This is a genomic window from Faunimonas sp. B44 (assembly GCF_052655945.1).
In genome coordinates this window covers 56,970-168,940 of record NZ_JBQYEX010000005.1, presented here as the reverse complement: position 1 = coordinate 168,940, position 111,971 = coordinate 56,970, and the positions used below count along the sequence as shown (strand labels likewise).

At 68.9% G+C, this 111,971-nt stretch carries 108 protein-coding genes (1 of these 108 only partly in view); 49 read left to right on the top strand and 59 right to left on the bottom strand.

The features are described 5' to 3' along the window. Positions 1-118: 118 nt before the first annotated feature. Positions 119-1,375 carry an MFS transporter gene (locus tag ACUN0C_RS12415; protein ID WP_445466688.1) on the bottom strand — a complete coding sequence of 419 codons (1,257 nt, stop codon included), beginning with the start codon at positions 1,373-1,375 and terminating at the stop codon, positions 119-121. A 19-nt stretch (positions 1,376-1,394) separates the two neighbouring features. On the opposite strand from ACUN0C_RS12415, the gene ACUN0C_RS12410 reads away from it, so the two are divergent. Further along, positions 1,395-1,556: a hypothetical protein gene (locus tag ACUN0C_RS12410; protein WP_445466687.1), complete on the top strand. Its 162-nt coding sequence runs from the start codon at positions 1,395-1,397 to the stop codon at positions 1,554-1,556. Here ACUN0C_RS12410 and ACUN0C_RS12405 read toward each other — a convergent pair. The 12 genes from ACUN0C_RS12405 to ACUN0C_RS12350 form a co-directional block, all read right to left on the bottom strand. Then, positions 1,538-3,034 carry a pyridoxal-phosphate dependent enzyme gene (locus ACUN0C_RS12405; protein ID WP_445466686.1) on the bottom strand — a complete coding sequence of 499 codons (1,497 nt, stop codon included), beginning with the start codon at positions 3,032-3,034 and terminating at the stop codon, positions 1,538-1,540. The genes ACUN0C_RS12410 and ACUN0C_RS12405 overlap by 19 nt on opposite strands. A gap of 36 nt (positions 3,035-3,070) precedes the next feature. Beyond that, positions 3,071-3,295 carry a hypothetical protein gene (locus tag ACUN0C_RS12400; protein ID WP_445466685.1) on the bottom strand — a complete coding sequence of 75 codons (225 nt, stop codon included), beginning with the start codon at positions 3,293-3,295 and terminating at the stop codon, positions 3,071-3,073. 242 nt (positions 3,296-3,537) lie between these two features. After that, the gene (locus ACUN0C_RS12395; protein WP_445466684.1) at positions 3,538-4,854 is read right to left on the bottom strand and encodes a UbiD family decarboxylase; all 1,317 of its coding nucleotides are present in this window, start codon (positions 4,852-4,854) and stop codon (positions 3,538-3,540) included. Positions 4,855-4,880: 26 nt separating this feature from the next. Further along, positions 4,881-5,903 (bottom strand): ABC transporter substrate-binding protein, encoded by a 1,023-nt coding sequence (locus ACUN0C_RS12390; RefSeq protein ID WP_445466683.1) that lies wholly within the window; start codon positions 5,901-5,903, stop codon positions 4,881-4,883. Between the two features lie 43 nt (positions 5,904-5,946). Continuing rightward, on the bottom strand, positions 5,947-6,744 hold the full coding sequence (locus ACUN0C_RS12385; RefSeq protein WP_445466682.1) for an ABC transporter ATP-binding protein: 798 nt from the start codon (positions 6,742-6,744) through the stop codon (positions 5,947-5,949). Positions 6,745-6,752: 8 nt separating this feature from the next. Further along, positions 6,753-7,652, bottom strand: a complete 900-nt coding sequence (locus ACUN0C_RS12380) for an ABC transporter permease (protein ID WP_445466681.1) — start codon at positions 7,650-7,652, stop codon at positions 6,753-6,755. 89 nt (positions 7,653-7,741) lie between these two features. Continuing rightward, the gene (locus tag ACUN0C_RS12375; RefSeq protein ID WP_445466680.1) at positions 7,742-8,647 is read right to left on the bottom strand and encodes an ABC transporter permease; all 906 of its coding nucleotides are present in this window, start codon (positions 8,645-8,647) and stop codon (positions 7,742-7,744) included. Beyond that, positions 8,613-9,584, bottom strand: a complete 972-nt coding sequence (locus ACUN0C_RS12370) for an ABC transporter permease (protein ID WP_445466679.1) — start codon at positions 9,582-9,584, stop codon at positions 8,613-8,615. Before ACUN0C_RS12370 ends, ACUN0C_RS12375 begins: the two co-directional genes overlap by 35 nt. Positions 9,585-9,643: 59 nt before the next feature. After that, on the bottom strand, positions 9,644-11,266 hold the full coding sequence (locus tag ACUN0C_RS12365) for an ABC transporter substrate-binding protein (protein ID WP_445466678.1): 1,623 nt from the start codon (positions 11,264-11,266) through the stop codon (positions 9,644-9,646). Continuing rightward, positions 11,263-12,333 carry an ABC transporter ATP-binding protein gene (locus tag ACUN0C_RS12360; RefSeq protein ID WP_445466677.1) on the bottom strand — a complete coding sequence of 357 codons (1,071 nt, stop codon included), beginning with the start codon at positions 12,331-12,333 and terminating at the stop codon, positions 11,263-11,265. Before ACUN0C_RS12360 ends, ACUN0C_RS12365 begins: the two co-directional genes overlap by 4 nt. Beyond that, entirely contained in the window at positions 12,326-13,309 is a 984-nt protein-coding gene (locus ACUN0C_RS12355; protein ID WP_445466676.1) for an ABC transporter ATP-binding protein, read from the bottom strand. The genes ACUN0C_RS12360 and ACUN0C_RS12355 overlap by 8 nt, the downstream gene beginning before the upstream one ends. A 31-nt stretch (positions 13,310-13,340) precedes the next feature. Beyond that, positions 13,341-13,742: a VOC family protein gene (locus ACUN0C_RS12350; protein ID WP_445466675.1), complete on the bottom strand. Its 402-nt coding sequence runs from the start codon at positions 13,740-13,742 to the stop codon at positions 13,341-13,343. An 89-nt stretch (positions 13,743-13,831) separates the two neighbouring features. Here ACUN0C_RS12350 and ACUN0C_RS12345 point away from each other — a divergent pair, with 89 nt between their 5' ends. Both ACUN0C_RS12345 and ACUN0C_RS12340 read left to right on the top strand, forming a co-directional pair. Next, on the top strand, positions 13,832-14,491 hold the full coding sequence (locus ACUN0C_RS12345) for a GntR family transcriptional regulator (RefSeq protein WP_445466674.1): 660 nt from the start codon (positions 13,832-13,834) through the stop codon (positions 14,489-14,491). Between the two features lie 109 nt (positions 14,492-14,600). After that, positions 14,601-14,996: a rhodanese-like domain-containing protein gene (locus ACUN0C_RS12340; RefSeq protein WP_445466673.1), complete on the top strand. Its 396-nt coding sequence runs from the start codon at positions 14,601-14,603 to the stop codon at positions 14,994-14,996. A gap of 90 nt (positions 14,997-15,086) precedes the next feature. On the opposite strand, the gene ACUN0C_RS12335 is transcribed toward ACUN0C_RS12340, so the two are convergent. From ACUN0C_RS12335 to ACUN0C_RS12315, 5 genes are all read right to left on the bottom strand, one after another. Then, positions 15,087-16,157 (bottom strand): DUF808 domain-containing protein, encoded by a 1,071-nt coding sequence (locus ACUN0C_RS12335; RefSeq protein WP_445466672.1) that lies wholly within the window; start codon positions 16,155-16,157, stop codon positions 15,087-15,089. A 293-nt stretch (positions 16,158-16,450) separates the two neighbouring features. After that, positions 16,451-17,776 carry an HlyD family type I secretion periplasmic adaptor subunit gene (locus ACUN0C_RS12330; RefSeq protein ID WP_445466671.1) on the bottom strand — a complete coding sequence of 442 codons (1,326 nt, stop codon included), beginning with the start codon at positions 17,774-17,776 and terminating at the stop codon, positions 16,451-16,453. A gap of 22 nt (positions 17,777-17,798) precedes the next feature. Beyond that, the gene (locus tag ACUN0C_RS12325; RefSeq protein WP_445466670.1) at positions 17,799-19,583 is read right to left on the bottom strand and encodes a type I secretion system permease/ATPase; all 1,785 of its coding nucleotides are present in this window, start codon (positions 19,581-19,583) and stop codon (positions 17,799-17,801) included. A 199-nt stretch (positions 19,584-19,782) separates the two neighbouring features. Further along, the gene (locus ACUN0C_RS12320; protein WP_445466669.1) at positions 19,783-20,196 is read right to left on the bottom strand and encodes a hypothetical protein; all 414 of its coding nucleotides are present in this window, start codon (positions 20,194-20,196) and stop codon (positions 19,783-19,785) included. Between the two features lie 190 nt (positions 20,197-20,386). Further along, on the bottom strand, positions 20,387-25,249 hold the full coding sequence (locus ACUN0C_RS12315; protein ID WP_445466668.1) for a M10 family metallopeptidase C-terminal domain-containing protein: 4,863 nt from the start codon (positions 25,247-25,249) through the stop codon (positions 20,387-20,389). Between the two features lie 600 nt (positions 25,250-25,849). On the opposite strand from ACUN0C_RS12315, the gene ACUN0C_RS12310 reads away from it, so the two are divergent. Further along, positions 25,850-26,233 carry a hypothetical protein gene (locus ACUN0C_RS12310; protein ID WP_445466667.1) on the top strand — a complete coding sequence of 128 codons (384 nt, stop codon included), beginning with the start codon at positions 25,850-25,852 and terminating at the stop codon, positions 26,231-26,233. 121 nt (positions 26,234-26,354) lie between these two features. On the opposite strand, the gene ACUN0C_RS12305 is transcribed toward ACUN0C_RS12310, so the two are convergent. Beyond that, on the bottom strand, positions 26,355-28,934 hold the full coding sequence (locus ACUN0C_RS12305; protein WP_445466666.1) for a PAS domain-containing protein: 2,580 nt from the start codon (positions 28,932-28,934) through the stop codon (positions 26,355-26,357). Positions 28,935-29,240: 306 nt separating this feature from the next. Here ACUN0C_RS12305 and ACUN0C_RS12300 point away from each other — a divergent pair, with 306 nt between their 5' ends. Continuing rightward, complete coding sequence (locus ACUN0C_RS12300; RefSeq protein ID WP_445466665.1) at positions 29,241-30,002, top strand: cytochrome c oxidase assembly protein; 762 nt, start codon at positions 29,241-29,243, stop codon at positions 30,000-30,002. Continuing rightward, the gene (locus ACUN0C_RS12295; RefSeq protein ID WP_445466664.1) at positions 30,002-30,499 is read left to right on the top strand and encodes a CopD family protein; all 498 of its coding nucleotides are present in this window, start codon (positions 30,002-30,004) and stop codon (positions 30,497-30,499) included. The genes ACUN0C_RS12300 and ACUN0C_RS12295 overlap by 1 nt, the downstream gene beginning before the upstream one ends. On the opposite strand, the gene ACUN0C_RS12290 is transcribed toward ACUN0C_RS12295, so the two are convergent. Next, positions 30,463-30,948 (bottom strand): DUF2231 domain-containing protein, encoded by a 486-nt coding sequence (locus tag ACUN0C_RS12290; RefSeq protein ID WP_445466663.1) that lies wholly within the window; start codon positions 30,946-30,948, stop codon positions 30,463-30,465. The two genes, ACUN0C_RS12295 and ACUN0C_RS12290, sit on opposite strands and share 37 nt — an antisense overlap. A gap of 33 nt (positions 30,949-30,981) precedes the next feature. On the opposite strand from ACUN0C_RS12290, the gene coxB reads away from it, so the two are divergent. From coxB to ACUN0C_RS12245, 9 genes are all read left to right on the top strand, one after another. Next, positions 30,982-31,701 (top strand): cytochrome c oxidase subunit II, encoded by a 720-nt coding sequence (gene coxB / locus ACUN0C_RS12285; protein ID WP_445466662.1) that lies wholly within the window; start codon positions 30,982-30,984, stop codon positions 31,699-31,701. Continuing rightward, complete coding sequence (ctaD, locus tag ACUN0C_RS12280) at positions 31,698-34,211, top strand: cytochrome c oxidase subunit I (RefSeq protein WP_445466661.1); 2,514 nt, start codon at positions 31,698-31,700, stop codon at positions 34,209-34,211. The genes coxB and ctaD overlap by 4 nt, the downstream gene beginning before the upstream one ends. Next, positions 34,208-34,567, top strand: coding sequence for a hypothetical protein (locus ACUN0C_RS12275; protein WP_445466660.1), 360 nt, complete (start codon positions 34,208-34,210; stop codon positions 34,565-34,567). The genes ctaD and ACUN0C_RS12275 overlap by 4 nt, the downstream gene beginning before the upstream one ends. A 180-nt stretch (positions 34,568-34,747) precedes the next feature. Further along, entirely contained in the window at positions 34,748-34,987 is a 240-nt protein-coding gene (locus ACUN0C_RS12270) for a hypothetical protein (protein ID WP_445466659.1), read from the top strand. Further along, positions 34,984-38,184, top strand: coding sequence for a formate dehydrogenase (fdh, locus tag ACUN0C_RS12265; RefSeq protein ID WP_445466658.1), 3,201 nt, complete (start codon positions 34,984-34,986; stop codon positions 38,182-38,184). The genes ACUN0C_RS12270 and fdh overlap by 4 nt, the downstream gene beginning before the upstream one ends. Next, positions 38,181-39,044 (top strand): 4Fe-4S dicluster domain-containing protein, encoded by an 864-nt coding sequence (locus ACUN0C_RS12260; RefSeq protein WP_445466657.1) that lies wholly within the window; start codon positions 38,181-38,183, stop codon positions 39,042-39,044. The genes fdh and ACUN0C_RS12260 overlap by 4 nt, the downstream gene beginning before the upstream one ends. A gap of 59 nt (positions 39,045-39,103) precedes the next feature. Then, positions 39,104-40,105: an NrfD/PsrC family molybdoenzyme membrane anchor subunit gene (gene nrfD, locus ACUN0C_RS12255; RefSeq protein ID WP_445466656.1), complete on the top strand. Its 1,002-nt coding sequence runs from the start codon at positions 39,104-39,106 to the stop codon at positions 40,103-40,105. Next, entirely contained in the window at positions 40,105-40,419 is a 315-nt protein-coding gene (locus tag ACUN0C_RS12250; RefSeq protein ID WP_445466655.1) for a hypothetical protein, read from the top strand. The genes nrfD and ACUN0C_RS12250 overlap by 1 nt, the downstream gene beginning before the upstream one ends. Before the next feature lie 74 nt (positions 40,420-40,493). Further along, positions 40,494-40,892: a type II toxin-antitoxin system VapC family toxin gene (locus ACUN0C_RS12245; RefSeq protein WP_445466654.1), complete on the top strand. Its 399-nt coding sequence runs from the start codon at positions 40,494-40,496 to the stop codon at positions 40,890-40,892. Positions 40,893-40,957: 65 nt separating this feature from the next. Here ACUN0C_RS12245 and ACUN0C_RS12240 read toward each other — a convergent pair whose 3' ends face one another. From ACUN0C_RS12240 to ACUN0C_RS12210, 7 genes are all read right to left on the bottom strand, one after another. Continuing rightward, positions 40,958-41,338 carry an SAM-dependent methyltransferase gene (locus tag ACUN0C_RS12240; RefSeq protein ID WP_445466653.1) on the bottom strand — a complete coding sequence of 127 codons (381 nt, stop codon included), beginning with the start codon at positions 41,336-41,338 and terminating at the stop codon, positions 40,958-40,960. A gap of 151 nt (positions 41,339-41,489) precedes the next feature. Then, entirely contained in the window at positions 41,490-42,215 is a 726-nt protein-coding gene (locus ACUN0C_RS12235; RefSeq protein ID WP_445466652.1) for a GntR family transcriptional regulator, read from the bottom strand. Beyond that, positions 42,212-42,979 carry an ABC transporter permease gene (locus ACUN0C_RS12230; RefSeq protein WP_445466651.1) on the bottom strand — a complete coding sequence of 256 codons (768 nt, stop codon included), beginning with the start codon at positions 42,977-42,979 and terminating at the stop codon, positions 42,212-42,214. The genes ACUN0C_RS12235 and ACUN0C_RS12230 overlap by 4 nt, the downstream gene beginning before the upstream one ends. A 78-nt stretch (positions 42,980-43,057) precedes the next feature. Next, complete coding sequence (locus ACUN0C_RS12225; RefSeq protein WP_445466650.1) at positions 43,058-44,125, bottom strand: ABC transporter substrate-binding protein; 1,068 nt, start codon at positions 44,123-44,125, stop codon at positions 43,058-43,060. Between the two features lie 43 nt (positions 44,126-44,168). After that, the gene (locus ACUN0C_RS12220; protein WP_445466649.1) at positions 44,169-44,993 is read right to left on the bottom strand and encodes an ABC transporter ATP-binding protein; all 825 of its coding nucleotides are present in this window, start codon (positions 44,991-44,993) and stop codon (positions 44,169-44,171) included. 1 nt (position 44,994) lies between these two features. Continuing rightward, a complete protein-coding gene (locus tag ACUN0C_RS12215) occupies positions 44,995-46,299 on the bottom strand; it encodes a M20 family metallopeptidase (protein ID WP_445466648.1) in 1,305 nt (434 codons plus the stop codon). Between the two features lie 145 nt (positions 46,300-46,444). After that, positions 46,445-46,918: a RidA family protein gene (locus ACUN0C_RS12210; protein ID WP_445466647.1), complete on the bottom strand. Its 474-nt coding sequence runs from the start codon at positions 46,916-46,918 to the stop codon at positions 46,445-46,447. A 467-nt stretch (positions 46,919-47,385) separates the two neighbouring features. Here ACUN0C_RS12210 and ACUN0C_RS12205 point away from each other — a divergent pair, with 467 nt between their 5' ends. The 5 genes from ACUN0C_RS12205 (at position 47,386) to ACUN0C_RS12185 (ending at position 52,323) form a co-directional block, all read left to right on the top strand. Next, positions 47,386-47,778: a RidA family protein gene (locus ACUN0C_RS12205; RefSeq protein WP_445466646.1), complete on the top strand. Its 393-nt coding sequence runs from the start codon at positions 47,386-47,388 to the stop codon at positions 47,776-47,778. 44 nt (positions 47,779-47,822) lie between these two features. Then, on the top strand, positions 47,823-48,299 hold the full coding sequence (locus ACUN0C_RS12200) for a tripartite tricarboxylate transporter TctB family protein (protein WP_445466645.1): 477 nt from the start codon (positions 47,823-47,825) through the stop codon (positions 48,297-48,299). Between the two features lie 9 nt (positions 48,300-48,308). Next, positions 48,309-49,838: a tripartite tricarboxylate transporter permease gene (locus ACUN0C_RS12195; protein ID WP_445466644.1), complete on the top strand. Its 1,530-nt coding sequence runs from the start codon at positions 48,309-48,311 to the stop codon at positions 49,836-49,838. A 70-nt stretch (positions 49,839-49,908) separates the two neighbouring features. After that, a complete protein-coding gene (locus ACUN0C_RS12190; RefSeq protein ID WP_445466643.1) occupies positions 49,909-50,913 on the top strand; it encodes a tripartite tricarboxylate transporter substrate binding protein in 1,005 nt (334 codons plus the stop codon). A 150-nt stretch (positions 50,914-51,063) separates the two neighbouring features. Then, positions 51,064-52,323 (top strand): M20 family metallopeptidase, encoded by a 1,260-nt coding sequence (locus ACUN0C_RS12185; RefSeq protein ID WP_445466642.1) that lies wholly within the window; start codon positions 51,064-51,066, stop codon positions 52,321-52,323. A 75-nt stretch (positions 52,324-52,398) separates the two neighbouring features. Here the strand turns inward: ACUN0C_RS12185 and ACUN0C_RS12180 are convergent, their stop codons facing one another. Beyond that, on the bottom strand, positions 52,399-53,298 hold the full coding sequence (locus ACUN0C_RS12180) for an isocitrate lyase/PEP mutase family protein (protein ID WP_445466641.1): 900 nt from the start codon (positions 53,296-53,298) through the stop codon (positions 52,399-52,401). After that, entirely contained in the window at positions 53,295-54,494 is a 1,200-nt protein-coding gene (locus ACUN0C_RS12175) for a 2-methylaconitate cis-trans isomerase PrpF family protein (RefSeq protein WP_445466640.1), read from the bottom strand. Before ACUN0C_RS12175 ends, ACUN0C_RS12180 begins: the two co-directional genes overlap by 4 nt. A 146-nt stretch (positions 54,495-54,640) precedes the next feature. Here ACUN0C_RS12175 and ACUN0C_RS12170 point away from each other — a divergent pair, with 146 nt between their 5' ends. Next, positions 54,641-54,856, top strand: a complete 216-nt coding sequence (locus ACUN0C_RS12170; protein WP_445466639.1) for a hypothetical protein — start codon at positions 54,641-54,643, stop codon at positions 54,854-54,856. A gap of 69 nt (positions 54,857-54,925) precedes the next feature. Here ACUN0C_RS12170 and ACUN0C_RS12165 read toward each other — a convergent pair whose 3' ends face one another. From ACUN0C_RS12165 to ACUN0C_RS12140, 6 genes are all read right to left on the bottom strand, one after another. Further along, positions 54,926-56,599, bottom strand: a complete 1,674-nt coding sequence (locus ACUN0C_RS12165; RefSeq protein WP_445466638.1) for a thiamine pyrophosphate-binding protein — start codon at positions 56,597-56,599, stop codon at positions 54,926-54,928. 105 nt (positions 56,600-56,704) lie between these two features. After that, positions 56,705-58,204 carry a tripartite tricarboxylate transporter permease gene (locus tag ACUN0C_RS12160; protein ID WP_445466709.1) on the bottom strand — a complete coding sequence of 500 codons (1,500 nt, stop codon included), beginning with the start codon at positions 58,202-58,204 and terminating at the stop codon, positions 56,705-56,707. Beyond that, positions 58,204-58,653: a tripartite tricarboxylate transporter TctB family protein gene (locus ACUN0C_RS12155; RefSeq protein WP_445466637.1), complete on the bottom strand. Its 450-nt coding sequence runs from the start codon at positions 58,651-58,653 to the stop codon at positions 58,204-58,206. Before ACUN0C_RS12155 ends, ACUN0C_RS12160 begins: the two co-directional genes overlap by 1 nt. A gap of 106 nt (positions 58,654-58,759) precedes the next feature. Then, positions 58,760-59,722, bottom strand: coding sequence for a Bug family tripartite tricarboxylate transporter substrate binding protein (locus ACUN0C_RS12150; RefSeq protein ID WP_445466636.1), 963 nt, complete (start codon positions 59,720-59,722; stop codon positions 58,760-58,762). A 68-nt stretch (positions 59,723-59,790) separates the two neighbouring features. Continuing rightward, positions 59,791-61,185 (bottom strand): UbiD family decarboxylase, encoded by a 1,395-nt coding sequence (locus ACUN0C_RS12145; RefSeq protein ID WP_445466635.1) that lies wholly within the window; start codon positions 61,183-61,185, stop codon positions 59,791-59,793. 154 nt (positions 61,186-61,339) lie between these two features. Further along, entirely contained in the window at positions 61,340-61,906 is a 567-nt protein-coding gene (locus ACUN0C_RS12140) for a MarR family winged helix-turn-helix transcriptional regulator (protein WP_445466634.1), read from the bottom strand. 116 nt (positions 61,907-62,022) lie between these two features. Here ACUN0C_RS12140 and ACUN0C_RS12135 point away from each other — a divergent pair, with 116 nt between their 5' ends. The 4 genes from ACUN0C_RS12135 to ACUN0C_RS12120 are packed head-to-tail and all read left to right on the top strand — an operon-like array spanning position 62,023 to position 65,808. Further along, positions 62,023-62,547, top strand: a complete 525-nt coding sequence (locus ACUN0C_RS12135; RefSeq protein WP_445466633.1) for a flavin reductase family protein — start codon at positions 62,023-62,025, stop codon at positions 62,545-62,547. Positions 62,548-62,578: 31 nt separating this feature from the next. Further along, on the top strand, positions 62,579-64,057 hold the full coding sequence (locus ACUN0C_RS12130; protein ID WP_445466632.1) for a 4-hydroxyphenylacetate 3-hydroxylase family protein: 1,479 nt from the start codon (positions 62,579-62,581) through the stop codon (positions 64,055-64,057). A gap of 10 nt (positions 64,058-64,067) precedes the next feature. Then, positions 64,068-64,448 carry a cupin domain-containing protein gene (locus ACUN0C_RS12125; RefSeq protein ID WP_445466631.1) on the top strand — a complete coding sequence of 127 codons (381 nt, stop codon included), beginning with the start codon at positions 64,068-64,070 and terminating at the stop codon, positions 64,446-64,448. A gap of 10 nt (positions 64,449-64,458) precedes the next feature. Continuing rightward, complete coding sequence (locus tag ACUN0C_RS12120) at positions 64,459-65,808, top strand: amidase (protein ID WP_445466630.1); 1,350 nt, start codon at positions 64,459-64,461, stop codon at positions 65,806-65,808. A 58-nt stretch (positions 65,809-65,866) separates the two neighbouring features. Here the strand turns inward: ACUN0C_RS12120 and ACUN0C_RS12115 are convergent, their stop codons facing one another. Beyond that, the gene (locus tag ACUN0C_RS12115; RefSeq protein WP_445466629.1) at positions 65,867-66,553 is read right to left on the bottom strand and encodes a DUF2848 domain-containing protein; all 687 of its coding nucleotides are present in this window, start codon (positions 66,551-66,553) and stop codon (positions 65,867-65,869) included. Between the two features lie 194 nt (positions 66,554-66,747). On the opposite strand from ACUN0C_RS12115, the gene ACUN0C_RS12110 reads away from it, so the two are divergent. From ACUN0C_RS12110 to ACUN0C_RS12090, 5 genes are all read left to right on the top strand, one after another. Further along, positions 66,748-68,043, top strand: coding sequence for an ABC transporter substrate-binding protein (locus ACUN0C_RS12110; protein ID WP_445466628.1), 1,296 nt, complete (start codon positions 66,748-66,750; stop codon positions 68,041-68,043). A gap of 69 nt (positions 68,044-68,112) precedes the next feature. Beyond that, entirely contained in the window at positions 68,113-69,012 is a 900-nt protein-coding gene (locus tag ACUN0C_RS12105; RefSeq protein WP_445466627.1) for a branched-chain amino acid ABC transporter permease, read from the top strand. A 3-nt stretch (positions 69,013-69,015) separates the two neighbouring features. Further along, positions 69,016-69,951 (top strand): branched-chain amino acid ABC transporter permease, encoded by a 936-nt coding sequence (locus tag ACUN0C_RS12100; protein ID WP_445466626.1) that lies wholly within the window; start codon positions 69,016-69,018, stop codon positions 69,949-69,951. Continuing rightward, positions 69,948-70,694, top strand: coding sequence for an ABC transporter ATP-binding protein (locus ACUN0C_RS12095; RefSeq protein WP_445466625.1), 747 nt, complete (start codon positions 69,948-69,950; stop codon positions 70,692-70,694). Before ACUN0C_RS12100 ends, ACUN0C_RS12095 begins: the two co-directional genes overlap by 4 nt. Next, complete coding sequence (locus tag ACUN0C_RS12090; protein WP_445466624.1) at positions 70,694-71,365, top strand: ABC transporter ATP-binding protein; 672 nt, start codon at positions 70,694-70,696, stop codon at positions 71,363-71,365. Before ACUN0C_RS12095 ends, ACUN0C_RS12090 begins: the two co-directional genes overlap by 1 nt. Positions 71,366-71,376: 11 nt before the next feature. Here the strand turns inward: ACUN0C_RS12090 and ACUN0C_RS12085 are convergent, their stop codons facing one another. From ACUN0C_RS12085 to ACUN0C_RS12060, 6 genes are all read right to left on the bottom strand, one after another. Continuing rightward, positions 71,377-72,030, bottom strand: a complete 654-nt coding sequence (locus ACUN0C_RS12085) for a GntR family transcriptional regulator (RefSeq protein WP_445466623.1) — start codon at positions 72,028-72,030, stop codon at positions 71,377-71,379. A 263-nt stretch (positions 72,031-72,293) separates the two neighbouring features. Further along, positions 72,294-73,817 (bottom strand): tripartite tricarboxylate transporter permease, encoded by a 1,524-nt coding sequence (locus ACUN0C_RS12080; RefSeq protein ID WP_445466622.1) that lies wholly within the window; start codon positions 73,815-73,817, stop codon positions 72,294-72,296. Then, positions 73,817-74,284 carry a tripartite tricarboxylate transporter TctB family protein gene (locus ACUN0C_RS12075; RefSeq protein ID WP_445466621.1) on the bottom strand — a complete coding sequence of 156 codons (468 nt, stop codon included), beginning with the start codon at positions 74,282-74,284 and terminating at the stop codon, positions 73,817-73,819. Before ACUN0C_RS12075 ends, ACUN0C_RS12080 begins: the two co-directional genes overlap by 1 nt. A 43-nt stretch (positions 74,285-74,327) precedes the next feature. Continuing rightward, complete coding sequence (locus ACUN0C_RS12070) at positions 74,328-75,017, bottom strand: HpcH/HpaI aldolase family protein (protein ID WP_445466620.1); 690 nt, start codon at positions 75,015-75,017, stop codon at positions 74,328-74,330. Between the two features lie 4 nt (positions 75,018-75,021). Beyond that, positions 75,022-75,984, bottom strand: coding sequence for a Bug family tripartite tricarboxylate transporter substrate binding protein (locus ACUN0C_RS12065; protein WP_445466619.1), 963 nt, complete (start codon positions 75,982-75,984; stop codon positions 75,022-75,024). A 63-nt stretch (positions 75,985-76,047) separates the two neighbouring features. Beyond that, a complete protein-coding gene (locus tag ACUN0C_RS12060) occupies positions 76,048-76,968 on the bottom strand; it encodes an amidohydrolase family protein (protein ID WP_445466618.1) in 921 nt (306 codons plus the stop codon). A gap of 206 nt (positions 76,969-77,174) precedes the next feature. Between ACUN0C_RS12060 and hisB the strand changes: the two genes are divergently transcribed. From hisB to ACUN0C_RS12035, 5 genes are all read left to right on the top strand, one after another. Next, positions 77,175-77,780, top strand: a complete 606-nt coding sequence (gene hisB / locus ACUN0C_RS12055; RefSeq protein ID WP_445466617.1) for an imidazoleglycerol-phosphate dehydratase HisB — start codon at positions 77,175-77,177, stop codon at positions 77,778-77,780. Positions 77,781-77,788: 8 nt separating this feature from the next. Then, on the top strand, positions 77,789-78,259 hold the full coding sequence (locus tag ACUN0C_RS12050; RefSeq protein ID WP_445466616.1) for a DUF2628 domain-containing protein: 471 nt from the start codon (positions 77,789-77,791) through the stop codon (positions 78,257-78,259). Further along, positions 78,256-78,903, top strand: coding sequence for an imidazole glycerol phosphate synthase subunit HisH (gene hisH, locus ACUN0C_RS12045; RefSeq protein WP_445466615.1), 648 nt, complete (start codon positions 78,256-78,258; stop codon positions 78,901-78,903). Before ACUN0C_RS12050 ends, hisH begins: the two co-directional genes overlap by 4 nt. Further along, entirely contained in the window at positions 78,900-79,664 is a 765-nt protein-coding gene (gene hisA, locus ACUN0C_RS12040; RefSeq protein ID WP_445466614.1) for a 1-(5-phosphoribosyl)-5-[(5-phosphoribosylamino)methylideneamino]imidazole-4-carboxamide isomerase, read from the top strand. The genes hisH and hisA overlap by 4 nt, the downstream gene beginning before the upstream one ends. Before the next feature lie 119 nt (positions 79,665-79,783). Continuing rightward, on the top strand, positions 79,784-81,730 hold the full coding sequence (locus tag ACUN0C_RS12035) for a putative bifunctional diguanylate cyclase/phosphodiesterase (protein ID WP_445466613.1): 1,947 nt from the start codon (positions 79,784-79,786) through the stop codon (positions 81,728-81,730). Between the two features lie 224 nt (positions 81,731-81,954). On the opposite strand, the gene ACUN0C_RS12030 is transcribed toward ACUN0C_RS12035, so the two are convergent. Then, positions 81,955-83,169, bottom strand: coding sequence for a Shedu immune nuclease family protein (locus ACUN0C_RS12030; protein ID WP_445466612.1), 1,215 nt, complete (start codon positions 83,167-83,169; stop codon positions 81,955-81,957). A gap of 299 nt (positions 83,170-83,468) precedes the next feature. On the opposite strand from ACUN0C_RS12030, the gene hisF reads away from it, so the two are divergent. From hisF to ACUN0C_RS12000, 6 genes are read left to right on the top strand one after another with little or no spacing between them, the layout of a single operon-like run. Next, positions 83,469-84,248 carry an imidazole glycerol phosphate synthase subunit HisF gene (gene hisF / locus ACUN0C_RS12025; protein ID WP_445466611.1) on the top strand — a complete coding sequence of 260 codons (780 nt, stop codon included), beginning with the start codon at positions 83,469-83,471 and terminating at the stop codon, positions 84,246-84,248. Between the two features lie 26 nt (positions 84,249-84,274). Beyond that, entirely contained in the window at positions 84,275-84,598 is a 324-nt protein-coding gene (locus tag ACUN0C_RS12020; RefSeq protein ID WP_445466610.1) for a phosphoribosyl-ATP diphosphatase, read from the top strand. Next, a complete protein-coding gene (gene coaA / locus ACUN0C_RS12015; RefSeq protein ID WP_445466609.1) occupies positions 84,598-85,551 on the top strand; it encodes a type I pantothenate kinase in 954 nt (317 codons plus the stop codon). Before ACUN0C_RS12020 ends, coaA begins: the two co-directional genes overlap by 1 nt. Before the next feature lie 3 nt (positions 85,552-85,554). Further along, on the top strand, positions 85,555-86,280 hold the full coding sequence (gene pyrF / locus ACUN0C_RS12010; protein WP_445466608.1) for an orotidine-5'-phosphate decarboxylase: 726 nt from the start codon (positions 85,555-85,557) through the stop codon (positions 86,278-86,280). Between the two features lie 2 nt (positions 86,281-86,282). After that, positions 86,283-86,576: a DUF1330 domain-containing protein gene (locus tag ACUN0C_RS12005; protein WP_445466607.1), complete on the top strand. Its 294-nt coding sequence runs from the start codon at positions 86,283-86,285 to the stop codon at positions 86,574-86,576. After that, complete coding sequence (locus tag ACUN0C_RS12000) at positions 86,566-87,330, top strand: molybdopterin-synthase adenylyltransferase MoeB (RefSeq protein ID WP_445466606.1); 765 nt, start codon at positions 86,566-86,568, stop codon at positions 87,328-87,330. Before ACUN0C_RS12005 ends, ACUN0C_RS12000 begins: the two co-directional genes overlap by 11 nt. Before the next feature lie 3 nt (positions 87,331-87,333). Here the strand turns inward: ACUN0C_RS12000 and ACUN0C_RS11995 are convergent, their stop codons facing one another. Beyond that, on the bottom strand, positions 87,334-88,332 hold the full coding sequence (locus ACUN0C_RS11995; RefSeq protein WP_445466605.1) for a 2-hydroxyacid dehydrogenase: 999 nt from the start codon (positions 88,330-88,332) through the stop codon (positions 87,334-87,336). A 146-nt stretch (positions 88,333-88,478) separates the two neighbouring features. On the opposite strand from ACUN0C_RS11995, the gene ACUN0C_RS11990 reads away from it, so the two are divergent. Continuing rightward, complete coding sequence (locus tag ACUN0C_RS11990; RefSeq protein WP_445466604.1) at positions 88,479-89,021, top strand: SH3 domain-containing protein; 543 nt, start codon at positions 88,479-88,481, stop codon at positions 89,019-89,021. Here ACUN0C_RS11990 and irrA read toward each other — a convergent pair. After that, on the bottom strand, positions 89,018-89,419 hold the full coding sequence (irrA, locus tag ACUN0C_RS11985) for an iron response transcriptional regulator IrrA (protein WP_445466603.1): 402 nt from the start codon (positions 89,417-89,419) through the stop codon (positions 89,018-89,020). The two genes, ACUN0C_RS11990 and irrA, sit on opposite strands and share 4 nt — an antisense overlap. A gap of 215 nt (positions 89,420-89,634) precedes the next feature. Here irrA and fabA point away from each other — a divergent pair, with 215 nt between their 5' ends. The 5 genes from fabA to ACUN0C_RS11960 all read left to right on the top strand — a co-directional run bounded on the left by fabA (position 89,635) and on the right by ACUN0C_RS11960 (position 95,909). Continuing rightward, a complete protein-coding gene (gene fabA / locus ACUN0C_RS11980; RefSeq protein WP_445466602.1) occupies positions 89,635-90,150 on the top strand; it encodes a 3-hydroxyacyl-[acyl-carrier-protein] dehydratase FabA in 516 nt (171 codons plus the stop codon). A 62-nt stretch (positions 90,151-90,212) separates the two neighbouring features. Then, complete coding sequence (gene fabB / locus ACUN0C_RS11975; protein ID WP_445466601.1) at positions 90,213-91,439, top strand: beta-ketoacyl-ACP synthase I; 1,227 nt, start codon at positions 90,213-90,215, stop codon at positions 91,437-91,439. Between the two features lie 10 nt (positions 91,440-91,449). Beyond that, positions 91,450-92,277: an enoyl-ACP reductase FabI gene (gene fabI / locus ACUN0C_RS11970; RefSeq protein ID WP_445466600.1), complete on the top strand. Its 828-nt coding sequence runs from the start codon at positions 91,450-91,452 to the stop codon at positions 92,275-92,277. Between the two features lie 86 nt (positions 92,278-92,363). Further along, a complete protein-coding gene (locus ACUN0C_RS11965; protein ID WP_445466599.1) occupies positions 92,364-93,833 on the top strand; it encodes a putative bifunctional diguanylate cyclase/phosphodiesterase in 1,470 nt (489 codons plus the stop codon). Positions 93,834-93,965: 132 nt separating this feature from the next. Continuing rightward, positions 93,966-95,909, top strand: a complete 1,944-nt coding sequence (locus ACUN0C_RS11960; protein WP_445466598.1) for a putative bifunctional diguanylate cyclase/phosphodiesterase — start codon at positions 93,966-93,968, stop codon at positions 95,907-95,909. Positions 95,910-95,915: 6 nt separating this feature from the next. On the opposite strand, the gene ACUN0C_RS11955 is transcribed toward ACUN0C_RS11960, so the two are convergent. From ACUN0C_RS11955 to rimP, 9 genes are all read right to left on the bottom strand, one after another. After that, positions 95,916-96,974 carry a hypothetical protein gene (locus ACUN0C_RS11955; protein ID WP_445466597.1) on the bottom strand — a complete coding sequence of 353 codons (1,059 nt, stop codon included), beginning with the start codon at positions 96,972-96,974 and terminating at the stop codon, positions 95,916-95,918. An 88-nt stretch (positions 96,975-97,062) separates the two neighbouring features. Further along, a complete protein-coding gene (pnp, locus tag ACUN0C_RS11950) occupies positions 97,063-99,186 on the bottom strand; it encodes a polyribonucleotide nucleotidyltransferase (protein ID WP_445466596.1) in 2,124 nt (707 codons plus the stop codon). 156 nt (positions 99,187-99,342) lie between these two features. Further along, the gene (gene rpsO / locus ACUN0C_RS11945) at positions 99,343-99,612 is read right to left on the bottom strand and encodes a 30S ribosomal protein S15 (RefSeq protein WP_445466595.1); all 270 of its coding nucleotides are present in this window, start codon (positions 99,610-99,612) and stop codon (positions 99,343-99,345) included. 14 nt (positions 99,613-99,626) lie between these two features. Next, on the bottom strand, positions 99,627-100,583 hold the full coding sequence (truB, locus tag ACUN0C_RS11940) for a tRNA pseudouridine(55) synthase TruB (protein ID WP_445466594.1): 957 nt from the start codon (positions 100,581-100,583) through the stop codon (positions 99,627-99,629). Beyond that, complete coding sequence (rbfA, locus tag ACUN0C_RS11935; RefSeq protein ID WP_445466593.1) at positions 100,583-100,999, bottom strand: 30S ribosome-binding factor RbfA; 417 nt, start codon at positions 100,997-100,999, stop codon at positions 100,583-100,585. Before rbfA ends, truB begins: the two co-directional genes overlap by 1 nt. 133 nt (positions 101,000-101,132) lie before the next feature. Further along, positions 101,133-103,808: a translation initiation factor IF-2 gene (gene infB, locus ACUN0C_RS11930; RefSeq protein ID WP_445466592.1), complete on the bottom strand. Its 2,676-nt coding sequence runs from the start codon at positions 103,806-103,808 to the stop codon at positions 101,133-101,135. Continuing rightward, on the bottom strand, positions 103,805-104,473 hold the full coding sequence (locus ACUN0C_RS11925; protein ID WP_445466591.1) for an RNA-binding protein: 669 nt from the start codon (positions 104,471-104,473) through the stop codon (positions 103,805-103,807). The genes infB and ACUN0C_RS11925 overlap by 4 nt, the downstream gene beginning before the upstream one ends. Further along, on the bottom strand, positions 104,470-106,074 hold the full coding sequence (gene nusA / locus ACUN0C_RS11920; protein WP_445466590.1) for a transcription termination factor NusA: 1,605 nt from the start codon (positions 106,072-106,074) through the stop codon (positions 104,470-104,472). The genes ACUN0C_RS11925 and nusA overlap by 4 nt, the downstream gene beginning before the upstream one ends. Before the next feature lie 21 nt (positions 106,075-106,095). Then, positions 106,096-106,656, bottom strand: coding sequence for a ribosome maturation factor RimP (rimP, locus tag ACUN0C_RS11915; RefSeq protein WP_445466589.1), 561 nt, complete (start codon positions 106,654-106,656; stop codon positions 106,096-106,098). A 286-nt stretch (positions 106,657-106,942) separates the two neighbouring features. On the opposite strand from rimP, the gene ACUN0C_RS11910 reads away from it, so the two are divergent. Further along, on the top strand, positions 106,943-107,791 hold the full coding sequence (locus ACUN0C_RS11910) for a sulfotransferase family protein (RefSeq protein ID WP_445466588.1): 849 nt from the start codon (positions 106,943-106,945) through the stop codon (positions 107,789-107,791). A gap of 240 nt (positions 107,792-108,031) precedes the next feature. Here the strand turns inward: ACUN0C_RS11910 and ACUN0C_RS11905 are convergent, their stop codons facing one another. Then, positions 108,032-108,481 (bottom strand): hypothetical protein, encoded by a 450-nt coding sequence (locus ACUN0C_RS11905; RefSeq protein ID WP_445466587.1) that lies wholly within the window; start codon positions 108,479-108,481, stop codon positions 108,032-108,034. 144 nt (positions 108,482-108,625) lie between these two features. On the opposite strand from ACUN0C_RS11905, the gene ACUN0C_RS11900 reads away from it, so the two are divergent. Beyond that, complete coding sequence (locus tag ACUN0C_RS11900) at positions 108,626-109,372, top strand: Crp/Fnr family transcriptional regulator (RefSeq protein WP_445466586.1); 747 nt, start codon at positions 108,626-108,628, stop codon at positions 109,370-109,372. Positions 109,373-109,492: 120 nt separating this feature from the next. On the opposite strand, the gene ACUN0C_RS11895 is transcribed toward ACUN0C_RS11900, so the two are convergent. The 4 genes in view from ACUN0C_RS11895 to sppA are tightly spaced (at most 9 nt apart) and all read right to left on the bottom strand, a layout consistent with a single transcriptional unit that may run on beyond the window. Then, positions 109,493-110,467 carry an ornithine cyclodeaminase family protein gene (locus ACUN0C_RS11895; RefSeq protein ID WP_445466585.1) on the bottom strand — a complete coding sequence of 325 codons (975 nt, stop codon included), beginning with the start codon at positions 110,465-110,467 and terminating at the stop codon, positions 109,493-109,495. 7 nt (positions 110,468-110,474) lie between these two features. After that, positions 110,475-110,813 (bottom strand): LapA family protein, encoded by a 339-nt coding sequence (locus tag ACUN0C_RS11890; protein WP_445466584.1) that lies wholly within the window; start codon positions 110,811-110,813, stop codon positions 110,475-110,477. Position 110,814: 1 nt separating this feature from the next. Beyond that, entirely contained in the window at positions 110,815-111,129 is a 315-nt protein-coding gene (locus ACUN0C_RS11885; RefSeq protein WP_445466583.1) for an integration host factor subunit beta, read from the bottom strand. A 9-nt stretch (positions 111,130-111,138) separates the two neighbouring features. Continuing rightward, positions 111,139-111,971: the 3' portion of a signal peptide peptidase SppA gene (gene sppA / locus ACUN0C_RS11880; RefSeq protein WP_445466582.1), read on the bottom strand. Its footprint extends 160 nt past the window's final position; 833 of the gene's 993 nt are visible here — the last part of the coding sequence; its start codon lies off the right edge, out of view; it ends in the stop codon at positions 111,139-111,141.

Here is a 111,971-nt window from a genome sequence, read left to right as displayed (position 1 = left end):
GTGGAATCGTCGGTGGAGGAAGGGCCGCAGACCCGGTGCGCGCCTTGCATGGCGAGGGTGCCGGCGCGATGACCACGCGCCCGGCGTGGCGCCGGGCGCTCCCCTCGAAAGCCCGTCATCAGGAGAGTGCGCCCGCCGTGCCGAAGGCGGGGGCGGACACGCCCCGCCTTTCGCGCGCAAAGAGCCCGAGGACGGTCAGATTGGCGGCGCCGGCAGCGACTGCCGATCCGAACGCGAGCGCGTAGTCCCCGGTCCAGTCGAACATCAGGCCGCCGGCATAGCCGCCCGCGCCCATGCCCAGCCAGGCCATGAATCCTACGATTCCCGTCACCCTTCCCAGGACGGCGGGCGGGACCGACTCGCGAACGAGGAGCAGCAGGCCGGTCATGTTGCCGGCGAATCCGATCCCGAAGACAAGGGCAACCGGCACGAGAACGATCATCGCGCTGCTCGGAACGAACCAGAAGACGCTCACCGTCTGCACCACCGACGCAAGGGCGTAGGCGGGAAGCGCGCCGGTCCGGTCGGCCAGCATGCCGAACGCGATGCGCCCTCCGGCGCCGATCGCCATCATGGCGAACAGCAGGGCGGCGCCGGTCGACGCCGGCTGACCGCTGCCGCAAACGAGCGGCACGACATGGACGAGCGGCACGGCCATGCAGAAGCAGCAGAAGAAGCCGGCCGCGGAGATCCATGCGGTGCTCGCCGGGACGGACATCCTCCAACGCCCTTCGGAAGTGCCCGCGGCAGGCCTCGAACCGCCTTGTGGAGGGCGAAGGACGGTCGCCATCGCCGGCACGAGGGCTGCGAGATAGACTGCGCCAAGGACGGCATAGGCCTCGCGCCAGCCGAGGCCCGAGATGAGCGGTTCGGCGAGCAGCGGCACGACGCCCTGCCCGAGCGCGCCCCCGGCGGTCACGATGCCGATCGCCAGCCCCCGCCGGCGATCGAACCACAGGCCGACGGCTGCCACGAGCGGCGTATAGAGACAGGCGAAGCCGGCGAGGCCGAGAAGCAGGGCGATCACGTAGAGCTCGAGGAGAGTTTCCATCCGTCCCGCCGCAAAGAGCCCGAGCCCGAGCACGACCGCGCCGGCCACGAGGACCGTGCGCAGGTGGCGCGTGTCCGCCAGCCCGCCCCAGAGCAGCCCTCCGGCCGCCATTCCAACGGTCATCAGCGTGTAAGCCAGCGATACGTCGGCCCGCGACCATCCGAACTCCGCCTCGAGCGGCGCCATGAAGACGGCGAAGCTCGAGACCACGCCGAAGCCGAGGCCTAGGCCGAGCGTGGCCGCGGCGAGGATCCACCAAGCCCGCGCGTCGCGCGCGCCGGGCTCGGCCGGGCTCGGATCGGTTGCTGGAACGTTCGAATTCATGATTGGGCACTCCCTTGCGATGAAGCGCACGTTCACCGACGGCCATGAGCGCGAGCATTGGATCGCGCGGCTGTTTTCGTGGGGGAGCGTGGTATTCTCGAACTGCTGCAGACCACGACCCGAAAAGGGCGGCCCCGAGGAGCCGCCCTTCGTCAGGCCCGATCACGCCGCGCGCGGCTGAATCCATTTCGGCAGGTAGGAATGCGGATCGATCCGCTGCCGCGGGTCGAATGCAACGCCGGCCTCCTGGAGAAACGCCAGCAAACGGCCATCGCGGTAGGCATCCATGGTTTCCGTGCAGCCGCCGACATGGCGCCCGCCGACGAAGACCTGCGGGATGGTCGGCGAGCCGGTTCTGGCCCGCAGCACCTTCCGGATCTCGCCGCCGAGGTCGTCCGCCTGAAACGCCACGGAATCGAGGTCGACGGATCGGTACGCGATCCCCGCCGCCGCGAACATCTTCCGCAGCGACCAGCAGAAGTCGCACCATTCGAGCGCGAAGATGACGACGGGCTGGGCGCGATCCGTCAGGGCTGCGTCGACAAGGGCGACGGCGGCCGGGCTCGCGTCCGCGATCTGTCGCTCGGGCTGCCGGGCCGCCGCCGGCACGGCCGGATCGAACCGGAACCGCGGCGTGGAGCGCGAGATGGCGAGTTCGTCCTCGTCCATGTCGAGCGGTATGCCGTCGAAGAGCGGCGTGCTGAGATAGCGCTCTCCCGTGTCGGGCAGCATGCAGAGCGCGGTGCTCCCGGCCGGCGAGGAAGCGAGGACCTCGAGCGCGCCGGCGAGCGTCGCGCCGGCTGAGATTCCGACGAAGATGCCTTCCTTGCGGGCGAGGTCACGGGACAGGCGAATCGCATCGGCGCCGTTGACCGGGACGATCCCGTCGATCAGCCCTGCGTCAACGGCATCCTCAACGAGCTTCGGCACGAAGTCCGGGCTCCAGCCCTGCATGGGATGAGGCCGGAAGTTCGGATGGCTCACGGGCGGGCCGCCTTCGGGGGATTCCGGCTGCGCGATTCCGCTCGCAAGTACCCTGGAATTGTCCGGCTCGCAGACGATGATCTTCGTCTCCGGCCTTTCCCGCCTCAGGACGCCGGCCACCCCCTTCAGGGTCCCGCCCGTGCCGGCGCCGGTTACGAAATAGTCGAGCCGCTCGCCCCGGAAGTCGGCCAGGATCTCCTGTGCGGTCGTGCGGGCATGCACGGCCGCATTCGCCTCGTTCTCGAACTGACGGCAGAGGAACCAACCGTGCTTCTCGGCGAGTTCCACCGCCTTGGCGAGCATGCCCGTCCCCTTCTCGGAAGCCGGCGTCAGCACCACCTTCGCGCCCAGGAACCGCATGAGCCGGCGGCGCTCGACGCTGAAGCTTTCAGCCATCACGACGACGAGCGGATAGCCCTTCTGGGCGCAGACCATTGCCAGGCCGATCCCGGTGTTTCCGCTCGTCGCCTCGATGACCGTCTGGCCCGCCTTGAGGCGGCCGCTGCGCTCGGCGTCCTCGATGATGCCGAGGGCCAGCCGATCCTTCACCGAACCCATCGGGTTGAAGGATTCGATCTTGGCGAAGAGCCGGGTGCCCGACGGCGCCAGGCGATTGATCCGGACGACCGGCGTCGCGCCGACCGTCTCCAGGATGTTTGCGTGAAGTCCAGCCATTGTTCGGCTCCCCTCCTTGCCCGGCATTGCGCCGCGTCACGCCACCTTGCGGCCGGCGACCGGCGCCGGCAGCGGGCCGCGCACCCCCTCGTTCCGCCTGAAGGCGACGATCTCCGCCGACGGCGCGACGCCCGCCATCAGCGCGGGGTAGTTGGCGAGCTTCCTGACATGGGCGAGCACCTCTGCCCTCGATGGCCCGCGGAGCACGTCCGCCCAGCGCGTCGATCCGCTCGCCGTCTCGATTCCGAATGAGGCATGCATGGTCTGGTCTCCTCTCGCATGGCAGCCGATCCGGCCGCCCGAGGCCATGCAGTCCTCCCCGGCGGTTGGCGCGAGCGTTTGAGGAGCCGTGTTTAAGCCATCCCGCACCGTTTTATTTCCGGTGCTCCGGGGCCGAGCTTCCGGATTCCTGCCTCTCGCCGCGCACCGAATCGGGGGCGGGCGGGCGGCCGGCCGCGCGCGCCGCGGCGGCGAAGGCGCCGCCGGATGGCGGCGCCTTCACCTCATGACGATTTCGCCAGATAATCGCCGAGGCGGACCGACTCGGCCCCGGGCACGCGCTTTCGGGCGAATTCCGCCCTGCGCCCGAAGGGCGCCGTGGCGTCGATCGCGAGGCGTCCCCAATGGTCCTTCATCGGATCGCGATAGAAGCCCGGCACGTCGGGCAGGACGAAGGCGCGCCCGTCGGCGCGGCCGCGCGTGAGATATGCCCACCAGACATCGTCGAAATCGCCGATGTCGATGTCCTCGTCGACGGCGAAGACGGTCTTGTTCCAGTCGTGGTTGGCCCCGATCGCGGTCATCAGCACCTGACGGGCGTGGCCTTCGTAGGCGGGCTCCATCTTCACGACCGTGCTCATCGTGAAGGGCGTGCAGGCGACGTCGATGATGCCGCGGAGGTTGGCGCCGATGAGCGCCTGGTAGGTGCGGGTGGCGACGGCGAGCTCGAGGAGGCGCAGGTCCTCGGGCGAGCCGCACAGGATGGCGTGACAGAGCGCGCCGGGCCGCGCCACGACGGCCGTGACCTCGAAGACGTGGTTGTCGCCGATCTCGACGTAGTAGCCCATGAACTCGCCGAAGGGCCCCTCCGGGCGGCGCACGCCGGGCAGGATGCGGCCCTCGATGACGATCTCGGTCTCGGCAGGCACGTCCAGCGCTACGGTGCGGCAGCGGCGGAGCGGCAGCGGGCTGCCGGCGATCCTTGCCGCGGCTTCCATCTCGTCCTCGTCATGGGCGAGCGGGGCGGCGGCGGCGAGGACGAGCGGCGGCGGCGCGCCGATCAGGATGGCGGCCTCGAGCGCCTCCCCCTTTGCCTCCGCCTTCGCCTGGTACTGCGTCAGATGGTGCGAGCTGCCGAGCCGGATACGCAATTCGTCGTCGCCGATGACCTGGCAGCGGTGGAAGGAGAGGTTCGCGACGCCCGTCCCGGGCTCCTTCGCCAGGAAGATGCCCGCGGTGATGTAGGGCCCCCCGTCGCGCTCCGAATAGGTGATCGCGGGCAGGTCCGAGAGCCGGATCTCCTCCAGCCCGGCCGGCTCCTCGACGAGGCGCGGGGGCGCTCCGGCCGTGCGCATCAGCTCCGCCCAGCGCCGGCAGAAGGACTCCTCCGCCCCGATCATCGCCATCAGCCGCGCGCGGCTGCCGAAGAGATTGGTGACGACGGGGAAGCGCGACCCGGCGACCTTGCGGAAGAGGAGCGGGGCGTCGCTCTCCTTCTGCGAAGCCGCCGTCACGGCGGCGAGCTCGAAGCGGCCGGAGACTTCGCGCTCGACGACGCGAACCTCCTCCTCGCGAAGCAGGCGCTCGACGGTGGACCGCATGCCGGACGCCTCCCCGCGATCGTGCCTCAGCCGCCGTGCACCCGGCTGGCCTTGGCCCTGATCGCCTCGGGGATGGCCAGGCCGGCGGCCTTCGCGGCATCGGCGTTGAGCTGGATCTCGAAGATCTCCGCCTCGACCGGCACGATGGCGCCCGCATCGGCGCCGAGGAGCACGGGCACGGCCGCCTTCTTCGCCCAGTCGACGCCGTTCTGGTACTGATCCTGCGCCAGCGCCGCGATCGCGCCGCGCTCGACCGCCTGCACGTCGAAGGAGAACCAGGGCAGCCCGGCCTCCTCGGCCGTCTTGACGATCGCCTCGTAGGCTGACGCGACGGTGTTGTCCTGCAGCGTCACCAGCGCATCGACCTTGCCGACGAGCGACTGGACCGCGGTGAGGACCTCGGCGCTCGACGTCACGGGCGCCTCGACCCAGACCATGCCCCGCTTCTCGGCCTCCTCCCTGGCGAGCTTGTTGAGCGCTTCCGAGTTCGACTCGCCGGAATTGTAGAGGGTGCCGACCCTCTTCATGCCCGGCGCGATGGCCGTGAAGATGTCGAAGTTCCGTCCCACGGGCGGCACCGTGTAGAAGCCCGTCACGTTGCTGCCCGTCGGCTGGTCGGCGGTTTCCACGACGCCGGCCTGGACGGGATTGGTCACGCAGCCGAACACCACCGGAATGCCGGAATCACGTGCGGCGCGAATCGTGGCGAGCACCACCGGGGTGGTGCACGGGGCGAGCAGATCCACCTTTCCGGCGATGAAGCGCTCGGCGATGCTGCGGGCGGTGCCGACGTCGCCCTGGGCGTTCTGGTATTCCAGGACGAGGTTCTTGCCTTCCTCGAAACCCGCCTCCTTGAGGCCGTCGAGGAATCCCTGCCGCGTCGCGTTGAGCGCCGGATGGTCGACGATCTGCGAGAAGCCGATCGTGTAGGTGCGGCCCGGCTCCGGGGTGCCCTGCGCCGCGGCAGGCGGCGCCCATGCCGAAAAACCCGCCACCGCCAGCACGACCGCCACGGCCGTGCGGCCGGCAGCAAAAGGCATCCGTCTCATTGCGCGCATTTTCCCCTCCTTTGAAGAAGCTGTCATTGCCGTGTCATGCCGTCAGCAGCACGCGGTCCTCGACGAGGTCGGCATGGCTCACCTCGTGGAACCTGTCGACCAGCATCTTGACCGTGAGCGCGGCCTTCTCCGCCCCACCGACGTCCAGCACGATGCGGCCGCCATGCATCATCAGCAGGCGGTTCCCCCACCTTATCGCGTCCTGCATGTTATGGGTGATCATGAGCGTGGTGAGCTGCCTCTCCGTGACCAGCCGGTCGGTGAGATTCATTACCGCCGCCGCCGTCTTCGGGTCGAGGGCGGCGAGATGCTCGTCGAGGAGCAGGAGCCGGGAGCCCGAAAGGGTCGCCATCAGGAGCGCGAGGGCCTGCCGCTGCCCGCCCGACAGGAGCCCGACGCGGGACGCCAGCCGATCCTCCAGCCCGAGCCCGATCGGCGCGAGCGCGTCGCGGAAGCGCCGGCGGGCATCGGCGCCGAGCGCGAGGCGCAGCCCGCGCCGCCGGCCCCGGCGCTCGGCCATCGCGAGGTTCTCCTCGATGGTCATGCCGGCGCAGGTGCTCTCGTTCGGATCCTGGGCGATCCGGCCGATCGTCGCCGCGCGCCGCCAAGGCGAACGGCGGGTGATCTCGCTCCCCTCCAGGAGGATCCGCCCCTCGTCCGGGATGACGAAGCCGGCGATCGCCTTGATCATGGTCGACTTGCCGGCCCCGTTCGACCCGATCACGGTGACGAAGTCGCGGGGTGCGATCGCGAGGTCGAGGCCGCGGAGCGCGCGCACCTCGTTCGGCGTGCCGCGCATATAGAACTTCGACACCCGCTCAAGCGTCAGCATGGCGGCCCTCACCGCAGGAACCGGGGACGGAAGCGCGGGATGGCAAGCGCCATCAGCAGCAGCGCAGCGGTGACGAGCCTGAGGTCGACCGGCTCCAGCCCGACCCGCAGCGCGAGGGCGACCAGGAGGCGGTAGATCACGACGCCGACGATCGCCGCCAGGACCCAGGTCAGGATCCCGCGGTCGCCGAAGATCGCCTCCCCGATCAGCACCGCGGCGGCCCCCGTCACCAGGATGCCGATGCCCATGCCGATGTCGGCGAAGCCGTGATTCTGGGCGACGAGCGCGCCGGACACGGCGATAAACGCGTTGGAGAGCGCGAGGCCGACCATCTTGGTGCGGTCGGTGTCGACGCCGAGCGACAGGATCATCGGCTCGTTCTGTCCCGTAGCGCGCACTGCCAGCCCGAGATCGGTGGAGAAGAACCAGACGAGGAGCGCACCGGCGGCCACGAGCAGGATGAAGGCGACGAGGATGGTGGTGTAGACGTTCTCGCGCCAGCCGAGGCCGAATTGATTGAGCCAGTCGACGGCTTCGCCGAAAACCGTCGGCTCGCGCAGGAGCGGGATGTTGGCCCGTCCCATGATCCTGAGATTGATCGAGTAGAGCGCGGTCATCACCACGATGCCGGCGATGATGTTGTTGATCCTGAGCTTGGTGTGGATGAGCGCCGTCACGACACCGGCGACCGCCCCGGCGAGCGCGGCCGCAAGCGTGGCGTTCGCCGGATGGAAGCCGGCGACGAGCAGCGAGGCAGCTACGGCACCGCCGAGCGGGTAGCTGCCTTCAGCCGTGAGGTCCGGGAAGCGGAAGAAGCGGAAGGTGATGAGGACGCCGAGGCCGAGGAACCCGAAAAGGAAGCCCTGCTCCAGCATGTTGAGGCCGAGCGCCTGCAATTGTGCAGCCAAGACGATCGATTCCCTGCTCAGCCCGGCGGCGGACGCTAGTGAGCGCGACGGGGCCGGTCAAGCCGGCGGGGTTCGTCCGGCACGCCGGCTCAGCGGCTCGCCGAGCGCGGGTTCAGCGCATCGTTGAGGCCGTCGCCCATCAAGTTGACGCCGAGCGTGGTGAGGAAGAGCGCGAAGCCCGGGAACGCAGCCATCCACCAGGCGCGGTTGAAGAAGTCCTGCGCGTTGTGGAGCATGATCCCCCAACTCATCGCGTTCGGGTCGCCCAGGCCGAGGAAGCTCAGGCTCGCCTCGAGCAGGATCGCCCCGGAGATCTGCAGCGTGGCGTTGACGACAATCGGCGGCAGCGCGTTCGGCAGGATCTCGCGCACGATCAGGTCGAAGTTCGACATGCCGAGGGCGCGCGCGGCCTCAACGAATTCGCGTTCGCGCAACGCCAGGAACTCGGCGCGCAGCAGCCGCGCCGTCGCCGGCCAGTTGAGCACGCCGATGATGAAGATGATGCTCCAGACGCTCGCGCCGAACAGCGCGATGATGACGATCGCCAGGAAGAACTGGGGCAGCACCTGGAACATCTCGGTGAGCCGCATCAGGAGCGTGTCGACCCGGCCGCTGAAGAAGCCGGCGGTCGCGCCGATCAGGATGCCGATCGACGTCGAGGTGAGCACCGAGAAGAACCCGACGAGGAGCGACACGCGCGTCCCGTAGATGACGTTGCTGAAGACGTCCGTGCCGAGGCTGTCGGTGCCGAAGAGATGGTCGCCGCCGGGCGGCTGGAACGAGGCACCCATGTCGAGATGGCCGTAGGGCGCGAGCAGCGGCGCGAAGATGCCGACGAAGACGAAGACCGTCGTCACCGCGAGCCCGAACAGCGCGGCGCGGTTGCGCCGGAAGCGCCGCCACAGGCCGAGCCCCGGCCGCCGCCGCGCCGGCGCGGCGGGCCCCGGCGCCGCGGGCAGGCTACTGATAGCGGATGCGGGGGTCGAGGAGAGCATAGAGCAGGTCCGCGATGAGGTTGCCGACGATCACCACCACGCTGATGAAGATGAACATGCCCATCAGCAGCGGATAGTCGCGGGCGTGGATGGCGTCGAAGGTGAGGCGGCCGAGCCCCGGCCACGCGAACACCGTCTCGGTCAGCACGGCGCCGGCGATCAGCGTGGGAAGATGGAGGCTCACCACCGTCACGACCGGAATGAGGGCGTTCCTCAGCGCGTGCTTGAAGAGCACGCTGCGCTCGGAGAGCCCCTTCGCCCGCGCGACCTTGATGTATTCCTGCCCGATCACCTCGATCATGCTGCTCCGGGTCAGCCGCAGGATGAGCGCGATGTTCGGCAGCGCGAGCGTCAGCGCCGGCAGGACGAGATGGTGCGCGACGTCGAGCACGTGGGCGAAGCCGGTATAGCCGTGCCGGATACTGATCATCCCCTGGATCGGGAACCAGTCGAGCCGATAGGCGACGGTGAGGATCAGCATCTGGCCGAGCCAGAACAGCGGGATGGCGAAGGCGGCGAGCGAGAAGATCGTGATGCCGCGGTCGAGCAGCGAGTTCGGCCGCCGCGCCGAGATGACGCCGAGATAGATGCCGACCGCGATCGCGACGACGTATTGCGTTCCCATGAGCAGCAGCGTCGCCGGCAGCCGGTCGAGGATCAGCGCGAGGACGGGGGTGTTGCGGATGTAGGAGAAGCCGAAGTTCCCGGTCATCACCTCCAGGATGTACTTGCCGAGCTGGATGTAGAGCGGCTGGTCGAGCCCCATCTCCCGGCGGAGCCGGTCGATGAACTCCTGGCTCACGCTGGCATCGCCGATGATGTAGTCGGTCGGCTCGCCGGGGGCGGCATGGATCAGCGCGAAGATAATGGTGATCGCGCCGAGCATCAGCGGTATCGAGTAGATCACGCGCTTGATGAGATAGGCTCCGAGCGACATCCCGGCTCCGTTCGGATTTCAGCGGCGATGAGGGGCGGCGCCGCCGCCCCTCGGGCTTCTCACTCGGTCCAGCCGACGAGGTCGTACGGGCCGTACTGCGTCGGTTCGGCCGGCAGGCCGGTCAGCTTGGCGTTGAAGGCGATCGGGTAGAGCCGGTCCCAGATCCAGAGGTGCGGGACGTCCTCGGCGAGGATCTTCTGCGCCTCGTGATAGAGGGCGACGCGCTTCGGCTCGTCGCTCTCCTTGGCCGCTTCGGCGAAGATCTCGTCGAGCTTCGGGTTGCAGTAGCCCGATGCGTTGCGGGCGAAGAGCGGCTCGATGTTGCGGCAGACATAGAGCCGCTCGGTGCCGATCGCGGGGTCCGGACCAGTCGAGAAGCTGCCCATCGTGATGTCGAAGTCCCATTGCTTGAAGGACTTTTCGCGCCAGGCGTTGGAATCGAGCGGCTCGATCTTCAGGTCGATGCCGATCCTGGCGAGGTGGAGCCGCATCAGCTTGGCCGTATCGTCCATCGGCCCTTCCTTGACGTCGTAGCTGACCCGGATCCCGAAGCGCTTGCCGTCCGCGCCCTTCGGATAGCCGGCGGCGTCGAGCATCTCCTCCGCCTTCGCCGGGTCATAGGGGTACTGCCGCACGTCGCCCGTATAGAAGATCGTCTGCTCGGACGAGATCGGGCCGGTGGAGACGCGGCCGAACCCGAAGCCCGCCTTCTCCAGGATCTCCTCGCGGTTGATCGCGTAATAGAGCGCCTGCCGCACTTCCTTCTTGCTGAGCGGCTCTTTGCGGTTGTTGATGAATCCCATGTACTCGCCGGCGATCTGGCGCGGCGCGATGGTGATCTTCACCGACGCGACGTCCTTGAGCCGCTCCACGTCGGACAGCGAGATCGCGTAATAGGGCATGTAGTCGATCTCGCCCTTCTCGAGCGCCAGCGCGCGCGCCGCCTCGTTGGGGATGATCTGGAACACGAGCCGGTCGAGATGGGGCTGACCCTTCAGGTGGAAGTCGGCGTACTTCTCGAGCACGATGTGGCTGCCGCGCACGTACTCCTTGAAGACGAACGGGCCGGTGCCGACCGGATTGAAGCTCGCCGGGTTCTGCCGCGGGTCGCCGCCCTCGAAGATGTGCTTGGGCAGGATCGTGGAGCTGTTGAAGTAGGTCAGGCCGCGGAGCAGCGGCGGATAGGCGTATTTCAGGTGGAACACGACGGTGTGGTCGTCGACCGCCTCGATCCGCTCCACCGCCTCGAGCAGGCCCGAGGCCGGTCCGTTATACTCCTTGTTGATGTTCCACAGGCTCCAGGCGATGTCCTCGGCCGTGAACGGCGTGCCGTCGTGCCACTTGATGTCCTTGAACAGGTGGAACGTGTAGGTCTTGCCGTCCTCCGAAATGTCCCAAGATTCGGCCAGATAGGGCTGCACCTGTCCCTCGGTGTCCTGGCGCACGATCGTGCTGTAGAACTGGCCGGAGAGGTTGCTGGTCGAAATGTCGGTGACGATGCCGGCATTGAGCGAGTCCGGGTCGCCCGGCAGGGCGACGACCATCGTGCCGCCCTCCTTGATCTTCGGCGCCTGCGCGAAGGACGGCGTCGTCCCGACGGCGAGCGCGACGGCCGCGACCCCGAGCGAGCGGCGAAGCGCCCGCGCGAAGGCTCGGTGATGCCCGTGAGTTTCTGGCTTCATTCCCACACTCCCTCCTTGGTGGACAAGGCGGCCGGTGCCGGCATGTGCCGGGCAGCCGCTGGCGGCGCCGTGCCCCTTGCCGGGGGAACGGCCTCGATCGGGAAATGGCAGGCGGCCTGGTGCGCGATGCCCGCGACGGCGGCGAGCGGCGGCGCGACCCGCGTGCACAGCTCCTGGCGCCGCGGGCACCTGGGATGGAAGGTGCAGCCGGATGGCGGGTTGCTCGACGACGGCACGTCGCCCGGCAGCACGATCCGCTGCGCCTTCGCGCCCGGGCGCGGCCGCGGCACCGCCGAGAGCAGGGCCTCGGTATAGGGATGGCGCGGCCGCGCGTAGAGCTCGGCGGCGGGCGCAAGCTCCACGATCCGCCCGAGATACATGACGCCGACCCGGTCGCTGATGTGGCGGACGACGCCGAGATCGTGGGAGATGAAGAGGTAGGTGAGGCCAAAGCGGCGCTGCAGCGAGACGAGAAGGTTGAGGATCTGCGCCTGGATCGAGACGTCGAGCGCGGACACGGGCTCGTCGGCGACGATCAGCTGCGGTTCGAGGGCGAGGGCGCGGGCGAGCGAGATGCGCTGGCGCTGGCCGCCGCTGAATTCATGCGGATAGCGGTCGGCGTGCTCGGGCCGAAGCCCCACCACGTCGATGAGGGCGCGCACGCGCTCCTCGCGCTCCGCCTGGCCGTAAAGGCCGTGCACCCGGTAGCCTTCGGCGATGATGGAGCCAACACGCTTGCGCGGGTTCAGTGAGGAATAGGGGTCCTGGAATACGATCTGCATCTTGCGGCGCAGGCGCCGCAGGGCGCCGCCGTCGGCCTTCAGCACGTCCTCGCCCTCGAACAGGACACAGCCTGCGCTCGGCTCCTGGAGCCGCAGGATGCAGCGGCCGAGGGTGGTCTTGCCACAGCCGGACTCTCCGACGAGGCCGACCGTCTCGCCCTTCCCCACCGCGAGGTCCACGCCGTCGACCGCCTTCACGGTTCCGGCATTGCGGCCGAACGGGCCGCCGGATACGGGAAAGTGCTTCTTCAGCCCTTCGACGCGGAGGAGCGGCCCGTCAGACATGCAGCCAGCACCTCACCTCGTGACCGCCGCCCATCGCGACCAGCGGCGGTTCCTCGGCCCGGCAGCGCTCGTGCGCCCGCGGGCAGCGCTCCTGAAAGGCGCAGCCCGCCGGCAGATGCGCGAGGCTCGGTACCGTGCCGGGAATGGCCGGGAGCATCCGGTCCTCGACGTCGCGGTCGAGGTCCGGGATCGTCGCCATCAGACCGATCGTGTACGGATGGAGCGGATCGTCGAAGAGGGTCCCCACGTCGGCATGCTCGACGATCTGGCCGGCATACATGACGGCGACCCGCTCGGCCGTCTCCGCCACCACGCCGAGATCGTGCGTGATGAGCAGGATGGCGGCGCCGAAATCCTCCTTCAGGCTCTGCATGAGCTCGAGGATCTGCGCCTGGATGGTGACGTCGAGGGCCGTGGTCGGCTCGTCCGCCACCACCAGCTTCGGGCCGCAGGAGAGCGCCATCGCGATCATGACGCGCTGGCGCATGCCGCCGGAGAGCTCGTGCGGGTACTGCGAGAGACGGCGCCGGGGGTCCGAGATCCCGACCTTGCGCAGGAGCGACTCCACCTCGGCGAGCGCCTCCTTCGACGAAAGGCCGCGATGGAGCCGGATCACCTCGGCGATCTGGTCCCCGATCCTGATGACGGGATTGAGGGCCGTCATCGGCTCCTGGAAGATCATGGCGATGCCGTTGCCGCGGATCTTCCGCATCTCCTCCTCGGGAAGGCGCGCGAGGTCGCGCCCCTCGAAGAAGATGCTGCCCGCGGCAATGCGACCGCTGGGGCCCGGCACGAGGCGGAGGATGGACAGTGCGGTGACGCTTTTCCCGCTGCCGGATTCGCCGACCACGGCGAGCGTCTCGGCTCGCCCGATCGCGAGGTCGATCCCGCGCACCGACTTGACCACCCCTTCGCTCGTATCGAAATAGGTGTGGAGGCCGGCGATCTCGAGGACCGGGGTTCCTGCGGAGGGCATGGGCGCCGCCACCTGTCCGCTGCCTCGCCCCTCAGTCCTCGCCGACTTCGGTCTTCTTGTATTCGACCCGCGTGGAGTCGCTCAGCTGGACCCGCCACCCGTCGGGATCGCGCAGCAGCACGTTGCGCCGGCCCGTCGACGGCGAGGGATGGGGCGGCTTGTAGAAGGTGGTGATGCCCTTGGCGACCAGATCCTCGTAGGTCTTGTCGATGTCGATGACCTTGAACGAGATGTGGTTGATGCCCGGGTTCTCTTCCCCGATCACCGTGTGGATCTCGAAGATCGGCTGGTTCTCCCCGGGCAGCTGCATCTCGGCAGAACCGCCGTGATGCTCGGTCCGGCTGAGGAGCTTGAATCCGAGCTTCTTGTAGAATTCCACGAACTCGTCCACGTCGCGAACGATCAACTCGATGTGGTCGATGCCTACGATCATGCTGGCTCTCCGCCCGAAGATTATTGTCGCGTGTCGACAATCGGCATAAATAGAAGCCCTGTCAACGCCGGGGGAATCGGATTTTGACGATGCTGGAGCTACCCGAGCGGCAGTCGCTCGCCGACGTCATCTGCGAGCGGCTGGAACACATGATCCTTTCGGGCGTGCTGAAGCCCGGCCAGCCGATCAACGAGAAGGCGCTCAGCGACAGCAACGGCCTCAGCCGCGCGCCGATCCGGGAGGCCTGCCGCCGGCTCGAGCAGGCGGGGCTTGTCGAGATCATCGTCAACCGCGGCGCCTACGTAAGGACGATCTCGCGCCGGACGGCCGAAGAGCTTTGCGAGATCCGGGTGGTGCTCGCGATCCATGCCGGTCGGCTCGCGGCGGCGGCCTTCACGAAGCCGCGCGTGGCCGAGCTCAAGCGCACGATGCAGGCCATCGAAACGGCGGCGCGCGACGGCGACCTTGCCGCCTTCTACCGCCTCAACCACGATTTCCACATGGCCATCATCGAGGCCGCCGGCAACCGGCGGCTCGCCGAGATCTACACCGGCATCAACAAGGAGCTGAACCTCTTCCGCTGGCGCGCCTTCCAGGGCGCGCCGGGCCTCGACGATTCCGTGTCGGCGCACCGGGCCATCGTCGCCGCACTCGAAGCCGGCGATGCGGACGCGCTCGTCGCCACTGTCGAGGCACACCTTCGAGCCGCAAACAAGCGGCTGATGGATTGCGGGATCGAGGACGATTAGCGCCGGGGGTAGCGTTTGCATCGGCTTCGGGCAGCCGTCGCTGCCGGGTGCCGATTGACACCGCGGCCGAATGCCTGATCGACTCTCTCGTTCGACGGAGGAGGCGCACATGCCCGCAAGCGTGAAAGAGATGATCGAGGCCGCGAATGCGGCGGTGCCCCGGATCACGCCCGCCGAAGCCAGGGCCATGATCGCTCGGGGCGACGCGCTGGTCGTGGACGTTCGCGATGCGCCGGAGGTCGAGAAGACCGGCAAGGTCGCCGGTGCGGTTCACGTGTCGCGCGGCATGCTCGAGTTCAGGGCCGATCCGGAGACGCCGTACCACGACAAGGCGTTCGACAAGCAGAAGGCGATCATCGTCTATTGCGCCTCCGGCGGCCGCTCGGCCCTGAGCGGGAAGGCGCTGAAGGATCTCGGATACGACAAGGTCTACAATCTCGGCGCCTTCAAGGATTGGGCGGAAAGCGGCGGCGAGGTCGAACGGCCAATCGACACCGGCATGTAGCGCAGCGGCGCGTCGGCAGCGTGCATGGGCAACCCGTGATCGTATTCGCTGCGTCCGGGCGCCCGTCCGCTCCAGGACCGCGGTCGGCTTCTATTCCGGCCGCGGGGCGTTATGGGGCACCGCTTCGCGGGACCTGTCCTTGAAGAGCGGGACCAGCACGAACTGGACGAGCGGAATGAGCACCGCTCCGACCAGCAATCCGAACAGTCCGGACGCGGCCGCGGCGACGATCCATTCCACGGCGCCTGCGATCGCAGGGAGGGCGTGGCCCGCGGTCGCCGCCACAGCATGGATGCCGTGTGCGATGGAAGCGAGGCCGTACTGCTCCAGCCCGTGGATGATGATCCCGCCGCCGACCCAGATCATGGCCGCAGTGCCGATCGCGGCGAGGACACGCAGGAAGACCGGCATGCCCACGACGAGGCCGCGACCGAGCGCCTGGGTCACCGGGCGGAACATGCGGTCGGCCCGGGATGCCTCGCCTTCGCTCCGCCCGAGCCGCGCGAGCGAAAGCAGACGGGAAACCGGCCGGTCGCTGCGGGCAAGCGCAACGCCGGCATCATCCGCCTTCACGATGAGGGCCACGCCGCCATAGACGAGCCCCGTGATCCCGATCCCGACCGCCGCCAGGATCGCCGCCTGAACCAGCAGCGACCCGTCGGGCACGGTGGCGAGCGTGATCGCCATGATCTCGGCCGACAGGATGAAATCCGTCTTGATCGCGCCGCTGACCTTCTTGTCCTCGGCCGCCTTGGGATCGTCCGCCGTCGCCCCGACCGCCTCCTCATGGTGATGCGCCGCGTGCGGCGAAATCGCTTCGTAGACCTTTTCGGCACCCTCATAGGCGAGGTAGGCGCCGCCGAGCATAAGAAGCGGCGTGATCGCCCACGGCGCCACCAGGCTCAGAAGGAGCGCGGCAGGAAGCAGGAAGAGGATCTTGTTCTTGAGCGAACCCAGCGCGATCCTGCCCACGATCGGCAGCTCGCGCTCGGCGGCGAAGCCGACCACGTAGCGGGGCGTCACCGCAGCGTCATCAATCACGACGCCCGCGGCCTTGACGCCGGCCCTCGTCGCCTGCGCCGTCACGTCGTCGATCGATGCGGCCGCCACCTTCGCGATGCCGGCAACATCGTCGAGCAGGGCAATCAAGCCTGTGGCCACGGGACCTCCTGTTCGCCCTCAGGCGGCTTTCAGCGCGCTCACGTCGGGAAGCATCAGCTTCTGCCGGGTACCAACGCAAGCCGCCCTGATCGGTTCGAGCAGGAGCAGCAACTTGGCAGGGCCACGCGCCGCTCCACGCGGCCGCCGCGGTCGTGTCCCGCTGCGTCCGGCCCCCAGGCGCGCATCGGCCGTGATCCGGCTGCCGACGGGTCGCTCGACCGGAGCCGGATGGCGAGGCCCCGGGGAGGAGCGTTGCGCCGTCGCGGGATGAGCCCGCTCCGGTTCGTCCGCAGTCACTCCTCGAGGAAGGCGCGGTGGAACGAGTCGCTCAGCGGCTTGACGAGGTATTGCAGGAACGTCCGGTGCTCCGTCGAGATGAAGGCTTCCACCGGCATGCCGGGAAACAGCTTCTGGTTCATGAGCTCGACAGGCAGATGCTCGTCCACCCTCAGCCGGACGATGTAGTACGGCTGGCGCTCCTCCGGATCTATCCGTCGGTCGGCCGACACGTAGGTGACGACCCCCGGGACCTCCGGCGTCGTGCGCAGGTTCAAGGCGCTGAACCGCATGCGCGCAGCCTGCCCCGGATAGACGACGTCGATGTCGCCGGGGCGCAGGCGCGCCTCGACGATGAGGTCGGCGGTGGTTGGCAGCAGTTCCACGATCGCCTCGCCGGGGCGGATGACGCTTCCCGTCGCGTTCGGCACCGTTCGCACGACGACAGCGTTGACCGGCGCGCGAACCACCGTGCGCTCCAGCACCGCCTTGGCCGAGAGGATCTGCTCCTCGAGATCGGCGATGGTCGCCCGGACGCTGTTGAGCTCGCTCACCGCCGTCTCGACCCGGCTGGTCGTCAACCGCTCGATCTGCTCGCGCGCCTCCACGGTCTGAATGGACGTGCTCGCGATTTGGGACTGCGAGACCCCGATCTGGCCGATGAGCTCGGCCTGGCTGCGCAGCAGGACGGTGTAGTCGGACCGGTTCGTCAGCCCCTTGTCGAGCAGGTCCTTCTTGCGCTCGATTTCCGTCTCGACCACCGAAAGCTGCTGCTCGCTCGCTCTCTTCTGGGCCGTCAGGCCCTCCACCGCTTCGTTGAGGGCGGCGACGCGCTGGCCGAGGATCGCGCGTTCCGTGCGATAGCGGGCAAGCTTCGTACGGAACTCCTTCTCCTGCTCCAGGAGAATGTCCGAAAGATCGAGTTCGACTCCGAACGGCGCTTGCGCCAAGGCCGGAATCGCCAGCTCGTCAGCACCGTCCCGCTCCGCCTCCAGCCTGGCCTGCTTTGCCCTCAGCGCGACGAGCTGCTTGTAGATGCGGTTGAGCTGCGCCAGCGCAAACGTCTTGTCGAGGATGATGAGGGGATCCCCGGCCGAAACCGCGTCGCCCTCGTGGACCCCGATCGACTCGATGATGCCACCCTCCAGATGCTGGACGAGGACGTTCTGGCCGGCCGCGGCCACGATCCCGGATGCCACCGCCGCACCCGAGATCGGAGCGAACGCCGCCCAATATCCGAAGCTCACCAGGAAGACCGCGATCGTCAGGTAGCCGATCATGGCATAGCCGCGTGTCCGGGTGTTCACGGAACTCTGCCAGGTCTGGCGAGCGGGACGCTTCATCGGATATTCCCCCCTTGCGTCTTCAGCCGGCGGAGGCGCGGAGCGCCGCGACCGACGGTGCCTGCGCACCGTGTTCGGCATCGGCGCCGGCCGGCCCTCTCGCCTGGCCGTCCTCCGGCCGCACGGCATAGGGCTTCAGGCCGGCACGCGAGATCTTCTGGATCACTTCGCTCGCCGGTCCGACGATCTCGACCCGCCCGTCGCGGAGGTACAGGATCCTCTCGCATCGCGCGGCGAGGCTCACCTTGTGCGTGATCAACAGGACGGTGACGTTGCGATCGCAAGCCTCCTTGATTGCGGATTCCAGCGCCGCTTCCCCCTCGCCGTCGAGATTCGCGTTCGGCTCGTCGAGCACGAGTAGGCGGGGATCCCCGAACAGCGCGCGCGCCAGCCCGATCCGCTGGCGCTCGCCGCCCGACAGGCGGACGCCGCCCGGCCCGATCTGGGTGGCGTAGCCGTCCTTGTGGGCGAGGATGAGCTCGTGGCAGTGCGCGCGCCGCGCCGCCTCAATCACCGCCTCGCCGGAGGCGTCCGGATCGAACCGCGAGATGTTCTCCGCGATCGTCCCCGGCAGCAGTTCCACGTCCTGCGCCAGATAACCGAAATACTGCCCGAGCGCATCGGACTCCCAGTTGCGGATGCTGGCGCCGTCGAGCCTGACGGTGCCCGATCTCGGCTCCAGGGCGCCGACGATGAGCCGCGCGAGCGTCGACTTGCCGGCGCGGGACGGCCCGACGATCGCCAGCGAGCCGCGCGGCTCCACGGTGAAGCTCACGCGCTTGATGAGGGGGGGCGCGCCGGCATCGGAATCCGGCAGGAAGTAGATGAGGTCCTCGACGGCCAAGGCGCCGGCCGGCGCCGGCAGGTCGGTGCTGTCGCCCTCTGCGGCTTCCGCCGCGCGGACGGCGTCCCGCAGCCGCCGCCACGCCGCTCTCGTGTCGATGATCTGCCGCCATGCGCCGATGATCTGGTCGAGCGGCTGCAAGGCGCGGGTCGATAGGATGGTGGCGGCGAAGATCATGCCGCCAGTCATCTCTCCGCCGAGGACGAGATAGGCTCCGAAGCCGAGGATCACGATCTGCAGGATCATCCGGAGCATGCGCGACACGCCGCTATAGGCGGCATTCACGCGCGTGAGCCTGTCGGTTGCGGAGAGCGCGTCGGCGAATCGCCTTCCCCAGAAGTCCGTCACGTTCCGGAGCATGCCCAGTGCCTTCAGCGTCTCGTAGTTCCGCGCGAACGCCTGGGCGGTGTTCATGGACCGCGCCAGCGTCTCGGCGGCGGCCGCACCCGCGCGCGCCGTGGCCAGCTGGTTCACCACCGCCACGAGGAGGAGCAGAACGGCCCCCGCGGCGGTGATCTCGAACAGCAGCGGGTGGACCAGATAGAGCACCGCGAGGAACAGCGGCGTGAAGGGGACGTCGAACAGGAAGAACAGGACGCGAGAGCTCGAGAAGCTCCGCACCGTGGCGAGGTCACGCAAGGGCTGGACGTCGCCATAGGCGGCGCGCGACCCCCGCAGCGACGAGATCAGGGCGGTCGACCCCAGTTCCAGGTCGACCCGGGCGGCCAGACGGTTCGCGTACTGGCCGCGCACCATCTCGAGGATGCCGAGGACGATCAGCGATCCCAGCGCGGCGATCGAAAGGTACGCCAGGGTCTCCAGGCTCGAAGACGGCAAGATACGATCATACACCTGCAGCAGGTAAAGCGGCACGACGAGGAGGAGAACATTCACGAGACAGGAGAATATGCCGATCTCGATGAACCCCCTTCGCAGGAAGCCCAGCCGCACCTTCTGAAACATTTCATGCCCTCACGCCGCAAGAGCGGAGAACAACCATATCGCCTGGGATGGCTTATCGGAAGCAATTTATCTTGGCGGTGTATGCGTCATTACCATTGACGTGCAGTTGTGGCACGCACGGGAACACTAGCCGTGAAGTCTTGGACGGGCCGGCCGGCCCGCTCAAACACCCCATGCAAGTGGATTGCGGAACGCGGCTTCACACCGGCGGAAGATCGTCGGTCCTCCGTTCTCCATTCTCCTGGCGGGTCCCCCGATTGGCTTCCATCCGGAACGGCCTGACGCGGCCGTCGCCGTAGAATCGCTTGAAGAAGACCGCCTTCTTCCCGGACCCGATCCGGCGGAGCGCCCGGAACAGGAAGCGCGTGGCTTCCGGAGACCTGGACGCCCACGCGTTCAGCACCATGCAGTCGCCCTCCGCCGCCTCGATGTCCGGCAAGCGGCCCGTTGCGCGAAGCCACCGCTCGGCCACGTCTTCCGAGGTTTCCGCCCAGCCGACGAAGCCGACGATCCTTCGGTCGGAATCGACGACGAAGCGATAATGGCCCCTGTTGATCTGGCCGACGAGGATCCGCGACCATTCGCCGAACCGGCGCCCGCTGAAGGCCGGCATTCCCATCAGGAGATTCACGGCCGCCCCGAGCGCCGCAAGGTTGTTCGACGCCCGCAGCAGAGTCAGCCCGTTTCGTTCCTCGTCTGGCGGGAGACGCGAGCCTCGCTCGTATGACCTCGTGGCGAGGTTCGCGTCCGTTCGTGCTTCCGACGGCTGTTCCACTGCCGTCCCCCGATCCGGCCGAGCCCGGTCAGATGAAGTCGGAGGCTTCGATCAGCGCCTGGTTCACGTTCAGGAAGGTGATCGTGTTGTTGCTCACGCCGTCGAAATAGGTGAGGACCGTGTCCGCACCGACCTGGGCCTCGGTGAAGCTCGCGAAGCTGAGCCCCGCAGCGCTCACGTTCACCTTGTCGAGCCCGTCCTGCCAGTCCGTGATGATGTCGTTGCCGAAGCTCTTAAGGCCGAAGTAGAAGATGTCGGCTGCGGCACCGCCGGTAAGCGTATCGTTGCCTCTGCCGCCGTCCAGCGTGTCCGTCCCCCCTCCGCCAGACAGGATGTCATCGCCGTTACGGCCGCTGAGCGAGTCGTCGCCGCCTCCGCCTTGGATGGCATTGGCAAAACCGTTGCCGAACAGAGTGTCGGCGAACCGGGACCCGGTCAGGTTCTCGATCGCCCCGAGCGTGTCGATTCCCGCTCCGACGGTGTCCTGTGCGCCAGCCACCGCAAGGTCGACAGTCACACCGGCGACGGCCGTCACATAGGAGGCCGTGTCGGTTCCGGCGCCGCCATTCAGCACGTCGTTGCCATTTCCGCCTTCGAGAATGTCATCGCCGGCATCGCCGAAGAGGCTGTCATTGCCGTTCCGGCCAGTCAGGCTGTCGTTGCCATTGCCGCCCCTGATGACGTTGGCAAATCCATTTCCGAGCAGCGTATCCCCGAACTTGGACCCGGTGAGGTTCTCGATCGCAATTAGCGTGTCGGTTCCCGACCCGCCGGTGTTCTGCGCGCCGGCGACACCCAAGTCGACAGTCACAGCACCGATCGACGTGGCATAGGAAGCCTCGTCAGTTCCGGCTCCGCCATCGAGAATATCGTTGCCGTTGCCGCCGTCCAGGATGTCGTTGCCAGCATCTCCGACCAGGTTGTCGTCGCCGTTCCGGCCGCCGAGCGTGTCGTTCCCGGCACCGCCCCGGATCACATTGGCCGCTCCGTTGCCGAAGAGGGTATCCCCGAAGCCGGACCCGGTCAGGTTCTCGATAGCGATCAGAGTGTCTGTCCCCGCACCGCCGGTAGCTTGGGCACCTGCCAGAGCTAAGTCGACATTCACCCCAGCGACGGCCGTGGCATAGGACGCTTCGTCTATGCCGGGGCCACCATTCAGTATGTCGTTGCCGGGGCCTCCGTCCAAAACGTCATTACCTGCTTCTCCGAAGAGACTGTCGGCACCGTTCCGACCCGCCAAAGTATCGTTGCCGGCTCCGCCGCGCAGGATGTTGGCGACACCGCTCCCGAGAAGCGTATCATCGAAGCCGGACCCGGTCAGATTCTCGATCGACGTCAGCGTGTCGATACCGGCGCCGCCGGTGTTCTGGGCACCCGCAAGCGCAAGGTCGACCGTCGCCCCGGCGGTTGCCGTAGCATAGGACGCCTCGTCGACTCCGGTGCCGCCGTTCAGGATGTCATTGCCGGGGCCGCCATCCAGAATATCGTCACCGGCCCCGCCGACCAGAGTGTCATTTCCGTTCCTGCCGCCAAGCGTGTCGTTGCCATCTCCACCCCGGAGGACATTAGCTGCATTGTTTCCGAGCAGCGTGTCATCGAAACCAGAGCCGGTCAGATTCTCGATCGCCGTCAGCGTGTCGATCCCGGCCCCGCCCGTGTTCTGTGCGCCGGCCAGCGCAAGGTCAACCGTAACCCCAGCCGTGGCAGAGCCGTATCTCGCTTCGTCGATTCCCGCGCCACCATGCAGGATATCGTCGCCTGCTCCCCCATCCAGGATATCATTCCCGTCCCGGCCGATCAGGGTGTCGTTGCCGGCGAGGCCCCTCAGAAAGTCGTTGCCGGCATTACCGTCGAGCACGTTCGCGGTGCCGGAGCCGGTGATGGTGTCGCCCAAGGCGCCGCCCGTGACGTTCTCCACTCCGGTGACCGTGTTGAGCGGGCCGAAGGGATTGCCGAAGCTGTCGTAGACCTGCGAAGTTCCCGCGGCCAGGCTGATCGCGACGTAGTAGTTCACGAACGCCGAGAAGTCGTACCGGTCGGTTCCGCCGCCGCCGTCGACATTGTCGCCGTACTCGCCGTCGAGGACGTAGATCACGTCGTTGCCGGCGCCGCCGTTCACGGTGTCGGTCCCGAAGCCGCCATAGAGCAGATCGTTGCCCGCACCGCCGAGAAGCGTGTCGTTGCCGATGCCGCCATAGATCGTGTCGTTGCCGGCCTGCCCGTCGAGGACGTTGTTGCCGCTGTTCCCCGTGATGGTGTCGTCGTTCTGCCCGCCCACGACGTTCTCGATCGAGACGAGGTTGGCGTACACCGTCGCGCCGATCCGGGCGGTGTTGTCCTCGAGGCTGATGATCCAGTTGTCGCCGATATTACTGTACGACCAGTCGCCGGTGTCGTTGCCGGCACCGCCGTCCATGAGCTCGCCGGGCCCGCCGAAGTTCTGGATGAGCACGTCATCGCCGGCGCCGCCATAGAGCTGGTCGGTTCCCGAACCGCCGTCGAGCACGTCGTTGCCGGCACCCCCCATAAGGATGTTGTTGCCGGACGACCCGGTGATGATGTCGTTGAGCGCGCCGCCGGTGACGTTCTCGATATTGGCGACGGTGTTTTGCGGGCCGAACGCGGCGCCGCCGCTGCTGTAGACCTGGGACGTCCCGGCCCCGAGGTTGATCACCACGTAATAGTTGGCGAAGCTCGCGAAATTGTAGGTGTCGGTTCCCGCGCCGCCGTCGACGTCGTCGCCGAATTCGCCGTCGAGCACGTAGATGACATCGTCGCCGGCGCCGCCGTTGACCGTGTCGGTTCCGAACCCGCCATAGAGCAGGTCGTTGCCGTCGCCGCCGTTCAGCGTGTCATTGCCGATGCCGCCGTAGATGGTGTCGTTGCCGGTATGGCCGCTCAGGACGTTGTCCCCGCTCGACCCGGTGATCGTGTCGTTCCCCTGCGTGCCGACAACGTTCTCGAAATTCGTGAACGTGGCGCTGAACAGCGTGAAGGAGCCGGAGGACAGATTGATCGTGGCGGTGAAATTGTCCGCAGACAGATCGATCGTGTCGATGCCGGTGCCGCCGTCCCAGGTGCCGCCGGTGACGAAGAGATTCTTGATGTAGTCATTGCCGGCGCCGCCGTTGACGGTGTTGGTGCCGGTGTCCTCAATATAGTCGTCGCCGTCGCCGCCGTTCAGCGTGTCGGTGCCGTCGCCGCCATAGAGCGTGTCGTTCCCGGCGTTGCCGTTCAGCACATCGTTGCCGTCGTCGCCGGTCAGGTAGTCGGCGCCGTCGCCGCCGTTCAGCGTGTCGTTGCCGCCGAGGCCCTTCAGCGTGTCGTCGCCTGCACCGCCGTTCAGCGTGTCGTTGCCTTCCATCCCGTACAGGTTGTCGTTGCCCGCATTTCCGGTCAGCGTGTTCGCGGCGTCATTGCCGTAGATCGTGTCGTGGCCGGAGCCGCCGATCGCGTTCTCGATCAGCGAGGCGGTGTTCCCCTGGTAGAGCAGCGCGTTGTAGATATTGCCGCTCGCATACACGCCGCCGCCGAGATAGGAGAGCTGCGCGCTCGAGAAGGTCGAATCCGCGCCGGGCGCAAGGTCGATGCTGAGGTTCGTCGTGTAGTTCGACAGATCGTAGGTGTCGATGCCGCCGCCGTCCCAGATCGTCGCGAAGATGCGATTGCCGCCGGGATTGATCGCGGCGACGCCGTTGACGAAGGTCTGGCCCGTCGTCGGCGACCAGGAATAGACGGTATTGCCGGAGTTCACCGAGTAGTCCGCGCCGTACATGTATTGCAGCGCGGCGATGTCCAGCATCATGAAGGTCTGCGGCGCACCCCAGGTCTCGTAGCTGTATCCGCTCAGCGGACCGCCGACATAGGTCCGGTACGTCATGATGGAATATTCGAGCGAGTCATAGGCGGCTGGCAGGGCGCCATAGGCACCGCCCGTATGACCATGCGCGAGGCCGAGCGAGTGGCCGAGCTCGTGCAGAACCGTGTGCCAGTCGTAATTGCCGGCCGTCGGGAAGTCGCCGCTCGGCCCGAAGAAGGCGTCGCCGCCCCAGATGCTGTTGTGCGGATAATAGGCGTAGGCCGTGCCCGGATCCGACGTGTTCGCGACGCGGATCGTGCCAGCACCGGACCCGCTACCCGCATAATCGATGCCGAGATTGGTGAAGCCTTCGACCGAGAACCCGGCCGCCCCCGAGGGCTGCGTGTAGATGGCCGCGTTCAAGCCGAAATGGACGGCCACCATCTGCTGCGCGCTGACCTGGCTGAAATTGTTCAGCGGCTCTTCCGTCGTGTAGCCCGCCTGATAGTCGGCGGTCGAATCCGGGTCGCTGTAGGTGATGAAGCCGTCTGACCACCGGACGCCGCTCAGAAGGCCGTCGATGCGCTGGTCGCCGGAGGCTGCAACCGCAGCCGTCGTGTCGCCGGATCCGTTCTCCTCGGGCGTCGGGGGAGAACCAGCGTCTGCGACGGGACCGGGCCCGGTCGCATCCGGCTGCTCGGACGGCGCCAATGGATCGGAAAGGCCCTCGTCTTCCGTGACCTGCGGAGCGGAGCGCACGGCAGGCGCGCTGTCCAGCGGCGAAAGGAGGCTTGCGCCGCCAAACGGAGCGGACGCGGCTTCGTCCTCTGCGACGGCGGAGGACAGGTTCGCCACCCTGACGTCCGGCGCGGAAACCCGCGCGGATGTGTAATCTGCTTCGGCCGCGCGGCCGGCGTCCTCGGACGCGTTGTCGTCGCCGTCATGGCTGGACGAGGATGAGTTGGGGGGCGATTCGGACTTCAGGTCCGCGACGAGATCCGAAACGGCAGGCCATGCGGTGGACGAATCCTCCGCAAAGCTGAACTCATCCACTGCGAATTCGAAGCCTGAATGGCGCGGATCGTTCGTCATGACACCCCTCCCCGGCGCGGCATCTGAAGTAGTTTTACTCCCACCATATCCACGGTTGCACAGCCGAGTGCTTCAGGCAACCGCCGGGGAGTACCGCTCTTCACTTGTGCCAACTTGAGATGAGCACACTATCATGCTCGATCTCATCTTGAAAGCACACACATGCATCCCGCAACTTGCAGAAAAAGTCACCGAAACTTTGCGTAAACTCGATTAGGGGCCGGCCATGTGCCGGCTCACGGTTCCAGCATTGCATGATGCAAGTGGCTGCTGCTCAAGTGCCTGCAGGGCTTCGATCTTCCGCTCCGACCATCGGGACGGGGCGGGCGGTGCGGCTTGCTAAGGCCAGCGGCATGGTGCGGGACGAGAGGCAGGAAGGGTGCATCAGGGATGTCTGCGCCTGTCAGGCTCCGCTTAGCCGGCCGGCGAACACGAATTCGCCTCTATTGCGCCGGACGCTTTCCACCCTCGCCAGATCACGCGATGCTACACATGGTCGTCCTGAAGAGGTTTCATCCTGCGCCTGCGGCCGCAATCCTTGCGATCGCCGCAGGCTCGGCATGCGCCGATACAGGTCGCCTTACCAGAGGGGACGGACCGATGACCGCAGAAAAGGAAGCAGTCGTCGCGGCACAACCCGATCGCCCGCGGCGCGCCGGCGACATGCTGCCGCCGCCGGACTACGAGGCGGTCATGGCCGACGAGTTCAGGCACGCCAGGGAAGCCGGCACGAATGCGGCCCTGATACGGTTCATCGCCCGCCATCCACAGCACCGCCTCGCCGACGAGGCGCGCGCTTTGCTCTCGCGCCGGCCGGCGGCCGACCCGCCGGGCGGCACCGGCGATCCCGACGCCGACGTCTATCGGGCTTTCGACCAGGCGCGGCGGGACCGCGCATTCGACAGCTTCATCGCCCGCCATCCGCAACATCCTCTTGCCGAAGAAGCCAGACGGATGATGCGCACGGCGCCGGAGGCGAAGTGATCGAAGGGCTCAGCGCCTGACGGCTCCCGTGCATCGCACAGGCGAGGTCCGGCAATAGCCGGGTGGCGGCGATCTCTCGGCCGAACCGGGTTTGCAAACGGCAACAAGCGGAGAGCCGCAATCAGGTCGGCAGCGAAGAATTGTGCGGATCGTCCGGGCACACTGCACGGTCGAGGGCGTCGCGCACCTTCACCGCGAGATCGGCATAGGTGAAAGGCTTGGTGATGAGCTGGACGCCGGCTTCCAGCCGCCCGTTGTGCACGATGGCGTCGCGCGCGTAGCCGGTGGTGAAGAGGACCTTCAGGTCGGGCCGGACAACGGCCGCAGCGCGCGCGAGGTCGGCGCCGGTCATGCCGCCGGGGAGCACAACATCGGTGAAGAGGAGGTCCACCCGCCGCTCCCGGCCGAGCAGGCGCAGCGCGGCCGGGCCGTCCTGGGCTGCGATCACACGGTAGCCGAGCTCGCGCAGGATTGCGCTCGAATAGCTGCGCACGTCGTCGTCGTCCTCCACGACCAGGATCGTCTCCTCGCCCGAGCCTTCCGGGACCATGCTCGCCGGCACCGCCTCCGCCTCCTGGTGCTCACGGGTTAGGCGCGGGAGATAGATCTTGACGGTCGTGCCGTGGCCCGGCTCCGAATAGATCTTCACGTGGCCGCCGGATTGTTTCACGAAGCCGTAGACCATGCTCAGCCCGAGGCCCGTTCCCTTGCCGGGTTCCTTGGTCGTGAAGAACGGCTCGAAGACGCGCGCCGCCGTTTCCCTGCTCATGCCGTGGCCGTTGTCCGAGACGCAGATCACGACGTACTGCCCGGGGGCGACCTCCGCATGGGTCGCCGCGTAGGCCTCGTCGATCCGCGTGTTGGCCGTCTCGATCGTGAGCTTGCCGCCGCCGGGCATGGCGTCGCGGGCATTGACCGCGAGATTGAGGATCGCGCTCTCGAGCTGGTTGCCGTCGGCCTCCACCGGCCAGAGGCCGGCCGAGAGCACCGTCTCCACCTCGATCGTCTCGCCGAGCGTGCGGTAGAGCAGGTCGGACATGTCGGCGATCAGCTTGTTCGGGGCGAGGGGCCGTGGCTCGAGCGGCTGGCGACGGGCAAAGGCGAGCAGCCGCTGGGTCAGCGTGGCGGCGCGGCGGGCGCCGTTCATCGCGTTGGCGGCGGCGCGTCGGAGGCGCCGCATATCGTCGGGAAGGTTGCGCTCGAGGATCTCCAGATTGCCGACAATGACCTGCAGCAGGTTGTTGAAATCATGTGCGACGCCGCCGGTGAGCTGGCCGACGACCTCCATCTTTTGGGCCTGGCGGAGCGCCTCCTCGCGCTCGCGAAGCTCGCGGGTGCGCTCGCTCACCTGCTCCTCGAGCGTGGCATTGAGTTCCTGCAGGGCCTGCTCGGCTGCGCGCGTCCCGGTGACGTCCACGTTGACGCCGATCATCCCGACGAAGCGTTCCTCCGCGTCGAAGCGGGGCTGGGCCTCGGTCCTCAATATCCGCCAGGCGCCGTCGGCGCGGCGATAGCGCGCCTCGACCTGGACCGGTGAAAGGGCACGCATCGCGCCGCCGATCGCGACGTGTACCGCCTCGACATCCTCGGGGTGAAGCGTCGATTCCCACTCGAAGCCCGCGATCTCCTCCGGCTCGACGCCCCAGAACGCCCGGAGCGCGCGGTTGAGATAGAGGCAGCCGCCCTCGGCGTCCCCCATCCACAGCATGACGGGCGCGCTCTCCGCGACGAGACGGAAACGCTCCTCGGTCTCCCTCAGCGCCCGCTCCGCCTGCTTCTGGTCGGAAATGTCATGGCCCTGGACGAAGATGCCCGTGACGGCGCCTTCCGCGTTGCGGATGGGCTGATAGATGAAGTCGACGTAGCGCTCCACGGGCGCGGCGTGGGGCTCGTCCCGGAGAAGGACGCGCACGCCCTCGCCGACGAACGGTTCGCCCGTGGTGTAGACGCGGTCGAGGAGTTCGTAGAAGCCTTGCCCCTCGATGTCGGGCAGCGCCTCGCCGACGGTGCGCCCCTCCAGGACGCGGTTGCCGACCAGCTTGCGATAGGCGTGGTTGGCGATCTCGAAGACGTGGCGCGGCCCCTGCAGCACCGCCATGAACCCGGGCGCCTGCGCGAAAAGATCGCGAAGCCGGCGGACGTCGCCTTCGAGAGCCGTCCGCTGGTCCTCGACGGCCCGCGCCCGCGACAGCACGCCACTCTCGATGGAGTGGGCGGGCTCGGCTCCGACATTCCGGCGGGCCATCTCCCGGAGGCCGTGCAGCTCGGTGACATCGACCGTGTGCTGGAGAATAAGCGCAACCCGGCCCTCGCCATCGAAAAGGGGCGTATGGGTGGCGCTCCAGTATCGCTCCTCGAGACCGCCGTCGGGGCGCCGGATGTCGTACTTGATGAGCGGCAGGTGGTCCGGCCGGCTCTCCTTGAGCACGCGCTCGAAGGAGCCGTTCAGAAGGCGGCGGCTATCGGACCCAGGATCGCTCGGGAAGGCGTCGAACATGTTGCGCCCGAGGATGTCGTCGAGCGCACGCATCGTCACCCGCAGATAGGCCTCGTTCGCGGCAACGATCCTGAGCTGCGGATCGACAACGACATAGGGGTTGGGGGAAGCGCGGAATATCGCCTCGTCCTGAAGCTGGCCAGGCGCGGCTCCGCTTGCGCCGCCCGGCCGCCCATCGGATGCAGCCCCGGCCTCGATTTCCATCGCAATCGTCCCTGCTGCGCACGGAAGACGGGCAGAAGCGCCGTCTGCGCGTCTTGAGTTCCCCCTCTATCCGGCAATCCCCCTCATGCAAAGGCTCGGCGGCCATCATCCGCCTTCCGCCGGGTCGCGATCCGTCGAGGGCGCTGTTGCCCTTGTTCGTTCCGCGGCCGGCCCTAGACTACGACGGTGCGGACCAGGCGGCGGACCGCGGGGCAGGCGGACGGCGACCGGGTCCATACGCGCGAGCGTCCGGGAGGCCCGTGAGCTGCGGCAGACGCTCGTGTAACAGTGCGCGGAGGTGAAGGGGTGAACGCCGTTGCTTATTGCGGTCCCGCGCCTGTGCCGCACGACATCCTTGCGACCTGGAACTTCGATCCGGTCCTCCTCGCCGCAATGGCTGCAATGCTCGCCGGACACCTCGTCGCGATTCGCCGCAGGTCGGCTGATCCCAATGCACGCAGGGGGCCGGCGGCTCTCGCCTGGATCCTGCTCGCGATCCTCTTCATTTCCCCGCTCTGCGCCCTGAGCTCGGCCCTGTTCTCCGCCCGCGTGCTCCATCACGTCGTGCTCACCGCCGTGGTTGCGCCGCTGATCGTCATGAGCCTGCCGGCCCTCGCCAAGACGGCCGATGCGGCGAGAGGACGGCTGACGCTCGTCTTTCTCGGCCACACCGCCATCCTCTGGCTCTGGCACCTGCCGCAGCCCTACGCGGCCGCTCTGTCGAGCGATCTGCTCTACTGGGTCATGCAGGTGTCGCTGCTCGGCTCGGCGCTCCTTCTGTGGGGATGCCTCCTGCGCGACGGCCCGATGCTGCCCCGGATGACGGTCGCGCTCGGCAGCATCATCCAGATGGGCCTGCTCGGTGCGCTCATCACTTTCGCGCGCGCGCCGCTCTATGCGGCGCATGCCGGCGTGACCGAACCCTGGGGCCTCACCCAGATGGAAGACCAGCAGCTCGCCGGGCTGATCATGTGGGTGCCCGCGGCGCTGCCCTATCTCGCTGCCGCGCTCGTGCTGGTCGGCCGGACCCTGTCGACCGCCTCGGTTTCGCAAACGGGCCGCGTCTGATGGTGCCATGGCTCAAGGCCATCCACATCGCGACGCTGGTGATCTGGTGCGGCGGGCTGATCGCACTCCCGAGCCTGTTCGCGATGCGCGGGCGGTTCGCGCACCGGGAGCTCGAACATGATTTCCATCGGATGGTGCGCGACGCCTTCGTCCGCATCGTCTCGCCTGCCGCTTTCGTGGCGGTGGCGAGCGGCGCGGCGCTGATATTCGCGCGCGAGGTCTTCACGCCCTGGATGATACTGAAGCTGGTCTTCGTCGGGATGCTCGTCGGGCTGCACGTGCGCCAGGGCTACGTGCTCGTCCGTCTCTTCGAGCCCGGCCGGCGCTACGCGCGATGGCGCCAGCTGCTTGCCACGGGTGCGACCGTGGTCGTCGCGTGCTGCGTCCTCTTCCTTGTGCTCGGCAAGCCGGACCTGGACCCCGCTCTCCTGCCTGACGTCATGCGGCAGCCGGGCGGGCTTCAGTCCCTGCTCGAAACCATGATGCCGATGCCATGATCGAAGACGAGCTTGCCGCCGTGCCAGCCCGCAAGGCCGACGAAAATCGCCGCCAGCACGGACGTCGCCAACCCAAGGGGAAGGACGACCTCCTCGTGGTTGCCGACGCGCATGCCCCAGTTGAGGCCGGCGATCGCGATCAGCGTCACGGCGGCGACGGCATGGTTCCAGCTCGCCGCGCGCTTGCGGATGCCCTTCACGAGCAGCAGCTCGGCCGTGCCCGCCACGCTGGCGGCGATGCCGAGCCAGAAGGCGAAGCCGCTCGCCCACAGCGCCGCCTGCGGCCAGAACGGATCGCCCCACCACCAGTAGAAGACGTCGCAGCCGAGCGTGGCCATCACCAGCGCGATGGGGAAGGTCACGAGCATCGCGTGGATCGGGTGGCCGGCCACCGCCACCTGCGAGCTGGTGTCGTGCTTGGTGACTTCCTCGATGACGGGATTGGCCATGGAACCTCTCGATCGGCAAGCCTAACGCGCCGCGTGCCCAGTCGTTTCCTGCTCATTGCCGCAGCCATGTCGGCGAGCGCCTGCGCCGGCCCGCTCTCGACCCTGGAGCCCGGCGGCCCGGCGGCGCAGTCGATCGCCACCCTGTGGTGGGTGATGCTGGCCGGCGCCGCCGTCCTCTTCGCCATGGTGATGGTGCTGCTCGCCGTCGCCTTCCTGCGCCCCGGCAGCGGCACACGGGTCGCCCCGCCGCGCTGGCTGGTCGGGGGCGGGCTGGTCCTTCCGACGGTCACGCTGGCGCCCCTCCTCGTCTACGGGCTCTTCGCCGGCGAGCGCCTGCTGCCCCATGCCGGCCGGCCGGACGTCCTGCGCGTCGACGTCATCGCCGAGCAGTGGCGCTGGGTTGTCCGCTACCCCGAGGCCGAGGGCGGCACCCGGCAATCGATCGACGTCATGCACATCCCCGCCGACCGCCCCATCGACGTCCACATCACCAGCACCGACGTGATCCACAGTTTCTGGGTGCCGCGTCTCGCCGGCAAGATGGACGCCATTCCGGGTCATGTGAACGTGCTCCGGCTAGTGGCCGCGCGGGCCGGAGCCTATCACGGCGTCTGCGCCGAATTCTGCGGGACCGGCCACACCCGCATGCACATGCTGGTGGAGGCGCATGCTCCCGAGGACTATGCGCGCGCGCTTGCCGAGGTCACCGAACCCGCCGCAGAGCCCGCCCAGACCGGCGAGACATCCGAATGAGCGAGCCGAACCCCGCCATCACGCCCGTCCGCCTCCACAGGCAGCTGGAGGCCGTGTGGGGCACGCCCCGCGGCTGGCCCCGGCTCTCCGCCGTGAACCACAACATCGTGGGGAAGCGGTTCATCTTCACCTCGTTCGCCTTCTTCGCGATCGGCGGCGTCCTCGCCATGCTGATCAGGGCGCAGCTCGCGACCTCGCACAGCGCCTTCGTCGGGCCGGAGATCTACAACCAGATCTTCACCATGCATGGCTCGATAATGATGTTCCTGTTCGCGATCCCGCTGTTCGAGGGGCTCGCGATCTACATGCTGCCGAAGGTGCTCGGCGCGCGCGACCTCGCCTTCCCCCGCCTCAGTGCCTACGGATACTGGTGCTATCTCTTCGGCGGCACGATCATGCTCGCCGCCATGTTCGTCGGGGCGGCGCCCGACGGCGGCTGGTTCATGTACACGCCGCTCACCTCGCGGCCGTATTCGCCCGGCATCAATGCCGACGTCTGGCTGATCGGGGTCACCTTCGTCGAGGTCTCGGCGGTGGCGGCCGCCGTCGAGATCGTGGTCACCGTTCTGAAGGTGCGCGCGCCCGGCATGTCGCTCGACCGCATGCCGCTCCTCGCCTGGTACTTCCTGGTCACCGCTTTCATGATGGTGTTCGGCTTCCCGCCGCTCATCGTCGGCTCCATCCTGCTGGAGGCGGAGCGCGCCTTCGACCTGCCGTTCTTCGATCCGGAGCGCGGCGGCGACCCGCTCCTGTGGCAGCACCTCTTCTGGCTGTTCGGCCACCCGGAGGTCTACATCATCTTCCTGCCGGCCGCCGGCGTCGTCTCCACCGTCCTGCCGGTTCTCGCGCGTCGCGAGATCCTCGGCTACACGTGGATCGTCGTCAGCATCATCGCGCTCGCCTTCCTCAGCTTCGGGCTGTGGGTGCACCACATGTTCACCGTGGGCATCCCGCATCTCGCCCTCGGCTTCTTCTCGGCCGCGAGCACGGCCGTGGTGTTCCCGACCGCGGTGCAGATCTTCGCCTGGCTCGGCACGCTGCTCTCCGGCCGACCGCAGCTGAAGCTGCCGATGCTCTACCTGTTCGGCTTCTTCTTCATCTTCGTGATCGGCGGCCTGACGGGCGTGATGGTCGCCATCGTCCCGTTCGACTGGCAGGCGCACGACACGCATTTCGTCGTCGCGCACATGCACTACGTCCTCGTCGGCGGCTTCGTGTTCCCGATGCTCGCCGGCGCCTATTACTGGCTGCCGCTGTTCACCGGCCGCGCCCCGTTCCCGGCCCTCGGCAAGGCGGCGTTCTGGCTGATCTTCATCGGCTTCAATCTCACCTTCTTCATCATGCACTGGACCGGCCTGATGGGGATGCCGCGCCGCATCTACACCTATCCGACGGATTTCGGCTGGGACTGGTTCAACCTCGTCTCGTCCATCGGCGGCTTCCTGATGGCGATGGGCTTCGCCCTGTTCGCGACCGACATGATCCTGCAGGCGCGCTTCGGACGGCGCGAGCGGCGCAACAACTGGCAGGCGGGCACGCTCGAATGGTCGCTTCCGCGGCCGCCGCCCGCCTACAATTTCGGCTCGCTGCCGGCGGTGGACTCGCGCTCGCCGCTCAAGGACGTCCCGGCCCTCGGCAGCGACCTCGCCGCCGGCCGCGGCTTTCTCGGCTTCACCCGCCACGGCTGGCAGGAGACGATCGGCGTGGAGATGACGTCGGGCCGCGCCGACCAGGTGCTGATCCTGCCGCGGCGAAGCTACCTCCCGCTCGTCAGCGCGGCGGCGACGGGGGTCTTCTTCCTGTCCTTCCTGTTCAAGCTCTATCCGCTCGCCGCGCTCGGCTTCGCCGCCACCGTCGCGAGCTTCCTCCTCTGGAGCACCCAGTCGGGGCAGCGGCGCGATCACGGCCCCCTGCCGATCGGCAACGGCGTCGCCGTCCCGCCGCATCCCGAAGCGGAAGGGCCGGCCTCCTGGTGGGCCATGGTGTTCGCGCTGGCGGCCGACGCGACCTTCTTCGCCTCACTCGTCTTCGGTGCGCTCTTCCTGTGGGTGGTGGCGCCGGCCTGGCCGCCGGCGACCCTCCTCGATGGCGGCCACCTCGCTTCTCTCGCAGCGATCGCGGGTAGCCTGGTTGCGGCCTGGGCCATGCCGCAGGCGGCACGGGCGGCTGTCGAAGGCCGGGCCGGCTATGGCGGGAGCAGCATCCTCCTCGCCGTCGCCGGGCAAAGCCTCGCGTCCGCGGCGCTCGCCTATCTCGCAACCCGCGTCCCGGCGCCGACCGGCCATGCCTACGGCGCCGTGATGCTGATGCTGTGTCTCTATGCCGCCCTGCACGCCGGCCTCGGCATCGTCTTCGCCGGCTTCGCACGCTGGCGCATCGCCAAGGGCTACGTCTCGCCCCGCCGGACCGCCGACCTGCGGATCGCCGGCCTCTGGCAGGCCTATACGGCCCTGGTCGTGCTGGCGACGGCGTTCGTTCTCCACGGCATGCCGCTGGTGATGACGCCATGAGCCTGTCGCACCGGGCGATCGGCCTCATCCTGCTGCCGGCCGGCTTCGTGGTCTGGAGCCTAGCCTTCATCGCGCTCTACGGGCTCCTCTCGGTCGGCTGCGAACTGGGCTGGCAAGGCCGCCATGTCGGCCCCTTGAGCATGCTGCGCGTGCTCCTGCTCGGCCTCTGGGCCGCACACCTCGCGGCGCTCGCCTGGCTCGTCCGCCTGTGCTGGCGGCGGGTCCGGGCGCAGGAGGGAGACGGTCGGGGCACGGCCGCATTTCTCGACCTCGCCAGCCTCGCGGCGATGCTCGCCGCATTCGCAGCCACGGCCTGGATCGGGGTACCGGTCCTGGGCGCTTCCGCCTGCACCTGAGACGGGACGAAGAAGTGCGCTGTCTGCACCGTCCCGCGAAGCGCTTCCGAACACGTGCCTTCAAGATCCGGTGATCCGGCCGTCCGGCCGCGCGCGAACCGGGCCCGCGCGTCCCCCGCCCGACCCGACGCCGTGAAACCATTCGCGGAAGGCAGGGTTGTCCGCCGGGAGGACAACCTCATGCCATCAGCATCCGGCCGCATTGCTCTGGCTCAGGAAGGGCGTTTCCGACTCGAGATGGAGGACGGCCGCTCCGCCCTTTTCCTCCTGCATCGGCTCGCCCGCGTCCAGCCCCAGGACCTGCCCGCACTCGTCGCGAGCGGCCGGCGCGTGACCGTCCGCTACGACGCGGCGCCCGGCCGGATCGCCAACCTCGCTCGCGAGATCTCGCTCAGTTCGCCGCGGGTTTCTCCGGCATGAATACGGTGTCCCCCGGCTCCGCCGGGCGGCTCGGCCGCTTCCTCCGCGACTGGTCCCTGCCCCGCCAGATCGCCGGCGCAGACCACCGCTCGGATGCTGCGCGGAGCACGGCATCCGAGAGGCTCCGCCCGCGGCTGGAGCAGTCCGACACCGTCGGCACGAGCGTCTGCCCGTATTGCGCCGTCGGTTGCTCCGTCCTCGTCCATGCGCGCGGGGGGCGGATCACCCATGTGGAGGGCAACCCCGAAAGCCCGGTGAATGCCGGCACGCTCTGCCCGAAGGGCGCGACGCTCTTCAGCCTGATGAGCAATCCGGACCGGCTCGCCAGGGTTAAGTACCGCGCGCCTCATGGCACCGAATGGGAGGAGAGGCCGCTCGACTGGGCGATGGATCGCATCGCCCGGCTGGTCAAGGAGACCCGCGACGAGACCTTCGTGGAGGCGCTGCCGGACGGGACCAAGGTCAATCACACGTTGGCGATCGGATCGCTGGGCGGGGCGACGCTCGACAACGAGGAGAACTACCTCATCAAGAAGGTGTTCGGCGGCGGCCTCGGCATGGTCTTCATCGAGAACCAGGCGCGCGTCTGCCACTCCAATTCGGTGCCGAGCCTCGGCGCCTCCTTCGGACGCGGCGCGGCGACCATGCCGCAATGGGACCTCGCCAACTCGGACTGCGTGCTCATCATGGGCTCGAACATGGCCGAGGCGCACCCGATCGCCTTCCGCTTCGTCATGCAGGCGAAGGAGCGCGGGGCGAAGGTCATCCACGTCGACCCGCGCTTCACCCGCACCTCGGCCTTGGCCGACATCTACGCCCCGATCCGGGCCGGCACGGACATCGCCTTCCTCGGCGGCATCATCCGGCACCTCATCGAGAACGATCTCTGGTTCCGCGACTACGCGCTGCCCTACACAAACATGGCGACGATCATCGAGCCGGGCTTCCGCGAAGCGAGCGCGCTCGACGGGCGGTTCTCCGGCTGGAACGAGGAGCGGCAGGCCTACGACTTCGACAGCTGGCAGTACGAAGGCCTGGTGGTGCCGTCCGCGCTGTCCGAGCACTACCTGAACACCGCGGAATCCTTCTCGGAGATGACCTGCCGGCTGCACGAGAAGCCGCCCGAGCAGGATTACACGCTCCAGCACCCGAACTGCGTCTTCCAAATCATGCGGCGGCAGTACGCGCCCTACACGCCCGAGGCCGTGGAGCGTGTGACCGGCTGCCCGAAGGCGCTCTTCCTGGAAATCGCCGAGACACTCGCGCACAATTCGGGGCGCGAGCGCACCGGCGCCGTCTGCTACGCGGTCGGCTGGAACCACCACACGGTCGGCGTCCAGATGATCCGCTCGGCGGCGATGGTGCAGATGCTGCTCGGGAACGTGGGCCGCCCGGGCGGCGGCATCGTCGCGCTGCGCGGCCATTGCTCGATCCAGGGCTCGACCGACATCCCCACGCTCTACAACATGCTGCCGAGCTACCTGCCGCAGCCGAACGCCTTCAAGCCGCAGGCGCGGCACTATTCCCAGTTCCTCGATGACGAGACCATCCCAACGGGATGGTGGGCGCATTTTCCCGACTACTTCACGAGCCTGCTGCGCGCCTGGTACGGCGACGCCGTCGGGCCGCACAACGAGTGGGGCTTCCATTTCCTGCCGAAGATCGTCGGCGACCATTCGCAGCTCGCCATGACGCTCGCCATGGACGACGGCCTGCTCAAGGGGCTCTTCCTGCTCGGCCAGAACGTCGTGATCGGCGGCAGCAACTCGAAGATGATCCAGCGCGGCCTCGGCAAGCTCGACTGGCTGGTGGTGCGCGACACCGACGAGATCGAGAGCGCGAACTTCTGGCGCAACGGCCACGCCATCCGCGACGGCGAGCTTCGGCCGCAGGACATCGCGACCGAGGTCTTCCTGATGCCCGCCGAACTCGCTGGCGAGAAGGAGGGGAGCTTCACGAACACGCACCGGCTCGTGCAATGGCACGACAAGGTCGTGGACGGCCCCGGCGACAGCCGGTCCGAGCTCTGGTTCATCCATCACCTAGCGCGCCGCCTCAAGGCGCTCTATGCGGACAGCGACGCCGAACGCGACCAGCCGATCCGGAGCCTTACGCTGGACTACCGGACGAAGGGCGAACGCGAGGACGTCGAAGCGACGGACGTCCTCAAGGAGATCAGCGGCTACACCTGGCCGGAGCGGAAGCAGATCGAGAGCTACAACGACCTGCGGGCCGACGGCTCCACCGCCTGCGGCAGCTGGATCTATTGCGGCGCCCATCCGACCGCGGACCACAACCAGACCCGGTCGCGGGAGCCGGACGGGCCGGAGGGTCCCGGCACCCATCTCGGCTGGGCTTTCGCATGGCCGGCCAATCGCCGGACGCTCTACAACCGCGCCTCGGCCGATCCCGCGGGCAGACCGTGGTCGGAGCGCAAGCGTCTCGTCTGGTGGGACGAGGAGAGCGAGCGCTGGGCGAGCTTCGACAATGTCGACTTCGAGCCCGAGAAGCCGCCGGGCTATCGCCCCGACTGGTCCGAGAGGCCGGTCGGCATGGCGGCGCTGCGCGGCGACGAACCCTTCATCATGATGCCGGACGGGCGGGCCATGCTGTTCGTGCCGTCCGGGCTCAAGGACGGCCCGCTGCCGACGCATTACGAGCCTGTCGAGAGCCCCGTCGCGAACCCGCTCCACGCGCAGCAGTCGAGCCCCGTCGCAAAGAGGTTCGCGCGCGAAGGCAACCGGCTGCATGAGGTCGCCGATCCGCGCTATCCGCACGCGCTCACGACCTACCGGCTGACGGAGCACCATTGCGGCGGCACCCCGACGCGCGGCGTGCCGCACACGGCGGAGCTGCAGCCGGAGGGCTTCGCCGAGATCCCGCCGGAGCTCGCCGAGCGGCTTGGGATCGGCAATCTCGACTGGATCGTGCTCTCCACCGCGCGGGGCGAGATCGAGACCCGCGCGATGGTCACGCGCAGGCTGCAGCCGTTCCGGATCGACGGGCGCGAGGTGTTCCAGATCGGCATGCCCTGGCATTTCGGGTGGCAGGGCTATGCCACCGGCGACATCGCGAATGTGCTCACCGCCGCCGTCGGCGACGCCAACACCAGCATGCACGAGAACAAGGCGCTCACCTGCGCGATCCGGAAAGGGCGGCTCCGTCGCTCGCCACGGCCGGAAAGGGCGCCGGCATGAATGGGCCCCTTCGGCAAGAGGCGGAGCGCACCGCAGGCACGCGCATCGAGCCCGGCAGGCGCTACGGCTTCTTCACCGACACCACGCTCTGCATCGGCTGCAAGGCCTGCGAGGTGGCGTGCAAGGAGTGGAACCAGCTCCCGGCGGAGGAAATGGCCCTGACGGGCATGAGCTACGACAATACCGGGTCGCTCTCCGCGACGACCTGGCGCCACGTCGCCTTCGTCGAGCAGGTGCGGGACGGCCAGGACGACGGCAGCCGGCCAGGAGGCGCGCCGGGGCGTTGGCTCATGATGAGCGACGTCTGCAAGCATTGCGCCAACGCGCCGTGCCTCGACGCCTGCCCGACCGGCGCGATCTTCAAGACCGAGTTCGACACGGTCGTGGTGCAGCAGGACGTCTGCAACGGCTGCGGCTATTGCGTGCCGGCCTGCCCGTTCGGGGTGGTGGAACTCGATGAGCTCGACGGCAAGGCGCACAAATGCACGCTCTGCTACGACCGGCTGAAAGGGGGGCTGGAGCCCGCCTGCGCCAAGGTCTGCCCGACCGAGTCCATCCAGTTCGGCGAGATCGAAGAGCTCGACAGGCGCGCCCGCGAACGGGTCGGGCAGTTGCACGAGCGCGGCGAGCGCAACGCCTATCTCTACGGCGCGCCCGATACCCCCGGGGCGACCGGCGGTCTCGGGCGCCTCAACGCCTTCTTCCTGCTTCTCGACCGGCCGGAGGTCTACAACCTGCCGAGCCGTCCCGACCGCCCGGCGAACAGGATCGCTCCGGCCTTCGGCACCGGGCTCGCGGCGCTTGCCGGCATGGCGGGCCTCGCGCTCGCCTTCCTGGCAAACGGGGGAGAGCGGCGATGACGGCGTCGGCTCCATGCGGGCGGACGCTTCCGGCACGAACCGACGGGGTCGTTGCCGGCATGCATGCACCCTATTCGGGCGAGAGCTATTACGGCCGGCCGGCGCTGAAGCCCGCGCCGTGGGACTGGACGGTGAGCGGATACATCTTTCTCGCCGGGCTCGCAGGATCGGCGCAGGGCCTCGCCGCCCTCGGGCAGGTTGCGGACCGCCGCCGCTACCGCGGCATGATCGCCAATGCGCGCTACCTTGCTGCCGCGAGCACCGCGGCGGGCGCAGCCCTGCTGATCGCCGATCTCCGCACCCCGCAGCGCTGGTACAACATGCTGCGCATCTTCCGGCCGACCTCGCCGATGTCGATCGGCACCTACATCCTGGGCGCGTTCGGCGGGCTGACCGGCATCACGCTGCTCGGCGAGGTCGCCGGCGGGCGGAGCGGTGTGGGCCGGGTCGCGGGGCGCGCGGCCGACATCGCCCAGATCGGGGCAGCCGTCGCGGGGGCGGGGGCGAGCACCTACACCGCCGCGTTGCTCTCCGCCACCAGCACCCCGGAATGGTCCGTCCAGCCGCGCCGGCTCGGCCTGAAGTTCGGCCTGTCCGCGGCGGCGAGCGGCGCTGCCGCCCTTTCGATCGGCGAGCGCCTCTCCGGCCGCGACGGGAATGCCGACCGGCTCGACGCGGTCGCCACCGCCGCGACGCTCGCGGGCATGGCCGCCGACGCGCTCCCGGCGCGGGAGAGCGCGCGGGACGTGTCACCCGGAAGCGGCCGCAGGAACGCGCCGCCGGGCCTCGACGCGGGCCACCTCCTTCTCGGCGGCGCGCTCCCGCTCGCCGCCTATGGCCTGAGCCGGACGTCGCGTGACCGCGCCGTCGTGTGGTCGGTTGCAGGCTCGCTCGCCGTGCTCGCCGGAGGCATGTGGCTGCGCCACCGTACGCTCACGAAGGGTATGCGGTCGGCCGAGGATCCCCGCAGGTATTTCCGCGTCGCGCAGCCGGGAGTGCCTGCAGCACGGCGGCCGCACGGCCCGGGACCGTCTTCGACACCCGGAGGGGAGGGCCGGTGATGGACCGGCAGGCCCGCACCATTGCGCAATCGGCAATCGACGCGCTCGACGAGGCCCTCGCCGCCGGGCCCGAGGTCGGTCACGAGACCGTCGCCGCCGCCGTGCGGCAGGTGATCGCGTTGCGGAACCATATGATCGACGACGCGCGGCAGGGGCGGCTCGACCGCAGGGCGCTCGACCAGATCAACGCGGTCACGAGCCTCGCCTTCGGCGCGGAGTACCCGCTGATGGGCGTTCATCTCCGGCGGATGGAGCAGGTCCGGGAGCAGCTCTCGAAGGTCCTCGACGAGCACGAGAGCGCCGACGCCCGCTAAACGTTCCTTCCGCCGCCCATCGCGATCATGATGCGGCGCGACAGAAGGGCCGAATGGAGCGGGAGGAGGAGCCAGTGACCCGTTTCGTGATCGACAGCGGTACCGCTTTGCGCATCGTCGAGGAAGAGATCGTACCTGGGCTGGGCCACAGCCTTCTGGCGCCCACCCTGCTGCGCTCGGAGGTCCTGAACCTGCTCTACCGAAGGGTGCGCCGGGGCGAGCTCGACGGATCGGCGGGCCTCGCGCTCAAGGCCCGGTTCGGGAGGCTCAAGGTCCGGTACCTCGGCGATGCGGTTCTGCGGCGCCGGGCCTGGGAGCTCGCCGCGCGGGCGGACATGGAATCCACGTTCGGCGCCGAGTACCTGGCGCTGACGCAGCTCCAGGCCGACGCGCTCATCGCCGAAGACGGAGCGTTGCGGGAGAGCGCAGCCGGGCTGGTGCGGGTCGTGCCGCTCTCGGCCTTGCGGGCATGAGCCGGAGCGGGTGGTCGTCTTGGGGAGAGCCGGCCGCCCGGCCATGGCCGCCGCGCCGGCCCGCCTCAGCCGTTCGACACCGGAAGGACCGCGGCGCCGTCCACGAACACACGCCCGCCGGGCGCAAGCGCAGCGGTCAGGCTGCGCCAGGCGCGGGCTCCGGCGGCGGGATGGCGGCCGTCGAGCGCACCGACGCGAACGGCCACGACGAGATCGAACGGCCTTTCGCCCGGCGCAAGTTCGAAGTCTTCGGCCGAAACCTGCCGGAACGACAGGCATCCCGATGCCATCGCGTCGGCAGAGCCGGCGACGGCCTGCGCGATCGCACGCGCCGAGCGGTCGATCCCCAGAACGTGCCCGGGGCCGATCCACGCAGCGATTGCGCGCGCCAGCGCGCCCGGCCCGCAACCGACTTCGAGCACCCTGAGGCCCGGCGCGAGCGGCAAGCTCTAGAGAATATCGTTCAGGCGGGGCGACAGCGGCGGCATGGCGTGCACCGAACGTCTCCGGTCGAAGGCGCAAACAGGCTCCTCCGATGGCTGGAGCGAAGACTGTGCCGCCCGTGTCGGCGTGCCCCGTTCCGGCGGCCTCCAGGGTCTACTTGAGCTCCGAAAGATAGTGGAAATGCTCCGTCGTGCAGCGGGAAACCCGCCATTCGACCGGCGCGCCGTCAAGCCCGAATGCGACGCGGTCGATGAGGAGCAGCGCGGCGCCACGCTTGCAGCCGAGCAACTCGCAGTCGTGCCGCGCCGCATTCACGGACTTCAGCCGTTCGGTCGCGCGCGTGACGATCTGGCCGAACTCGGTGGCGTAGAGCACGTAGACGTTGTTCGGGATTTCCTCGAGCCGGTCGAGGCCGGGAAACCTTGCGGCCGGCAGCATGATCTGCTCGACGGTCACCACCTCGCCGCGGAGGCTGCGCGTCCGCTCGATCTCCCAAACCTCGGCCTGCCGCTTCAGCCCGAGCTTGTCCTTGGCCTCCGCGCTGGCGCGCACCCGGGCGAGCGAGTGGACGGCGCTCTCCGGCAGGCAGATCTCGCCGTCGTCGGCCCGCAGCCGGTAGAACTGGAAGTGGAGCCTGCCCTCTTCGGGGAACGCGACGAACGTGCCGCGGCCCTGCTTGCGGACGAGCAGGTTCTCCAGCGCGAGCACGTCGAGCGCCTTGCGCACGGTGCCCTGGCCGACGCCGAGCTCCCCGGCGAGCTGCTGCTCGCTGGGGAGGAGCATTCCGGGCTTCCAGCGGCCGTCGATCAGCCGGGCGAACAAGTGATCGCGGACATGCTGGTAGAGCGGCCGAAAGGCGATCTCGTTCGTCCCGTTCAATGCCCACCCGCTGGATTGTCGCGGCGCCAGAACACCACCTTGCGTCGTGCATATTGGGCGATGCCGTTCAGCACAATGCCCATCAGGCCGAGCACCACCAGGACCGAGAACATGCCGGCGACGTCCAGATTGTAGTTCATCTGGAGCAGCATGTAGCCGAGCCCGGCCTTGGCGCCGATGAACTCGCCGACGATGGCGCCGAGCACCGACATGACGATGCCGACGTTGAGCCCCGCGAAGATGAAGGGCAGCGCCTCCGGAAGCTTCACGTACCAAAAGGTCTTCCAGGAGCTCGCCGAGAGCGAGCGCATAAGTTCGAGCTTCGCCTCCGGCGTCGACTTGAGGCCGATGATCGTGTTCACGAGGATCGGGAAGAAGGAGACCATGGCCGCGATCACGACCTTGCTCTCCAATCCGAAGCCGACCCAGACGAGCACGAGCGGCGCGACCGCGATCTTCGGCAAGGTCTGGATCGCGACGATGTAGGGGTAGAGCACCGCCTCCACGAGCGCGACCTGGCTGATGAGCGTGCCGAGCAGGAGCGCGGCGGTCGACGCGAGAAGGAAACCGAGCACGATTTCTATCAGCGTCACCTTCAGCCCGGCGATCAGCTGGCCCGAGCGCAGGCCGTCGACGAGCGCGCTCCCGATCTGGGAGGGGGCCGGCAGGACGAGATCGCTGATCCCGCCGATCCGACAGGCCGCCTCCCAGCCGAGGAGGACCGAGACGCCGAAGAGCACGGCGAGCGTCCTGTGGAAGAGCACCTGCCGGCCTCTCCTGGAGGCCGGCAGCCGGAAGACCGAAACGGTCCTTTGTTCAGCGACGAGAGTCACGATCCTCCCTCACGGGCTCTTGAAGGACTTCGCCGCCTCGACCACGGCGTCGGCGTCGAAGTCGTTGATCTCGTCGATCAGCTCGTTGGTGTAATAGGCGGTCGGCTCGATCGCCTTCTCGAGCTGCCCGGTCTCGACCAGGAAGTCCTGGAACTTCACCATGTAGTCCGGCGGGATGTCGCCGAACTTGCCGCTGCCGAAGGCGTCCTTCGACTGGATGTGCTGGCGGACCTCGAGGACCTTCTTCGTCTCCTCGATCACCTCCGGCGTCAGCCCTTCGCGCGGAGCCGACTGAGGATAGACCTGCCAGTGGATGCGGGCGGCCGCCTCGAGGTTCTCCGATTCGAAGAGCTGCGCCTTGGCGATGCCGCGCGCCAGCCCGACGAGCGCCTTGCGGCGGTCCTTCAGGGCGTCCTCGCGCACGACGAGCGAGCTCGAAAAGGCTGCGTCGGCACGATCGTCCTTGATGATCCTGGAGAACTTCATGCCCTTCTCCTCCATCTGGACGTAGGCCTCGTCCCAGAGCGAGAGGGCGTCGACCTGGCCGGTCTGGAGCGCGCCGGCGGCGCGGCCGCCGACCCCGACCTCGACGATGGAGACGTCCTGGTCGGTCAGGTTCGCAGTCTTGAGCAGCCCCTTCAGGTATGGCGCGCCCGCGCTCGCGAAGCTGGAGACGCCGACCGTCTTGCCCTTCAGGTCCTCCAGTGAATCGAGGCCGGATCCCTCGGGCAGCGCGATGCCGAAGATGTCGCCGCGCAGCGTCGAGAAGTAGATCTTGAGGGGCGCGCCGCGCTGGATCGCGGCGAACGCCGCGTTCGGGCTGCCCATCGCCACGTCGGCCTGGCCGCTGATGACGAGCTGCATCGCGGCGGCGGCGCCGGGCGTCGGCACCACGTCGACCTCCAGGCCCTCTTCCTCCCAGTATTTCAGGTATTCGGGCATCGAGCTGTTGATCGCGTAGCTGACGCTGAGCTGCGGGGCAGCGTGCGCGAGCACGATCTTCTCCAGCGCCGCGGCCCATGACGCCGAGCAGAACAGCGCCAGCGACGCCGTGAGCAATGTCCGGCCAAGTCTCATTCCCTCTCTCCTCTTCCGATAGGGCCTCTCCCCGGCCCGGTGGTCAGTCCAGCGCGCCCCCCGAATTGAGGAGCCCGCGAATGCGGGACGCGATGCGGCCGAATTCCGGCGTCGCCATCAGGTCGAGCGAACGCGGCCGCGGCAGGTCGATCTCCATCACTTCCTGGAGCTTTCCGGGCCGGGCGGTCATCACCGCCACGCGGTCGGCCAGGAACACCGCCTCAGGGATCGAATGGGTGATGAGGAGGACGGTCTTGCCGGCCTCCATCCAGATGCGCTGGAGCTCGATGTTCATCGTCTCGCGGGTCAGCGCGTCGAGCGCGCCGAACGGCTCGTCCATGAGGAGCAGCGCCGGATCGTGGACGAGCGCGCGGCTGATCGCGACGCGCTGCTGCATCCCGCCGGAGAGCTCGTTCGGGTATTTCGCCTCGAAGCCGCTAAGGCCCACGGTCTTGAGCAAGTCGAGCGCGCGCTGCCGGTACTTCGTGCGATCGAGGCCGAGCACGTCGACCGGCAGCATGACGTTCTCAAGGACCGTCCGCCATTCCAGGAGCGTTGCCGCCTGGAACACCACGCCGATGTCGCGGCGCGGCCCCGTCACCCGCTCGCCGCCGATCATGAGATCGCCGGCCGTGTAGGAGAGCAGTCCGCCGACCATCCTCAGCAGCGTGCTCTTGCCGCAGCCGCTGGGGCCGACGACGGCGAGGAACTCCCCTTCCGAAACCGCGATGTCGAGCGCCTCGAGCGCAAGCAGGTCGTTGCCGTCCTGGGTCTCGTAGACCTTGGTGAGCGCGCGGCACTGGATGGCCGTCGGGCGGGCCGACGCCCTTGCGGGCTCTCCGGCCGTTGCGCGAAGGGGTACGGCCATGTCAGCCCCTCCCCGCGGCACGGGCCTGCGGCGCCGGCCGATTGCAGAGATCGAGTGCGGTCGCAAGGAAGATCCTCGCAGTCGTCACGACGTCGTCGATCAACACGTGCTCGCCGGCGGCGTGCATGGATGCCGATTTCGCATCCGGGTGCAGCCGCCCGCCCGGGCCGAACTGCACGCAGGGCACGCCGTAGCTCGCCAGATGGATGGCGTCGGATCCGGGCCGCCGGATCGTCGAGGCCGGCCGCTCCCCCATGACGGCCTTCTGCGCGGCGCCGAGCGCATCGACCACCGGGCTCTCCTCGTCGATTACCATCGCCGGGTCGGTGACGTAGAAGAAGAGGTCCGGCTCCTCGACGCCCTTCCGCTCCGCGAAACCCCGCAGCAGCCGGCGGAGCTCGCGCTTGACCTCGTCGACGGTCTGGCCGGGGACGGTGCGGATGTCGAGATAGAGGCTGCAGGAGACCGGGTTGCGCGACAGCCGCCACGGCGCGCCGCCGCGTATGGCGGCCACGGTCACGTTCGGCCGCTCGCCCATATAGACGTGCGCCGCCTCGTAGTCCTGCGACCACTCGAAGATCTCCGCCTCGAGCTCGTGCATGAGCCGAATGGCGTTTCGGACATTCGGCCGGTTCGACAGCGCGGCGTGGCTGACGGTCCCCTTCACCGAGATGCGGACCCAGATGCAGCCCATATTGGCGGTCGCGATCGTGAGCGCACTGGGCTCGGCGAGGATCGCATAGTCCGCCGTCACGCCGTGGGTGACGAGATGGCGGGTGCCGACGCCGTAGCCGGCGAAGCTCGTGCCCTGGAACTCCTCGATCGCCGTCTTCTCGATCTCGCCGACGACGCCGGCGATCGAGACGTCGCCGCGGAGCCTGATGCCGGCGCGCGCGATCGCCTCCGCGGCGATCATCGCGGCGGCGAGGCCGCTCTTCATGTTGTGCGCGCCGAGGCCCCACATCCAGCCGTCGCGACAGACCGCCTTGGGCTTGTAGCCGTCGCCGGACAGGTAGTCCTCCGTGCCGTCGTAGGAGGTGTCCATGTGACCGGTGAAGAGCAGGTTCAGGCCCTCACCCGTGCCGCGCAGATGCCCGACCGCGTTGGGGCGCCCCTCGCTCACGAACTGCAGGTCGGCGGCGAGGCCGGCGGCGCGCATGCGCGCCACCATGAATTCGGCCATCTCCCGCTCCTCGCCGGTCGGGCTGCGGATGTCGACCATGGCGGCGAGGAGATCGCGCACGGCTTCATGCGTGATGAGGGCGGATGCTTCCGCGGCGTCCGGAGGTGGGACTACGACGTTCATTCCTGATCTTTCTGCCTTTCGACGCGGCGGCAATGCCCGCCGGGCGGTGCGTGCGCCGACGGCCCCCGGGCATTGCCGCGGGCCGTCGGCGCTGCCGAGCCGGCGCCTCCGGTCGGGGGCCGGTGCCGGCGCGGATCGGTTCTCGCTAGTCGGCCGCGACGGCGGCGACGACGTCGACCTCGAACATCATTCCGGGCCGCGCGAGTTGGACGACGTTCAGGAAGGTGTGGGGCGGAAGCGGACCATCGCCGAACGTTTCCTTGCGGCAGGTGCGCATCTCCTCGCGATAGCGCGCGTCCGTCAGGTAGCTGGTCGCCTTCACGATGTCGGAGAGCGTCGCCCCGTTCGCCTCGAGCGCCTTCTTCACCTTGCCCCAGGCCATCCGGCACTGCTCCAGGAAATCGTCCTTGTGCAGCACGTCGCCGGAATCAGGATCCTCGGACCCGATGCCGGCGAGATAGATGAACTTCGCCGGGCCGGTGACCGTTACGGCTTCCGAGAACGCGCCCTTGGCGAATTCGCTGTAGTTGAAGTTCTCCTTCTTGAACTCCTGGGCCGCCGCCGGCGCCGCAATGCTCGCCGCGAGCAGACCCGCGAGTAGAACCCTCCGAACTGCCATCTGCCTCTCCTCTTCGTACCCGGGTGGTGGGCGTGCGCCCGCGCGGCCGAACGTCAGAGCCCCCCTACGGCCGCGGTGGAGTGAGCCTATGTGCTCTTATATAAGAGTCAAGCAGGCAGATCCCTGTTTTCGCGGCCGGCGGAACACTTTTCGCCGAACTCGTTCAAAGCATTGGCAGATTTCCGGAGGCGGCGGAGCAGCTCCGGCGTTGCCGCTCCAAAGTCGTGCACTGCAAGATGAAAAAGGAGGCTGGACAGCACGTCTTTACCTATGCACTCTTGTATAAGACATGGCCGGCCGCAGCGGTTCTCGGGGCATGGAACGGCGCTTGATCGGCCGCTCGAGGAGGGGGCGATCATGTCCGCAACCATCGCACCGGACTGCCGCAGGGATGCCGCACGCGTCGGATTGCGGGCCGCCACGCCCGCGTGGCGCCGCAAGCAGTGTTCCGCGATGGAGGATGCACGATGCGCCAATACCTGACGGGTCAGAGACAGCAGCAGCGGGCCTATTCCCGCGCCGTCGTGACCGGGCCGGGCCGCACGATCTGGCTCGCCGGTCAGACCGTCACCGCCGACGAGGATGGCAGACCGCTCGGCGGCGACTTCGACAGCCAGGCGCATGCGATCTTCCGCGCCATCGAACGGACCTTGAAGGAGCTTGGCAGCGCGCTGCAGGACATTGTCACGATGACCGTCTTCATCGCCGACGCCCGCCACGGGGACCGCTTCGTCGAGATCCGGAAGTCCTATTTCCCGGACGGCTTTCCGGCCTCCGCCCTCATCACGGTGACGGGATTCGCCCGCCCTGAAGCCATGCTGGAGATCCAGGCGATCGCCGTTCGGGAGGACGGCGCCTAGCCGAACGAGAACCGGGAACGACTCATCGCTGGGGGAGGCGAGATTTGGGTCAGCAAGTCAAGGACATGATATTCGCGGTCTCAGCGCTCGCTCTCGGTGGGCTGTACCTGGTCGCGACCTACCGCCTGCCCACGCGGATCGGCGTCGACCCGCTCGGCCCGAAGGCGTTCCCGACCTTGATCGGCATCGCAATGGTGCTGTTCGCGCTCGGCCTGCTCGTGCAGACGGTGGTGCGCGCGCGTTCGGCGTCACCCCCCCGGGCGGGCAGCGAAACGCCGCAGAAGAGCCATGCACCGGCGATCGCCGCCGTCGCGGCCGGCCTGCTCCTCTATTACGTGCTCTACCAGCCGCTCGGCTTCCTGGTCTCCACGGTCGTCTTCCTCTTCACGTTCCTCTCCTTCTTCAACAAAGGCCGCCCGGTTCTGAACCTGACGATCGCGATCGCCTTTCCGGTCGCGCTCAACATCGTCTTCACGACCGTCCTCGGCACGCCGCCCGCCCGCGGCATTCTCCACTTCTGAGGGGCGGCGATGGACATCCTTGCCCAGGTCGCCCACGGCTTCGTCGTCGCCGCCCAGCCGACCAACCTCTGGTTCCTCTTCATCGGCGCGCTGCTCGGCACGGTCTTCGGCATGATGCCGGGGATCGGCGCGTCGACGACCATCGCGCTGCTCCTCCCGGTGACCTTCGGGATGGACCCGCTCCCGGCGCTCATCATGCTGTCGGGCATCTATTACGGCGCGATGTTCGGGGGCGCAGGCTCCGCCATCCTGCTCAACACGCCGGGCACGGCCTCCACCGCGATGACGACGATGGACGGCTACCCGATGGCGCGGAACGGCCGCGGCGGCGCCGCGCTCGCCATCGCCGCGATCGCCTCCTTCTGCGCGGGCACGGTGGGCGTGATCGCCCTCAGCGGGCTCGCCATCCCCCTCAGCATCTTCGCGTTGCGCTTCGGACCCGCCGAATACTTCATGCTCATGATGTTCGCGCTGACCGCCGTCGCCGGCTTCACCGGCCGCTCGGTCTTCAAGGGCCTGCTCTCGGCGGCCCTGGGCCTGATGATCGCGACGGTCGGCGTCGACATGCAGACGATGACCTTCCGCTACACGATGGGCGTGCCGGAATTCCAGAACGGCATCAGCTTCCTCGTGGTGATCGTCGGCCTCTTCGCGATCGCCGAGGTGCTGAGGAACGTCGAGCTTTGGTTCCAGGGCGCCGCCTCGGCGGTGCGCATCAAGGGGCGGCTCTGGTTCACCGCCGACGAATGGCGCCAGGCGCGCGGCGCGATCGGCCGCGGCAGCGTGATCGGCTTTCTGATCGGCGTTCTTCCGGGGACCGGCGGCACGATCGCGACGGTGCTCGCCTATGATTGCGAGCGCAAGGTGTCGCGCCACCCGGAGCGTTTCGGGCACGGCGCGGTGGCGGGCCTCGCCGCGCCGGAGGCGGCCAACAACGCGGCCACCGCCGGCTCGCTCGTGCCGCTCCTCACCCTCGGCGTGCCCGGCTCCGGCACGGCGGCGATCCTGCTCGCCGCCTTCATCATGTACGGCATCCAGCCCGGACCGCTGCTCTTCCAGCACCAGCCGGAACTCGTCTGGGGCCTCATCAACAGCATGTATCTCGGCAACATCATGCTGCTGATCCTCAATCTGCCGCTGATCGGGCTCTTCGTCCGCATCCTCTACATCCCGCCCGGCATCCTGATGGGGCTGATCCTGGTGATCGCCACGGTCGGGACCTATTCGCTCAACAACAGCGTGGTCGATCTCTACCTGCTGCTCGGTTTCGGCGTGCTCGGCTACGTCTTCAGGAAGACGGGTGTCCCGATCCCACCGCTCATCCTCGGCCTCGTGCTGGGCGCCGGGATGGAACAGAACCTCCGACAGGCCATGATCATCTCGGACGGCGACCCGTCGTACCTCGTCGGGAGCCCGATCGCCGCCACCCTGGCCGTCCTGGCGCTCCTGGTCGTCGGCTCCTCCATTGTCACGCCCGTTCTGAAAGCGCGCCGTCGGGCGAGCGGCATTCCGGACGCGGTCGGGAACGGCTCGCCTTGAGCGAGCCATGCGGCCGTTTCGGTCTCAAGCCGGGCTCCGGTGAGTTCGGCAGAAGCAAGGGGAGACGAGAATGGTTGGACACGCATTGAAGAAGGGGCGCGGCGCCAGCAGGCTCGCGGCGCTCGCGCTGCTCGGCGCGGCATGGGCTTTCCCGCACGCGGCTGCGGCCGAATGGGCGCCGACGGAGCCGGTCGAGATCATGGTCCACTCGCGGCCCGGCAGCGCTCCCGACGTCCTCGCCCGCTTCATCCAGAAGATCTGGCAGGAGGAGAAGCTCGTCCCGGTCCCGGTCACGATCAACAACCAGCCGGTGATCTCCGTCGGCTTCGCCTGGCTGAAGCAGCAGGAGGGCAACCCGCACAAGCTGACCGTCTCCAGCACGAGCACCGTCGGCGCCCCCATGACGGGGCAGTCGGAGGTGCACTGGCGCGAGCTCACGCCGATCTCGCTCCTGATGAGCGAGTATATCGGCCTCGCGGTGCATCCCGATTCCGAGATCAAGACGGGTGCGGAGTTCATCGACCGGCTCAAGCAGGACCCGCGCTCGCTGTCGATCGGCTTCGGCGGCAGCCGCGGCAACCCGAACCACACCGGCATCGTGCTGCCGGCGCAGAAGGCGGGCGTGAACCCTGCCGACGTGAAGGTGGTCGTCTACAGTTCCGGCGCGGAGGCGCGCACCGCCGTCCTCGGCAAGCACATCGACGCCCTAACCAACTCCGCCAGCGGCCTCGTCGGACCGCTGCAGGACGGGCAGCTCCGCGTGCTCGCCATCGCGGCGCCGGAGCGGCTCTCCAAACCCTTCCAGGACGTCCCGACCTGGAAGGAGCAGGGCTACGACGTCGTCGATTCCAATTGGCGCTGGATCGGCGGCCCGGGCGGGCTGACGGACGAGCAGATCGCCTATTGGGAGGACGTCGTCGCGAAGATGGTGGAAACGGACGCGTGGAAGGAGATGGTCAAGGCCGACCATGCCGTGACCACCTACCGCAAGCACGACGAGACGCTCGCCTTCTTCGAGGAGCAGGAGACGACCATGCGGGGCGTGCTCGACAATCTCGGCCTCATCACGAAGTGACGACCGGGCGGGCGCCGCACCGCCCGCTCTCCCGTCCGTGCCGGCCGCAGCGGACTCCCGCCGCGGTCGGCCGCGCCTGCAAGACCAGAGCCCCACGCCGCCCGGATGCAGGCCGGCACGGGACCGCAACAAGCCAGCCAGGGTAGGGAAATGCTCCACCAGACGACGAGCCAGTACATCACGAAGGAACGCGTCGCGCAGACGCTCGTGGAAATGGTCAACATCAGCAGCCCGACCGGCGGCGAGGCCGACATGGCCAACTACGTCGTCGACCGGATGCGCAAGGCGGGCCTGGAAACCGAGCTCCAATATGTCAGCGAGGGCCGGCCGAACGCCGTCGGGCATATCAAGGGCACCGGCGGCGGGACGAACCTCCTCTTCACCGGCCACATGGACACCTCCTACGACGGAACGGAGGACTACCTGTCCGGCGACGGCTTCAAGCCGCAGGCGGTCGAGAAGGACGGCTGGATCTGGGGCCTCGGCGCCAGCAACATGAAGAGCGGCCTTGCTTCGGCCCTCGTGGCGGTCGAGGCGATCGCCAGATCGGGGATCCGGCTCGCCGGCGACATCTCCTTCGGCGGCGTCGTCGGCGAGATCGAGAAGACGGCGATCGAGGAGTTCCAGGGCACGAGCTTCGCCGGCTACGGCGTCGGCAGCAAGCACCTCGTCACCCACGGCGTGACCGCCGACTACGCGATCCTGATGGAGCCGACCCAGAACCGGATCAGCCCGGCCAACATGGGCTGCGTCTGGTTCCGCGTCACCGTCACGGGGACGGTGAACCATTCCGCGTTCTCCAGCCGGCCGGGCGTCGTCAACGCGATCACGCTCATGACCGAGCTCTATCCCGACCTCATGGAATGGGGGAAGCGCTACGAGGCGGCACATTCCTTCATGGGCGAGCATCCGAACATCACGCTCGGCGCCATCCGCGGCGGGGCACCGTGGCGACTGTCGCGCAATCCCTATTCCTGCAGCCTCTACATCGAGGCGCGGCTCGTGCCCGGGCAGTCCATCGAGGCGGTCAAGCGCGATCTGCGGTCGGTGCTGAACGGCTTCGCCGAGCGGACCGGCACCGGCGAGCCGGAGCTCTACGTCTACCTGACCGACCCGGCGACCGCGATCTCGGAGGACCTCCCGATCATCGACGCGCTCGGGCAGGCGCAGGCACAGGTGTCGGGCGAACGGAAGCCGTCGATCATCCGCCGCCCGGGCGCCGATGCCGTCCACTTCACCGTGTACGGCGTCCCCTGCGTCTCCTTCGGGCCCGGCGGGCGCGTCCATCCCGACCTGAAGGGCCAGCCGATGCACGTGGTCGGCGAACACGCCAATGTCGATGAACTCGTCACGGCGGCGAACATCTATGTCGCCACCGCGCTGGACCTCTGCAACCGGGCGCCGAGCTGAGCACCGCGCCGGCTGGCGCAAACGACCACGATCCGTGTCCGGCGGGCGCGTACGCCCGCCGCGACGGCCCACGCATCATCCCTTCGCGTCGCCGGCTTCAGTGCGGGCGGCTTCGCCGTACCGTCTGTCGAGCGCGTCGTACAAGTCCTTCCCGACCAGCCGCTGCCGGTCGGCAAAGGAGGCGACAGGCGCGTCCTCATCGAGGCGGCCGTCGGCCTTGAGCCGTGCCAGCGCATTCTGCATGCCGAGGATCGCGCCCTGCAGGGCGGCGTTGGCGTAGAGCACCAGCGCGAAGCCGGCCGCGTCCAGCCTGTCGAAGGGCAAAGCCGGCGTCTTGCCCCCGATCACCACGTTGACCAGCTGCGGGCGCGGCAGCGCCTTCGGCAGCGCGAGAATCTCCGCCTCGCTCACGGGCGCCTCCACGAAGAGCATGTCGGCGCCGGCCTCGGCATAGGCATGGGCGCGCTCCAGCGCCCGCTCGAGCCCCTCCACGCCGCGGGCGTCAGTGCGGGCGAGGATCTGCAGGTTCGGATCCTGCCGGGCGTCGACCGCCGCCTTGATCTTGCCGGCCATCTCGTCGGCGGTCACCAGCGTCTTGCCCTCGAAATGCCCGCAGCGTTTCGGCATGGCCTGATCCTCGATCTGGATCACGCTCGCGCCCGCCCGCTCCAGCACGCGCACCGTGTGGGCCACGTTGAGCGCATTGCCGAAGCCCGTATCGGCGTCGACGACGAGAGGCAGATCGGTCGCGTCGCGGATCGCGCCGGCATGGCTCGCCATCTCGGACAGCCCGACGAAGCCGAGGTCCGGCATGCCGAGGAACATGTTGTTGACGCCGGCACCGGTCAGGTAGACGGCCTCGAACCCCATATCGGCGATGATCCGCGCGGAGAGCGCATTCGCGGCGCCGGGCATCAGGATGGCGCCACCGGCGGCAATACGTGCCTTGAATGCGGCGTTGATCGCGGCGCTCACGCGCGCGCCTCGGCACGGGCCCGCACCCGCGTCGGCAGGCGCGCTTCCGGCACGAGCACGGCGCCCTCGAAGAGCCGCCGCTGCGTCCGGATCACCGTCGCCGACACCGCCTCGGCGACGCCGTCCGCCTCGCGCACCTCGGCCGCGACCGTCAGCGTGCCCGACGGGTGGCCGATCACGATGTCGGCCCCTGGCGCCGCGCCGGCAAGGCGTTCGGCGACGACCGAACCGCTGAGGCGCGCGGCGACGGCGAGGCAGAGAGCCCCGGTGAGCGGAACGGCGCGGTGCGGCTGCCCGACGGAGATCATGCGCACGGCAATGTTGTGCTCGGCCGCCGCCAGGGTGCGACCCGACAGCGTCGGGGCCTGGCATGGAGCGGCCACCATCGCAACCTTCGGCACGCTCAGGATCGCGGCTGCGTCATCGAGCGAGGGTGCGAGCCCCATCGCGACGGAGGCCGCACAGCGGATCGCCTCCAGCCGCTCCATCAGGAGCGCGTCGGCGCCGATCGCGTCGGGAAGCTCCGTTCCGGCGCAGTCGAGCGCCTCCGCCGGCACGAAGACGCAAGGGTTCGCCGCATCGACGAGGCTCGCCTCGACCGTGCCGAGGCCTGCCACCGGAAGCCGGTCGACGGCGTTACCGGTCGGCAAGAGCCGCCCCGTCTTCGCCCCGCCCGGAGCCTCGAATTCGAGCCGCACCGGCGCGCCTGCGCCGGCGACGCCGTCGAGGCGCCAGTCGCCGTCGACCGCCGCCTTGCCGCCTTCGACCGGGAACCGAGCAACAATGATCTTGGCCGTGTTGGTGTTGTGGATGCGGACCACGGCCTCGCCGTCGGCGGGCGCGGCGACAAGCCCTTCGTCGACTGCGAAGGGCCCGATCGCCGACGACATGTTCCCGCAATTGCCGGCGTAGTCCACCTTCGGCGCGGCGATCGCGACCTGGCCGAACGTGTAGTCGACGTCGGCGTCGGGCCGGCTCGGCGGGCCGACGATGCAGATCTTGGAGAGCGAGGACATGCCGCCGCCCATGCCGTCGAGCTGCCGCCCGTTCGGGTCGGGCGAGCCGATCGCGGCAAGGATGATCGCGTCCCGCACCGCCGTGTCGGCGGGAAGGTCGGAAGCATGGAAGACGATCGCCTTCGACGTGCCGCCGCGGATGAACGCGGCCGGGATCCGGATCTGAGGCAAGGAAGTCAATCCTTCTGAATGGCGGTCGCCACGATACGACATTTCGCACGGTCCCGGCGTCCGCCTTGCTGCCCCGAGCGTCGGCGCGGCGGCGCATGGAGCGATTTCGGCGCCCCGCGCGTTGGCTAACGAAAAGCCAATGCCGGAGGTCTTTCATGCACCTTTTCGAGGAGCCGATTCTCGACGATGCAATCAGCATCCTGAGGAACGCCGGGCACAGCGTGGAGGAGGAAACCGATCTTCCGACCGCGCTGCCCGGCCTGTACCGGATCGACAACGGCCCGCCCGTTCCCGTCGACAAGCTGTGCGCGATGGCCCGGAAAGCAGCGCTCCGACGTCCGTTCCGGATGCCGCCGACGCTGCGGGCGTGATCACGGATAGTCCTGCAAGAGCCTGCGATCATGCGGCGAGGCGCAGCCCTTCCGAGGCACGCCTGCCGGTCACGCGGTATCGATCACCATGTCCGGCGTGAGCCGGCGCGGATCGACGCGCAGCTCCAGGATGGTCGGCACGTCGGCGCGGAGCGCGCGCCCCAGTGCATCCGGGAAATCCGCATCGCGCTCGACGAGCTCGCCATGGCCGCCGCACGCCTTGGCGAAGGCGACGAAATCCGGGTTCTCGAGGTCCGTGCCGCTCGGGCGCCCGGGAAAGTGGCGCTCCTGGTGCATGCGGATCGAGCCGTAGAGCCCGTTGTTCACGAGCACCACGACGATCGGCAGTCGGTAGCGGGCCGCGGTGATGAAGTCCGCAGACGCCATCTGGAAGTCGCCGTCGCCGGCAAAGACGATGACGGGACGCTCCGGGTGGTGGAGCTTGGCCGCGACCGCCGCCGGAAAGCCATAGCCCATCGCGCCGGATTTCGGCGCGAGCTGCGTGCCCCGCCGCGCATAGCGGAAGTACCGGTGCAGCCAGATCGCATAGTTGCCGGCGCCGTTCGCGATGATCGCGTCGTCTGCGACGGCCTCGCGGACATGGGCGACGGCCTTCGCGACATCGAGCGGCGCATTGATGCCGGCCGGCGTGCTGTAGGCGAGATAGTCCCGCCGCGCCCCTGCCCGCCATTCCCGCCAGCGCGGGTCCGCGACCGGCGGCAGGGCGGATATCGCCCTCATGAACGGGCCGGCCCCCGAATGGATCGGCAGGCGCGCCTGGTAGACGCGCCCGAGTTCCTCGGCGCCGGGGAAGACATGGACGAGCGCCTGTTTCGGCACGGGCGCCTCGAGCAGCGTGTAGCCGCGCGTCGGCACCTCGCCGAGACGGTCTCCGATCGCGACGATGAGGTCGGCTTCCATGACCCGGCGGGCGAGCGCCGGATTGGTGCCGAAGCTGAGGTCGCCCACATAATGGTCCGACCGGTTGTCGAGGAGGTCCTGCGCCCGGAACGCGGCGGCGACCGGCAGGTCGTTCGCGCGGGCGAACGCGGCGAGCCCCTCGCAGGCCGCATCGTCCCATCCCGAGCCGCCGACGACGATCATGGGCCGCGCCGCCTCCGACAGCATGCGGTGGAAAGCCGCCACGGCCTCCGGCAGCGGAGCCGGCTCCGTCGCGCAATAGCGGCCGGCATCGGACACCCGGCAGCCTTCGCTCAGCACGTCCTCCGGGATCGCTAGCACGACCGGGCCGCGGCGGCCGCTCATGGCGACGCTGAACGCCCGGCTCACCATCTCCGGAATGCGGGCTGGGTCGGTGATCTCCGCCGACCATTTCGTCGTGTCGCCGAACACCTTCGTGTAGTCCATCTCCTGGAACGCCTCGCGGCCGCGATGGCCGCGCGGCACCTGGCCGACGATCAGGACGAGCGGGGTGGAGTCCTGGAACGCGGTGTGGACGGCGATCGCGGCGTGCATGGCGCCCGGCCCGCGGCTGACGATGCAGACCCCCGGCTCGCCGCGGAGCTTGGCGTCGGCCTCCGCCATGTTGGCGGCGTTGGCCTCGTGGCGGCAGACGATGAACCGGATCCCCGCCTCGGCATCGTGAAGCGCGTCGAAGACCGGCAGCGCGCTCTCGCCAGGCACGCCGAAGATCGTGTCCACGCCGTGGCCGCGCAGCGCGTCCACCAGGATCCGGCCGCCATTGCGGGCTGGCGCTTCGGCGCCGCTGGTCTGTTCGCTCATGATATGTCGCCTTGACGCTGGTCGCTTGGAAGAGCGGGACATGGACGAAGCTTTGGCTCAGGCGCAAGGCCTCCGGCGGACTCCGCCGGTGGCGGAAGCGGATTCCTATTCCTGAAAGACCTCCTCCCGGCGGCGGCGGATGGCCGGCATCGCCACGGAGATGAGCAGCGCAACGCTGAGAACCAGCAGCGCCAGGCTGATCGGACGCTCCAGGAACACCATCATGTCGCCGCGCGAGATGATGAGGCTGCGCCGGAAATTCTCCTCGAGCATCGGGCCGAGCACGAAGCCCATCAGGAGGGGCGCGGGCTCGGCGTCGAGCTTGCGCAGCAGGTAGCCGAGGATGCCGAAGCCGATCGTCAGGTAGAGATCGAAGGGCGAGTTGCTGACGGAGTAGATCCCGATCGCGCTGATGACGAGGATGAGCAGGAAGAGCAGGCGGTAGGGGACGAGCAGCAGCCGCACCCAGAGCCCGATCATCGGCAGGTTGATGATCACCAGCATGACGTTGCCGACGAACATGCTGGCGATCAGGCCCCAGAAGAGGTCCGGCTGGCGGGTGAGCACCGTCGGGCCCGGGGTGATGCCGTGCAGGATCAGGGCGCCGACCATCAGCGCCATGGTTGCGCTGGTCGGGATGCCGAGCGTCAGGAGCGGGACGAAGGAGGTCTGGGCGGCCGCGTTGTTCGCCGATTCCGGCGCCGCGACGCCCTCGGGCGCGCCCCGCCCGAAGCGCGTCGGATCCTTCGCCACGCGCTTCTCCAGCGCATAGGCGGAGAAGGCGGCAACCGTCGCGCCGCCGCCCGGCAGGATGCCGAAGGCGGTGCCGAGGAGGGTCCCGCGGGCGATCGCCCAGCGCACGCCCTTCATGACGGCCCAGCTCGGCCAGATCGAGCCGATCCGGCCCGCGTTCAATCCGCGCTGGATGCCCTGCTCGAGGTTGCAGATGACCTCGGCGACGCCGAAGAGCCCCATCGCCATCGCGACGAAGCTCACCCCGTCGTAGAGCTGGCTCGTGCCGAAGGTCAGCCGCTGCTGCCCGGAATTGACGTCGATGCCGACGACGCCGATGAGGAGCCCGAGCAGGATCATGGCGATCGCGCGGATCACCGATCCGTTCGCGAGCACGATGGCCGAGATGAGCCCCAGCACCATCAGCGAGAAGTATTCGGGCGATGCGAAGCGCTGGGCGATGCCGGCGAGCGGCGGCCCCGCGAGCACGATGACCAAGGTGCCGAAACAGCCGGCGATGAAGGAGCCAATGGCGGCGATCGCGAGCGCCTCCCCGGCACGGCCCTGCTGGGCCATCTTGTAGCCGTCGAGCGCCGTCACCACGGAGGTCGATTCGCCAGGTATGTTGACGAGGATCGCCGTGGTCGAACCGCCGTACTGCGCGCCGTAATAGATGCCGGCAAGCATGATGATCGCCGTGGTCGGCTCCAGCGCAAAGGTCGTCGGCAGCAGCAGGGAGATGGTCGCGACCGGCCCGAGGCCCGGCAGCACGCCGATGAGCGTCCCGAGCAGCGCTCCGATCAGGCAGAACATCAGGTTGGTGGGCGTGAGCACGACGGTGAAGCCGTGCCCGAGCAGCGCGAGCACGTCCATCACGGGAAGATCTCCACCGGCACGCCGAGCAGCCGGACGAAGACCACGCTCGACAGCGCGGCGAGCGCGACCGCGAAGGCGAGGCTCTGCAGATAGGCCCGCTCGGGCGAGCCGAGCATCGCGATCGCAACCTGAGCGACGATGGTGACGACGAGGCCGGCCCGGTCGATCAGAAGGGCGAAGGCGAGCAGCGAAAGGCTGACGAAGAGGACGGGCTTGAACTGGAGGCGGTCGACGGCAGCGCCCTGGAACACCAGGCCCCGGCCGATCAGGAACACGCCGATCGCCAGGAGAAGCAGCGAGATCGCAATCGGGAAGTAGCCCGGTCCCATCTGGCGGGCGGTGCCCACCTCCAGGTCCCGCAGGAAGATCATCGCCGCGACGGCGATCGCCGCCAGGAGCAGCCCGGAGAACACGTCCACGGGACCGCGCACACCCGTGCGTCTCATCTCATGTCCCTTCGGCAAAGGTTCGGATCTGCCGCCGCGCGGCATTGGCTTCGGGCTGGCGGGAAACGGGCGGGCCGGCGCAGTGTCGCCGGCCCGAAGCGGACGATTACTTGCTCGCCTCGATCTGCTTCAGGACCTCGGTCCACTGCTCGACCTCGGCCGCGATGCGGTCCCGGTATTCCTGCGGCGTGGTCGAGACGAGGGTGGCGCCGATCTTGGCCATGCTCTCCTTGACGGCCGGATCGGCGGCCATCTCGGCGAGGATGCCGGCCATCCGGCCGACGATCGGCTCCGGCGTCCCGGCGGGCGCCATGATCCCGTTCCACGAGATCGCCTCGAAGCCCGGGGCCACCTCGGACGCGGACGGCAGGTCGGGGAGGTACTCGCTGCGCTCCGCCGAGGTCACCGCCAGGCCCTTCACCGTGCCGGCCTCGATCTGCGGGATCGCGTCGGACATGTTGGTGAAGGAGAGATGAACCTCGCCGGAGACGACCGCCGCCGTCGCCGGCGCGCCGCCCTGGAACGGCACGTGCGTGAAATCGGCGCCGGTCTTCGATTCGAACAGCTCGACCGAATAGTGCATCAGGCCGCCGATGCCGCTCGAGCCGTAGTTCAGCTCGCCGCGATGGGCCTTCCCGTACTCGACGAGCTCGGCCATGTCGTTGGCCGGCACTGACGGGTGCGCGATGACCACCTGCGGGGTCGTGCTCACGATGCTGACCGGGACGAAGCTCTCGACCGGGTCGTAGCTCACCTTCTGCGCGACCGGCGCGATCGAGACGGCGCCCGAGCTGCAGACGCAGAAGGTGTAGCCGTCCGGCTTCGCGCTCGCCACGAGCTCCGTCCCGACGATGCCGCCGGCGCCGCCGCGGTTCTCGACCACGACGGGCTGGCCGAGCTTGGCTTCCACGTATTTCGCCGTGATCCGGCCGACGGAATCGGTGTAGCCGCCGGGCGCGTACGGCACGATGAAGGTGATCGGCTTGGTCGGCCAGTTGTCCTGCGCATGGGCCGCGCCCGCCAGGAGCACGGCGGCCGCCGATGCGCCGATCTTCAGCATGATATTCATCTCGTTCTCCCCTTGCAGATGCAGATCACGGACCGGGCGCCCCTCCCCGGCGCCGGGCCCGTTCGTCCTCAGATGAGGCCGAGCCCGTGCTCGGCCGTGTCGCGGTTCGTGGTGAACTCCGCCGCATCGACCTCGACCGGCGCGAAGGCGACGCGAGAAAAGCGTTCCTTCTCCTCGAACGGCACGGTCGCGTCGATGCCGAGCTTGGCCCGGATGCCGTTGCGGCTCGCGCGCACATATTCGTGGCCGCGCGCCTCCGGCACCACGATCAGGTCGCGCGAGGCTTCCATGCGCGTGGCGAGCGCGTATTCCACGTCGAGCGGGTCGCGGATGTCGATGTCCTCGTCGACGACAATGACGAGATCGAGGTCCTTGAGTGCCCCGAAGGCGGCGAGGATCGCGTTGCGCTGCAGGCCCTCGTGGTGGGCGCCCTGTTTCCGGACCTGGATGACGGCGTGGAAGCGGTGCAGGCCGCCGGCCGTCATTTCCGCGTCGACGACGATCGGAACGGCCGGGCCGAGCACCTTCAGCAGGCTCGCCTCGAGCACGTACTTCCGCAGCATCACGGTCTCGCGGCCATAGCCGTTGATGGCGTGGTAGATCGGCTTCTTGCGATGGGTGACGGCCGTCACCTGCAGCACCGGGGCGTCCGCCGCCGGTGCCGCGAAGCCGACGAACTCCCCGAACGGCCCCTCCATGGCGGCGTCCCGGGCAAGGATGCGGCCCTCGAGCACGATCTCCGTCTCCGCGGGCACCATCAGGTCCTGTGTGACCGCCGGCACCACCGGGAGTGCCCGGCCGGCGAGCCCGCCGGCGACGGCGAGCTCGTCCGCGTTCTCAGGCATCTGGGACCCCATGGTCGCCGCCGTATACTGCAGCGCCAGATCCGTGCCGATGCAGACGACGACGGGCAGGTCCTCGCCCCGCGCCACCGCGCGCTCATAGGCGATGCGAAGGTGGCGGCCGAAATCGAGCTTGATGCCGGTGCGGTCGGGGCCGTGGAGCTGCAGGCGGTGGTAGGACGCGTTGTAGACGCCCGTTTCGGGATCCCGCGCGATGATCACGCTCGCGGTGATGAACCGGCCTCCGTCCGACGGCGCGTGGTGGAGCGCCGGCAGCATGGTGCGAAGGTCGAAGCCGCTCGTGTGGACGACCTCCTGGGCCGGGGCCGTCCGCACGGCCTGCGGCGGGATCGGCCCGCCGAGGGCCCGCGCGACGAACGAGCGGATGCCGCGGTAGTCGATTCCGAAGGCGGCCTCGCAGTTCTCCCGCGCGCCGAGGACGTTGCCGATCACCGGCATGTCGAAGCCGGCGACCTGGGGAAAGAGGACCGCCGGCCCGCCGTCCTTGACCTTCATCAGCGACGCGACTTCGAGATGGGGATCGACGGTCCGGCCGCAGGTCTCGATCCGGCCGGCCTCGGCCATCCGCCGCAGGGCGGAGCGGAAACGGGTGTCGAGCACTCCCGAGTTCTGCATCGGCGATCAAAGCCTCGCGTGACGCGCTCGTCCCGGCCTTCCCGCCGGTCAAGCAGTGTGATATTTCACAGGCATCATAGCGGGACGCGTTTTCGCCGGTCAACCGGAGTCTGAGATGCTGCTGCGCGCGATCGAGCTTTCAGCCCCGCTCGGGCTGCGTCTCCAGGCCCTCGAGGAGGCCAAGCGCCGCATCGCCGCCTTCGACGAGCTCGCCGATCTTGCGCTGCAGGACGAGGAAGTCGCTGCGCCCGAGCGATCCGAAGATGAGGTCGTTCGCCCGGACCTGGGTCGGGCTGAGCCGGGCGAGCCGCGCCCGCCCCTTCTCCGTCAGCCGGAGCAGCACGCGCCGGCGGTCCGACGGGTTCACCGCCTTCGTCACCAGGCCATCCGTCACGAGGCGGTTCACCTCGATCGTCACGAATGCCCCGCTGAGGCGGAGGTGCCGCGCGACCGCATTGATGCCGACACCTTGAACGCCCTGCAGATGCGCAATGGAGATGAGGATCGTATACTGCGCGCCGGTGAGGCCGATCAGGCGGCCGAAGCGGTTGCGCACCTCCTCGAGCCGCGCCGCGAAGGCGAGCATCTCGTGCACGAAGGCGCGGAAGGTCTCGTCGGATCCCGCGACGAGGAGATTGGGCGCAGAAACCGTAGGTTCCAGCGCCACATCCACCCGCTCTGCCGCTCCCTTCGCGTTCGCCAGCACGCCCTCCTTTGGCGCACCGGCCGGACCGCGGCCGCGCACCCCCCGTTGACGCCCCTGCAAGATAGCTTTATCACAAAGGTACTTTCAGACAAGGCAGAACGGATCCGGCTGCGCCAATGACCGTCGGCGATCAGAAAGAGCTTCGCACCGCCCTCGGCCAGTTCGCGACCGGCGTGGCGGTGATCACGGCGCAGGACGCCGCGGGCGGGCTGATCGGCCTGACGATGAGCTCGTTCAATTCCGTCTCGCTCGAGCCGCCGCTGATCCTCTTCAGCGTTGACCGGCGGGCGAACAGCCTGAAGGCGCTGCTCGAGGCGAAGGGCTACGCCGTCAACATTCTCAGCCGCGGCCAGGAAGAGCTTTCGAACCGCTTCGCCAGGGCGCTCTCCGACAAGTGGTCGAACGTCGAGCACAGCCTCGGGCACGCCCAGGCGCCGCTCCTTCACGGCGCGATCGCGCATTTCGAATGTGCGCCTTACGGGCAGCATGACGGCGGCGACCACGTCATCGTGGTCGGCCGCGTGCTGCGCTTCGCCTTCAACCCCGACGCGGAGCCGCTCGTGTTCTTCCGCGGCAAGTATCACAGCCTGAAGAGCGGCGACGAGCGTCCGCCCGAATGGCCGCTGCCCATGCACTACTGACCCCGAGGAAAGGGGAACCGGAGATGACGAGATGAAGACCGGCAAGGAGCACATCGAAGGCCTGCGCGACGGCCGCGCGGTCTATCTGCACGGCAAGCGGGTGGACGACGTCACCACGCATCCGGCCTATCGCAACGCCGTCGCCTCGGTCGGACGCCTGTTCGACTTCGCCTCCGCGGCGGAGAACCGGGACCTGATGACGTTCCAGCCGAAGGACGGCGGCGAGCGCGCCAACCGCATCTGGGAGCTGCCGGGATCGTACCAGGAGCTGGTCAGCCGCCGCGGGGCCCTCGAGGCGTGGACCGGGCTCCATGCCGGCTTCATGGGCCGCGCGCCCGACCACGTCGCCTCCTGCATCGCCGGCATGTACATGGGCGTCGAGGTGTTCGAGGCGTACGATCCGAAGCGGGCGCAGGCGCTCGCCGATTATTACCGCTACGCCCGCGACAACGATCTCTACCTCACCTACGTTATCATCAACCCGCAGGCGGACCGCTCCAAGAGCGCGAGCCAGCAGAAGGACGAGTTCCTGACGGCCGGCGTGGTCGACCGCGACGCGGAAGGCATCACGGTGCGCGGCGCCAAGATGCTCGCCACCGGCGGCGTCATGGCGGACGAGGTCTTCGTTACCTCCATCCAGCCGCTCCAGCCCGGCGACGAGCGCTACGCGATCTCCTTAGCGATCCCGATGAACGCCAAGGGGCTGAAGGTCCTGTCCCGCAAGTCCTACGAGGAGCAGGCGCAGTCGGTCTTCGACAACCCGCTGTCGAGCCGCTTCGACGAGAACGACGCGGTACTCTTCTTCGACGACGTGAAGGTGCCGTGGGAACGCGTCTTCATCGTCGACAATCTCGACATGTGCCAGAAGCAGTTCCACGCGACGCCGGCGCACGTCTACCAGAACTACCAGGCGATGATCCGGCTCTCCGTGAAGCTCCGCTTCCTGCTCGGTCTCGCCCGGAGGATCGCCGACATCAACGGCATCGTCGCCTTCCCGCAGGTGCGCGAGATGCTCGGCCAGCTCGCCGCGGAGGGCGGCATGGTAGACGCGCTCGTCGCCGCGATGGAGGCGAAGGGCACGCAGCGCGGCCCGTATTTCATTCCGGACCGGCACACGCTCTATTCGGCGCAGACGCTGACGCAGCAGCTCTACCCGAAGATCGTCACGACGCTGCGCGAGCTCGCCGGCGGCGGCATGATCATGCTGCCCTCCTCGGTCGAGGACTTCGCCAACCCGGAGCTCGCGGAGCTGATCGGCAAGACGCAGCAGTCCCCGGCGGCGAATTCGCTGGAGCGCGTGAAGTTCTACAAGCTCGCCTGGGACGCGGTCGGCTCCGAGTTCGCCTCGCGCCACACCCAGTACGAGATGTTCTATGCGGGAGCGACCTTCGTCACGAAGGGCCATTCCTTCCGCACCTACGATTGGGACCGTTCGGCGAAGCTCGTCGACGGGATGTTGAACGGCTACAGCCTGGAAGACGAGATCGAGCCGGCCCAGGCGGCCGAGTGAGGGGAGCGGAATGGCAGTCAACAAGAAGCACGACGAGTTCTACGCGATCGACATGGAGAACGGCTGGGAGGTCCCGCCGGGCTATCCCCAGGGCATCGAGCAGAAGATTCTCTCCGGCGCGCTCGACGAGACGAACAAGCGTGGCACGCGCAGCCGGCTGCTCCGCTTCAAGCCGGGCGTCTATACGACCAAGCCGTTCGTCCACGAATACTGGGAGGAGGTCTACCTGATCTCCGGCGACCTCACCGTCGGCAACGACGAGAAGGGCGAGGGCGGCGCCGCCTTCCAGCCGAACACCTATGCGTGCCGGCCCCCCGGCGCCTATCACGGGCCGTTCAAGTCGGAGACGGGCTGCGTGCTCTTCGAGCTGCACTATTACGACCCGGTCTGATCGGACCGCCATGCAGCCGACCCTTGCCGAACTCGCGGCCGCGCTCGACGCCGGCCGCACCACCAGCCGCGCGCTCGTCGATGCGTGCTTCCAACGGATCGAGGACGCCGAGGGCGAAGGCGCGCGCGCCTTCACCCGTACCGACCGGGAGGCGGCGCTCGCCGCCGCCGCCGCGATGGACACGCTGCGCGCGGCGGGGCTCGCGCCGTCGCCTTATGCCGGCATTCCGATCTCGGTGAAGGACCTCTTCGACTTGAAGGGCGAGCCGACGCCGGCGGGATCGACGATCTTCGCGGAAGCCGAGCCGGCGGCCGCCGACGCGCCGGCCATCGCGCGCCTCCGCCGCGCCGGCTTCGTCGTGGTGGGGCGCACGAACATGACCGAGTTCGCCTTCTCCGGGCTCGGGCTCAACCCGCATCACGGCACGCCTCGGAACCCGTGGGACCGCGATGTCGGGCGCATCCCGGGTGGCTCCACCTCCGGCGGCGCGGTTTCCGTCACCGACGGCATGGCGCATGCCACGATCGGGACCGACACCGGCGGTTCGTGCCGGATACCCGCCGCGCTGACGGGCATCGTCGGCTTCAAGCCGACCGCCGCGCGCATTCCGCTCGACGGCGCGTTCCCGCTCTCCCCGTCGCTCGATTCGGTCGGCCCGCTTGCCCGCAGCGTCGCCTGCACGGCCGCGCTGGACGCGATCATGGCCGGCGACGAGACGGACGTCTTCCCCCGTGCGAGTGTCGCGGGCCTTCGGCTGGCGGTGCCCCAGACGCTCGTGCTCCAGGGCATGGACCAGAAAGTCTCCGACGATCTCGACCGGGCGCTCGGCCGGCTCGCGCGAGCCGGTGCCACCGTCGAGGAGCTGGAGCTCGGCGTGCTCTCCGACATGCTGGAGATCAACGCCAGGGGCGGCTTCCCCGCGGCCGAAGCCTATGCCGCCCACCGCGGCTTCATCGAGGAAAGGGCGGCGGACTACGACCCGCGCGTCCTTGTCAGGATCCGGCGCGGCGCGAACCAGAATGCCGCCGACTACATCGATCTCCTGGCTGCGCGGCGACGCTTCCGCGCCGAAGTGCTCGCCGGGTTCGCCGGCTACGACGCGCTCGTCCTGCCGACGGTCCCGATCGTCGCGCCGACGCTCGCCGAGCTCGAGGACGACGACGCCTTCACGGCGATCAATCTCTCGGTGCTGCGCAATCCCACCGTCGCCAACATGATCGACGCCTGCGCGATCTCGGTGCCGATGCACGAGGCCGGCACGGCGCCGACTGGCCTGATGCTGGTCGGCCGCCCGGGCGTTGACCGGGCGCTGCTCGCCGACGCCGCCGCCGTCGAGGCCGTGGTCTCGCCGCGCGTTTGACCTGCATTCGGCGCGCCGGCGAGGCGCGCCGAACAGGTGCCGGAGCTCCCGTGTCCGCTCAGCCGTGCACCGGGAGGGTGACGACGTCGTAGCCGAACGCGATCCTGCGGCCGAGCACCGGATCCTCCAGCTCGCCCTCGAACCGGTCGGCTGGCCGGATGCCGCCGATTGCCGCGAACGTCCCGCCGAGCATGGCCGTGCCGTCGGCAAACGCGGTCCCGCCGTCGTGGCCGGCGAGCAGCTCGGCGACGGGGAGCATGCCGGAGAGCCGGCCCTCCTGGTAGAGATCCCGCTTGCCGGCCGTGCCGATCCAGGCCCGCAGGACGAGGTCGTCCCAATGGCCGAGGACCTCGTCCACGGGCCAGAACGTCCGGCCGATCGGCTTCTCGCAGACCTGCTTGGAGAGGGTGACGCTGACCGTCTCGAGCTTGCGGTCGGTGTGGTCGGAGCCGATGCCGACGAGCATCCGGCCCTGATGGATTGCGAGCACGAACTCGACCTCGCCGCTCGTGTCGCCGCCGCAGACCTGGATGGTCTCGGCCTGCGTCAGGCGGTCGGCGGCGACCCGATAGTAGATCGGCGTGCGCGCAGGCCGCTTCACCCCGAGCTCCTCGAGTTCCCTTATGTGCTTCTCCATCGCCGCCTTGTCGCGTCCGGTCCAGCCGGCGACGACCAGGTTCTCGACGGCGATCTCCGCCTCTTCGGTCCCGGCGCGGCTGACGATCGATACCCGGATCCTGGGCATTGCCTCCCTCCTCGGCTGTGTTCTCCAGGGCCGTTTCGTCCCGCAGACGGTGCGATCCGGCGGCCCCGGCCTCGGTCGAGGTATTAGTGTACGCGTGAAATATCACAAGACTTTCCTTTTCCGCGAACTCGTGCTGACATGGCGGAACGGGGCCCGGCACGGACGGCCGGGTGGTGGGAAAACGGAGGGATTCGATGAAGCCTTGGAGGATTTTGATCCCGGCGCTGGCGTTCGCCGCCCTGGCCGCACCGGCATGGTCCCAGGACAAGCCGGCCGCGCTCGGCGTCGGCGTCTTCACCTTCATGTCGGGACCGCCGGCGGCCTACGGCATGCCGGGCCGCAATGCGGCGGAGATCGTCTTCAACGACATCAACTCGGCCGGGGGCATCGGCGGCGTCCCGGTCAGGCCGATCTATGTCGACGAGGGTCAGGGCACCGACGCGGTCGTCTCCGAGTTCCGCCGGCTGGCGGGCAGCGGCGAGGTCTCCGCGATGATCGCGGCGCTCTCCAGCGGCAACTGCCTCGCGCTCGCGCCCATCGCCGAGCAGCTGAAGATGCCGACGCTCGCGTGGAACTGCGACACCCACCAGCTCTTCCTCAAGGACGAGTACCAGTACGTCTACCGCGCGAATTCCAGCACGATCCCGGAATTCATCGCCTACGCGCTCTATCTGCTCCAGAAGAAGCCGGACCTGAAGACGGTCGCCATCATCAACCCGGACTACGCGTTCGGCCACGACGCGGCGCAGATCTTCACGGCCGCGCTGAAGACCTTCAAGCCCGATGTCGAGGTGGTGGTGGAGCTTTTCCCGAAGCTCGGCGCCTCGAACTACAACACCGAGATCTCCCGCATCGCCGCCGCGCGGCCGGACGTGGTCTTCTCCAATCTCTGGGGGGCGGATCTCGAGAATTTCGTGCGCCAGGCAGCTCCGCGCGGCCTCTTCAGCAACAGCCAGGCCGTGCTCGCGCTCGGCGAGGCGGTGCTGCAGAGCGTCGGCGGGTCGCTGCCCGACGGCGTCATCGTCGGCGTGCTCGGCGACGGCTGGTGGCAGTCGCCCAAAGCCTCCGGCAACGAGGCGGCGGTCAAGTTCGTCGCCGACTATCGCGAGAAGTTCGGGGCCTATCCTGTGTTCCCGTCCTTCAAGATGGCGAACACGATCCTCACGCTGAAGGCCGCTTACGAGAAGGCGATCGAGGCGAAGGGCGGCGGCTGGCCGAACGCCGAGGAGCTCGCCGCCGCGTTCGAGGGGCTGTCCATCGACACGCTCACCGGCTCGATCACCATTCGCGAGGACAATGACGGGCTCGTCGACCAGATCGTCGGCGTCACCGCCAAGGGCGACGAATATCCCTTCCCGGTGATCGCCGAGATGGTGCGCTACCCGGCCGACCTCGTCACCCCGCCCGCCGGGGAGGATCCGATGGCCTGGATCGGCACGCTCGACGACAGCTTCCTGGCGAAGCTCCCGAAGCCCGCCGCCGCGAACTGACCGCCGCCCGCCGCGGCGCGCCCTGCGCCGCGGCACTCGCAACCTTCGAACACCCGACCGGAGCCTGCGATGTTCCAGGCGATGATGCCGCTTCTCGTCGACGGCCTCGCCAACGCCGCGCTGATCTTCTTCGTCGCGGTCGGCCTCAGCCTCGTCTTCAGCGTGCTGCGGATCCTCAACGTGGCCCATGGCAGCTTCTACGCCATCGGCGCCTATGCGGCCGTGTCGCTGTCGCTGTGGATCGTGTCGGCCGGCCTCAGCCCGTGGCTGACGCTGCCGGCGCTGGTGGTGAGCGCCGCGCTCGTGGCGGCGATCCTCGGCCCGCTCGTGGAGCGCGGCTTCCTGCGCTGGACCTACGGCAAGCCCGAGGCGCTCCAGATCCTCGTGACCTTCGCCCTCTTCCTCATCTTCGAGGACCTGCAGAAGCTCGTCTTCGGGGTCCAGTCGCTCTACCAGGACACGCCGGTCCAGCTCTTCGGGACGTCGGAGATCGCGGGCATCATCTACCTCAACTACCAGCTCGTCCTGATCGGCCTGGCCGTGCTGGTCGTGATCGCGCTCCGGCTCCTCATGTCCTACAGCCGGTTCGGCCGGTTCATGGTGGCCGTCGTCGCCGATCCAGAGGTCTCGCAGGCGCTCGGCATCGACACGCGGCGTGTCTACGTCGCCGCCTTCACGCTCGGCGTCTTCCTGGCCGCGCTCGGCGGCGCGCTCGCCTCCCCCACGATCGGGGTGGCGCCGGGCACGGGGCCGGAGGCGATCGTCCTCGGTTTCGCGGTCGCGGCGATCGGCGGGCTCGGGCAGATCGAGGGCGCGGCGCTCGCCGCGATCATCGTCGGCGTCGCCCGCGTGCTCGCCATCTACTTCGCGCCGCAGCTCGAAGCGGTCGTCCCCTACCTCGTCATGCTGGCCGTGCTCCTGGTGCGGCCCTATGGGCTGTTCGGCTCCGTCAGCGTGCGCCGGATCTGACGCATGCGCCTCCTCGTCCTCGTCCTGGTTGCCGCAACGCTCGCCCTCGCGCCGTTCGCGGTGCCCTGGCTGCGCTTCGTCTTCATCGTCGCGCTCGCCGCCGGCTTCGCGGCGCTGGGGGTGGCGATCCTGCTGCGGGCCGGCCTGATCTCGATCGGCCATGCGCTGTTCTATGCCGTCGGCGCCTACGTGGTCGCCTTCATGATGCGCGACCTCGGCGTGCGCGACCTCGCGCTTCTCATCGCCGCGTCCGTTGTCCTTTCGGGGGTCGCAGGCGCGATCGTCGGCGCCTTCATGGTGCGTTACCGGGCGATCTTCTTCGCCATGCTGAACCTTGCCGTATCGATGGTGGTGTTCTCGCTGCTGTCGAAGCTCTACGGCCTGACCGGAGGCTCGGACGGGCTCCGGGTGGCGACGCCCACGCTCTTCGGGTCCGCGCTCGACCGCGGCACCTTCAACACGACCTTCCTCTACGTCGTGCTCGGCCTGTTCGTCGTCGCCGGCGTGCTCGTCGACCTCTATCTGAGGAGCCCGATGGGCGAGGCGCTGACCGCGGTCCATACGAACGAGGTCAGGCTCGAATATCTCGGCGTCTCCGTCTGGGGCGTCCTGCTCGCCGCCTACGTCGTGTCGGCGATGCTGGCGGGGCTCGGCGGCGCTCTCGCGGGTATCGCCATCGGCCATGTCGTGCCGGAGATGGCCTACTGGACGGAATCCGGCCATTTCGTCCTCGTCGCCGTCCTCGGCGGGATAGGCGGCGTCGCCGGCCCGTTCATCGGCTCGGTGTTCCTGGAGATCCTGCGGACCTTTGCGTCGGGCTACGCCGCCGAGAGCTGGAACCTCGTCGTCGGCGTCGCGCTGCTCCTCGTCATCTTCTTCCTGCCGGAGGGCCTCTACGGCCTCGGCGCGCGGCTGTTCGGGCGGGGAGGACGCAAGTGAGCGGGCCGATCCTGAAGGTCGAGAACCTGCGCGTCGCCTTCGGCGGCATCGCCGCCGCCGACGGCGTCGACCTCTCGATCGAGCCCGGCGAGTTCATGGCCATCATCGGCCCGAACGGCGCCGGCAAGACCACCTTCCTCAACCTCTGCACCGGCTACGTGAAGCCGGTCACCGGAACCGTCTCCTTCGAGGGGCGCGACATCACCGGCCTGTCGCCGCGCGCCATCACCAAGCGCGGCATCGCGCGCGCCTTCCAGATCCCGCAGCTCTTCGCCAGCCACTCGCTGCTCGAGAACGTGATGCTCGCGCTCGCCGCGCGCCACGGCATCTGGCAGATGCTGCGCCCGCTCGACCGTCCGGCCTACCGCGCCGAAGCGCACGAACTGCTCGAGCTGGTCGGCCTCGACACCGTCGCGGAGCAGCCCGTCTCGGTGCTTCCCGAAGGCATGCGCAAGCTCGCCGACATCGCGCTCGCGCTGGCGCTCAAGCCGCGCCTCCTGCTGATGGACGAGCCGACCAGCGGCGTCAGCGCGCAGGAGAAGTTCGATATCATGAAGACGCTCATGCGGGTCCTGAAGGAGCAGGCCGTCACCGCCCTCTTCGTCGAGCACGACATGGAGATCGTGCGGCTCTATGCCGGGCGGGTCCTCGTCTGGGACAGCGGCAAGGTGCTCGCTTCGGGTGCGCCGGACAAGGTTCTGGGCGACGAGCGCGTGCTCCGGCGCGTGGTGGGGATGGCCTGATGCTGGAATTGCGATCGGTGGAGGCGCGGCTCGGCGGCGTCCTCGTGCTCCGCGGCATCGATCTCGCGGTCCGCTCCGGCCGCACCACCGTGCTCGTCGGGCGGAACGGTGCCGGCAAGACGACGACGCTGCGCGCCATCATGGGCCTCGTGCCGCTCGCCGGCGGCACCATCCAGCATGACGGCCAGGATCTCGGGAGCGTTCCGGGCCACCGCCGGGCGGCGCTCGGCATCGGCTACGCGCCGGAGGACAGGCGGCTCATTCCGAGCTTTTCGGTGGAGGACAATTTGGCGCTGCCGGCGCTCGCCCTCGGCCTCGCCGCGCGGGACAGGAAGGCGCGGCTCGAGGAGGTCTACGAACTGCTTCCGGAGCTGAAGGCGATGCGGAGCCGGGCGGGCGGCCATCTCTCCGGCGGGCAGGGCAAGATGGTCGCGCTCGGGCGCGCCCTGATGGTCGGTAAGCGGTTGGTTTTGCTGGACGAACCGTTCCAGGGGCTCGCGCCGGCGCTGGCGCTCAACTACGCCGAGGCGATCGGGCGGATCCGGCGCGTCATGCCGGATCTCGCTCTGCTCATTACGGAATCATCGCCGCATCTGCTGGACCGGCTGACGGACGAGACGGCGGGAATCGAGCGCGGCGAGATCGTCGCGGCGCACACGCCGGCGCACTGACCGTCGACGCATCATAACCGTGCGAGGAGGTTCTTGCGGAACGAGCCGATGTGATCGGCGACCGCCTGCGCGATCCTCTCCTTGTCGGCCGAGCGGATCGCGTCGAGGATGCGCTCGTGCTCCTCGATGACGCGACGGTCGTGATCGGGGTCGGTCAGCGACAGGAACCAGTGCCGCAGCGAGCGGTCGTGCAGGTTGCGCAGGACGTCCGTGAGCACCGCGTTGCCGGCGGTGTGCGCGATCAGGCCGTGAAAGCGGCGGTCGAGGTGCATGAGCCGCTCGACGTCGCGCTCCTCGCAGGCCTCGCGCGATTCGGCGAGGATGGCGTCGAACTCGGCGGCGGCATCGGCCGCGAGCCGGTTGGCGGCGAGCTGGGCGCAGTGGATCTCGTTCACCTGCCGCACGTCGGCGACGTCGAGGATGTCGTCCAGGCTGAGCGGCTTCACGATCACGCCCTTGCGCGGGATGATCTCGACCAGCCCTTCCAGGCTCAGCCTGTTGATCGCCTGATGCACCGGCGTGCGCCCGAAGCCGAGCTCGTCGCTGATCTGCTGCTCGTTGAGATACTCGCCCGGCCTGTAGCGGCAGGTGACGATCCGGTCCTTGATCGCCTCGTAGGCGGCCGATTGCAGCGACGGCTTGCGGCCGGCCGTGTGATCGGGCATCCCGCCGGGGACGATTCCCGCCGAATCGCGGGCGACATGCGGAGCAGCCTCCACGCCTCCGCCCTGCCCGCCGCTCACAGCCATCGCATCACCACGCCTCAGTGAAACATCACTAGTTTCTCAGTATAGCACACGCGGACGGTGCGTTGAACCCTGTCGGCTTCACGGCCGCCGGTTCCGTGGAAACTGTTGGGCGAGGAAGAGGTGCATCCGAAGGGGACGGGGCGGCCGCCCCCGGCTGGCCGGCTGGCCGGATCGGCGCCTCAGGGGCCCGACGTGGAGTCGATCGGCAAAGCGGGCGCGCCGGACGTGCGCCGCCTGGTCCTCAGCGCCGAGACCAGCATCCAGAGGAGCAGCAGGATCACGAGCGCCAGCAGCGTACCGGCGATCGGCCGCTCGAAGAGCCGCAGGAAATCGCCGCGGGCAAGGATCATGGCGCGGCGGAAATTGTCCTCGATCATCGGGCCGAGCACGAAGCCGATGAGGAGCGGCGCCGGCTCGAAGCGCAGGAGGCGCATGCCGTAGCCGATCAGGCCGAAGAGCAGCACCATCCAGATGTCGAAGGGATTGCTGCGCAGGCTGTAGACGCCCATGCAGATCAGCACGATGATCCCGGGATAGAGCAGCCGGTAGGGGATCGTCAGCAGGCGGACCCAGATCCCGATCAGCGGGATGTTCAGGACGAGCAGCAGCAGGTTGCCGATCCAGAAGCTGGCGACCAGGCCCCAGAAGAGCTGCGGGTGCTCGGTCATCAGCTGGGGCCCCGGCGTGATGCCGTGGATCATCAGCGCGCCGAGCATGATCGCCATCGTGGCGCTGCCCGGGATGCCGAGCGAAAGCGTCGGGATGAAGGCCGTCTGCACGGCGGCGTTGTTCGCCGCCTCCGGCGAGGCCACCCCTTCCAGCGCACCCTTGCCGAAGCGCTCCGGCTCGCGCGACACGCGCTTCTCCAGCGCATAGCTGAGGAACGCCGCGATCGACGGGCCGGCGCCGGGCAGCGCGCCGAGCAGGCTGCCGACCGCCGTCCCGCGCACGGCCGGAAAGAAGGAGCGCCGGAGATCGGCGCGGCCGGGAAGCATGTCGCGCAGCCTGATCTTCTGGGCGAAGCGGCCCGCCTGCTGGCCCCTGACGGAGGCAATGATCTCCGAGACGCCGAAAAGCCCCATGGCGAGCACGACGAGGCTGACGCCTTCGAAGAGCTGCAGATAGCCGAGGGTGAAGCGCTGGACCCCGCTGTGGCTGTCGGTCCCGATCGAGCCGACGAGCACGCCGAAGGCGACCATGGCGAGGCCCTTGAGCGGCGAGCCCTGCGAGATCGTCGCCGCCCCGATCAAACCGAAGAGCATGGCGGCGAAATACTCCGCCGGCCCGAAGGACAGCGCGAAGCTGACGATCGCCGGCGCGAAGAAGATGAGGAGCAGGATGCCGACGCTGCCGCCGAGGAAGGAGGCGACCGTCGTCACGAACAGCGCGACGCCGGCGCGGCCCTGCTTGGTGAGCTGATATCCGTCGATGCAGGTCACGGCGCTCGACGGCGTGCCCGGCAGGTTGAGCAGGATGGAGGCGGTCGAGCCGCCGTACTCCGCGCCGTAATAGACGCCGGCAAGCATGACCAGCGCGGTGGTCGGCTCCAGGTAGAAGGTCACCGGCAGGAGGAGCGCCACGGCCGCCAGCGACCCCACGCCCGGCAGCACGCCGATGAACGTGCCGAGGAAGACGCCGAGGAAGCAGTAGAGCAGATTCTGCGCCGAGAGCGCCGTCACGAAGCCGATCGTGAAGAGCTCCATCAGCGGCCGCCTCCGAATGCGGGCAGCGGCATCCCCAGACCGACCGAGAAGACGAGCCAGACGCAGAGGCACAGGAAGCCGGCGAGCGCGACGATCGCGACCGGCCGGCTCTCCGGGTCGCCGAGCGCGGACAGGACGACGGCCGCGGCGACCGCGGGCACGAACCCGAACGGGCGCACGAGGAGCGCGAAGGCTGCAATTCCCCCCGCGACGGCGAGGAGCGCGCGCCAGGACACGCTCTCCGCCGGTCCTTCGGGGGGCGGCCGGCGCAAGCCGTCAAGGACGATCGCAAGGCCGATCGCCAGGAGCGCGGCCGAGGCGCCGAGCGGAAACATGCCGGCGCGCATGCTGCGCAGCGTCCCGATCCCGTAGCGCAGCGACGCGAGCAGAAAGGCGAGCCCGACCGCGGCGGCAATGGCGCCTCCGGCGATCTCCCTCAAATCGCGGCCCTTGCCCTCGCCCGTCATGCCGGCAGCCCCCGCCGGCCCGAGAGGCGCCCGCCTGCGGCCATCACCGGCCGAAGGCCCGGTTCATCTCCGCGAAGCCGTGCTCCAGGATCCAGTTCACCGAATAGTACGCGAAGGTCGCCCCGCGGCGGCGGAAGGTGTCGAGCTCGGCCACCGGCGCGGGCATGCCGTACCGGCAGCCTGCCGCGGCGAGCCTTTTGCAGACATGGTCGATCGCGTCGGCGACCTCGGGCGTGCGCGCACCGCGCCGCCCGGTCAGCGAATAGCCGAGGTCGTTCGGACCGATCAGGAAGACGTCGATCCCCTCGACCTTCGCGATGTCGTCGATGGCAACGACGCCGGCGCGCGATTCGATCTGGACGATGACGAGGCGCTCCGCCGCGCCGTCGCCGCAGGCGAACCGGACGGTCTCCACGACGGCGGCCGCATCAGCCGCCGTCTCGACATGCGGCACCACCAGCCCGCCGGCCTTGCGGTCGAGGAACTGGACGAGCACGGCTGGATCGGCCGACCAGCTCCGGACGACGGTCGGCAACCCGGCGGCGCGGGCGGCGACCAGCAGGTCGCCCGCCTTGTCGAGCCCGATGCCGGTCCGCTCGCAATCGACGAAGAGGAGGTCGGCGCCGAGGCGCGCGAGCGCGGGTACGAGGTCCGGGTTCGCGCCTTCGGGATTGACCGAGACGACCGTCTCGCCCGCGGCGAGACGGCGCTTCAAATCGGCGACGGTCGCCATGGGGTCACTTCACCTCGATGCCGGCCTTCTCGATCACGTCGCCCCAGCGCGCGAGATCCTCCTTGATGAAGGCCATGAACTCGTCGGGGCTGCTGCCGACGACCTGCACGCCGAGCTGCTCGAAGCGGGCCTTCACGTCCGGGTTCTCGAGCGCCTTCGCGACGCCGGCGCGCAGCGTCTCCACGACGTCGTCCGGGATGCCCGCCGGCCCGACCAGGCCGGTCACGTTCATCAGCTCGAAGTTCTCCACGCCCTCCGACGCGAAGGTCGCCACGCCGGGGAGCGACGGCCAGGGCTCGCGCGAGGTGACGGCGAGCGCCCGGGCGCGGCCGGCCGCCACCTGCGGCGCCGTCGTGCTCGCCTGGTCGAAATAGAGCTCGACCTGACCGCCGAGGAGATCCGTCATCGCCGGGGCGCCGCCCTGGTAGGGCACGAGCAGGAACTCGGTCTCGGTCAGCATCTGGAAGAGCTCGGAGACGAGGTGGTTCGCCGTCCCGGTCCCGGCATGCGCCATCGTCACGTCACCAGGCTCCGCGCGCGCCTTCTCGAGGACCTCGGCGACCGACTGGAACGGGCTGTCGGCGCGGACGACGAGCGCGAAGGGCACGAACTGGATGTTGGTGATCGGCGTGATGCCCTCGACCGGATCGTAGGGCCAGTTGGCGAAAAGGTTCGGCCCGACGCTGAGGGTGCTGTTCGAGCCCATCATGAGGGTGTGGCCGTCGGGCGCCGCGCTCATCACGGACTCGGCGCCGATCATGCCGCCGGCGCCGGTCCGGTTCTCGACGATGACGGGCTGCCCGAGGATCTCGCCGAGCGCCGGGGCTATCGCCCGCGCGGTGACATCCACGTTCCCGCCGGCCGCAAACGGCACGATGATGTGCACCGGCCCGGTCGGGAAGTTCTGCGCGGCCGCGGGGAAAGTCGCCAGTCCCAGCGCGAGCGCGGCAAGTCCAAGTCGCTTCATGTTTTCCTCCCACCTTGTGTCGTTCGCCCGCGCGGACGCGGGCCGCTTGGAGGCCTCCGGGCCTCAGAACCCGTACAATCGCTCGGGATTGTCCACGAGGATGCGCTTGCGCAGGCCGGCATCGGGGACCCGGTCGACGAAGAGGTCGAACAGGTCGCCGTCGTTCGGCATGGCGGTCTTGATGTAGGTGTGCGGCCAGTCGCTGCCCCAGAGCAGGCGGTCGGGCGCCGCTTCGACCAGGATGCGGGCGGTCTCGTCGACGTCCGCATAGGGCATGGCGCTCAACGTGAGCCGATAGGGCGCGGTGAGCTTCACCCACGCCTTGCCGTCGCGCAGGAGCCGCAGCATCGCCCGGAACCCCTCCGTGTCCGCCCCGTGCTCCGTCTTCACGTAGCCGAGATGGCCGAAGCAGACCTCCGTCGGGAAGTCGGCGAGCTGCCGGTCGAGGTCCGGGAACTCGTTGACGTGCATCAGGAACTCGACGTGCCAGCCGAACGGCCGGATGGTCGCGGCGAGCGCCTTCAGCCCGTCGAGCGGCAGCACGCCCTTGTCGAACCTGAGGTCGACGATGTTGCAGCGCACGCCGCGGATCCCCAGGCCGTGCAGGCGCTCGACCTCCGCGGCGCCGACGTCGAAGGGCAGGACGGCGATGCCGCGCAGCCGGTCGAGGTTCGGGGCGAGCGCGTCGAGCATCGCCCGGTTGTCCTGCGCGTAGATGCTCGGCTGGACCAGCACGCCGCGCGCGAGCCCGAGCGCGTCGAGCAGGCCGAGGAAGTCGGCGGGAAGGGCGTCGGCAGGGGTGTAGAGGCCGTGCGGGATGAAGGGATAGGCGTTGCCGGGGCCGAAGACGTGGGCGTGGCAGTCGCAGGCGCCCGCCGGCACGTCCACCTTCGGCCTGCGCGGCTTGGGGTCGAACGGCTCGGAGAGCGGCCGCTCGGGATCCATCGCCGCGCCGCCCGCCCCCGCAGGTATCCCGTCCGTCATGTCGCCTCCCACCCGGTCAAATGCGGCGGTTCTCGCCGTCCTTCGCGTGGGTCGAACCTCATGCGACCAAATCCCGAATGTCAACAATGTTTCGCCAGCAAAACGGGATCGGCTCCCGCGCCCTTCGCGGCAGCCCGCTTCCCGCGTCGCAGGCACGCCCTTGTCGCTTCCCCCCGCCGCCGCTAGAACCGCGGCGTTCCCGAAGGATGCGCGGCATGGCCCGGACGGCTGAGATCACCAGGACCACGAACGAGACGAAGGTCGCCGTCTCCGTCGATCTCGACGGGACCGGGCGCTACGACGTCTCGACCGGCGTCGGCTTCTTCGACCACATGCTGGAGCAGCTCGCGCGCCATTCGCTGATCGACGTCACGGTCCGCGCCGAGGGCGACCTCCACATCGACCAGCACCACACGGTGGAAGACGTCGGCATCGCGCTCGGCCAGGCGCTGTCGCGGGCGCTCGGCGACCGCAAGGGCATCGCGCGCTACGCCTCGCTCGACCTCGCCATGGACGAGACGCTGACGCGCGCCGCGGTGGACGTCTCCGGCCGGCCCTTCCTGGTCTGGCGGGTGACGTTCGCCCGGCCGAAGATCGGCGCGTTCGACACGGAGCTCGTGCGCGAGTTCTTCCAGGCCTTCGCCCAGAACGCCGGGCTGACGCTGCACGTCACGAACCATTACGGCGAGAACGCGCATCACGTCGCCGAGACCTGCTTCAAGGCCGTGGCCCGCGTGCTCCGGACGGCGCTGGCGATCGACCCGCGCACGGCGGGCGAGATCCCCTCGACCAAGGGCACGCTCGCGGGCTAGGACACCTCATGGCCGCCTACACCGTGCATGCGCCGCCCGACGGCGACCCCGAGCGCATCCGCCTCGTGAAGGAGGGCTTCTGCTGGCCCGCGCTGTTCTTCCCGGCGATCTGGATGCTCTGGCACCGGCTGTGGATCGCCTTCGTGCTCTATCTCGTCTATGCGGCGGCGCTCTACGGGCTCGGCACGGCCTTCCCGCAAGCGCCGATGGGCGTGGTTGCCCTTCTCGGCGCCGTGCTCCTCGGGCTGGAGGCGAACAACATCCGGCGCTGGTCGCTCGCGCGCCGCGGATGGACCGAGATCGGCGGCACGTTCGGGCGGACGCTCGACGAGGCCGACATGCGCTACTTCAAGGACCATGCGCGCGAGGCCCGGCGGGCGCCCGCGCAGCAGGCTTCAGCCCGGACCTGGCCGGCCTACGCGCCGGCCCGCGGCGAGGGCGACGAGGTGATGGGCCTCTTCCCGAGGGCGGGGGCATGAAGGTCGCGATCATCGATTACGGCTCCGGCAACCTGCACTCCGCCGCCAAGGCGTTCGAGCGTGCGGCAGGCGAGATCGGCGGGATCGACGTCGCGGTCACGGCCGATGCCGAGAGCGTCCGGCGGGCCGACCGCATCGTGCTGCCGGGCGTCGGCGCGTTCGCCGACTGCCGCCGCGGCCTCGACGCGGTGCCGGGCATGGTCGATGCCCTCGAGGAAGCCGTGATCGGCCGCGGCCGGCCGTTCTTCGGGATCTGCGTCGGCTGCCAGCTGATGGCCTCGCGCGGCCTGGAGAAGGAGGTCGTCGAGGGGCTCGGCTGGATCCCCGGCGACGTGGTCGAGATCACCCCGGACGATCCCGCGCTCAAGATCCCGCACATGGGCTGGAACAGCCTGGACGTCCGGCGCGAGCACCCGATCCTCGCCGGCATCCCGACCGGCGCGGACGGCCTCGACGCCTATTTCGTGCATTCCTACCACGTCGTCCCGACGGATGCGGGGCACGTGGTGGCGACGGCGGATTACGGCGGGCCGATCACCGCGATCGTGGCGCGCGACAACATCGCCGGGACGCAGTTCCATCCCGAGAAGAGCCAGCATCTCGGGCTGGCGCTGATCGGCAACTTCCTGCGCTGGGCGCCGTGATCCTCTTCCCGGCGATCGACCTCAAGGACGGCGTCTGCGTCCGCCTCAGGAAGGGCGAGATGGCGGACGCGACGGTCTACAATGCCGATCCGGCGGCGCAGGCCGAGGCGTTCCGGGCGACGGGCTTTCCGTGGCTGCACGTCGTCGACCTCGACGGCGCGTTCGCGGGCGAGAGCCGGAACGGCGCCGCGGTCGACGCGATCCTCGCCCGCCTCGGCGGCGGCATGCAGGTGCAGCTCGGCGGCGGCATCCGCAGCGAGGCGCAGGTCGAGGCCTGGCTCGGCAAGGGCATCGCGCGCGTGATCCTCGGCACGATCGCCGTGCGCGACCCGGAGCTCGTCAGGTCGGCCGCGCGGCGCTGGCCCGGCCGGATCGCCGTCGGCATCGACGCGCGCGGCGGCAAGGTCGCGGTGGAGGGCTGGGCGGAGACGTCCGAGCTCGACGCGGGCGAGCTCGCGCGCCGCTTCGAGGGCGCCGGCGTCGCCGCCATCATCTACACCGACATCGACCGGGACGGCGTCCTCGCCGGCATCAACTGGGAGGCGACGATTGCGCTCGCCGAAAGCGTCTCGATCCCGGTCATCGCCTCCGGCGGGCTCGCCTCGATGGACGACGTCCGGCGCATGACGCGGCCGGACGCCGCGCGCCTCGCCGGCGCCATCTCCGGCCGGGCGCTCTATGACGGGCGCATCGACCCGGCCGAGGCGCTCGCCGTCCTCGCCGCGGCGGCAGGGGAGCCGGCCCGCCCGGCCCCGCGCTGATCCTGGCGCCTCCCCGAGCCTTGGGGCCGACGCAACACTTCGTTCAGCATTTCTCCATATTCTCCCGGGGCGGAATTCCGGGCGAGGATCGGATGCGCGCCTCTCGAGGCGACCTTCTCTTGGCGGCAGGCCTGGTGGCGAGCCTGATCGTCGCGGTGGCTGCGGCCGTGACCGTGACCGCCTACACGATCGACCGCCTGCTTGCGCAGGACGCGCGCGCCGAGGGCGAATCCTGGGCCCGGTACCTCGCCGACAACGTGCAGGATCTCGCGGCCATCGCGGCCGGCTCGACGCCATCGCCCGAGAGCGCGAGCTTCTTCGAGAAGGCGCGGCACGTCGGCGACGTCTTCCTCTACAAGATCTTCGACGCCGAAGGGCAGCTCCGGCTCGCCTCCGACCGGCTCGACGAGGCCGGCCACGCCGCGGAGGCGATCCCCGTCCACAATCCGACGGCTGCGGCCACGGTCCTCAGCGGCGAGCCCGTCATCGAGGCGAAGGCGGGGACGCCGCCGCACCGGCCCCGCTACTACGCCGAAGCCTACGTCCCCGTGCTGCAGGCGGGACGGACGCTCGGCATCGTGGAGGTCTATGTCGACCAGTCCGCGAAGCGCGCCGCCTTCCGTGCCGACCTCGCCTCGGCGGCCTTCGCGCTGTCGGCCATCGTGGCGGCCGCCTTCGGGCTGCCGGCGTTCGGGCTCTACTGGCGAACGCGGGAGAAGCACCAGTCGGACCAGCGCGCCGAGTTCCTCGCCCACCACGATCCCCTCACCGGCCTCTCCAACCGGGCCACCTTCGTCGCGCAGCTGGAGGCGGCGCTCGCGAGCTCCGAACGCGTCGCGGTACACTGCCTCGACCTCGACCGCTTCAAGGAGGTGAACGACGGCGTCGGCCATGTCGTCGGCGACGAGCTGCTCAGGGCCGTCGCCCAGCGCATGCGCGGACTGGCCGGCCCGGACGACATCGTCGCGCGGCTCGACGGCGACGAGTTCGCGATCGCGTCGGTGGAAACGGCCACCGGCGCCCCGGGCCCGTTCGCGCGGCGGCTCGTCTCGACCTTGTCAGAGCCGTATTTCCTCGTCGACCAGAGGATCGACGTGTCGGTCTGCGCCGGGACGGCGGTTGCGCCGCAGGACGGCGCCGACGCCGCCACGCTGATGAAGAATGCCGACATCGCGCTCCGGCACGCCAAGGCGGACGGGCGGCGCGCGCATCACCTCTTCCGTCCGGAGATGGATGCCGAGCTCCAGGCGCGACGCCAGCTCGAACTGACGCTGAAGCGGGCGCTGCACCAGGACGGCTTCGAGCTGCACTTCCAGCCGTTCCACCGGGCGAGCGACGACGGGCTGGCCGGGTTCGAGGCCCTGCTCCGGCTGCCGCGGCGCGACGGCGGCTACATCCCGCCCGACGTCTTCGTCCCGGTGGCGGAGCGGATGGGACTGATCGGCGCGATCGGCGCCTGGGTCCTCACCCGCGCCTGCGAGGTCGCGGCGCGCTGGCCGCAGCACCTCACGGTCGCGATCAACCTGTCGCCCATGCAGTTCCAGGACGGCCGACTGGGCGAACGGGTGCGCGAGGCGCTCGCCCTGAGCGGCCTCCCGGCCCACCGGCTCGAGCTGGAGATCACCGAGGGCCTTCTCCTCAGCGACAGCGCCGCCGTCCTCTCCCAGCTCGCCGACGTGAAGGCGCTCGGGGTGCGGATCGCCATGGACGATTTCGGCACCGGCTATTCGAGCCTCAGCTATCTGTGGAAGTTCCCCTTCGACAAGCTGAAGATCGACCAGTCGTTCGTGCGCGCGCTCGGCTCCGACGACCACGTCACGTCCGTCGTCGAGGCGATCGTTGCGCTGGGGCGCTCGCTGCACATGACGGTAACGGCCGAGGGCGTGGAGACCGAGGGCCAGCGCGAGTGCCTCCACAGGCTCGGCTGCGACCTGCTGCAGGGCTACTTCCTCGGCCGCCCGGCCTCGATCCACGATCTGCCGGGCCTCATCCTGACCGATTTCCGGGCGATGGCACTCCAGCACAGGCCCGCCCAGGACGCCGGCGCGGCTGCCGCCTCGCGCTGAGGATCGGCGCGGCGTGGTTCCACGATTTTCCGGCCTTCATCAAGAGCACCAACTGGAATGGGGCCTGCAGGGGCGCGATCCACGACGACTGATGGACGAGCTGAGCGACCGCCCCAGAGTCGACGAAGCCCAACGCACGATGGAAGGGGGCGCGGTAGCCGTGGGTGGAACCCTTGTGCTTCGCAAGAAGGCAGAAAACGGTGTATCTAGCGAATGATGCGCGGTCAGAACGGTATCTCATCGTCGTCATTACCCTCTCCCGCAGCCACTTCCGGCCCGTGCTCGACGATGAAGCGCGCCCGCTGGAGAAGCTTGTCGAACGTAATGATCTCTGGACGCCACGTGTGCCGTCGGTAGAGCTCGAAAGAGCGGAACTTCGGTACGTTGATTCCGCGGTCTGTTTGAAACTGATTGAGGGAGCCAACGACTAGGCAGGAACGGGGCTCGATGTTGAACAGGATTTCGCCCGTCGGGTCGCCAGTGTCGTCTCTAGGCATCAGCTTATGGCCGAGAGATTCGAGTGCGGCGTGGACAGTCGTTTGCAACTGGGACACGCCGCCTGTCAGCTCTGCCGATGGCGGCCACACGTCGGAACGGTATTGAGCCGACCCCAGCAAAGGCGTGTCATGACGCTTGATCTCCACAAAGCACAATGAGCTGATTATCCCGCGTGTTTTCATGAGAGCATCGGAGCGTTTGCCTGCGGCCGTCAGGTCGCGGCCACGCACGATTTGCTCCAGCTTTCGTTCATCGAGCTTGGACACGAATTGGTATGAGAGGCCGTATCCAAATATCCATGTATTGGCCTCGAAGAACTGCTGCCACACGTCCTCGGGCCTGCATTGGAGACGCTCCTGTTCGCCGACGAAATAGTCGGCCTCACGAAGCAAGGACTCGAAACGCTGCAATTGCTTCCGTCGATAGCCGACGGCGACGAGGTCGCGTGTGATGTCCTCGTATTGCGCGAGCTGTAGGAAGAGTTCCGGATTCTTAGCGAAGATCCGGCGGGCCTGTCCTTGGTCGAGCACAATGTCGCGCAACACATTGTCAGGAAGATGGACCTTTTCCGTTCCGTCCAAAGGCACGGTTCTGACGCCCGCGACGAAACTAATGAGTGTCTCGATTTCGCGGCCTACAAACGAAAAGCACTGCTTATCGAGAGGGCCATTCTTACTGCTGTACCTCTGGATGGTGAGTGTCCGGATGGAGCGGTCGTCCTCCAGGAAAGTAGCCTTGATCTCGTATCGTCCTGCCGGTGTCTGACGAAGAAGCACCTCATCCTCGACCGCCGCGAACTTCAGTCCGGGCTGGCCTTCGACAATGTGCGAAGCGATGCGCAGCTTCTGACCCGATAGTGAGTCCGTGATCCTCTTGCTAATTATGGTCTTATCCGTCCTTCGATCGAAGAACCACCTTCTTTCATCGTATTCGTCGGACATGGGCGTCCCCGAACTGACGCGAGAGCCACCTAATACCATAGATCGATTCCATGTCCCGTCTCGTGGTCTCTGTCGGCGGCATGGTGCTCGGCAACCTGATCCTGCCGGGCATGGGCAGCGCGATCGGTGGCGTGCTGGGCGGCTACGTCGGCGGCATTGTCGGCAACGGCCGCGCGTGGTCCCTTGTCCGACTCACAAGCCGTTCCCCAAGCCCCGGTGCTCTCGTCACAAGGCCGCTCATTTTCGGTTTGGCCGGGCCGGCGGGACGGGCTATTGAGCGCGCAGGAAAAACCCTCCCGATGCTCAAAGCCCGCGTCATCCCCTGCCTCGACGTCAAGGACGGCCGCGTCGTCAAGGGCGTCAACTTCGTCGACCTGGTCGACGCCGGCGACCCCGTCGAGGCCGCCAAGGCCTACGACGCGGCGGGCGCCGACGAGCTCTGCTTCCTCGACATCACGGCGAGCCACGAGGAGCGCGGGACGCTGTTCGACGTCGTCGCCCGAACGGCCGAGCAGTGCTTCGTGCCGCTCACCGTCGGCGGCGGCGTGCGCACGGTCGAGGACATCCGCAACCTGCTCCTCGCCGGCGCCGACAAGGTGTCGATCAACACCGCGGCCGTCGCCGACCGCGCCTTCGTGGCGCGCGGGGCGGAGAAGTTCGGCGACCAGTGCATCGTGGTGGCGATCGACGCCAAGCGGGTCTCGGGCGAGGGCGAGGCGCCGCGCTGGGAGATCTTCACGCATGGCGGGCGGCGCCCGACGGGCATCGACGCGGTCGAGTATGCGCGCGAGGTCGTGTCGCTCGGGGCGGGCGAGATCCTCCTCACCTCGATGGACCGGGACGGCACCAAGAGCGGCTTCGACATCGCGCTCACCCGCGCCGTCGCCGATGCCGTGCGGGTGCCGGTGATCGCGTCGGGCGGCGCCGGCACGCTCGACCATTTCGTGGAAGGCGTGCGCGACGGCCATGCCGCGGCCGTGCTCGCCGCCTCGCTCTTCCATTTCGGGACCTGCACGATCGCCGACGTGAAGCGCCACATGGCCGCCGCCGGGCTTCCGGTGCGGCGCGTCCTGCCGTAAAGGCAGCAGCAGAGGCGGGAGCGTTCATGGCCGCTATCACGATCGAGGAGCTGGCGGAGATCGTCGCGAGGCGCGCCTCCGCCGACGACCCGCAGTCCTACACGGCATCGCTCGCCCGCAAGGGCGTCCAGCATTGCGCCAAGAAGCTCGGCGAAGAGGCGGTCGAGACCGCGCTCGCCGCGGTCGGCGGCGACCGCGCCCATCTCGTGGCCGAATCCGCGGACCTCATCTACCACCTGCTCGTTCTCCTGCAGGTGTCGGGCGTCGGGCTCGACGAGGTGAGCGCGGAACTCGGGCGCCGCACCGGGCAGACCGGCTTGCAGGAGAAGGCCTCGCGGCCGCGTTCATGATGGACCAGTTCGTACGCTCCAGCCTCTCGCCCTACCGCATCTTCCGCGTCGAGGACTGGGCGAAGCTGCGCGCCGACATGCCGATGACGCTGTCGGAGGAAGAGGTCGCCGGCCTGCAATCGCTGAACGATCCGATGTCGATCGAGGAGGTCGAGGAGGTCTACCTGCCGATCTCGCGCCTGCTCTCCTTCTATGTCGAGGCGACGCAGGAGCTCTTCCAGGCGACGCAGCGCTTCCTCGGCACCGGCGAGAGCAAGACGCCCTTCATCATCGGCATCGCCGGCTCGGTCGCGGTCGGCAAATCGACGACGGCGCGCATCCTGCGCGAGCTCCTGAAGCGCTGGCCCTCGCATCCGCGCGTCGAGCTCGTCACAACCGACGGCTTCCTCTACCCCAACGCCGTCCTGGAGGCCGAAGGCCTGATGGAGCGGAAGGGCTTCCCGGAGAGCTACGACGTCTCGGCGCTCCTCAACTTCCTCACCGCGATCAAGGCCGGCACGCCGCGGGTGAGCGCACCCGTCTACTCGCATCTCGTCTACGACATCGTGCCCGGCGAGACGATCACGGTCGAGCGTCCCGACATCCTGATCCTGGAGGGCCTGAACGTCCTCCAGACGCGCGACCCGCCGCCCGACGGCAAGGCGGTGCCCTTCGTCTCCGACTTCTTCGACTTCTCCATCTACATCGACGCCGACGAGCAATCGGTGGAACGCTGGTACCTCGAGCGCTTCATGCGGCTCCGGGAAACCCGCTTCCGCGACCCGAGGTCGTATTTCCACCGCTACGCCTCGCTCGGCGACGAGGAGGCCGCGGTGGTCGCCCGCGGCCTGTGGGAGCGGATCAACCTCGTCAATCTGCGCGCGAACATCCTGCCGACGCGGCCGCGCGCCGAGCTGATCCTGCGCAAGAACGACGACCACTTCATCGTCGAAGTGGCGCTGCGGAAGATCTGAGCCATGGCCGCCCGGTTCCGACCCGAAAGCCCGCGCGACCGCCTCATGGTCGCCCTCGACGTGGCGAGCACGACCGCCGCGGAGAGCCTCGTGGAACGGCTCGGCGACACGGTCGGGTTCTACAAGGTCGGCATGCAGCTCGCCTTCGCCGGCGGGCTCGCGCTCGTGCCCGCGCTCGTCTCGGCGGGCAAGCGCGTCTTCCTCGACATGAAGCTCCTCGACATCGACAACACGGTCGCGAGCGGGGTGAAGAGCATCGAGGCGATGGGCGTGGCGCTCACGACCATCCACGCCTATCCGAAGGCGATGCGGGCGGCGGCGTCCGCCCGGGGCGCACAGAGCGGGCTCGGCCTCCTCGCCGTGACGGTGCTGACCTCGCTCGACGACCGCGACCTCGCCGAGGCGGGCTACGCCGCCACCGCCCGCGACCTCGTTTCGCGCCGCGCCGCCGACGCCCGCGCCGCCGGCATGGACGGCATCGTCTGCTCCGCGCAGGAGGCGGCCTCCGTCCGCGCCGTCGTCGGGCCCGACATGCTGATCGTCACGCCCGGGATCCGGCCGGCGGGCGCGGCGGCGGACGACCAGAAGCGGGTGATGAGCGCGGCGGACGCGATCGCGGCCGGCGCCGACTGCCTGGTGGTCGGCCGGCCGATCGTCGCCGCTCCCGATCCCGAAGCGGCCGCCCGTGCTATGCTCGCCGAGATCGGGGCCGCCTGCGGCGGGAGGTGATCATGGCGAAGGGGTACTGGATCGCGCGCGTCGACGTGCGCGATGCCGAGGCCTACAAGGCCTACATCGCTGCCAATGCCGAGCCGCTCGCGCGCTTCGGCGGGCGCTTCATCGTCCGGGGCGGGCGCTGCGAAATCATGGAAGGCACCGGCCGGGCACGCAACGTGGTCATCGAATTCCCGACCTACGACGCCGCGCTCGCCTGCTTCCACGACCCCGCCTACCGGGACGCACGCGCGCTGCGCCTGCCGGTGAGCGAGGCGGACCTGATCGTCGTCGAGGGCCATGACGGCTGATCCGGGCGCGCCCGAAGCGCCGCTCTCCGGCGAGGAGATCGCCCGCTATGCGCGCCATCTCGTGCTGCCGGAGGTGGGCGGGCCGGGGCAGCAGAAGTTCAAGAGCGCGCGCGTGCTCATCATCGGCGCGGGCGGGCTCGGCGCGCCGATCGCGCTCTACCTCGCCGCGGCCGGGATCGGAACGATCGGCTTGGTCGACGACGACGAGGTCGCGCTCTCCAACCTGCAGCGCCAGATCATCCACGACACCGGCCGCATCGGCGAGCCGAAGGTGGAGAGCGCGGCGGCCGCGCTCGCCCGCGTCAACCCGCACGTCCGGATCGACGCCCACCGGCTGCGGCTCGCGCCGGAGAACGCCGACGGCGTGATCGGGGCCTACGATCTCGTGGCGGACGGCTCGGACAATTTCGCGACCCGCTTCCTCGTGGCCGATCGCTGCGCCGCGCTCGGCAAGCCGCTGGTCACGGCGGCCGTCGGCCGCTTCGACGGCTCGGTGACCACGCTCCTGCCCTTCGTGGGCGACAATCCCGGCTATCGCGACCTGTTCCCGGAGCCGCCGCCCGAGGGCCTCGTCCCGAGCTGCGCGGAGGCCGGCATCCTCGGCGCACTCACCGGCGTGCTCGGCTCGATCCAGGCGATGGAGGTGCTGAAGCTGGTCGCCGGCATCGGCGAGCCGCTCGTCGGGCGGCTGCTCCTCTATGACGGGCTCGCCCAGCGCTTCGAGGAGATCCGCTATCGGCGGCGCGGGCGCTGAGCGTCAGGGGCCGCCGGGCAGCACCCGGTCCGGCGCCTTGTGGCCGTCCATCACGGTGCGGATGTTGATGATGACCTTCTCGCCCATCTCGACGCGCCCGTCGATCGTCGCCGAACCCATGTGCGGCAGCAGGATCACCTTGCCCTGGCGCGCGAGCTTCAGGAGCCGCGGATTGACCGCCGGCTCGTGCTCGAACACGTCGAGACCGGCGCCCGCGATGCCGTTCTCCTCGAGCACCTCGATCAGCGCCGCCTCGTCGATCACCTCGCCGCGCGCGGTGTTGACGAGCACCGCTTCCGGGCGAAGGAGCTTGAGGCGCCGCCGCGAGAGCAGGTGGAAGGTCGCCGGCGTGTGCGGGCAGTTGACCGAGACGAAATCCATGCGGACGAGCATCTGGTCGAGGCTGTCCCAATAGGTCGCCTCCAGCTCGTCCTCGGTCGCCGCGTCCACCGGCCGGCGGTTGTGGTAGTGGATGGAGAGGCCGAAGGCGCGGGCGCGCCGGGCGACCGCCGTGCCGATCCGCCCCATGCCGACGATGCCGAGCCGTTTGCCCCAGATGCGCCGGCCGAGCATCCAGGTCGGCGACCAGCCCCGCCACTCCTGGCCTTCGACCAGGATGCGCGCGCCCTCGACGAGGCGGCGCGGCACCGCGAGGATCAGCGCCATCGTCATGTCGGCGGTGTCTTCGGTCAGGACTCGCGGCGTGTTGGTCACGATGATGCCGCGCGCCGCGGCGGCATTGACGTCGATGTTGTCGACGCCGGTGCCGAACTGGGCGATCAGCTTCAGCCGCTCGCCGGCCTGGGCGATCATCGCGGCATCGATCCGGTCGGTCACGGTCGGCACCAGGACGTCGGCCGTCCGCATCGCCTCCACGAGCTCGGCCTGGCTGAGCGGATGGTCGTCGATGTTGAGGCGGGTCTGGAACAGCTCCCGCATGCGCGTTTCGACCGGCTCCGGCAGGCGCCGGGTGACGATGACGAGCGGCTTCGTCCTGGTCATCTGGAGCGCAGCCCTCCCCGCCGCATCCGCTGCCTGTCGCCTGTCTAGCAAACGGCACGCCAAAGGCAAGGAACGGTGCGGCCCCGCATGGCCGAAGCGCACGGCGGCCGTAGGCAAGGACGCGCGTTTCCGACTATCGTTTCGACATGATTCGGCGCTTCGCCCTCTCCGTCCTCCTGGCCGCCGGCATGCAGGCGGCGGCGCCGGCCGCGCCCGGCCCGTGGAGCGCCGAGCAGGCGGTCGCGCAGGCGAAGGGTCCGAGCGGGCTGCCGCTGCCGCGCTTCGTCAGCCTGAAGTCGAGCCGGATCAACGTGCGGCGGGGTCCGGGGCAGGACTACGACGTGGCGTTCACCTTCGTCCGCGCCGGGCTCCCGGTCGAGATCGTCCAGGAGTTCGACAACTGGCGGAAGGTCCGGGATGCGGAAGGCGACGAGGGCTGGATCTTCCACAGCCTCCTGTCGGGCCGCCGCACCGCTATGGTGGCGCCGTGGGAGCAGGAAGGCCGCTTCGCCGTGCGCGCGGCCGCCGGTGCCGACGCCCGTGTGGTCGCCTATGTCGAGCCGCAGGTGATGGCGGACGTGGAATCGTGCACCGGGACATGGTGCAGGATCCGCGGCGAGAACTATGCCGGCTGGATCGAGCAGGACCGCCTCTGGGGCGTCTACCCCTCGGAGGTCTTCCGCAACTAGCGGAGCCGGCCGCGATCGTGGCGCACCCGCACCACCACCTCGACGGACGTGATCTCCATTCCCTCCGGCGGCTCCGGCAGACGCGCCACGTCCACCTCGCCCTCGAAGTCGATCAGGCGGTTCTCCCCTTCCACGAAGAAGTGGTGGTGATCGCCGACATTGGTGTCGAAATAGGTCCGCGTGGCGTCGATCGTCACCTGGCGCAAGAGACCCGCCTCGGTGAACTGGTGGAGGGTGTTGTAGATGGTGGCGAGCGAGACGCGGACGCCCCTGCCGCCGGCCTCGTCGTGAAGCTCTTCCGCCGAGATGTGGCGATGGCCGCGGGCGAACAGGATCCGGCCGAGCGCGACGCGCTGCCTGGTCGGGCGCAACCCCGCGGCGCGAAGGCGCTCGGCCATGCCGTCCGTCGCGCCCGGTACCGCAGAGTCCGCTGATTGAAACATGAACGCCGATCGTTCGGAGCCAGAGTGTCGCTGACGTTATATGCGAAAGGCACGAAGCTCGACAACCGGAAGCTCGGAGAGGCGCTGCGCGGCGTTTCGCCTCGCAAACCCTTGTGTTAGGAACTGGCCGAAGCAATTGCAGAGTGCGTCGGGGAGAGCCGGAAAGAGCCATGACAGATCGACAGACACGGTTCGAATACGAGGATCTGCTGGCTTGCGGACGCGGTGAACTGTTCGGCCAGGGCAATGCGCAACTGCCGCTGCCCCCGATGCTCATGTTCGACCGGATCTCCGAGATCTCCGAGACCGGCGGCGAGCACGGCAAGGGCTTCATCCGCGCCGAGTTCGCCGTCCACCCCGACCAGTGGTTCTTCGCCTGCCACTTCAAGGGCGACCCGGTGATGCCCGGCTGCCTTGGGCTCGATGCGCTCTGGCAGATGCTCGGCTTCTTTCTCGGCTGGATCGGCGGAACCGGCCGCGGCCGCGCCCTCTCCGTCGGCGAGGTGAAGTTCTCCGGAATGGTGCTGCCTTCCGTCAAGCTGGTGGAGTACGGCATCGACCTGAAGCGGGTCGTGCGCTCGAAACTGACGCTCGGCATCGGTGACGGCTGGCTGAAAGCCGATGGCTCCACCATCTACAGCGCCAAGGACCTGCGCGTCGGCCTCTTCCGCACCGAAGCCGGTTGACGAAGCCTGCCGGCCGCAGCATTGCGTCCGGCGGTCCGCCACACAGCGCGAAGGAGAGCGCAATGAGACGGGTGGTCGTCACCGGCATGGGTATCGTGTCGTCGATCGGGAACAACACCCAGGAGGTGCTCGCGAGCCTGCGCGAGGCCCGCCCGGGCGTTTCCTTCGCCCAATCCTATGCCGATCACGGTTTCCGCTGCCAGGTTCACGGGGCCCCTTCCCCGGATCCCGCCGACGAGCTCGACCGCCGCACCAGCCGGTTCATGGGCCGCGGGGCGGCCTGGAACTACATCGCCATGCAGCAGGCGATCGCCGATGCCGGGCTGGAGAAGAACGACGTGTCCAACGACCGGACCGGCATCATCATGGGCTCCGGCGGCCCCTCGACGCGGGCCATCGTGGAAGCGGCGGACATCACGCGCGAGAAGGGCGGCCCGAAGCGGATCGGCCCATTCGCCGTGCCGAAGGCGATGTCGTCCACCAATTCGGCGACGCTCGCCACGCCGTTCGAGATCAAGGGCGTGAACTACTCGATCTCGTCGGCCTGCGCGACATCGAACCACTGCATCGGCAACGCCTACGAGATCATCCAGCTCGGCAAGCAGGACATCATCTTCGCCGGCGGCGGAGAGGAGCTCGAGTGGACGCTCTCCAACCTCTTCGACGCGATGGGCGCGATGTCGTCCAACTTCAACGACACGCCCGCCAAGGCGTCGCGCGCCTACGATGCGGCGCGCGACGGCTTCGTCATCGCGGGCGGCGCCGGCGTCCTGGTGCTGGAGGAGCTCGACCATGCGAAGGCGCGCGGAGCGCGGATCTACGGCGAGGTGGTCGGCTACGGCGCGACTTCGGACGGCTACGACATGGTGCAGCCCTCGGGCGAGGGCGCGCTGCGCTGCATGAAGATGGCGCTTTCGACCGTCAAGCCGCGGGTCGGGTACATCAATCCTCACGCGACATCGACGCCGATCGGCGACCTGAAGGAGATCGAGGCGATCCGCGCAGTGTTCGGCGCCGGCGAGGACTGCCCGCCGATCTCCGCGACGAAATCGCTGACCGGCCACTCGCTCGGCGCGACCGGCGCGCAGGAGGCGATCTATTCGCTGCTGATGATGAAGAACGGCTTCATCTGCGAGAGCGCCAACATCGAGGAGCTCGACCCGCAGTTCGAGGACATGCCGATCGTCCGCAAGCGGATCGACGACGTCGACATCGAATGCGTGCTGTCGAACTCGTTCGGGTTCGGCGGCACCAACGCCACGCTGGTCTTCCAGCGCTACGACGGCTGAAGGGAGGGGCATGACGGGGCTTCTGGAGGGCAAGCGGGGCCTCGTGATGGGCGTCGCGAACGATCACTCCATCGCGTGGGGGATCGCCAAAGCGGCTGCGGGACAGGGGGCCGAGCTCGCCTTCACCTATCAGGGCGAAGGCTTCGGCCGCAGGGTGGCGCCGCTCGCCGCCTCGGTCGGCTCCGACCTGCTGCTGCCGTGCGACGTGGAGGATCGCGCCTCGCTCGAATCCGTGTTCGCCAGGCTCGGAGAGCGTTGGGGCGGGCTCGACTTCGTGGTCCATGCGATCGCCTACTCGAACAAGGCGGAGCTCAAGGGCCGCTACGCCGACACGACGCGCGAGAACTTCGCCCGCACCATGCTGATCTCGTGCTTCTCCTTCACGGAAGTGGCGAAGCTCGCCGCGCCGCTGATGCGGACGGGTGGCTCGCTGCTCACGCTCACCTATGCCGGCTCCGTCCGCGTCATGCCGAACTACAACGTGATGGGGGTCGCCAAGGCGGCGCTCGAGGCCTCGGTCCGGTACCTTGCCGCCGATTACGGCGAGTCCGCCGTCCGGGTGAACGCCATCTCCGCCGGCCCGGTGCGCACCCTGGCCGGCGCGGGCATTTCCGATGCACGGCTGATGTTCAACTACCAGCGGCAGAACTCGCCGCTCCGCCGGGCGATCACGATCGAGGACGTCGGGGGTGCGGCCGTCTATCTGCTGAGCGACCTCTCGCGCGCGGTGACGGGGGAGGTCCATTACGTCGACGCCGGCTACAACATCGTGTCCATGCCGCGGCTGGAGACGCTGAAGGCCCAGGACGACAAGACCGCGCAAGAGGCCGCGGAATAGGCGAACTGCCGCAACTCTCGGTATACTAAGAGAAATTTTACCGTGCCAGGGCGATCGTGCTGTCAATCTGCCCGGATGACACCGCCATGGCCGCACCGAACTTCCGCTTCATCGCCCTCGTCGTGCTCGCCGGCACCGCGGTGGCACTGGCCGGCTTCGTCGACGACCCCCGCCTCTCAACGCCGCTGTTCGCGCTCGCCGCGCTCGCCATCATCGCCCTTCTCGCGCGCGGCTTTCCCCGTCCGCTGAAGGGGATCGGCGTCGGCCGGACGAGCGATCCGCTCACCGGGGTCATGGATCGTCGCGGATTCCTCGAGACGCTGCGGCTCGCGACCGACCGGGCGAAGCGGGCGGACAGCCAGATCGGCCTCCTCGTCCTCGACCTCGACCGCTTCCATGCCGTCAACGACACCTGGGGCCATGCGACCGGCGACGCGGTGCTCCGGGAGACCGTCGCCCGGATCAGGGCGGTCGCCGGAAACCGGGCCGAGATCGCACGGATCTCCGGCGACGAGTTCGCGCTCCTGCTCGAAGGGGACGCCAATCCGCGTTCGCTGAAGGAGCTTGCCCGGAGCCTGATCGAGGCCGTCGCGAAGCCCTATCAGGTGAACGCCTCTTCGATCTCGATCAGCACCTGCGCCGGGATCGCCCTCTACCCTGTCAACGCCGAGGATGCCGACCACCTCTTCCGCGGCGCCGACCTCGCCCTCCACCGCGCGAAGCGGGAGGGACGCAGCCGCGTGCGCGTCTTCGACACGGAGCTGCAGACGCAGATGCGGCGCAGCACCGAGATGGAGCACGACCTCCGCAAGGCGCTCGATAACGACGAGTTTGTGGTGTTCTACCAGCCGCAGATGGAGCTCTCGACCGGGGATCTGCGCGGCTACGAAGCCCTCGTCCGCTGGGACCGCCCCGGAACCGGCATCATCCCGCCGATGGAGTTCATTCCCGTCGCAGAGGCGACCGGGCTCATCCGCGAGCTCGGCGAACGCGTCCTCCGGCGCGCCTGCCACGACGCGACGACATGGCTCCATGCCGGCACGGTCGCGGTGAACTTCTCGCCGGCCCAGTTCCAGCACGGGCCCGTCGACGAGATGATCGCGAAGGTCCTGGAAGAGAGCGGACTGGCGCCCGAGCGGCTGGAGATCGAGGTTTCCGAGAGCGTGTTCCTGCAGCAGGCACCGGACACGATGGCCATGCTCGACAAGGTGAAGGCGCTCGGCGTGCGGATCGCGATGGACGATTTCGGCACCGGCTATTCGAGCCTCGCCTACCTGACCCGGTTCCCCTTCGACAAGATCAAGATCGACCGCAGCTTCGTCGCCCAGCTGGCCGAAGATCCGGGCGTGGCGACGATTATCGCGTCGATCGTCGGCCTCGGGCGGTCGCTCAGCGTCGACATCACCGCGGAAGGCGTGGAGACCGACGAGCAGGTGACGATGCTGAAGGCAGCCGGCTGCCGGATCGTGCAGGGCTTCCTGTTCGGCACGCCCCAGCGCGAGGTCGCCTCGACCGGCGGAACGACGGCGGGGCGGCCCGAGCACGCGACGAACTGAATCATGGCTTCGGATCCGTTTCCGGAACGCTCGCAATTCTCATGACCGGCTTCACTGAAGCCTAAAGCGATCCTGCTAGGAGGATGGTCCGGCACGTGGGGCGCCGGCGGGGACGCGAGAGGAAGGGGCACCATGCCCGGGCTTGGGAAGCGCCTGGTTTTCTTCGCGGTCGTGCTGGCCTCGGCTGCGCTTGTGGTCGGCGTCGTGTTCTCGGTCGGGTTCGCCTCGCTCGAGCGCATGCTGGCCCGCGACGCGCTCCTGACGGCCCAGCTCTGGCACAAGTCCGTCGCGTCCCAGTTCGAGCCGGCCGATCCAGCGGCCGGTTTCCGCAGCCCGAACCTTCTCGATACGCTCCGGATCGCCGAGATCGATGCGGTCCTGAACCTGCGCGGCGACGGCCGCGCGGTGCCGCTCGGGCCGACGGCGCCCGAGGCGATCGTGGATTTCCAAGGCGTCGTCGAACGCGCGCGGGCGGACGGCACCGAGCCGTCATCCGATGCCCCCGCGGTCGCCTTGAGCGACGACGACATCAGCTGGGTGACGGAGCCGCGCTACCGCACCTGGGTCGTCCTGCCGGACGCCGGGTCCGGCGACCGCCTGGCGGTCCGTATCCAGCAGAGCGGGGACGCCGCGCTCCTGCGGACCTCGTTCCAGCGCGAGCTGATCTACAGCGGCGGGGTGGCCGCCATCACCTTCTTCTCCTTCATGGCGGGCTTCACCTACCGCGCCCGCCAGCTGATGCAGGAGAACGAGGCGATCCGCTTCCTGACGCTGCACGACGAGCTGACCGGCCTTCCGAACCGCAAGAAGTTCGAGGCGTTCGGGACGAAGGCGCTCGCGCAGGACCGCGAGGCCGGAGCCATGACGGCGGTCTTCCTGCTGGACCTCGACGGGTTCAAGGCCATCAACGACACGCTCGGGCACCCGGTCGGGGACGGCCTGCTGAAGGCCGCCGCCAAGCGGCTCAAGGGATCCCTGCGCGAGGACGACCTTCTGGCCCGGCTCTCCGGCGACGAGTTCGCGGTGATCGTGCCGAAGGTGGCGCAGACGAGCCAGCTCGCGCCGATCGCGGAGCGCATCCTGAAGCTTCTGTCCGCGCCGTTCCGCATCGACGGCCACGAGGTGCTGATCGGCTGCTCGATCGGCCTGGCGGTCGCGCCGGACAACGGGACGGACCTCGAGACCCTCATCCGCAATGCCGACTTCGCGCTCTACCGGGCAAAGAGCGAGGGCAAGCGGACCTGGCGCTTCTTCGACCCGAAGATGGCCGCCGATCTCGCGGCGCGGCGGATGCTGGAGGCGGGGCTGCGGGACGCGCTCGCGCGCGGCAGCTTCGAGGTCGCCTACCAGCCGCAGGTCCGGCTCGCGACCGGCGCGATCGTCGGCTACGAGGCCATGCTGCGCTGGCGCCTGCCGGACGGGACGCTCGCGCCGGCTTCCAACTTCGTCTCGGTCGCCGAGGAAACCGGCCTCGTCGTCCCGATCGGGGAATGGGTCATCGACCGCGTGGCGCAGGATTGCAGCCGGATGCTTCCCACGCGGCGGATCTCGATCAATCTTTCGGCCGCCCAGCTGAAACGGGAGGGGGTCGACCTCTTCCTGCGCGATCGCTTCGCCAGGCACGGCATCGCGCCGGGCCGGATCGACATCGAGGTCAACGAAGGCATTCTCGGCCGAAACGAGGCGATCTCGGTGGAGCGGCTGCGACGGATCCGGGCGGCGGGCATGAAGATCGTGATGGAATCCTTCGGCGTCGGCACGCTCAGCCTCGGCCTGCTCTCGCGCTACCCCTTCGACAAGATCAAGCTGGACCGGTCGTTCCTCAACAACATGCGGGACGACCGGCAGAGCGGCGCGGTGCTCGCGGCGATCTGCGGGCTCTGCCGCTCGCTGGGGATGGACGTCGCCGGCTCCGGCGTCGAGACGCGCGAGCAGGCGGAGCTCCTGCTGGCGGCCGGGTGCTCGGAAGGGCAGGGCTTCTATTTCGCGCGGCCGATGGGCATCGACGAGCTGGTAGCGGCCGAAGCGGCCGAGCATGCCGGCTCCAGCGTTCCGAACCTGCGGGCGGTGGGCTGACGGCTTCTAGCTCAACCCGCATTCGGCGAACGCCATCAGCACCTGTGCGCGGGGCCGCTCGTCGAGCGGCGCAGCCCAGACGAGCGGCCGGTGCCGGCTCCAGAGGTCGAGAGCGCGCTGCCTCTCGCCTGCATGGCACAGCGCGAACATCATGGCGCCGAGGTCCCATGCGTCGCCGGCAGTGCGCTCCGATGCCGGGCCGCTTTCGAAGCCGGGCGGGAACTTCATGATCTGCCCGTCCTCCAGGAAGGCGTCGAGGTGCCGGGAAGCCGCGGCGATAGCCTCCCGCGGCGCACCCCCGGCCGACAGGCCGTAGAGGAAGAAGGCGGCGTGGGTCGCGTCGTTCGGCTTGCTCTCGTCGAAATCGCTGTACGGCCACGAGAGCGCCCCGTCCGGCGCCCGCCGCGCATGAGCGAGGGTCGATGCGAGCGCCTCTGCCGCCGTCGCCGTCAGGCCGGACGCACCGGGAAGCGCCCCGGCCCGGCGGTACTGGCCGGCGAGATAGGCGCCGATATTGTAGACGTTGTAGGCACCGTCGGCGGGCTGGTCGGAATAGAGGAACACCCGGCCGCCCGGCTCCAGGCGACTGGCATTGTCGCGGTAGCTCTCGAGCGCGCGCACCGCCGCCTCGGCGTAAGCCGCCTCCCCCGTCGCGGAATGCGCTTCCAGGAGCCCCTGCGCGGCGAAAGCGACCGTGATCCCGTAGATCGTATCGGCCGGGTTCACGCTGCCGTCCCCGAACGCGTCCCAGGCGAAGGAGAGCCCCCAGCCGTAGCCGGACGGGCCGGCATGGGCGTTCTCGACCAGCCAGTCCGCCGCGGCCCGGGCGAGATCGAGATCACCCGCCTTCGCGGCCGCATAGGCAATGGCGGCGTAGGTCATGGCCTCGTCCCGCGCCTCGTTTGTCTCCGGGTCGATCCCCCGGCCCGGAAAGCGCGGGTCGAGCTCTGCGGCAAGGCGCTCGTAAGGGGTTGGGGAGAACACGCCGAAGACCAGTGCGGCGGCACCGGCAAGGGCGATGAGGCCCGCAAGGGCGGCTGCGATGCGGCGCGTCGACGGTCTCATTCGGCGCGACCCTCTTGTCCCCGACAACGCGGCCGAAACCAAGCGGGGCGCCGAAGCGCCCCGCTGAACCCCGTCTTGGCGACCGCCCTCAGGCGGCTTCGCCCGCGCCGGCGAGCTCCTGCCCCGTCTTCTGGTCGACGACCTTCATCGACAGGCGGACCTTGCCGCGCTCGTCGAGGCCGACGAGCTTGACGTAGACCTTGTCGCCTTCCTTCACCACGTCGGTCACCTTCTCCGGCCGGCGCTCGCTGGTGAGCTGCGAGATATGCACCAGGCCGTCCCGCGAGCCGAAGAAGTTCACGAAGGCGCCGAAATCGACGACCTTCACGACGGTGCCCTGGTAGATCGCACCCACTTCCGGTTCCGCGGCGATGCCCTGGATCCACTTCATCGCGGCGCGGATCTTCTCGCCGTCGGACGAGGCGATCTTGACCGTGCCGTCGTCCTCGATGTTCACCTTGGCGCCGGTCTTGTCCACGATCTCGCGGATCACCTTGCCGCCCGAGCCGATCACTTCGCGGATCTTGTCGACCGGGATCTTCATCACCTCGATGCGCGGGGCGTGTTCGCCGAGTTCGGACCGGGCCGTGCCGAGCGCCTTCGCCATCTCGCCGAGGATGTGCAGCCGGCCGGCCTTCGCCTGGTCGAGCGCGGTCCGCATGATCTCCTCGTTGATGCCCTGGATCTTGATGTCCATCTGCAGCGAGGTGACGCCGGTCTCCGTGCCGGCGACCTTGAAGTCCATGTCGCCGAGGTGATCCTCGTCGCCGAGAATGTCGGAGAGCACCGCGAAGCGCTCGCCCTCCTTGATGAGGCCCATGGCGATGCCGGCGACCGGCGCCTTGAGCGGCACGCCGGCATCCATCAGCGCGAGCGAGGTGCCGCACACGGTGGCCATCGAGGACGAGCCGTTGGACTCGGTGATCTCCGAGACCACCCGCAGCGTGTACGGGAACTCGTGCGTCGCCGGCAGCATCGGGTGGATCGCCCGCCAGGCAAGCTTGCCGTGCCCGACCTCGCGCCGGCCGGGCGAGCCGACCCGGCCCGTTTCGCCGACCGAGAAGGGCGGGAAGTTGTAGTGCAGCATGAAGGCTTCCTTGTAGGTGCCCTCCAGGCTGTCGATCATCTGCTCGTCCTCGCCCGTGCCGAGGGTCGCGACCACGAGGGCCTGCGTCTCGCCGCGGGTGAAGAGGGCCGAGCCGTGCGTGCGCGGCAGGATGCCGACCTCGGACACGATCTGCCGGACCGTCTGCAGGTCGCGGCCGTCGATCCGGCGGCCCTCGTCGAGGATCCGCCCGCGGACGATCTCGCTCTCGAGCTTCTTGAAGAGGTCGGAGACGAGCTGCGGCGAGGGCGCGTTCTCGCCGGCGAGGAGCGCTTCCTTCACCTTGGCCTTGGCGGCGTCGATGGCGGCGCGGCGCTCGCCCTTGGCGGTGATCGAATAAGCCTGGCCGAGGTCGTCGGCCGCGATCTCGCGGACTCGGCCGTAGAGCGCCGACTCGTCCTGCACCTCGTGATTGCGCGGCTCCTTGGCGCAGCGCTCGGCGAGGCGGATGATCCCGTCGATCACCGGCTGGAAGCCCTTGTGGCCGAACATGACGGCGCCGAGCATGACATCCTCGGAAAGCTCCTGCGCCTCCGATTCCACCATGAGAACGGCGTCGGCCGTCCCGGCGACGACGAGGTCGAGCTTAGACTCCTTCACCTCGTCGCTGGTCGGGTTCAGCACGAAACCGCCGTTGATGTAGCCGACCCGGGCGCCGCCGATCGGTCCCATGAAGGGGACGCCCGAGAGGGTCAGGGCGGCGGACGCGGCGACCATGCCGACGATGTCGGGGTCGTTCTCGAGATCATGCGACAGCACGGTCACGATGACCTGCGTGTCGTTCTTGTAGCCCTCGGCGAAGAGCGGACGGATCGGGCGATCGATGAGACGCGAGGTGAGCGTCTCCTTCTCCGTCGGCCGGCCCTCGCGCTTGAAGAAGCCGCCCGGGATCCGCCCCGCGGCGTAGTACTTCTCCTGGTAGTTGACGGTGAGCGGGAAGAAGTCCTGCCCCGGCTTCGGCTCGTGGGCGGACACGACGGTGGCGAGCACGGTCGTCTCGCCGTAAGTCGCGACGACGGCGCCGTCGGCCTGGCGCGCGACCTTGCCGCTCTCCAGGACGAGCGTGCGCCCGCCCCATTCGATTTCCACTTTCTGGTGGTCAAACATGGCCATTCCTTTCATGCGGAAAGCAGGATCGGCCATGCGCAAGACAGCCGGGCGCTCCGGGTGGAATGATCCACGGAGCGACCGGCAATCCTGCCATGGCGGATCCTCGCCTTCATGGGAAGCGGCGGACCGGCCGGGCCGACCCGCCGAAGGCCTCTATCGACGCAGCCCGAGGCGCGCGATGAGGGTCTGGTAGCGCGCCTCGTCCCGCGACTTCAGGTAGTCGAGGAGACGGCGGCGCTGCGACACGAGCTTCAGGAGGCCGCGACGCGAATGGTTGTCCTTGGCGTGGCTCTTGAAGTGGTCGGTGAGGTTCGCGATCCGCTCGGAGAGCAGCGCGACCTGGACTTCCGGCGAGCCCGTGTCGCCGGATTGGGTGGCGTATTCCTTGATCAGTTCCTGTTTGCGATCAGCGGTGATCGACATCGGTCATCCTCGTCCTAACGAATGCCGGCGCCCGATGGCGACCCGGCGAGATTGAACACACGCTTGGGATTGAACGCGCCCTTGTCGACCTCGCCGAGCGCGACGGGAATTCCGCCGAACGTCGCATAAGCAGGGCCTGACATGACGGGCGCGTCCCGTCCGCGAAGGATCACGGCCTGGCCTCGTCTCAGGCGCGCCGCGTCCAGATCGGTCATTCTGAGGGCCGGGATGCCGTCCAGCGCCGTCTCGACCGATTGCAGAGCCCCGGCAGCTGCGACGCTCCCGGGGCCCGCGGGGTTATGGCGCAACTCCTGCAGCATTTCCAGCGAAATCATGTGGCTCTCGTCGAACGGCCCGACGACCAGGCGGCGCAGAGCGACCACGTGGCCGCGCGTGCCGAGCCGCCGACCCATGTCGCGCGCGAGCGCGCGGACATAGGTGCCCTTGCCGCATTCCGCCAGGAACACCGCGGTGTCGGGATCCGGGCATTCGGCGAGGTCGAGCCGGTGCACCACGATCTCGCGTGCGTCGAGATTGACCTCCTCGCCGTCGCGGGCGAGGTCGTAGGCCCGCTCGCCGGCGATCTTCACGGCCGAGTAGCGCGGCGGCACCTGCAGGATGCGGCCGGTGAACTCGGGCAGGATGGCGCCGATCGCCGCAGCGTCGGGCCGAACCTCGGAGGTCGCGCAGACCTGGCCTTCCGTGTCGTCGGTCTCCGTCTCCGCGCCCCAGCGGACGGTGAAGCGGTAGACCTTCCGTCCGTCCATGACGAAGGACACGGTCTTGGTCGCCTCGCCGAGCGCGATCGGCAGGCAGCCGGAGGCGAGCGGGTCGAGCGTGCCGGCATGGCCGGCCTTCTGCGCGTCGAACAGCCGCTTCACGCGCGCGACCGCCTCTGTCGAGGTCATGCCGACCGGCTTGTCGAGCACGACCCAGCCGTCGATCTTCTGTCCGCGTTCCCGGCGCGCCATCAGTCCCGCTCCCCGTCGTCGGAGCCGAGGTCGCGCGCGACTTCCGGCGACCGCAGGATGCGGTCGATGCGCATGTCGTCCTCGAACCGCGTGTCGATCCAGAAGGCCAGATCGGGGATCGAGCGCATCTGCCGGATGGCCGGGGAGATCCTGCCCCGCAGGTTGCGGGCGTTCCGGTTGAGGGCGGCCACCGCGCCCTCGGCGTCGCCCGAAGCGAGCGGCGCGACGAAGACGGTGGCGTGCCGCAGATCCGGCGTCATGCGCACCTCGGAGATCGAGATGAGCGTTCCCTCGAGCGCAGGGTCGCCGCTTTCGCCGCGCGCGAGGACCTCGGCGAGGGCGTGCCGGATGAGTTCGCCGACCCTCAGCTGACGCTGGGAGGGCTGGCCTGATCGTGACGTGTCGGAGCGCGCCATTGGTCTTCTTGCTCTCGCGAATGAATGCGTCGAATGCCGCCCGGCCCGCCGGGCCGCACGGCTGCGCGACCGGGCCCGCCGGAGCTCGGCGTCCGAGCGGCTGGATGAGGCCCGAGGGCCGGCGGGGTGCGGACTAGAGCGTCCGCGCCACCTCTTCGACCCGGAAGCACTCGATGACGTCGCCGGCGCGCATGTCCTCGTACTTCTCGAAGGCCATGCCGCATTCCTGGCCCGCCTGCACCTCGCGGACCTCGTCCTTGAAGCGCTTCAGCGTCGAGAGCTTGCCCTCGTGGATCACCACGTTGTCGCGGATGAGGCGCACGCCCGCCCCGCGCTCGACCTTGCCCTCGGTGACCCGGCAGCCCGCGACCTTGCCGACCCGGGTGATGTTGAAGATCTCGAGGATCTCCGCATTGCCGAGGAAGGTCTCGCGCCGCTCCGGCGAGAGCAGGCCCGACATCGCCGCTTTGATGTCGTCCACGAGGTCGTAGATGATGTTGTAGTAGCGGATCTCGACGCCTTCGCGCTCCGCCGCCGCCCGCGCCTGGGCGTTGGCGCGCACGTTGAAGCCGATGATCGGCGCTTCCGACGCGGCCGCGAGGCTGACGTCGGATTCGGTGATCCCGCCGACGCCGGAATGGAGCACCTGCGCGCCGACCTCGTCCGTGCCGAGCTTGTCCAGGGCGCCGATGATCGCTTCGACCGAGCCCTGCACGTCGCCCTTCACGACCAGCGGGAAGAGCTTCTTTCCGGCGGTCTGGCGCTGGTTCATCATCTGCTCGAGCGAGCCGCGGGCGCCGGCGATCCGGGCCGCGGTTCGCTCGCGCTTCAGCTGCTGGCGGTACTCCGTGATCTCGCGGGCGCGCGCCTCGCTGTCGACCACGCCGAGCCGGTCTCCGGCCTCCGGCGTCCCCTGGAAGCCGAGGATCTCCACCGGCATGGACGGGCCAGCGGATTTCACCTGCTCGCCATGGTCGTCGAGGAGCGCGCGCACCTTGCCCCATTCGGCGCCGGCGACGACAATGTCGCCGACCTCGAGGCTGCCGCGCTGGATCAGGACGGTCGCGACCGCGCCGCGGCCGCGGTCGAGCTTCGCCTCGATGACCACGCCTTCGGCGGCCCGCTCCGGGTTCGCCTGCAGGTTCAGGAACTCCGCCTGCAGCAGGATCGCCTCCAGGAGGCCGTCGATGTTCTCGTGCTTCAGGGCCGAGACCTCGACCTCCTGGGTGTCGCCGCCCATCGATTCCACCACCACCTCGTGCTGGAGGAGCTCAGTGCGGACCCGCGTCGGGTTGGCGCCCGGCTTGTCGATCTTGTTGATCGCCACGATCAGCGGCACGCCGGCGGCGCGCGCATGATTGATGGCCTCCACCGTCTGCGGCATGACGCCGTCGTCGGCCGCCACGACAAGCACGACGATGTCGGTGGCCTGCGCGCCGCGCGCCCGCATGGCGGTGAACGCCGCATGGCCGGGCGTGTCGATGAAGGTGATCTTCTGGCCGTTCTGCTCGACCTGGTAGGCGCCGATGTGCTGCGTGATGCCGCCGGCCTCGCCGGCCACCACGTTGGCGTTGCGGATCGCGTCCAGGAGCGAGGTCTTGCCGTGGTCGACATGGCCCATGATCGTGACCACGGGCGGCCGGGGCTCCAGGTTCTCGTCCGTGTCGGCCGCGCCGAACAGGCCCTCCTCGACGTCGGCCGCGGCGACGCGGCGGACGCGATGACCCATGTCCTCGGCCACGATCTGCGCCGTGTCGGCGTCGAGGATGTCGGTGATCTTCACCATCGTGCCCTGCTTCATGAGCAGGCGGATGACGTCGACGGCGCGCTCGGCCATGCGGTTGGCGAGTTCCTGGACGGAGATCGCCTCCGGGATGACGACGTCGCGGATGATCTTCTCCTGGCTGGGATTGAAGCCGTGCGTCTGGCGCCGCTCCTTTTCGCGCTTGCGGCGGACCGAGGCGAGCGAGCGCTCGCGCTCGTCCTCGAGCGCGTTGGTGACGGTCAGCCGCGAGCGGCGGCGGTCGTCGCCGGGCGCCTTCTTCGCGGGCTTCGGGATCTCGATCCGCTTCGGCCGGGTGACGGCGCGCAGCGCCTTGGACTCGTCGGTCTCGGCGCGGGCGGCCGGTGCGGCCGCGGCCGGCGCCGCAGCAGGGGTGGCCGGAGCGCCCGGCGCAGCCGTCCTGGCGCGCGGAGCCTCCTCCTCGCCGAGCCGGCGGCGCGCCTCGTCCTCGGCGCGGCGCTTCGCCTGCTCCTCGGCCGCCTTGCGCGCCTCTTCCTCGGACTTCCGGCGCTCGGCCTCGGAACGCTCGCGGGCGAGGCGCGCGTCCTCCTCGGCCCGGCGCCGCGCCTCCTCCTCCGCGTATCGCCGCTCCTCGGCCTCGCGGACGCGGGCGTCGGCGAGCGCCTGGGCGCGGGCGTCGCGTTCCTCTTCGGTGAGGGTGCGGAGCACGATGCCGCTGCGCGCGCGCTCGGGGCGGCGCGGCTGGGGAGCAGCGGGCTGCTGCTGCAGCTGGGGCGACTGCGTTGCGAGCGGACGCTGGGCCGCCGGTGCGGCCGAAGGCTGTGCGGCCTGCGCCGGGCGCGGCGCTTCGCGCGGCCGCTCGACGACGGCCGGAGCCTCGTCCCCTTCCGGCCGCTCGCCCGGTCCCGGCACGCGACGGCGCTTTTTCTCCACGAGCACCGCCTTGGAGCGCCCGCCGGAAAAGCTCTGCCTGACCATGTCCGTATCGCGCTTCAGCGAAAGCGTCTTGCGGCCGCTGCCCTCGACCCGGATCGTCTTGTCGCCTCTGCTCGTCGTATCTGTCATTCGTCGTTCCTGGCGTCGCCTTCTCGGTTCGCGGCGGAACCGGCCGTGTCGCCCTCGTAACGGGCAATGCGCTCGGCCGCTGCCGCGAAGTTTCGTCCCGCCGGGCCCTGGAGCACGGCAGCATGTATCACATGTGGCTGGCCCAATGCCAAACCCAATTCCTCCGCGCAGAACGCGCGGATCACCGGCACCGGAGCCTCCGGCCCGTAGCGTCGCCTGAGCGCCGCCAGCATCTTCCGGCGGCCGTCCTCGGCCCCGTCGGAGGCCATCAGGAGCGCCGCCACGCGCCCCGACCCGATCGCCGCCTCGACCTTGGCGAACCCCGTGACCGCCTCGCCCGCCTTGCGCGCCAGGCCGAGCCGGCCGAGGGCCGCCTTCCGGAGGAGGACCCCGACGAGATCGGGCAGTCCCGGCTCCGACCTGACGGGCGCCTTCAGCGCCCGGGCGAAGAGGTTCTTGCGAACCGCTTCGGCGACCGCTCCGCGATCGAGAGCGACCCAGGCGCCGCGCCCGGGCAGGTTCGCCTTCAGATCCGGCACGATGACGTTGCCCGGATCCGCCACGAAACGGATCAGATCCGCCTCGGGTTTCGCCGCGCGGCTGACGATGCAGGTCCGCGTCCGGCCCGCATCGCGCGCGGGCTGTCCCTCGCCGGTCGCGGTCAAGCCGCAGTCGTCTCCTCGCCCTCGGCCTCGGCTGTCGGCTCGACCGCCTCGGCCTCCGGCGGGATGAGCCCGGCCTGACGGCGCGCCGCCATCACGATGTCCTCGGCTTCCTGCCGCGACAGCTCGAAGCCGGACAGCGCGCCCTCGAAGCGCTGCGTCTCCCCGTCCTTGCGCTCGGTCCAGCCGACGAGGTCGTCCGCGGCGCAATAAGCGAGGTCCTCGAGCGTCTTGATGTCGTTCTTGCCGAGCGCGACCAGCATCGGCGTGGTCACGCCGGGCACCTGCTTCAGGTCGTCGGCGACGCCGAGCTGCCGGCGCTCCTCGTCCTGGGCCTGCTCGATCGCCTCGAGATATTCGCGGGCGCGGGTCTGAAGCTCTTCCGCCGTCTCCTCGTCGAAACCCTCGATCGAGGCGACCTCGTCGAGGTCTACATAGGCGACCTCCTCCACGTTCGCAAACCCTTCGGAGGCGAGCAGCTGGGCGACCATCTCGTCGACGTCGAGCGCATTGACGAAGAGTTCGGTGCGATCGGCGAACTCCTTCTGGCGGCGCTCCGATTCCTCGTCCTCGGTCAGGATGTCGATGTCCCATCCGGTCAGCTGCGAGGCGAGGCGGACGTTCTGGCCGCGCCGGCCGATCGCGAGCGACAGCTGGTCGTCGGGCACGACGACCTCGATGCGCTCGGCGTCCTCGTCGAGGACCACCTTGGAGACTTCCGCGGGCTGCAGCGCGTTGACGATGAAGGTCGCGGCGTCGGGCGACCAGGGGATGATGTCGATGCGCTCGCCGTGGAGCTCGCCGACGACGGCCTGGACGCGGCTGCCGCGCATGCCGACGCAGGCGCCCACCGGATCGATGGAGGAATCGTGCGAGACGACCGCGATCTTGGCGCGGGAGCCCGGATCGCGCGCCACCGACTTGATCTCGATGATCCCGTCGTAGATTTCCGGCACTTCCATGGTGAAGAGCTTCGCCATGAACTGCGGGTGCGTGCGCGACAGGAAGATCTGCGGCCCGCGCTGCTCGCGGCGGACGTCGTAGACATAGGCGCGGACGCGGTCGCCGTAGCGGAAGGTCTCGCGCGGGATCATCTCGTCGCGGCGGATGATCGCCTCGCCGCGGCCGAGATCGACGATGACGTTGCCGTACTCGACCCGCTTCACCGTGCCGTTCACGATGTCGCCGATCCGGTCCTTGTAGTCCTCGTACTGGCGGTCGCGCTCGGCGTCGCGGACCTTCTGCATAATGACCTGCTTGGCCGACTGGGCGGCAATCCGCCCGTAGTCGAGCGGCGGCAGTGGCTCGGAGATGAAATCGCCGATCTGGGCGGCCGGGTTGCGGCGGCGTGCGTCCTCGAGCGCAATCTGGATGGCGAAATCCTCGGGATTCTCGACCACTTCCATGAGCCGCTGCAGGCGGATCTCGCCGGTCTTGTTGTCGATCTCCGCGCGGATCTCGGTATCGACGCCGTAGCGCGACTTCGCCGCCTTCTGGATCGCGTCCTCCATCGCCTCGATCACGATGCGGCGGTCGATCGTCTTCTCGCGTGCGACCGCGTCGGCGATCTGCAGCAGTTCGAGCCTGTTCGCGCTGACAGCCATGGCTGGGGCTCCGTCCTCGTCTCAGTCCGGTTGATGTTCGTCGTTGTCGTTGTCGTTCGCCGGCGCGCTGCGCTGGGCAGCTTCGATCAGCGCATCGGTGAGCACGAGCTTCGCCTCGCCGATATCGTCGAGCGGAAGCCAGAACTCGTTCGGGTCCGACCCCTCGGGCAGGCGGATGCCGACCGTGCCGTCCCTGACGCCGAGCAGGATGCCGCGGAAACGCTTCCGCCCGTTGTGCGCCGTCTCCATCTCGACCTTCGCCTCGTGGCCGGCCCACAGCGCAAAATCCTTCGCGCGGGTCAGCGGCCGGTCGATGCCGGGCGACGACACTTCGAGGTGGTAGGCGCGGCCGATCGGATCGTCGACGTCGAGCGCGGGCGAGACGTTCCGGCTGATCGTCTCGCAATCCTCGACGGCCATCGTGCCGTCGGGGCGCTCGGCCATGATCTGCAGCGTCGTGCCGTTCTGGCTGGTCACCTTCACACGGACCAGCTCATAGCCGAGATCCGTGACGATCGGCTCCACGATATGGGCGATGCGGGCTTCGAGGCCCGTCTCGCGCGTCAGGCGGCGAGTGTCCATTCCGCTCCGTCGCCGGCCGTCCGAGGCCAGGTTCGATTGGGTTGAGATAACAAAAAAGAGCGGGACCCGGGGGGACCCACTCTCGATCTGTCTTCGAGATGTTGCAGCCCATATACGCCGCTGCCGCCGATTGTTCAAGGTCATGGCGGCGGGCCGTGTAGGGAGCACACGATCTGTCCGGTGCAGGCAGCAGATGATCTGTCCGGTGCATCCGGCGTCGGGGGGAGGACGGCTTGTGGAGCAGCAGCAGCTCTCCTAGCTGTCCGGTTTCGAGACGGTGCGACCGATGCATGCGGACCACGAGACGCCTGGGCGCTTCTTTCTCCTCGGCATGCAGAAGTCGGGGACGACCTGGCTCCAGACGCTCCTCGACAGCCATCCTGCGATCATCTGCCGGAACGAGGGCGGCTTCCAGCAGTTCGCGACCGCTCTCGCCCGGTCGATCGGCGAGTATGACGGCTTCGTGGAGGCGCGTGCCGACGTCTTCGGCAAAGGGGGCTACCCGCACATGACGCCGCGGGAGGTGCGCGCCCTCTACCGCACCTTCCTGGACGGCCGCATGCTGCGGGACCTCGGCTCCAGGCCTGCCGTCCGCTGGGTCGGCGACAAGGATCCCAACCACGGCCAGGAGGTCCGGCTGCTCCTCGCCGCGCTGCCGGAGGCGCGCTTCGTGCAGATCGTGCGCGACGGGCGGGACCAGGCCGTCTCCTCCTGGCACCACGTCCACCGCATCCACGGAGAGCGCGCCGCATCGCGCTTCCCCGAATTCGGGAGTTTCGCCCTGAGGCTCGCCGGCGAGTGGGCAAAGGGCATCCGCTCGATCCGGACGGAGCTCGCGGCGGTCGGGGCACCGTATTGCGAGGTGCGCTACGAGGATCTGCTCGCGGAGCCGCGCCGGTCCTTGCGGCGGGTGCTAAACTTCTTCGAGGTGGCCGCTGACGACGACACGATCTCGGCCTGTCTGTCGGCGGCGGATTTCGAGCGCCTGAGCGGCCGGCCGCGCGGAGAAGAGGATCGCACCTCGTTCTTCCGCAAGGGCATTGCGGGCGACTGGCGCAGCCTGATGGACGACCGACTTGCGGTCGAATACGTCCGGCGCACCGGCGGGCTCATGTCCGAGCTCGGCTACGCCTGAACACTGGCCACGCACTGCCACACCCCACATCCGGGGGGCAGCGCTCGCGGCGCACCGGTCCGGATTACCGCCCCAATCATGCCGACGCGCGCAACCGACCCGCCAAAGTCCGGAACAAGCCCGAGCGATGTCGGGTGGATCGACTCCTCGAGCGGCTGGTCGTGCTGTTTCCCGCCTGGAACACCGGCCTGAAGGACGAGATGACGGGGCGTTCCGTTCCTGCTGCCGGATCATCGCAGGTTAATGCAGGAAGGCTGCCGGATGGCAGAATGCTGCCGAAAGCAAGGCCAGAAAAAGCGAGGCCAGACCATGTCCAGTCCCGACTTCACGCTCGTCGAAGCCCTCGTGCGCGAAGAGATCAGGCGACTGGTCGCCGACGGCATCGAGAGCCACGGATGCCTGTCTGCTCAGCGATGGGGTGAGCGCCTGCACCGGGTTTACCCGAATTGTGGCATGACCGCCGACGAAATCGCCGGGGAAGTCGTCGAGGCAGCCGTCAGCGCTCGCGTCGCCGTCGAGATCGGACAGCCGTCGAAGCGCGCTGAATAGATACCCGATCGTATTGAGGACATAGCGGCGCGTCGGATCCCGCTCCGTGCGTAAGGCGCGAGCACCGATCGTCGCCGGCGCCTGCGGCAATCCAACGTCGGCATTGGAACAATTCAGCCGGAGTGCAGGCGCGACGCCCATCAACCGGAAGCCCGAAACAGGAATTAATATATGTGAAGGGTTGCGGGTAACTTTCGTGGTAGCTTGCTACCATCATCAGGAGACGAACACGGGCCCTGATGGCTGAGAGACAGCCGCGCTCCCGCCTCACGACGGAGCGCGAAGATGCCTCAATTCAGGAATCCGGCCGATCACCCGCTGATACGCAAGCTGCAAAGCTCCTTCGAGCTCAGCGATCACGAGAGAGCCGCGGTTCTTGCTCTGCCGATACAGTCGGTGGAGATCAGGGCGAACCAGGACATCGCGCGCGAGGGAGACCGGCCGGGCCGCAGCTGCGTCATCCTGCGCGGCATCACCAGGACCTACAAGATGACGCGGGACGGAAAGCGCCAGATCATGGCCTTCCACATGCCCGGGGACATGCCCGACCTCCAGAGCCTGCATCTGAAGGTGCTCGACAGCAGCCTCGGCACCGTCAGCGCGTGCCGCATCGGCTTCATTCCGCACGACGCCATTCGGGATCTCTGCGATTCCAATTCCGGGCTGGCTGCCGCGCTGTGGCGCACGACCCTCGTGGACGCCTCCATCTTCCGGGAATGGGTGGTCAATGTCGGCAGGCGGGACGGTTACCAGCGTATCGCCCACATCATGTGCGAGATCCTGGTGCGCATGCGCGAGGTCGGACTCACCGACGATCATTCGTGCCCGATGCCGATCAGCCAGACCGAGCTGGCCGACGCGACGGGCCTCTCGGCCGTCCATGCCAACCGGGTCATTCAGGATCTTCGCGCGGACGGGCTGATCGTGCTGAAGGGCGGGATGTTCACCGCCCTGGACTGGCCGGCGCTGAAGGCCGCGGCGGCCTTCGACCCGACTTACCTGCACCTCGGCGAAGGCCGGGCGTCGGATTGAGGCGCTGCCACCAGCCCGGGCACGGCCGGACGCCCGACGGCGTCGCGCCCGGCGGCACCCGCCGGCGTCGGGCTCGCGGTGGAGGTCAGTCTGGGATCGGGCGGGCGCACGCCCGATCGGCTACGCCCGGCCCGGCGGCTCCAGTCCCGACACGACCTCGATGGCCGCCGCCAGATCCTCCAGCGCCGTTCCGACCGACTTGAAGAGCGTGATCTCCGCCGCGCTCCGGCGCCCCTCCGCCTCGCCGCGGCAGAGCTCGAAGAGGTCGGCCGCGACGTCCGCCTCGCCGATGATGCCCGCCGCCATCGGCTGGACGAGGTCGCCCGCCTCCTCGAGCGCGCCGGCCCGGGTGTCGACGAAGAGCCGGGCCGCCCGGACGGCGGCATCGTCGGCCTCCCGCATCGCCGGTGTGAAGCCGCCGACGAGATCGAGATGGACGCCCGGCCGCAGCCAGGCGCCGCGCACGACCGGCGCGCTCGAGAGCGTCGCGCAGGAGATGACGTCGGCGCGGCCGGCGGCCGCCTCCAGGTCCGTCACCACGTCGACGGAAAAGGGCCGTCCGGCGAGCGCGTCGGCGAGGTCTGCGGCCCGACCGGCGCTGCGGTTCCAGATCAGCACCTCCTCGATCGGCCGCACCGCCGCGTGCGCCTCGATGAGGTTCGGCGCGAGCGCGCCGGCGCCGATCATCAGGAGCCGGCGCGAATCCGGCCGCGCCAGATAGGTGGCGGCGAGCGCCGAGGCCGCCGCGGTCCGCCTCGCCGTGAGGCTCTGGCCGTCGATCACCGCGAGCGGCGCGCCGGTGTCGCCGGACATCAGCACGTACAGTCCGGAGACGCTCGGGATGCCGCGCACCGCGTTGCCGGGGAACACGTCGACGATCTTCACGCCGATATGGCCGTCGCCGAGCCCTTCCTGCGCGAAGTCGCTCCAGGCCGGCATCAGGAGGAGCGTGGCGTCGGGCTCCCCCGGCCGCTCGATCGCATGATGGTGCCGGACCGGGACGACCGCGCCGGCGCCGAAGGCTTCGCGGAGCCGTTCGACGAGCGCGGGAAAGGGAAGCCGGTCGACGACCTCGGGCGCGGAGACGAACCGCACGAGCGGCCTAGGGGCGCGTCGTCGTCGCGAGAGCCCGCGTCTGCTCGCGCTCCTGCCGCTCGGCGCGGGCGCGCCAGAACGCCGCGTCGTCGCGCACCTGCCGCGCCTCGCGACGATAGCGGCGCTGGCCGTTCCAGATCACGAAGCCGCCGGCGAGCGCGCCGAGCACGAAGAACAGGAAGGCGATCTGGTAGAGCGCGAGCTCCACCCGCAGTACCGGATCGGCCGGATCGAACGGATTGAGATTGACCGCCACCATGTGGTCGTTGGCGACCGCGATCAGCGCCACCGCGGCCAGGATCGGCAGCAGGATCAGCCACTTCAGGATGGTGCCGATCGTCGTCATGTCAGTCCTCGTCCCCCTCGAACTCGCCCGGGTCGACCCCGCCGTTCAGCCGCTCCCGCATGTCCTTGCCGGTCTTGAAGAACGGAACGTATTTCTCCGACACCGAAACCTGCTCTCCCGTGCGCGGGTTCCGCCCGATCCGGGCCGGCCGGTTCTTCACCGAGAAGGCGCCGAAGCCGCGCAGCTCGACGCGGTCGCCGCGCGACAATGCGGTCACGATCTCCTCGAGGATCGCGTTCACCAGATGCTCGACGTCCCGCTGGTACAAATGCGGATTGCGAGCGGCGATCCGCTCGACGAGTTCGGACTTGATCACCGCCGCCCCCTAGCGATGGGTTCCTGAAGGAGCCGGAGCGTGCCAAACCGACAGCAGCCCGTCAATCGCAAGTCGAGCCGGCAAAATTCCGTTCGCCGCCGGCAGGAGGGCGGTGTCGACGCCGGCGAGCCGCGCCAGGATCGCGAGCGCGCCCGCGCCGTCCGCGCCGAAGAACGGGAAGCCGTAGTCCCGCTTCTTCCAGTCGACCGCCGGCAGATCGTCCGAGACCTGCCGCTGCGCCGCGAGCCAGGCCCGCGCCTCCCGCTCGCCGCCGACCTCGTCGACGAGCCGCATGTCGAGCGCCTGGCGGCCCGTGTAGATGCTGCCGTCCGACAGGCGGCGCGCCTCCTCGGGCGCGAAGCCGCGCCGTTCCGCCACCAGCCCGACGAACCAATCGTAGGTTGACCCGACGACCGCCTGCAGCATCTCGCGCGCTTCCGGCGTGGTCTCCGTGAACGGCGACGGCTGGCCCTTCAGCGGCGCGCTCTTGACCTCCTCGTACTGCGCGCCGAGGCGGGCGATCAGCTCCTCGAAATGGGCGTACTGGAAGATGACGCCGATCGAGCCGGTGATCGCGCTTTCCGCGGCCACGATGCGGTCCGCGCCGATCGCCGTCATGTAGGCGGCCGACGTCCCGAGCCCGTCGATCATGGCGACCACCGGCTTCTTCGACGCCGCCTCGCGCACGGCGCGGTAGAGCGCTTCCCCGCCGGCGGCCGCCCCGCCCGGGGAATCGATCCGAAGGAGAATGGCCCTGACGCGCGCGGACTCGCTTGCGCGCCGGATCCGGTCGATCACGTCCGGCCGGGTCGGGATGAAGCCGTCGACGTCGATCCGGGCAA

Coding starts and splice junctions, on each gene's coding strand:
- ACUN0C_RS12415 (WP_445466688.1), bottom strand. CDS start 1,375: ATGAATTCGAACGTTCCAGCAACCGATCCGAGCCCGGCCGAGCCCGGC.
- ACUN0C_RS12410 (WP_445466687.1), top strand. CDS start 1,395: ATGAAGCGCACGTTCACCGACGGCCATGAGCGCGAGCATTGGATCGCG.
- ACUN0C_RS12405 (WP_445466686.1), bottom strand. CDS start 3,034: ATGGCTGGACTTCACGCAAACATCCTGGAGACGGTCGGCGCGACGCCG.
- ACUN0C_RS12400 (WP_445466685.1), bottom strand. CDS start 3,295: ATGCATGCCTCATTCGGAATCGAGACGGCGAGCGGATCGACGCGCTGG.
- ACUN0C_RS12395 (WP_445466684.1), bottom strand. CDS start 4,854: ATGCGGTCCACCGTCGAGCGCCTGCTTCGCGAGGAGGAGGTTCGCGTC.
- ACUN0C_RS12390 (WP_445466683.1), bottom strand. CDS start 5,903: ATGAGACGGATGCCTTTTGCTGCCGGCCGCACGGCCGTGGCGGTCGTG.
- ACUN0C_RS12385 (WP_445466682.1), bottom strand. CDS start 6,744: ATGCTGACGCTTGAGCGGGTGTCGAAGTTCTATATGCGCGGCACGCCG.
- ACUN0C_RS12375 (WP_445466680.1), bottom strand. CDS start 8,647: ATGCTCTCCTCGACCCCCGCATCCGCTATCAGTAGCCTGCCCGCGGCG.
- ACUN0C_RS12370 (WP_445466679.1), bottom strand. CDS start 9,584: ATGTCGCTCGGAGCCTATCTCATCAAGCGCGTGATCTACTCGATACCG.
- ACUN0C_RS12365 (WP_445466678.1), bottom strand. CDS start 11,266: ATGAAGCCAGAAACTCACGGGCATCACCGAGCCTTCGCGCGGGCGCTT.
- ACUN0C_RS12360 (WP_445466677.1), bottom strand. CDS start 12,333: ATGTCTGACGGGCCGCTCCTCCGCGTCGAAGGGCTGAAGAAGCACTTT.
- ACUN0C_RS12355 (WP_445466676.1), bottom strand. CDS start 13,309: ATGCCCTCCGCAGGAACCCCGGTCCTCGAGATCGCCGGCCTCCACACC.
- ACUN0C_RS12350 (WP_445466675.1), bottom strand. CDS start 13,742: ATGATCGTAGGCATCGACCACATCGAGTTGATCGTTCGCGACGTGGAC.
- ACUN0C_RS12345 (WP_445466674.1), top strand. CDS start 13,832: ATGCTGGAGCTACCCGAGCGGCAGTCGCTCGCCGACGTCATCTGCGAG.
- ACUN0C_RS12340 (WP_445466673.1), top strand. CDS start 14,601: ATGCCCGCAAGCGTGAAAGAGATGATCGAGGCCGCGAATGCGGCGGTG.
- ACUN0C_RS12330 (WP_445466671.1), bottom strand. CDS start 17,776: ATGAAGCGTCCCGCTCGCCAGACCTGGCAGAGTTCCGTGAACACCCGG.
- ACUN0C_RS12325 (WP_445466670.1), bottom strand. CDS start 19,583: ATGTTTCAGAAGGTGCGGCTGGGCTTCCTGCGAAGGGGGTTCATCGAG.
- ACUN0C_RS12320 (WP_445466669.1), bottom strand. CDS start 20,196: ATGCCGGCCTTCAGCGGGCGCCGGTTCGGCGAATGGTCGCGGATCCTC.
- ACUN0C_RS12315 (WP_445466668.1), bottom strand. CDS start 25,249: ATGACGAACGATCCGCGCCATTCAGGCTTCGAATTCGCAGTGGATGAG.
- ACUN0C_RS12310 (WP_445466667.1), top strand. CDS start 25,850: ATGACCGCAGAAAAGGAAGCAGTCGTCGCGGCACAACCCGATCGCCCG.
- ACUN0C_RS12305 (WP_445466666.1), bottom strand. CDS start 28,934: ATGGAAATCGAGGCCGGGGCTGCATCCGATGGGCGGCCGGGCGGCGCA.
- ACUN0C_RS12295 (WP_445466664.1), top strand. CDS start 30,002: ATGGTGCCATGGCTCAAGGCCATCCACATCGCGACGCTGGTGATCTGG.
- ACUN0C_RS12290 (WP_445466663.1), bottom strand. CDS start 30,948: ATGGCCAATCCCGTCATCGAGGAAGTCACCAAGCACGACACCAGCTCG.
- ctaD (WP_445466661.1), top strand. CDS start 31,698: ATGAGCGAGCCGAACCCCGCCATCACGCCCGTCCGCCTCCACAGGCAG.
- ACUN0C_RS12275 (WP_445466660.1), top strand. CDS start 34,208: ATGAGCCTGTCGCACCGGGCGATCGGCCTCATCCTGCTGCCGGCCGGC.
- ACUN0C_RS12270 (WP_445466659.1), top strand. CDS start 34,748: ATGCCATCAGCATCCGGCCGCATTGCTCTGGCTCAGGAAGGGCGTTTC.
- fdh (WP_445466658.1), top strand. CDS start 34,984: ATGAATACGGTGTCCCCCGGCTCCGCCGGGCGGCTCGGCCGCTTCCTC.
- ACUN0C_RS12260 (WP_445466657.1), top strand. CDS start 38,181: ATGAATGGGCCCCTTCGGCAAGAGGCGGAGCGCACCGCAGGCACGCGC.
- nrfD (WP_445466656.1), top strand. CDS start 39,104: ATGCATGCACCCTATTCGGGCGAGAGCTATTACGGCCGGCCGGCGCTG.
- ACUN0C_RS12250 (WP_445466655.1), top strand. CDS start 40,105: ATGGACCGGCAGGCCCGCACCATTGCGCAATCGGCAATCGACGCGCTC.
- ACUN0C_RS12225 (WP_445466650.1), bottom strand. CDS start 44,125: ATGAGACTTGGCCGGACATTGCTCACGGCGTCGCTGGCGCTGTTCTGC.
- ACUN0C_RS12220 (WP_445466649.1), bottom strand. CDS start 44,993: ATGGCCGTACCCCTTCGCGCAACGGCCGGAGAGCCCGCAAGGGCGTCG.
- ACUN0C_RS12215 (WP_445466648.1), bottom strand. CDS start 46,299: ATGAACGTCGTAGTCCCACCTCCGGACGCCGCGGAAGCATCCGCCCTC.
- ACUN0C_RS12210 (WP_445466647.1), bottom strand. CDS start 46,918: ATGGCAGTTCGGAGGGTTCTACTCGCGGGTCTGCTCGCGGCGAGCATT.
- ACUN0C_RS12205 (WP_445466646.1), top strand. CDS start 47,386: ATGCGCCAATACCTGACGGGTCAGAGACAGCAGCAGCGGGCCTATTCC.
- ACUN0C_RS12195 (WP_445466644.1), top strand. CDS start 48,309: ATGGACATCCTTGCCCAGGTCGCCCACGGCTTCGTCGTCGCCGCCCAG.
- ACUN0C_RS12190 (WP_445466643.1), top strand. CDS start 49,909: ATGGTTGGACACGCATTGAAGAAGGGGCGCGGCGCCAGCAGGCTCGCG.
- ACUN0C_RS12185 (WP_445466642.1), top strand. CDS start 51,064: ATGCTCCACCAGACGACGAGCCAGTACATCACGAAGGAACGCGTCGCG.
- ACUN0C_RS12170 (WP_445466639.1), top strand. CDS start 54,641: ATGCACCTTTTCGAGGAGCCGATTCTCGACGATGCAATCAGCATCCTG.
- ACUN0C_RS12165 (WP_445466638.1), bottom strand. CDS start 56,599: ATGAGCGAACAGACCAGCGGCGCCGAAGCGCCAGCCCGCAATGGCGGC.
- ACUN0C_RS12160 (WP_445466709.1), bottom strand. CDS start 58,204: ATGGACGTGCTCGCGCTGCTCGGGCACGGCTTCACCGTCGTGCTCACG.
- ACUN0C_RS12155 (WP_445466637.1), bottom strand. CDS start 58,653: ATGAGACGCACGGGTGTGCGCGGTCCCGTGGACGTGTTCTCCGGGCTG.
- ACUN0C_RS12150 (WP_445466636.1), bottom strand. CDS start 59,722: ATGAATATCATGCTGAAGATCGGCGCATCGGCGGCCGCCGTGCTCCTG.
- ACUN0C_RS12135 (WP_445466633.1), top strand. CDS start 62,023: ATGACCGTCGGCGATCAGAAAGAGCTTCGCACCGCCCTCGGCCAGTTC.
- ACUN0C_RS12130 (WP_445466632.1), top strand. CDS start 62,579: ATGAAGACCGGCAAGGAGCACATCGAAGGCCTGCGCGACGGCCGCGCG.
- ACUN0C_RS12125 (WP_445466631.1), top strand. CDS start 64,068: ATGGCAGTCAACAAGAAGCACGACGAGTTCTACGCGATCGACATGGAG.
- ACUN0C_RS12120 (WP_445466630.1), top strand. CDS start 64,459: ATGCAGCCGACCCTTGCCGAACTCGCGGCCGCGCTCGACGCCGGCCGC.
- ACUN0C_RS12115 (WP_445466629.1), bottom strand. CDS start 66,553: ATGCCCAGGATCCGGGTATCGATCGTCAGCCGCGCCGGGACCGAAGAG.
- ACUN0C_RS12110 (WP_445466628.1), top strand. CDS start 66,748: ATGAAGCCTTGGAGGATTTTGATCCCGGCGCTGGCGTTCGCCGCCCTG.
- ACUN0C_RS12105 (WP_445466627.1), top strand. CDS start 68,113: ATGTTCCAGGCGATGATGCCGCTTCTCGTCGACGGCCTCGCCAACGCC.
- ACUN0C_RS12100 (WP_445466626.1), top strand. CDS start 69,016: ATGCGCCTCCTCGTCCTCGTCCTGGTTGCCGCAACGCTCGCCCTCGCG.
- ACUN0C_RS12090 (WP_445466624.1), top strand. CDS start 70,694: ATGCTGGAATTGCGATCGGTGGAGGCGCGGCTCGGCGGCGTCCTCGTG.
- ACUN0C_RS12085 (WP_445466623.1), bottom strand. CDS start 72,030: ATGCCCGATCACACGGCCGGCCGCAAGCCGTCGCTGCAATCGGCCGCC.
- ACUN0C_RS12080 (WP_445466622.1), bottom strand. CDS start 73,817: ATGGAGCTCTTCACGATCGGCTTCGTGACGGCGCTCTCGGCGCAGAAT.
- ACUN0C_RS12075 (WP_445466621.1), bottom strand. CDS start 74,284: ATGACGGGCGAGGGCAAGGGCCGCGATTTGAGGGAGATCGCCGGAGGC.
- ACUN0C_RS12070 (WP_445466620.1), bottom strand. CDS start 75,017: ATGGCGACCGTCGCCGATTTGAAGCGCCGTCTCGCCGCGGGCGAGACG.
- ACUN0C_RS12065 (WP_445466619.1), bottom strand. CDS start 75,984: ATGAAGCGACTTGGACTTGCCGCGCTCGCGCTGGGACTGGCGACTTTC.
- ACUN0C_RS12060 (WP_445466618.1), bottom strand. CDS start 76,968: ATGACGGACGGGATACCTGCGGGGGCGGGCGGCGCGGCGATGGATCCC.
- hisB (WP_445466617.1), top strand. CDS start 77,175: ATGCGCGGCATGGCCCGGACGGCTGAGATCACCAGGACCACGAACGAG.
- ACUN0C_RS12050 (WP_445466616.1), top strand. CDS start 77,789: ATGGCCGCCTACACCGTGCATGCGCCGCCCGACGGCGACCCCGAGCGC.
- hisH (WP_445466615.1), top strand. CDS start 78,256: ATGAAGGTCGCGATCATCGATTACGGCTCCGGCAACCTGCACTCCGCC.
- ACUN0C_RS12030 (WP_445466612.1), bottom strand. CDS start 83,169: ATGTCCGACGAATACGATGAAAGAAGGTGGTTCTTCGATCGAAGGACG.
- hisF (WP_445466611.1), top strand. CDS start 83,469: ATGCTCAAAGCCCGCGTCATCCCCTGCCTCGACGTCAAGGACGGCCGC.
- ACUN0C_RS12020 (WP_445466610.1), top strand. CDS start 84,275: ATGGCCGCTATCACGATCGAGGAGCTGGCGGAGATCGTCGCGAGGCGC.
- coaA (WP_445466609.1), top strand. CDS start 84,598: ATGGACCAGTTCGTACGCTCCAGCCTCTCGCCCTACCGCATCTTCCGC.
- pyrF (WP_445466608.1), top strand. CDS start 85,555: ATGGCCGCCCGGTTCCGACCCGAAAGCCCGCGCGACCGCCTCATGGTC.
- ACUN0C_RS12005 (WP_445466607.1), top strand. CDS start 86,283: ATGGCGAAGGGGTACTGGATCGCGCGCGTCGACGTGCGCGATGCCGAG.
- ACUN0C_RS12000 (WP_445466606.1), top strand. CDS start 86,566: ATGACGGCTGATCCGGGCGCGCCCGAAGCGCCGCTCTCCGGCGAGGAG.
- ACUN0C_RS11995 (WP_445466605.1), bottom strand. CDS start 88,332: ATGACCAGGACGAAGCCGCTCGTCATCGTCACCCGGCGCCTGCCGGAG.
- ACUN0C_RS11990 (WP_445466604.1), top strand. CDS start 88,479: ATGATTCGGCGCTTCGCCCTCTCCGTCCTCCTGGCCGCCGGCATGCAG.
- irrA (WP_445466603.1), bottom strand. CDS start 89,419: ATGGCCGAGCGCCTTCGCGCCGCGGGGTTGCGCCCGACCAGGCAGCGC.
- fabA (WP_445466602.1), top strand. CDS start 89,635: ATGACAGATCGACAGACACGGTTCGAATACGAGGATCTGCTGGCTTGC.
- fabB (WP_445466601.1), top strand. CDS start 90,213: ATGAGACGGGTGGTCGTCACCGGCATGGGTATCGTGTCGTCGATCGGG.
- fabI (WP_445466600.1), top strand. CDS start 91,450: ATGACGGGGCTTCTGGAGGGCAAGCGGGGCCTCGTGATGGGCGTCGCG.
- ACUN0C_RS11965 (WP_445466599.1), top strand. CDS start 92,364: ATGGCCGCACCGAACTTCCGCTTCATCGCCCTCGTCGTGCTCGCCGGC.
- ACUN0C_RS11960 (WP_445466598.1), top strand. CDS start 93,966: ATGCCCGGGCTTGGGAAGCGCCTGGTTTTCTTCGCGGTCGTGCTGGCC.
- ACUN0C_RS11955 (WP_445466597.1), bottom strand. CDS start 96,974: ATGAGACCGTCGACGCGCCGCATCGCAGCCGCCCTTGCGGGCCTCATC.
- pnp (WP_445466596.1), bottom strand. CDS start 99,186: ATGTTTGACCACCAGAAAGTGGAAATCGAATGGGGCGGGCGCACGCTC.
- rpsO (WP_445466595.1), bottom strand. CDS start 99,612: ATGTCGATCACCGCTGATCGCAAACAGGAACTGATCAAGGAATACGCC.
- truB (WP_445466594.1), bottom strand. CDS start 100,583: ATGGCGCGCCGGGAACGCGGACAGAAGATCGACGGCTGGGTCGTGCTC.
- rbfA (WP_445466593.1), bottom strand. CDS start 100,999: ATGGCGCGCTCCGACACGTCACGATCAGGCCAGCCCTCCCAGCGTCAG.
- infB (WP_445466592.1), bottom strand. CDS start 103,808: ATGACAGATACGACGAGCAGAGGCGACAAGACGATCCGGGTCGAGGGC.
- nusA (WP_445466590.1), bottom strand. CDS start 106,074: ATGGCTGTCAGCGCGAACAGGCTCGAACTGCTGCAGATCGCCGACGCG.
- rimP (WP_445466589.1), bottom strand. CDS start 106,656: ATGGACACTCGCCGCCTGACGCGCGAGACGGGCCTCGAAGCCCGCATC.
- ACUN0C_RS11910 (WP_445466588.1), top strand. CDS start 106,943: ATGCATGCGGACCACGAGACGCCTGGGCGCTTCTTTCTCCTCGGCATG.
- ACUN0C_RS11905 (WP_445466587.1), bottom strand. CDS start 108,481: ATGGGCGTCGCGCCTGCACTCCGGCTGAATTGTTCCAATGCCGACGTT.
- ACUN0C_RS11900 (WP_445466586.1), top strand. CDS start 108,626: ATGCCTCAATTCAGGAATCCGGCCGATCACCCGCTGATACGCAAGCTG.
- ACUN0C_RS11890 (WP_445466584.1), bottom strand. CDS start 110,813: ATGACGACGATCGGCACCATCCTGAAGTGGCTGATCCTGCTGCCGATC.